This is a genomic window from Enterococcus sp. AZ011, assembly GCF_050548355.1.
Classification (GTDB): Bacteria; Bacillota; Bacilli; order Lactobacillales; family Enterococcaceae; genus Enterococcus; species Enterococcus faecalis.
Genome location: NZ_CP172959.1, coordinates 1,158,357 through 1,273,699, shown reverse-complemented (window position 1 = coordinate 1,273,699; position 115,343 = coordinate 1,158,357). Strand labels below are relative to the sequence as shown.

105 protein-coding genes, 1 pseudogene, 1 riboswitch and 1 other annotated feature (2 of these 108 cut by a window edge) are annotated in these 115,343 nt (G+C 37.3%); of the genes and pseudogenes, 22 read left to right on the top strand and 84 right to left on the bottom strand.

Translation table 11 applies throughout. The features are described 5' to 3' along the window. Positions 1–334: the 5' portion of a GNAT family N-acetyltransferase gene (locus IGL36_RS06180; RefSeq protein WP_002398275.1), read on the bottom strand. Its footprint begins 206 nt before the window's first position; only the first 334 of its 540 coding nucleotides appear in the window; the start codon lies at positions 332–334; its stop codon lies off the left edge, out of view. A gap of 212 nt (positions 335–546) precedes the next feature. Further along, positions 547–1,401 (bottom strand): hypothetical protein, encoded by an 855-nt coding sequence (locus IGL36_RS06175; protein ID WP_002360383.1) that lies wholly within the window; start codon positions 1,399–1,401, stop codon positions 547–549. Between the two features lie 286 nt (positions 1,402–1,687). On the opposite strand from IGL36_RS06175, the gene IGL36_RS06170 reads away from it, so the two are divergent. Then, the gene (locus tag IGL36_RS06170) at positions 1,688–2,221 is read left to right on the top strand and encodes a hypothetical protein (RefSeq protein ID WP_002365632.1); all 534 of its coding nucleotides are present in this window, start codon (positions 1,688–1,690) and stop codon (positions 2,219–2,221) included. 15 nt (positions 2,222–2,236) lie between these two features. Here IGL36_RS06170 and IGL36_RS06165 read toward each other — a convergent pair whose 3' ends face one another. Together IGL36_RS06165 and lysA are read right to left on the bottom strand one after the other, a co-directional pair. Next, entirely contained in the window at positions 2,237–3,229 is a 993-nt protein-coding gene (locus IGL36_RS06165) for an alpha/beta hydrolase (protein WP_002398274.1), read from the bottom strand. A gap of 145 nt (positions 3,230–3,374) precedes the next feature. Beyond that, a complete protein-coding gene (gene lysA / locus IGL36_RS06160; RefSeq protein ID WP_002369441.1) occupies positions 3,375–4,685 on the bottom strand; it encodes a diaminopimelate decarboxylase in 1,311 nt (436 codons plus the stop codon). Between the two features lie 197 nt (positions 4,686–4,882). Here lysA and IGL36_RS06155 point away from each other — a divergent pair, with 197 nt between their 5' ends. Next, on the top strand, positions 4,883–6,763 hold the full coding sequence (locus IGL36_RS06155) for a fructose-bisphosphatase class III (protein WP_002365630.1): 1,881 nt from the start codon (positions 4,883–4,885) through the stop codon (positions 6,761–6,763). Between the two features lie 154 nt (positions 6,764–6,917). Continuing rightward, complete coding sequence (locus IGL36_RS06150; protein WP_002398273.1) at positions 6,918–7,805, top strand: serine hydrolase; 888 nt, start codon at positions 6,918–6,920, stop codon at positions 7,803–7,805. Between the two features lie 110 nt (positions 7,806–7,915). Here the strand turns inward: IGL36_RS06150 and IGL36_RS06145 are convergent, their stop codons facing one another. The 12 genes from IGL36_RS06145 to IGL36_RS06090 form a co-directional block, all read right to left on the bottom strand. Continuing rightward, the gene (locus tag IGL36_RS06145) at positions 7,916–9,013 is read right to left on the bottom strand and encodes a hypothetical protein (RefSeq protein WP_002398272.1); all 1,098 of its coding nucleotides are present in this window, start codon (positions 9,011–9,013) and stop codon (positions 7,916–7,918) included. After that, positions 9,014–9,523 carry an RNA polymerase sigma factor gene (locus IGL36_RS06140; RefSeq protein ID WP_010716984.1) on the bottom strand — a complete coding sequence of 170 codons (510 nt, stop codon included), beginning with the start codon at positions 9,521–9,523 and terminating at the stop codon, positions 9,014–9,016. A gap of 138 nt (positions 9,524–9,661) precedes the next feature. Beyond that, positions 9,662–10,051, bottom strand: a complete 390-nt coding sequence (locus IGL36_RS06135; RefSeq protein WP_002363911.1) for a hypothetical protein — start codon at positions 10,049–10,051, stop codon at positions 9,662–9,664. A gap of 74 nt (positions 10,052–10,125) precedes the next feature. Next, a complete protein-coding gene (locus tag IGL36_RS06130) occupies positions 10,126–10,761 on the bottom strand; it encodes a V-type ATP synthase subunit D (protein WP_002357673.1) in 636 nt (211 codons plus the stop codon). Between the two features lie 4 nt (positions 10,762–10,765). Continuing rightward, the gene (locus tag IGL36_RS06125; RefSeq protein WP_002398271.1) at positions 10,766–12,142 is read right to left on the bottom strand and encodes a V-type ATP synthase subunit B; all 1,377 of its coding nucleotides are present in this window, start codon (positions 12,140–12,142) and stop codon (positions 10,766–10,768) included. Beyond that, positions 12,135–13,916 carry a V-type ATP synthase subunit A gene (locus tag IGL36_RS06120; protein ID WP_002361774.1) on the bottom strand — a complete coding sequence of 594 codons (1,782 nt, stop codon included), beginning with the start codon at positions 13,914–13,916 and terminating at the stop codon, positions 12,135–12,137. Before IGL36_RS06120 ends, IGL36_RS06125 begins: the two co-directional genes overlap by 8 nt. A 17-nt stretch (positions 13,917–13,933) precedes the next feature. Further along, positions 13,934–14,245, bottom strand: a complete 312-nt coding sequence (locus tag IGL36_RS06115; RefSeq protein ID WP_002357676.1) for a V-type ATP synthase subunit F — start codon at positions 14,243–14,245, stop codon at positions 13,934–13,936. Next, entirely contained in the window at positions 14,235–15,236 is a 1,002-nt protein-coding gene (locus IGL36_RS06110; RefSeq protein ID WP_002398269.1) for a V-type ATPase subunit, read from the bottom strand. The genes IGL36_RS06115 and IGL36_RS06110 overlap by 11 nt, the downstream gene beginning before the upstream one ends. Before the next feature lie 16 nt (positions 15,237–15,252). Then, on the bottom strand, positions 15,253–15,834 hold the full coding sequence (locus IGL36_RS06105; protein WP_002398268.1) for a V-type ATP synthase subunit E: 582 nt from the start codon (positions 15,832–15,834) through the stop codon (positions 15,253–15,255). Between the two features lie 16 nt (positions 15,835–15,850). Next, complete coding sequence (locus IGL36_RS06100) at positions 15,851–16,324, bottom strand: V-type ATP synthase subunit K (RefSeq protein WP_002363905.1); 474 nt, start codon at positions 16,322–16,324, stop codon at positions 15,851–15,853. Between the two features lie 27 nt (positions 16,325–16,351). Next, a complete protein-coding gene (locus IGL36_RS06095) occupies positions 16,352–18,331 on the bottom strand; it encodes a V-type ATP synthase subunit I (RefSeq protein ID WP_002361772.1) in 1,980 nt (659 codons plus the stop codon). After that, the gene (locus IGL36_RS06090) at positions 18,321–18,644 is read right to left on the bottom strand and encodes a V-type ATPase subunit F (protein WP_002381927.1); all 324 of its coding nucleotides are present in this window, start codon (positions 18,642–18,644) and stop codon (positions 18,321–18,323) included. Before IGL36_RS06090 ends, IGL36_RS06095 begins: the two co-directional genes overlap by 11 nt. A 116-nt stretch (positions 18,645–18,760) precedes the next feature. Further along, positions 18,761–18,808 (bottom strand) — a sequence feature (sodium ion sensor (DUF1646 type); this cis-regulatory element may regulate processes involved in with the transportation of sodium ions). Positions 18,809–19,017: 209 nt separating this feature from the next. Between IGL36_RS06090 and nrdI the strand changes: the two genes are divergently transcribed. Then, positions 19,018–19,461, top strand: a complete 444-nt coding sequence (gene nrdI, locus IGL36_RS06085) for a class Ib ribonucleoside-diphosphate reductase assembly flavoprotein NrdI (protein WP_010716982.1) — start codon at positions 19,018–19,020, stop codon at positions 19,459–19,461. A gap of 58 nt (positions 19,462–19,519) precedes the next feature. Then, positions 19,520–19,699, top strand: a complete 180-nt coding sequence (locus IGL36_RS06080) for a hypothetical protein (protein WP_002357684.1) — start codon at positions 19,520–19,522, stop codon at positions 19,697–19,699. Between the two features lie 65 nt (positions 19,700–19,764). On the opposite strand, the gene IGL36_RS06075 is transcribed toward IGL36_RS06080, so the two are convergent. Together IGL36_RS06075 and gdhA are read right to left on the bottom strand one after the other, a co-directional pair. Then, entirely contained in the window at positions 19,765–21,114 is a 1,350-nt protein-coding gene (locus IGL36_RS06075) for a glucose-6-phosphate isomerase (protein ID WP_002357685.1), read from the bottom strand. A 181-nt stretch (positions 21,115–21,295) separates the two neighbouring features. Further along, positions 21,296–22,642 carry an NADP-specific glutamate dehydrogenase gene (gene gdhA / locus IGL36_RS06070; RefSeq protein ID WP_430609063.1) on the bottom strand — a complete coding sequence of 449 codons (1,347 nt, stop codon included), beginning with the start codon at positions 22,640–22,642 and terminating at the stop codon, positions 21,296–21,298. A 137-nt stretch (positions 22,643–22,779) separates the two neighbouring features. Between gdhA and IGL36_RS06065 the strand changes: the two genes are divergently transcribed. Continuing rightward, positions 22,780–24,066 (top strand): NAD(P)/FAD-dependent oxidoreductase, encoded by a 1,287-nt coding sequence (locus tag IGL36_RS06065; RefSeq protein WP_002398266.1) that lies wholly within the window; start codon positions 22,780–22,782, stop codon positions 24,064–24,066. Positions 24,067–24,106: 40 nt separating this feature from the next. Here IGL36_RS06065 and abc-f read toward each other — a convergent pair whose 3' ends face one another. Further along, positions 24,107–25,573 (bottom strand): ribosomal protection-like ABC-F family protein, encoded by a 1,467-nt coding sequence (gene abc-f, locus IGL36_RS06060; protein ID WP_002398265.1) that lies wholly within the window; start codon positions 25,571–25,573, stop codon positions 24,107–24,109. Between the two features lie 245 nt (positions 25,574–25,818). Here abc-f and IGL36_RS06055 point away from each other — a divergent pair, with 245 nt between their 5' ends. Then, on the top strand, positions 25,819–26,325 hold the full coding sequence (locus IGL36_RS06055) for a hypothetical protein (protein WP_002357693.1): 507 nt from the start codon (positions 25,819–25,821) through the stop codon (positions 26,323–26,325). Positions 26,326–26,350: 25 nt separating this feature from the next. Here IGL36_RS06055 and IGL36_RS06050 read toward each other — a convergent pair whose 3' ends face one another. Continuing rightward, the gene (locus IGL36_RS06050; protein WP_002398264.1) at positions 26,351–27,745 is read right to left on the bottom strand and encodes a 6-phospho-beta-glucosidase; all 1,395 of its coding nucleotides are present in this window, start codon (positions 27,743–27,745) and stop codon (positions 26,351–26,353) included. 141 nt (positions 27,746–27,886) lie between these two features. Between IGL36_RS06050 and IGL36_RS06045 the strand changes: the two genes are divergently transcribed. Continuing rightward, positions 27,887–28,885: a LacI family DNA-binding transcriptional regulator gene (locus IGL36_RS06045; RefSeq protein WP_002363900.1), complete on the top strand. Its 999-nt coding sequence runs from the start codon at positions 27,887–27,889 to the stop codon at positions 28,883–28,885. A gap of 35 nt (positions 28,886–28,920) precedes the next feature. On the opposite strand, the gene IGL36_RS06040 is transcribed toward IGL36_RS06045, so the two are convergent. The 33 genes from IGL36_RS06040 to IGL36_RS05880 all read right to left on the bottom strand — a co-directional run bounded on the left by IGL36_RS06040 (position 28,921) and on the right by IGL36_RS05880 (position 66,558). Then, positions 28,921–30,183, bottom strand: coding sequence for an ABC transporter permease (locus tag IGL36_RS06040; RefSeq protein WP_002357698.1), 1,263 nt, complete (start codon positions 30,181–30,183; stop codon positions 28,921–28,923). Beyond that, a complete protein-coding gene (locus IGL36_RS06035) occupies positions 30,176–31,075 on the bottom strand; it encodes an ABC transporter ATP-binding protein (RefSeq protein WP_002357699.1) in 900 nt (299 codons plus the stop codon). The genes IGL36_RS06040 and IGL36_RS06035 overlap by 8 nt, the downstream gene beginning before the upstream one ends. A 104-nt stretch (positions 31,076–31,179) precedes the next feature. Further along, entirely contained in the window at positions 31,180–31,437 is a 258-nt protein-coding gene (locus tag IGL36_RS06030; RefSeq protein WP_002369461.1) for a DUF3884 family protein, read from the bottom strand. A 659-nt stretch (positions 31,438–32,096) separates the two neighbouring features. Beyond that, the gene (gene uvrC / locus IGL36_RS06025; protein ID WP_002398263.1) at positions 32,097–33,893 is read right to left on the bottom strand and encodes an excinuclease ABC subunit UvrC; all 1,797 of its coding nucleotides are present in this window, start codon (positions 33,891–33,893) and stop codon (positions 32,097–32,099) included. Between the two features lie 164 nt (positions 33,894–34,057). Next, positions 34,058–34,372, bottom strand: coding sequence for a thioredoxin (gene trxA, locus IGL36_RS06020; RefSeq protein ID WP_002357703.1), 315 nt, complete (start codon positions 34,370–34,372; stop codon positions 34,058–34,060). A gap of 97 nt (positions 34,373–34,469) precedes the next feature. Beyond that, positions 34,470–36,836 carry an endonuclease MutS2 gene (locus tag IGL36_RS06015; RefSeq protein WP_002398262.1) on the bottom strand — a complete coding sequence of 789 codons (2,367 nt, stop codon included), beginning with the start codon at positions 36,834–36,836 and terminating at the stop codon, positions 34,470–34,472. A 110-nt stretch (positions 36,837–36,946) separates the two neighbouring features. Continuing rightward, positions 36,947–37,495: a CvpA family protein gene (locus IGL36_RS06010; RefSeq protein WP_002357705.1), complete on the bottom strand. Its 549-nt coding sequence runs from the start codon at positions 37,493–37,495 to the stop codon at positions 36,947–36,949. A gap of 19 nt (positions 37,496–37,514) precedes the next feature. Then, the gene (zapA, locus tag IGL36_RS06005) at positions 37,515–37,958 is read right to left on the bottom strand and encodes a cell division protein ZapA (protein ID WP_002357706.1); all 444 of its coding nucleotides are present in this window, start codon (positions 37,956–37,958) and stop codon (positions 37,515–37,517) included. Between the two features lie 268 nt (positions 37,959–38,226). After that, positions 38,227–40,329 (bottom strand): heavy metal translocating P-type ATPase, encoded by a 2,103-nt coding sequence (locus tag IGL36_RS06000; RefSeq protein ID WP_002398260.1) that lies wholly within the window; start codon positions 40,327–40,329, stop codon positions 38,227–38,229. 121 nt (positions 40,330–40,450) lie between these two features. Then, positions 40,451–41,455, bottom strand: a complete 1,005-nt coding sequence (locus IGL36_RS05995) for an ATP-binding cassette domain-containing protein (protein ID WP_002398259.1) — start codon at positions 41,453–41,455, stop codon at positions 40,451–40,453. Next, positions 41,452–42,123, bottom strand: coding sequence for a molybdate ABC transporter permease subunit (modB, locus tag IGL36_RS05990; RefSeq protein ID WP_002357709.1), 672 nt, complete (start codon positions 42,121–42,123; stop codon positions 41,452–41,454). The genes IGL36_RS05995 and modB overlap by 4 nt, the downstream gene beginning before the upstream one ends. A gap of 8 nt (positions 42,124–42,131) precedes the next feature. Further along, complete coding sequence (gene modA / locus IGL36_RS05985; RefSeq protein WP_289861570.1) at positions 42,132–42,932, bottom strand: molybdate ABC transporter substrate-binding protein; 801 nt, start codon at positions 42,930–42,932, stop codon at positions 42,132–42,134. 18 nt (positions 42,933–42,950) lie between these two features. Continuing rightward, the gene (locus tag IGL36_RS05980; protein ID WP_002398257.1) at positions 42,951–43,922 is read right to left on the bottom strand and encodes a molybdopterin-binding protein; all 972 of its coding nucleotides are present in this window, start codon (positions 43,920–43,922) and stop codon (positions 42,951–42,953) included. 3 nt (positions 43,923–43,925) lie between these two features. Beyond that, positions 43,926–44,408 carry a MogA/MoaB family molybdenum cofactor biosynthesis protein gene (locus tag IGL36_RS05975; protein ID WP_002398255.1) on the bottom strand — a complete coding sequence of 161 codons (483 nt, stop codon included), beginning with the start codon at positions 44,406–44,408 and terminating at the stop codon, positions 43,926–43,928. Beyond that, positions 44,401–44,835, bottom strand: a complete 435-nt coding sequence (locus IGL36_RS05970; protein ID WP_002357714.1) for an MOSC domain-containing protein — start codon at positions 44,833–44,835, stop codon at positions 44,401–44,403. The genes IGL36_RS05975 and IGL36_RS05970 overlap by 8 nt, the downstream gene beginning before the upstream one ends. A 2-nt stretch (positions 44,836–44,837) precedes the next feature. After that, positions 44,838–45,812 (bottom strand): GTP 3',8-cyclase MoaA, encoded by a 975-nt coding sequence (gene moaA, locus IGL36_RS05965; RefSeq protein WP_078122359.1) that lies wholly within the window; start codon positions 45,810–45,812, stop codon positions 44,838–44,840. Then, positions 45,809–46,318, bottom strand: coding sequence for a cyclic pyranopterin monophosphate synthase MoaC (gene moaC, locus IGL36_RS05960; RefSeq protein ID WP_002366623.1), 510 nt, complete (start codon positions 46,316–46,318; stop codon positions 45,809–45,811). Before moaC ends, moaA begins: the two co-directional genes overlap by 4 nt. An 832-nt stretch (positions 46,319–47,150) precedes the next feature. After that, the gene (locus IGL36_RS05955) at positions 47,151–48,353 is read right to left on the bottom strand and encodes a molybdopterin molybdotransferase MoeA (RefSeq protein ID WP_002398252.1); all 1,203 of its coding nucleotides are present in this window, start codon (positions 48,351–48,353) and stop codon (positions 47,151–47,153) included. Between the two features lie 17 nt (positions 48,354–48,370). Then, complete coding sequence (gene fdhF, locus IGL36_RS05950) at positions 48,371–51,091, bottom strand: formate dehydrogenase subunit alpha (RefSeq protein ID WP_002398251.1); 2,721 nt, start codon at positions 51,089–51,091, stop codon at positions 48,371–48,373. A 2-nt stretch (positions 51,092–51,093) separates the two neighbouring features. Beyond that, on the bottom strand, positions 51,094–52,392 hold the full coding sequence (locus IGL36_RS05945; RefSeq protein WP_002363880.1) for a complex I 51 kDa subunit family protein: 1,299 nt from the start codon (positions 52,390–52,392) through the stop codon (positions 51,094–51,096). Positions 52,393–52,403: 11 nt separating this feature from the next. Beyond that, a complete protein-coding gene (locus IGL36_RS05940) occupies positions 52,404–52,892 on the bottom strand; it encodes an NAD(P)H-dependent oxidoreductase subunit E (RefSeq protein WP_002357722.1) in 489 nt (162 codons plus the stop codon). Beyond that, positions 52,880–53,461, bottom strand: coding sequence for a hypothetical protein (locus IGL36_RS05935; protein WP_002363879.1), 582 nt, complete (start codon positions 53,459–53,461; stop codon positions 52,880–52,882). The genes IGL36_RS05940 and IGL36_RS05935 overlap by 13 nt, the downstream gene beginning before the upstream one ends. Further along, entirely contained in the window at positions 53,451–54,275 is an 825-nt protein-coding gene (locus tag IGL36_RS05930; RefSeq protein WP_002405184.1) for a formate/nitrite transporter family protein, read from the bottom strand. The genes IGL36_RS05935 and IGL36_RS05930 overlap by 11 nt, the downstream gene beginning before the upstream one ends. 15 nt (positions 54,276–54,290) lie before the next feature. Then, on the bottom strand, positions 54,291–54,866 hold the full coding sequence (gene mobA, locus IGL36_RS05925; RefSeq protein ID WP_002357726.1) for a molybdenum cofactor guanylyltransferase: 576 nt from the start codon (positions 54,864–54,866) through the stop codon (positions 54,291–54,293). Positions 54,867–55,006: 140 nt separating this feature from the next. After that, complete coding sequence (locus IGL36_RS05920) at positions 55,007–56,035, bottom strand: lysylphosphatidylglycerol synthase transmembrane domain-containing protein (RefSeq protein ID WP_289861571.1); 1,029 nt, start codon at positions 56,033–56,035, stop codon at positions 55,007–55,009. 19 nt (positions 56,036–56,054) lie between these two features. Beyond that, positions 56,055–56,321 carry a DUF1294 domain-containing protein gene (locus tag IGL36_RS05915; protein ID WP_002377631.1) on the bottom strand — a complete coding sequence of 89 codons (267 nt, stop codon included), beginning with the start codon at positions 56,319–56,321 and terminating at the stop codon, positions 56,055–56,057. Between the two features lie 145 nt (positions 56,322–56,466). After that, positions 56,467–57,696 (bottom strand): peptidase T, encoded by a 1,230-nt coding sequence (gene pepT / locus IGL36_RS05910; protein WP_002384579.1) that lies wholly within the window; start codon positions 57,694–57,696, stop codon positions 56,467–56,469. A 29-nt stretch (positions 57,697–57,725) separates the two neighbouring features. Next, positions 57,726–58,844: a Nif3-like dinuclear metal center hexameric protein gene (locus tag IGL36_RS05905; RefSeq protein WP_002395134.1), complete on the bottom strand. Its 1,119-nt coding sequence runs from the start codon at positions 58,842–58,844 to the stop codon at positions 57,726–57,728. After that, positions 58,828–59,544, bottom strand: coding sequence for a tRNA (adenine(22)-N(1))-methyltransferase (locus IGL36_RS05900; RefSeq protein WP_002374956.1), 717 nt, complete (start codon positions 59,542–59,544; stop codon positions 58,828–58,830). Before IGL36_RS05900 ends, IGL36_RS05905 begins: the two co-directional genes overlap by 17 nt. Before the next feature lie 202 nt (positions 59,545–59,746). After that, complete coding sequence (alaS, locus tag IGL36_RS05895) at positions 59,747–62,389, bottom strand: alanine--tRNA ligase (RefSeq protein WP_002366615.1); 2,643 nt, start codon at positions 62,387–62,389, stop codon at positions 59,747–59,749. 345 nt (positions 62,390–62,734) lie between these two features. Further along, positions 62,735–63,418, bottom strand: a complete 684-nt coding sequence (locus IGL36_RS05890) for a helix-turn-helix domain-containing protein (RefSeq protein ID WP_002381934.1) — start codon at positions 63,416–63,418, stop codon at positions 62,735–62,737. A gap of 546 nt (positions 63,419–63,964) precedes the next feature. After that, positions 63,965–65,323: a DEAD/DEAH box helicase gene (locus tag IGL36_RS05885; RefSeq protein WP_002385937.1), complete on the bottom strand. Its 1,359-nt coding sequence runs from the start codon at positions 65,321–65,323 to the stop codon at positions 63,965–63,967. A gap of 53 nt (positions 65,324–65,376) precedes the next feature. Further along, on the bottom strand, positions 65,377–66,558 hold the full coding sequence (locus IGL36_RS05880; protein WP_002377637.1) for a VanZ family protein: 1,182 nt from the start codon (positions 66,556–66,558) through the stop codon (positions 65,377–65,379). Between the two features lie 55 nt (positions 66,559–66,613). Here IGL36_RS05880 and IGL36_RS05875 point away from each other — a divergent pair, with 55 nt between their 5' ends. Further along, entirely contained in the window at positions 66,614–67,012 is a 399-nt protein-coding gene (locus IGL36_RS05875) for a hypothetical protein (RefSeq protein ID WP_002382283.1), read from the top strand. Between the two features lie 60 nt (positions 67,013–67,072). Here the strand turns inward: IGL36_RS05875 and IGL36_RS05870 are convergent, their stop codons facing one another. From IGL36_RS05870 to IGL36_RS05850, 5 genes are all read right to left on the bottom strand, one after another. After that, positions 67,073–67,411 (bottom strand): zinc ribbon domain-containing protein YjdM, encoded by a 339-nt coding sequence (locus IGL36_RS05870; RefSeq protein WP_002357741.1) that lies wholly within the window; start codon positions 67,409–67,411, stop codon positions 67,073–67,075. Between the two features lie 113 nt (positions 67,412–67,524). Continuing rightward, entirely contained in the window at positions 67,525–68,478 is a 954-nt protein-coding gene (locus IGL36_RS05865; RefSeq protein ID WP_002357742.1) for a DHH family phosphoesterase, read from the bottom strand. A gap of 13 nt (positions 68,479–68,491) precedes the next feature. Continuing rightward, on the bottom strand, positions 68,492–69,811 hold the full coding sequence (locus IGL36_RS05860) for a DRTGG domain-containing protein (RefSeq protein ID WP_002357743.1): 1,320 nt from the start codon (positions 69,809–69,811) through the stop codon (positions 68,492–68,494). Between the two features lie 9 nt (positions 69,812–69,820). After that, positions 69,821–70,495: a metal-dependent hydrolase gene (locus IGL36_RS05855; protein WP_002377640.1), complete on the bottom strand. Its 675-nt coding sequence runs from the start codon at positions 70,493–70,495 to the stop codon at positions 69,821–69,823. Between the two features lie 204 nt (positions 70,496–70,699). Beyond that, positions 70,700–72,133, bottom strand: a complete 1,434-nt coding sequence (locus IGL36_RS05850) for an MFS transporter (protein WP_002357746.1) — start codon at positions 72,131–72,133, stop codon at positions 70,700–70,702. Between the two features lie 191 nt (positions 72,134–72,324). Between IGL36_RS05850 and IGL36_RS05845 the strand changes: the two genes are divergently transcribed. The 5 genes from IGL36_RS05845 to IGL36_RS05825 all read left to right on the top strand — a co-directional run bounded on the left by IGL36_RS05845 (position 72,325) and on the right by IGL36_RS05825 (position 77,060). After that, positions 72,325–72,675 (top strand): helix-turn-helix domain-containing protein, encoded by a 351-nt coding sequence (locus tag IGL36_RS05845; protein ID WP_002357747.1) that lies wholly within the window; start codon positions 72,325–72,327, stop codon positions 72,673–72,675. Positions 72,676–73,011: 336 nt separating this feature from the next. After that, positions 73,012–74,133 (top strand): hypothetical protein, encoded by a 1,122-nt coding sequence (locus IGL36_RS05840; RefSeq protein ID WP_002365588.1) that lies wholly within the window; start codon positions 73,012–73,014, stop codon positions 74,131–74,133. A gap of 297 nt (positions 74,134–74,430) precedes the next feature. Continuing rightward, positions 74,431–74,631: a cold-shock protein gene (locus IGL36_RS05835; protein ID WP_002357750.1), complete on the top strand. Its 201-nt coding sequence runs from the start codon at positions 74,431–74,433 to the stop codon at positions 74,629–74,631. A 154-nt stretch (positions 74,632–74,785) separates the two neighbouring features. Further along, on the top strand, positions 74,786–75,991 hold the full coding sequence (locus IGL36_RS05830) for a YdcF family protein (protein WP_002382277.1): 1,206 nt from the start codon (positions 74,786–74,788) through the stop codon (positions 75,989–75,991). A gap of 16 nt (positions 75,992–76,007) precedes the next feature. After that, complete coding sequence (locus IGL36_RS05825) at positions 76,008–77,060, top strand: AI-2E family transporter (RefSeq protein WP_002357754.1); 1,053 nt, start codon at positions 76,008–76,010, stop codon at positions 77,058–77,060. 20 nt (positions 77,061–77,080) lie between these two features. On the opposite strand, the gene IGL36_RS05820 is transcribed toward IGL36_RS05825, so the two are convergent. Then, entirely contained in the window at positions 77,081–79,492 is a 2,412-nt protein-coding gene (locus tag IGL36_RS05820; RefSeq protein ID WP_002405185.1) for a hydroxymethylglutaryl-CoA reductase, degradative, read from the bottom strand. A 185-nt stretch (positions 79,493–79,677) separates the two neighbouring features. On the opposite strand from IGL36_RS05820, the gene IGL36_RS05815 reads away from it, so the two are divergent. Next, complete coding sequence (locus IGL36_RS05815; protein WP_010716976.1) at positions 79,678–80,829, top strand: hydroxymethylglutaryl-CoA synthase; 1,152 nt, start codon at positions 79,678–79,680, stop codon at positions 80,827–80,829. A gap of 72 nt (positions 80,830–80,901) precedes the next feature. Here the strand turns inward: IGL36_RS05815 and IGL36_RS05810 are convergent, their stop codons facing one another. The 5 genes from IGL36_RS05810 to IGL36_RS05790 all read right to left on the bottom strand — a co-directional run bounded on the left by IGL36_RS05810 (position 80,902) and on the right by IGL36_RS05790 (position 84,956). Then, positions 80,902–81,684: a hypothetical protein gene (locus IGL36_RS05810; RefSeq protein WP_002398243.1), complete on the bottom strand. Its 783-nt coding sequence runs from the start codon at positions 81,682–81,684 to the stop codon at positions 80,902–80,904. A 122-nt stretch (positions 81,685–81,806) separates the two neighbouring features. Continuing rightward, positions 81,807–82,409: a dihydroxyacetone kinase subunit DhaL gene (dhaL, locus tag IGL36_RS05805; RefSeq protein WP_002360441.1), complete on the bottom strand. Its 603-nt coding sequence runs from the start codon at positions 82,407–82,409 to the stop codon at positions 81,807–81,809. Between the two features lie 12 nt (positions 82,410–82,421). Next, positions 82,422–83,405 (bottom strand): dihydroxyacetone kinase subunit DhaK, encoded by a 984-nt coding sequence (dhaK, locus tag IGL36_RS05800; protein ID WP_002366604.1) that lies wholly within the window; start codon positions 83,403–83,405, stop codon positions 82,422–82,424. Next, a complete protein-coding gene (gene dhaM, locus IGL36_RS05795) occupies positions 83,406–83,804 on the bottom strand; it encodes a dihydroxyacetone kinase phosphoryl donor subunit DhaM (protein ID WP_002357762.1) in 399 nt (132 codons plus the stop codon). It lies immediately after the preceding gene. A gap of 12 nt (positions 83,805–83,816) precedes the next feature. Beyond that, on the bottom strand, positions 83,817–84,956 hold the full coding sequence (locus tag IGL36_RS05790) for a glycerol dehydrogenase (protein WP_002363858.1): 1,140 nt from the start codon (positions 84,954–84,956) through the stop codon (positions 83,817–83,819). A gap of 160 nt (positions 84,957–85,116) precedes the next feature. On the opposite strand from IGL36_RS05790, the gene IGL36_RS05785 reads away from it, so the two are divergent. Next, positions 85,117–86,103, top strand: coding sequence for a PocR ligand-binding domain-containing protein (locus tag IGL36_RS05785; protein ID WP_002398241.1), 987 nt, complete (start codon positions 85,117–85,119; stop codon positions 86,101–86,103). Between the two features lie 113 nt (positions 86,104–86,216). Here IGL36_RS05785 and lpdA read toward each other — a convergent pair whose 3' ends face one another. The 9 genes from lpdA to IGL36_RS05740 all read right to left on the bottom strand — a co-directional run bounded on the left by lpdA (position 86,217) and on the right by IGL36_RS05740 (position 100,959). Next, complete coding sequence (gene lpdA, locus IGL36_RS05780) at positions 86,217–87,623, bottom strand: dihydrolipoyl dehydrogenase (RefSeq protein ID WP_002357765.1); 1,407 nt, start codon at positions 87,621–87,623, stop codon at positions 86,217–86,219. Between the two features lie 7 nt (positions 87,624–87,630). After that, complete coding sequence (locus IGL36_RS05775; RefSeq protein WP_002397244.1) at positions 87,631–89,250, bottom strand: dihydrolipoyllysine-residue acetyltransferase; 1,620 nt, start codon at positions 89,248–89,250, stop codon at positions 87,631–87,633. A 142-nt stretch (positions 89,251–89,392) separates the two neighbouring features. After that, positions 89,393–90,370 carry an alpha-ketoacid dehydrogenase subunit beta gene (locus IGL36_RS05770; protein ID WP_002357767.1) on the bottom strand — a complete coding sequence of 326 codons (978 nt, stop codon included), beginning with the start codon at positions 90,368–90,370 and terminating at the stop codon, positions 89,393–89,395. Between the two features lie 2 nt (positions 90,371–90,372). Beyond that, positions 90,373–91,488, bottom strand: a complete 1,116-nt coding sequence (gene pdhA, locus IGL36_RS05765; RefSeq protein ID WP_002357768.1) for a pyruvate dehydrogenase (acetyl-transferring) E1 component subunit alpha — start codon at positions 91,486–91,488, stop codon at positions 90,373–90,375. Positions 91,489–92,087: 599 nt separating this feature from the next. Beyond that, a complete protein-coding gene (mgtA, locus tag IGL36_RS05760; RefSeq protein ID WP_010716974.1) occupies positions 92,088–94,700 on the bottom strand; it encodes a magnesium-translocating P-type ATPase in 2,613 nt (870 codons plus the stop codon). A gap of 223 nt (positions 94,701–94,923) precedes the next feature. Next, positions 94,924–95,091, bottom strand: a riboswitch (M-box (ykoK) riboswitch). A gap of 81 nt (positions 95,092–95,172) precedes the next feature. Then, positions 95,173–95,754 carry a TMEM175 family protein gene (locus IGL36_RS05755; protein WP_002398239.1) on the bottom strand — a complete coding sequence of 194 codons (582 nt, stop codon included), beginning with the start codon at positions 95,752–95,754 and terminating at the stop codon, positions 95,173–95,175. 170 nt (positions 95,755–95,924) lie between these two features. After that, entirely contained in the window at positions 95,925–97,538 is a 1,614-nt protein-coding gene (locus IGL36_RS05750; protein ID WP_002398238.1) for a glycoside hydrolase family 13 protein, read from the bottom strand. A gap of 1 nt (position 97,539) precedes the next feature. Further along, the gene (locus IGL36_RS05745; RefSeq protein ID WP_002398237.1) at positions 97,540–99,165 is read right to left on the bottom strand and encodes a glycoside hydrolase family 13 protein; all 1,626 of its coding nucleotides are present in this window, start codon (positions 99,163–99,165) and stop codon (positions 97,540–97,542) included. 27 nt (positions 99,166–99,192) lie between these two features. Then, complete coding sequence (locus IGL36_RS05740; protein ID WP_002398236.1) at positions 99,193–100,959, bottom strand: glycoside hydrolase family 13 protein; 1,767 nt, start codon at positions 100,957–100,959, stop codon at positions 99,193–99,195. A gap of 259 nt (positions 100,960–101,218) precedes the next feature. Between IGL36_RS05740 and IGL36_RS05735 the strand changes: the two genes are divergently transcribed. The 3 genes from IGL36_RS05735 (at position 101,219) to IGL36_RS05725 (ending at position 104,765) form a co-directional block, all read left to right on the top strand. Continuing rightward, positions 101,219–102,469, top strand: coding sequence for an extracellular solute-binding protein (locus IGL36_RS05735; protein WP_002398235.1), 1,251 nt, complete (start codon positions 101,219–101,221; stop codon positions 102,467–102,469). 85 nt (positions 102,470–102,554) lie between these two features. After that, positions 102,555–103,898, top strand: a complete 1,344-nt coding sequence (locus IGL36_RS05730) for a carbohydrate ABC transporter permease (RefSeq protein WP_002357775.1) — start codon at positions 102,555–102,557, stop codon at positions 103,896–103,898. Between the two features lie 3 nt (positions 103,899–103,901). Then, on the top strand, positions 103,902–104,765 hold the full coding sequence (locus IGL36_RS05725; protein WP_002360454.1) for a sugar ABC transporter permease: 864 nt from the start codon (positions 103,902–103,904) through the stop codon (positions 104,763–104,765). A 38-nt stretch (positions 104,766–104,803) separates the two neighbouring features. On the opposite strand, the gene IGL36_RS05720 is transcribed toward IGL36_RS05725, so the two are convergent. Continuing rightward, on the bottom strand, positions 104,804–105,313 hold the full coding sequence (locus IGL36_RS05720; protein ID WP_002365578.1) for a MarR family winged helix-turn-helix transcriptional regulator: 510 nt from the start codon (positions 105,311–105,313) through the stop codon (positions 104,804–104,806). 124 nt (positions 105,314–105,437) lie between these two features. On the opposite strand from IGL36_RS05720, the gene IGL36_RS05715 reads away from it, so the two are divergent. The 3 genes from IGL36_RS05715 to IGL36_RS05705 all read left to right on the top strand — a co-directional run bounded on the left by IGL36_RS05715 (position 105,438) and on the right by IGL36_RS05705 (position 109,054). After that, positions 105,438–107,777, top strand: coding sequence for an ATP-binding cassette domain-containing protein (locus tag IGL36_RS05715; protein WP_002371836.1), 2,340 nt, complete (start codon positions 105,438–105,440; stop codon positions 107,775–107,777). Between the two features lie 118 nt (positions 107,778–107,895). Then, a complete protein-coding gene (camE, locus tag IGL36_RS05710) occupies positions 107,896–108,396 on the top strand; it encodes a plasmid sex pheromone cAM373 precursor (protein WP_002364291.1) in 501 nt (166 codons plus the stop codon). Between the two features lie 196 nt (positions 108,397–108,592). After that, a complete protein-coding gene (locus IGL36_RS05705) occupies positions 108,593–109,054 on the top strand; it encodes a hypothetical protein (RefSeq protein WP_002355960.1) in 462 nt (153 codons plus the stop codon). Between the two features lie 41 nt (positions 109,055–109,095). On the opposite strand, the gene trxB is transcribed toward IGL36_RS05705, so the two are convergent. From trxB to IGL36_RS05655, 10 genes and pseudogenes are all read right to left on the bottom strand, one after another. Further along, complete coding sequence (trxB, locus tag IGL36_RS05700) at positions 109,096–110,010, bottom strand: thioredoxin-disulfide reductase (RefSeq protein WP_002357780.1); 915 nt, start codon at positions 110,008–110,010, stop codon at positions 109,096–109,098. Positions 110,011–110,167: 157 nt separating this feature from the next. Next, on the bottom strand, positions 110,168–110,668 hold the full coding sequence (locus tag IGL36_RS05695) for a hypothetical protein (RefSeq protein WP_002398232.1): 501 nt from the start codon (positions 110,666–110,668) through the stop codon (positions 110,168–110,170). 73 nt (positions 110,669–110,741) lie between these two features. After that, positions 110,742–111,191, bottom strand: coding sequence for a DUF5085 family protein (locus IGL36_RS05690; protein WP_002357782.1), 450 nt, complete (start codon positions 111,189–111,191; stop codon positions 110,742–110,744). An 8-nt stretch (positions 111,192–111,199) separates the two neighbouring features. Beyond that, positions 111,200–111,646 (bottom strand): hypothetical protein, encoded by a 447-nt coding sequence (locus IGL36_RS05685; RefSeq protein ID WP_002398231.1) that lies wholly within the window; start codon positions 111,644–111,646, stop codon positions 111,200–111,202. Between the two features lie 68 nt (positions 111,647–111,714). After that, positions 111,715–111,858 carry a hypothetical protein gene (locus tag IGL36_RS05680; protein WP_002398230.1) on the bottom strand — a complete coding sequence of 48 codons (144 nt, stop codon included), beginning with the start codon at positions 111,856–111,858 and terminating at the stop codon, positions 111,715–111,717. A 25-nt stretch (positions 111,859–111,883) separates the two neighbouring features. Continuing rightward, complete coding sequence (locus tag IGL36_RS05675) at positions 111,884–112,594, bottom strand: hypothetical protein (protein ID WP_002398229.1); 711 nt, start codon at positions 112,592–112,594, stop codon at positions 111,884–111,886. Next, positions 112,591–112,985: pseudogene (locus tag IGL36_RS05670) on the bottom strand (hypothetical protein); the annotation flags it as partial. The pseudogene IGL36_RS05670 and the gene IGL36_RS05675, both read right to left, overlap by 4 nt. Positions 112,986–112,993: 8 nt before the next feature. Then, positions 112,994–113,701, bottom strand: coding sequence for a hypothetical protein (locus tag IGL36_RS05665; RefSeq protein ID WP_002365574.1), 708 nt, complete (start codon positions 113,699–113,701; stop codon positions 112,994–112,996). Beyond that, positions 113,698–115,233 carry a T7SS effector LXG polymorphic toxin gene (locus IGL36_RS05660; protein ID WP_002398227.1) on the bottom strand — a complete coding sequence of 512 codons (1,536 nt, stop codon included), beginning with the start codon at positions 115,231–115,233 and terminating at the stop codon, positions 113,698–113,700. Before IGL36_RS05660 ends, IGL36_RS05665 begins: the two co-directional genes overlap by 4 nt. A 15-nt stretch (positions 115,234–115,248) precedes the next feature. Next, positions 115,249–115,343, bottom strand: partial view of a DUF4176 domain-containing protein gene (locus IGL36_RS05655; RefSeq protein WP_002398226.1) — the final stretch only. It continues 550 nt past the right edge of the window; 95 of the gene's 645 nt are visible here — the last part of the coding sequence; its start codon lies beyond the right edge, outside the window — the gene reads right to left on this strand; its stop codon occupies positions 115,249–115,251.

The following is a 115,343-nucleotide window of genomic DNA, read 5'->3' as shown; positions in this document are numbered from 1 at the left end:
TCGCTGCATTTTTGCCAATTTCTTCACTCTCTAAAAGAACCCCCTTAGGATAACGTGTCTTCAATAACGCTAACACGGTTGAGCCTAATCGTTTGTTTCGGTGGTGCTGATCAATTGCAAAGAAAAAGACATAGGTTGCTTCAGGTGCAATTTGACTATTTAACAAAATCCCCACGTTCTCATCCGCCTCTTGAATAACAAACAAATGAAATTTTCCTGCTTGAGAAGACGTCAATAATTGACCAAACGGCAGTCTCTCTTCTTCTGGAAAAGCTTCTATGTAGGTTGCTTCCCAATAGGCTTGATTTTCTTGATTTAATAATGTGAATTGCATAAAAGCTCCTTTCTAAAATGATTGCTTCGTACTAATAACTTTTGTTACTTACATAAGACCTAAAAGTTATTTAAACATGCGACTGGTTAGCCCTATACGCAATTATTTTTTGATACTAATCTAGTAGTTTAATCGTTCTCTGTTCCTGAGTCAATAAAAGAGCACACGATTCGAGACTTTCAACGTTTAGTGAAAAGTCGATTCTTATTTCATTACAACCGATTCACTATTCGCTGCCCTCTTTTTTCTATTCGTTGATTTACTTGAACTAAATATTCATTTATCTCCTCTATATTCTGAGGTAAGATAAACGAGTCTTTTTTCAAATGATTTTTCCATAGCGCTACTGGTTGATACTGTTCATTTAAAAATGGTTGCATCTCATACGTATGAACGTAGCTTTCCCATGAATGAAATGAAGCTAAAAATATCGAAAGTTGTTCTAAAGAATAATCCCAATAATCTTTAAACGATAAACTTCTTCCACTGTTAAATCCTAGTGGAACTACTGTAATGTTTCCAATTGAATGGGTAAGTTCGGCAAAACGCTTTAATTGTGGGTCCTGATGGACTCGATCAAATTTAGTAAAATTGTCGAGAAGAAATTCATTCCATGTATATTTTTTTGGTACAGGATTTGGTAAATAGTCAGGAAAAACTTGGTCAAAATAAGTTAAATATCGGTCCGAAATCACAGCCGATGTCCCGGAATCATGAGGCGGATACTTGCTATTTACTGCAAGCAAATTCTGTTCAGAAGATTTTTCTAAATAGCTTTCTTGATTTTCCCCAATTACTTCCGCTGGTCTAAAGAAATCGGGATAAACAAGTTGTAACATAATTTTATACGTTGTCCAAAATGAGTTCATAATATCTTTGTGCATGGTCGCCTTCCCAGTTAACTTTAAAAAAACATCCTCCACAACCTCGTACTTTTCAATATGGACATTCGATGTTCTAGCTTTTAAAATATTTTTAACCGGCTGCTGGTGGTCATACTCTTGACCCAAAAGCAACTTCTTTAAATCATCTTTCTCTGAAATTGTCTTAACTGTAATCTCCGCCACTTTGAATAACTCCCATCCTACGATTTTCTCTATATTCTTTTATATTATTATACTAGAAAAACGCTCCCTCCTGCCCTTTTTTAATCAACAAATCAGCAATTAGAAAACACCAACGAAACAGAAGTGCAACACTAGCATGCGAAAAAATGCGATCGGCAACTTATTTTTTAGACACTCTGTGTGTTTCGTATAGTCGAGGCTGGTTGCGTGTATTTTTTTCAAGAAAATTGAGAACAGCTATGGTATAGTCAAAACTACGATTATTTCAAACACGGAGCGACAGTTTATGGAAATGTACCAAGTAATTAGATATTTTTTAAATGAAATGGAGAAAAAGATTTGGCATGCCTTGTTAACATTAGTACTTTTTTGTCTTTATATTTCCATTTTTGATGTTCCTTTTACAATTAAAAATACATTCATCGGCAGACTACTTTTCCCGAAAGCTTTTATGAATGCAGGAAGTGCGAATCTGATTTTTTATTTGATTAGTTTTTTTGGTTTTTTATGGTCAATTTTCATTTTTGCTTATCTATTGAATAAGACACGCCTCAAATTATTAAATAAAACCTTTCCTTATCTTTTGGAAATATTAGAAGTCTGTATTTTGCCTTTAGTGATTCTTTTTGCTTACATTTATATTTATTTGCGGGTCCATGGCGAAGGTTTCAGCTATATACGAGAATCTCTTTTACAGCAAGAGTTAACTTATTCAATGAAATGGTTCCTTTGCCTTGGTAGTTTGGCGCCGTTATTTTTCTTTTTAAGCACTTTAAATTTAGCTAAACGAGTCAGACAAAAAAAAGACATGGAATCATGAAAATCCATGTCTTTTTTAGTCGGATATTGTTTTTACCGCAGGACAGTTTTCTTCCAAAAACTCAAAAATACTACTGTAATAATTTTCAGGTTCGTAGACACTTGAAGATAAATGTGGTGCTTTAGCAACAATGAGGCCTTTTTTTATCCCCTGAGTTGCCGCTAAATTTTCTTCAAACATTGTCATTGGAACAAAGCGATCACCTGTACCGTGAATAAAAAATGTCGGCAACGTATTTTTGTGTAATTGTCTCACGGAAGAAGCGGTTTTCAATTGAAAGCCATAGTTATTTAATGCTAATTGATTAGCAATTGTTAAAATAGGAAAAGCGGGTAAATGAAAAGATTCATGTAGGACATATTTAAATTCATCATAAACAGAAGTGTAGCCACAATCCACTATTAATCCGCGGACATTCGTTGGTAACTTTTCACCACTTGCCATCATGACAGTAGCCGCTCCCATGGAACCGCCCACTAAAATAATTTCTGCTTCCATATCAATGGCAAGAACTTCACTAAGCCAACTTAATAAATCTAACCGATCCAGCCATCCCATCCCAATTTTATCCCCTGAACTTTTCCCGTGCGCACGCAAATCGGGAACTAAAACATTGTAGCCTTCTTCTGCAAAACGTAATGCAGTATATGCCATATCGCGTTTTCCGTTTGAACGATAACCATGCACACAAATCGCCCAACGATGGTTATCTGGATAAGGAATAAAGCACCGTGCATACAATATTTCATCTTTAATTTTCAACCAACGATCTTCAGCAAAAGACTCTGTCCAAAAAGCTTCGCCTTCTTGTTTTTGTTGTTCTTCTATTTTAGTATATCTTGTTTCTCGTTCTTGAAAATTATCAGGATTTAATAACCGATGCCCTTTTTTATGATACCAAGGGTTGTCTTTAAGCAACGCGATTTTCAAAAAATAATTGGCAATGTAAACAGAAAAAACAACGCCAATCATTGCAAAAATGATCAGTAACCCGAGGAGCCATTTCATCTGCAAATCACACCCTCTTCTAAAGTATTTCCTTCTTCATTTAATATACTATGGATTTTTCATTTCTGAAAGAAATCACCCTTACATTTTGTTATTTTTTGAAAAAAAGCAGCCGGCTCAAAAAGAGGCGGCTACTTTTAATCTATCAACAATCCAACGTTGTCATATCTTCATATGTCTCACGGCGAGCAACTAATTTTGCTTGTCCATCTTCGACAAAAACCACCGCTGGTCGAGGATTTCGGTTGTAATTACTTGCCATTGAATAACCGTAAGCCCCCGTACTACTAATGGCCAATAAATCCCCTGCTTTAACTTCTGGCAATAAAATATCTCGAAGTAAGACATCGCCTGATTCGCAATATTTACCAACCACTGTGACTTTCTTGACTGAATCATGCCCATCACGATTCGCTAGAAAACCATCATAAACTGCTTGATACAAAGCAGGCCGTATATTATCACCCATGCCACCATCTACGGAAACAAAATGACGAACACCAGGAACCTCTTTTTGCGCGCCAACTGTATATATCGTTGTGCCCGCTTCGGCAATTAAACTGCGGCCTGGTTCAATCCAAAGCTCAGGCAGTGGATACCCTAATTGTTCACAATGACCTTTCAAGGAATAAACAATTTTTTCAACAAATGTTGCTGGTGCTAATGGCTCATCTTGCTGCGTGTACTGCACACCAAAACCACCACCCATATTTAAAACACGTGCTGTAAATTGATGGACTTGCCGCCAGTCTTCTAAAATAGTGAACATTTTTTCAACAGCAGCTAAAAAGCCTTCCACAGCAAAAATTTGCGAGCCAATATGGCAATGGACCCCTTGTACATCAAAAGAGGGGTTTGATAAAAGACGAACGAGTGCTTCTGTTGCCTGGCCACTTGCAACATCAAAACCAAATTTTGAATCTTCTTGGCCTGTCAAAATGTAATCATGTGTTTCTGCATCCACGCCAGGACTCACTCGAAAAAGAACTTTTTGTGTTTGGTTTCGTGTAGCTAATAATTCTTCCAACAAGTCAATTTCGTAAAAATTATCAATGACAATTGTACCTATTTTGTTATCCAAAGCATAACGTAATTCTTCAGGGGTTTTATTATTTCCATGGAACTCAATTTCCGCTGGCTCCATGCCCCCTTTTAAAGCTGTGAATAGTTCTCCACCAGAGACAACATCACAAGCAATATCTTCTTCCTTTAACACTTGATAAATAGCTAAACAACTAAATGCTTTACTTGCATAAACCACTTTATTTTTGATACCTAATTGATTTAACGTTTGTTTAAAACCACGTGCTTGCGCGCGAATATGAGCGACATCATAGACAAATAACGGCGTCCCGAATTTTTGCGCCAACTTTACGGTGTCACAACCACCGATTTCTAAATGATTTTCCCGATTCATTTTTGCTGTACCAAATAACATGTTTTCCCGCCCCTTCATTTCGTTTTATTAAAAATCATAGCATAAAACCCAGTAGCTTCCTATAATTTTCCACATTTTTCTCTGACTTTCTCCTGTTGCTTTTTTTCGCCAAATAGCCTACAATAATTGGCATACGAATAAAAAACCTTTATTATCAAGACTTTAATCTTTTAAATAAAAATTGGTATATACGAAAAAGAAAGAAGGCAGATGACTTGGCTACACTGAACCGCGATCAACAAATTGAAGAAATTATTAATTTGGAAGCAATTTTGAATTTACCGAAAGGAACAGAACATTTTGTCAGTGATTTACATGGTGAATTTGAAGCTTTTGACCATATTTTAAGAAATGGTTCTGGGCGAATCCGAGAAAAAGTTCAATTTTTATTTAAACAAGAATTAAATGCCCATCAGATGGACGAGCTTTGTTTTATTATCTACTATCCAGAAGAAAAATTAACACTTTTAGAAAATGAAAGCGCCCTCTCTTATGAATGGTGGCTATTAACGATTCGCCGTCTGGTTGAAATCGTCCGTTCTTCTTCGATGAAGTACACACGTTCTAAAGTTCGCAAAGCCCTTCCTGAAACCTATGGGTATATTCTCGAAGAATTGATTTATCAATATGATGAAACAACAACCAAAAACGGTTACTATCAACAAATTATTGAAAAAATTATTTTACTAGGTGAAGCCAAACGTTTCGTGACAGAATTAGCTTATCTAATCCAACGTCTGATTATCGATCACCTACATGTTATTGGGGATATCTATGACCGGGGGCCAGCACCAGATAAAATTATGGACCGATTAATGTCCTATCACTCCTTGGATATTCAACTAGGCAATCATGATATGATTTGGCTGGCTGCTTATAGTGGTTCACTGGCTTGTTTAGCCAATGTAGTACGTATTTGTGCTCGCTATGGAAATTTAGATTTGTTAGAAGAACGTTATGCTATCGATTTAACCGCCTTAAAAAAATTTAGTTTAGAAACGTATAAAGAAAATCCTGCTTTTGCACCCAAGAAAAATCCCTATCGTGCGTTAACTGAAGATGAAAAACAAGTAGCGATGCGTGTGCAACAAGCCATTGCCATTATTCAAGAAAAACTAGAAGGCCAAATTATTGGTCGACGCCCTGATTTTAACTTGGCACATCGGCTACGCCTAGATAAGATTCAAGGGGAAACTATTACTTTTGACGAATGTCGTTATACATTAATTAACAGCTGTTTCCAAACCGTTTCTGAAGAGCAGCCTTACCAATTAACACGTGAGGAAAAACAGATAATTGATGATTTATTAACGCAATTTCAGTCTTCACCGCGGTTAACAAAACACATGCGCTTTCTAATGGAAAAAGCCTCTCTTTACCTTGTGTATAATCAAAATTTATTGATCCACGGCTGTCTGCCTCTGAATGCGGACGGTACTTTTCAAGCTTATACATTTAAAGGCCACTCCTATTCAGGAAAAGCTTTAGTTGACTTCTTTCAGGAAATGTTAGAAGAAGCTTATGCTCAGCCTGCTAGCACAGATGACTATGCAACAGATTGTTTATGGTATCTTTGGTGTGGCGAAGGTTCCTCATTATTTGGTAAACGAGCTATGAAAACCTTTGAGCGTTATTTTCTCGCTGAAAAAGAAACACATTACGAAGAAAAGAATCCTTATTACTCTTTGCGTGATACGGTTGAAGTTTGTGAAAGAATCCTAGATGAATTTGAAGTGACTGGTGAAAATCGACATATCATTAATGGCCATACACCAGTTAAACGAACAAAAGGCGAATCGCCAATCAAAGCAAATGGCACGCTTCTCGTAATTGACGGCGGCTTTTCAAAATCTTATCAGACAATTACTGGGATTGCTGGTTATACATTGTTGTACAACTCGTTTGGTTTACAACTGACCGCGCATAAATCTTTTTCTAGTAAAGAAACAGCCATTTTAAATAATCAAGACATTCATTCCATCAAACAAGTCATCGATCGCCCCTTACAGCGGTTATTGGTGAAAGATACCACTATCGGCAAAGAGCTATTAAAGCAATCGCAAGCACTCCAAAAACAAATGAAACAAAACCAGTAGTGCCGTTAAAAAGACGCTTGCGCTCTTATCCGAAAAATGATTAAATGGAGGAGTTGAGAAAAATATCTATTAGAGAAACGGAAAGGGTTTTACATTGAAGAAACAGCAACTCTCACTTTACGGCACCATTTTCTTTCTTTGCTTTTCCCTAATTGTGGGCTTCTTCTTCTCAAGTCGTGGCGAAGATTATGCCAAAGAATCTGAACAAAAAGTTACAATTGATTCCGCCAAACATGAGAAGCATACGAAAGACAAGGAAGAAAATAATTCAGCAAATACAGTATTTTTTGATAAAATAAATGACCTGCTCGTCGCTTCTGTCAAAGAATTTGAAGGAACGGTCGGGATTAGTTATTTAGATTTAGAAACTGGCGAACAACGTTCCGTGAATGGCCAACATGAATTTTATACAGCTAGTACTATTAAAGTGCCACTGACGATGTTAGTCGCCGACACGGTTGCTTCTGGTCAAAAAAAATGGACAGACCTGATTCCCTATAACGCCGAAGAAGATTATGAAGAAGGAACTGGGATCATTGCCTATAATATCCAACCAGAATATCCATTAAAAACGTTACAAGAATATGCCATCACCTATTCTGATAATATCGCTAAAAATATGCTCTATGACACATTGGGTGGTGATGCAAAAGCAAAACGAGAAATGTATCAGCGTTATTTGCACAAGACACCTTCGATTGAAGAACCACAATTTTCTTCGGAAGATGCGCTAGTTATTCTACAAAGATTATATATTGAAAAAGCAACAAAACCAGATTACCAAGCGATTTATGATTCTATGAAACAAAGTGTTTTCCATGAAAGAATGGAAACTCCCACAACTCAAGGAAAAGTTGCTCATAAAATTGGTTCCTATGATGAATTTATTCATGATATGGGGATTTTAGAAACACCTCACCCCTTTGCTTTAGCAATTTTTACTAAAGGACCTGATAATGCTAAGAGTGCTGAGTTTATTGCTTCAGTGACAGATAAGCTATGGCAATTACAGGTGTCTGAATATCCTAATGATAACCATTGATAATGAAAATAAAAGCATCTTTTTTTAATGACAACGCTCAATAAAAAAGATGCTTTTTTTAGTAGTTATATTAATTAAAATATTTGTATTTTCCATAACCTTTTTAGCAATTATTTCTGAGTATTTTTTAACTCCAACGAACCTAATTCTTTTCCTGCTGCATCATCTTCATAAGAATTTCTAACGATTACTTTATATAATGACTTATGATCCAAACTACTTAAGTCAAAAGAAATGTTAATTGTAGCATCTTCCCCTTTATTAAAGCCACTACCAATTTGACGTGCAATAGGTATCTCAAGACCGTTTTTATAAACTGAAATTAGAATATCACGACTTTTTTTATTTTTTTCTGGATTTGAAACATCCATAATCAGCGTAGTTTGAAGCGCATCACTTTGGGCCTTAATATTTTTAATTTTTTTCACGTTTTTAATGCTAGGTATCGTTTCTTTCATAATGGGTTGGTAAGGAATTTTAAACGTCCAATCGCCTTGATACTCTAATGCATTCTCAACACTAAAAGATCGGCTACTTGCTTTGATTGCTTCTTTTAATTCATTATCATGCTGTTCTTGATCTTCCCAAGCTAATCGGTAGATATGAAGCGTTAATTGATCTTGACTAACAAGTTTTTGCTTATTGAAAGTTGAAATCACTGAACCATAAAAAACATCCTTCTCGATTCTATATAACGATGTTGAACTTACACCCCCAAATAAATCTTCTTTGCTTCCTTCTCTAAATAACCCTAGTTGAATATCTTGAGAATAATTATTTCTAGCGATTTTTTTCTGTAATAACTCTTTTAATTTCTGATCTTTAATCTTAAATTGATAATCAAACGCCATTTTATTTTTTGTCGATACAAATTTTGTTAATACGATTTCTCGCTCATTTTGTACACTCCGCAATTCTAGTTTTGTTGGAACACCAGAAGATTCTACTGTTTGAACACCTGTATCTTGACTAATCCCCAATACCTCTTCTATGGCACGTCCAATGGGTGTTTTTACTATCAAAGTAAAAGTGGTAGCAATACTAATTAGCCCTATAATTAAATGTTTACGCGATATTTTTTTCTTTGGCTGTCTGTATTGTTTTATTTCTCCCATTAATATCTTAGTTCTTTGTGTGTTTAAACGTTCCACTGTTTCTAAAGGCATCTTTTTTTCATATTTTAATATATCACTTCGTTTTCTATCCATTTACCATGTCTCCTTTAAATATGTCCTTAATTTTTTTCGACCACGAGAAAGACGAATTTTGATGGTATTTGTTGAAACATCAAGTTGCTGAGCGATTTCTTTTATACTAAGGCCAACATAATAGTACATAACTAGCGGAACACGATAATTATCAGGTAATTTATGTAATCCTTTATCCAAATCATATAAATCATCAAAAGCAGGAACAGGAGAATAAGTATCCATCCAGTAAGTTGTTTTCTGCTTTTCTCTAAAAATATTTTGAACTTGGTTTAACATTATTTTAAAAATCCATGAATTAAACGCATATTCATTTTTTAATGTTGTTATTTTTTCCCATGCACATAGTTCAGTTTCTTGTAAACAATCAGCAACGTCGACTTCGTTTAATAGCATTTTATATGCAGCATTGTATAAAACTGTTTCATATTTTTGACAAAGGTGAACAAATGCTTGTCCATCTCCTTTTTTTGCTTTCTGAACTAATTTTTTTGTTGAAATTTTATCCATAAAACACCTCTTTTCATTTAACTAACTATTAGACGTTAAGTATCTGTAAAAGGTTTCATATTTTTATAAAAAAAATATCTGGGACAAAAGTCATTTTGACTACTGTCCCAGATACTAAAATCCACAATGAGTAGCTGGCTACTTTACAGACAACAACTTCGTAAAACGTTCTGCCAACATTTGGTGGGCATCAATTTTTTTGGTTCCTTGTGCTTTTGCTGCAAAACTAGCAAAGTTTAAGCCAGCCCCAAATAGTTGTAACGCACCGTTGCCTAAATCTCCCTTTTTAAGAGCTTCAAGCCCATCTTCGATAAACTGGTTACTTTCATCTAAATGACACTCAGGAAGATATTTCACGCCGTGATGATATCGTTTTACATTCAGAATGATTTGCTTCGCGGCTTCTTCTGAAATAGCCGCTCCCAAGTTTAACAGTAGCTCATTGATTGGTTCCACCAAGTGAGCATAGTCACTTTCGTACTTTTGACAATTCAGTGCAATCGCTTTGCGGCGTTCTTCATTTTTCATTTTTTCCACTCCCTTTTTTATTAAAAACGAGCACGAAAGCTACCAACTGGCTTCGCACTCGTTCTTTCTAACCACTAATTTTCTTTGTTCATGCTTTTAATTTTAATTAGACGTGTAATTTCGCCACGTTCATTTTCTTCTAATTTCATTTGAATGTAGTAAATTGTTTCTTCTAATTGTGGAATCGTCATATACTCTAAGGCGTTGACACGACGACGCGTTTTTTCAATTTCTTTTGATAATAATTGGCACGTCTTTTCAACATTTGCAAGTGCTAATAATTTCGGTAAAATGCTTGAAATTTTAGCAAAAGCTTGATCAAGCTCGCTGTTTGAATTCACGTAGCCATAATCTAAGGGTGCTTCTTGAACCGATTCATCGTAATCAAAAATCATTTTAGGAACTGGCACACTTAAGATGTTCTGTTCAATAATTTCTAATTCAACTTTTTCGGCTGGAATTGCCACTAACTCTTCAATAAAGGCTTCGTTCAACGTTGCGTTTGCCAATACAAAATTTGATAACGCATCCGTCACTTCTTGTTCAACCTGAATACGTAACTCATTGTTTTCTTTGACTAGCGCAATAAACCGTCGCATCAATTCATCTTGTTTGTCTTTCAGCAACTTATGACCTCTCGTGGCCGTAGTTAACTGTTTTTTCAATCGGGAAAGTTCCATACGGGTTGGATTAACATTTAATCGAGCCATTTTTCTACTTCCCTTCAGTTAAATATTGATCGAGCATATCCTCTTTAATTCGTTTTAGTTCTGTTCTCGGTAGCATACTTAATAGTTCCCACCCAAGATCTAACGTTTCTTCAATCGAACGGTTTGTATCGAATCCTTGGTTGACATATTCTTCTTCAAAACGTTGGGCAAAAGCTGCGTAAATTTTATCGACATCGGAAAGAGCTGATTCTCCTAAAATGACAGCTAATTCTTTGGCTTGTTTCCCTTGTGCATAGGCTGAGAACAATTGATTCATCGTCGCTGCGTGATCCCCGCGCGTTTTGCCTTCGCCAGTTCCTTTGTCTTTAAGACGGGAAAGTGATGGCAATACATCAATTGGTGGTTGGATACCGCTCTTATATAGTTCCCGGGACAAGATAATTTGCCCTTCTGTAATATAGCCAGTTAAATCGGGAATTGGATGTGTTTTATCCTCCTCTGGCATTGTTAAAATAGGAATCTGTGTTACGGAACCTTTTGAGTCACGAATTCGGCCTGCTCGTTCATACAACGTTGCTAAGTTCGTGTAAAGATAACCCGGGTAACCACGACGTCCTGGAACTTCACGGCGTGCTGCTGAAATTTCTCGCAACGCTTCGCAATAATTGGTCATATCCGTCATGATAACTAAGACATGCATGCCCTTTTCATAAGCTAAATATTCAGCGGCTGTCAAAGCCATTCTAGGTGTTGCAATCCGTTCAATGGCTGGATCATTCGCTAAGTTCATAAACAAGACTGAACGATCAATTGCGCCTGTTTGACGGAAATCTTCCATAAAATATTCCGCTTCTTCAAAGGTAATCCCAATGGCCGCAAAAACTACGGCAAATTCTTCTTCACTATTTAACACGTTGGCTTGTCTGGCAATTTGTGCCGCTAATTCTTTATGAGGTAAGCCAGATGCTGAAAAAACAGGTAATTTTTGACCACGAACTAAGGTATTTAAATGGTCAATCGCTGAAATCCCTGTTTGGATGAACTCATCGGGATAATCACGAGCAACTGGATTGATAACTTCGCCGTTAATATCTAATTTTTTCTCAGGTAATAATTCTGGTCCATTATCTTTTAAGCGACCTAAGCCGTCAAAAACGCGCCCCATCATATCTGGTGAAACCCCTAATTCTAAAGGATGTCCCAGAAAGCGAACTTTTGAATCACGAATATTGATATTACTCGTTCCTTCAAAAATTTGAACCATCGCTTTATCTCCATTGATTTCTAAAACTTGCCCTTGGCGAATTTCGCCATTTTGCATGCGTACTTCAATTAATTCTTCGTACTTTACGCCTGCCACTTTTTCAACAATCATCAGAGGACCAACGACTTCATTGATTGTGCGATATTCTTTAATCATTCGTCATTCCTCCTTCAGCAATGATTTCTTTTATCGTTGTTTTAATTTCTGCTTGTAAACGATCCAATTTTTCTAATTCTTCTTCTGGTAAATACTTGCTACGAGCAATGCGATCACGGATTTCAACTGTTCCCGCCATTAACTCAGAGAAATAAGTGCCTAAACTTAAGGCTTTTTGACCTTCTTCACCAAAAGTTAGAATCAATTGCAACATTTTCGCTTGTTTGGTTCGAGAAGTGAACGTATCCACGTCATCAAAAGCATTTTGTTGCAAATAGTCTTCCCGTAATGATTTGGCTGTTTCCAACGTTAAACGGTCTTTATCCGACAAGGAATCAATCCCAACCAAGCGAACAATTTCTTCCAGTTGAGATTCCTCTTGTAAAATCCGCATCCCTTCAGCTACCATAGCGGCCCAGTTTCCTTGCAATTCCAAGTCTAAATATTGCCCTACTTCTGTGGAGTAAAGAGAATAACTTTGCAACCAGTTAATAGAAGGAAAATGACGTTTTTGTGCTAATTGAGAATCTAAGCCCCAGAATACTTTAACAACGCGTAACGTATTTTGGGTGACAGGTTCTGATATGTCCCCACCAGATGGCGAAACCGCACTAATCGCTGTAATGCTTCCTTCACGATGATCTTTTCCTAACGCGATGACTTGTCCTGCTCGTTCATAATATTCAGCTAAGCGACTACCTAAATAGGCTGGATAGCCTTCATCACCAGGCATTTCTTCTAACCGGCCACTCATTTCTCGTAACGCTTCTGCCCAACGAGAAGTAGAATCCGCCATAATTGCGACTGAGTAACCCATATCACGGAAATATTCTGCAATGGTAATCCCTGTATAAATCGAGGCTTCCCGTGCCGCTACCGGCATATTTGACGTATTCGCAATTAAAATCGTCCGATTCATCAAAGACTCACCAGTTGTTGGATCAATTAATTCTGGAAATTCATTTAAAACATCTGTCATTTCATTCCCGCGTTCCCCACAACCAACGTAAACGACTAAGTCGACATCGGCCCACTTAGCAATTTGGTGCTGAACGACTGTTTTTCCAGCGCCAAATGGTCCTGGAACTGCTGCCGCTCCGCCTTTCGTAATTGGGAAAAAGGTATCAATTACGCGTTGTCCGGTCACCATCGGTACTTTGGGACTTAGTTTTTCTAAAATGGGACGTCCCCGCCGAACGGGCCATTTTTGCATCATGCTAAAACTTTCTGTTCCTTTAGCCGTTTCCACTGAGTAAACTGTTTCATCAATAGCAAAGTCACCTGCTTTAATTTCGACAATCGTTCCTGAAACGCCGAAAGGCACCATAATTTTATGTTGAATAATCGGTGTTTCTTGAACCACACCGACGATGTCACCTGCCGACACTTCTTCACCAACTGCCACAGTCGGTTCAAACGTCCATTTTTTCTCACGATCTAATGCATCAATTTTAACGCCACGGCCTAAAAAGTTACTGTGGGTTACTTCTTGAAATGTATCCAATGGTCGTTGAATACCATCAAACATTTCGGCAATTAAACCTGGGGCTAATTCAACAGATAATGGTTCTCCTGTTGAAATAACTGGTTCTCCTGGTCCAATGCCTGTTGTTTCTTCATATACTTGAATCGAAGCGACGTCGCCTCGCATTTCAATAATCTCTCCGATAACGCCTAAATCTCCTACATGACAAATGTCTTGGATACTAGCATCTGACATGTTTTCAGCTAAAATCAAAGGACCTGAAACTTTGACAATTTTTCCAATTTGCACGCTCATTCTCCTTTGCATTATAAAATATTTTGTCCAATTGCTTTTTCAACATTTTTTTCAATCTCGCTTAAACCGATTCCGATTGTACCATTATGACTTGGGATTAAAATAATCGCTGGTGTCACTTGTTCTTTGTATCGTTCAATCGTTTCTTCTGCTAAAGTAGAGGCTTCTTCCGTTATGAAAATGACCCCAAACTTATTTTTTGCCATAGTTTCAATGGCTTCTCTAACTTGCATTTCTGAAATGGCATGATGGACCTCAAAGCCAAACAGTTTAAATGGTAAGATTGAATTTTTGTCTCCAATGACACCAATTTTATACCCCATTGACTTTTCGCATCCTTTCTCGAATTTTTTCATTTGAAAACCCACTATGTTTTCCGACCAAAATTAAACGTAGATTTTTCCATTCAACCTCTTTCGCATTCAAAAAGGCTAGTAATGGGAGCGGCCCAAAAGCAACCGTTCGCCCGTTTTCATACATTGAGGTCAGGTAATCATCTTTGAGTTTTTCAAAAGCCAATAAATTTAATTCATTGGTTTCTTTATTGATAATCTTTTCTAATAGTTGTCCGTAATTCGTTGTTCTGACAAATGCTGTAAATTCTACAAGTGACTTTTCCGCATAGGTCAACAGCTCTTTCTTTGAGAGACTGCCAGCGCTAGAAAGCACGGTTGATAAAAAGTTGCTGTTTTGATGTTGAACAATCCCTCTAGCCATCGTTGATAGATTGGTTAAATCAATAAAAGCGATGACTTCCTTCGTTAACTCTTCATAGCCCAATTCATCCGCTAATTTTCGCTGTTGCTGTAAAAATGCTCGATCATAAAGGATATCAATTGCTTGCGGCAAACCGCCTTCTTCCAGATAGGCAAAAACATCACGGATCACTTCTAATAATGCTGGCTCAAGTTCGGAAGAGTTTTTTGTATGAATGGCACTTTTGACTGTGTTTAGAGAATAACGACCATCCTCTAAATAAAGATAATCAAAATCTTTACCTGTTTGCTCAGCTTTCGTCAAAATTTTCAAGTTATGGAAGGTAAAACGCATCGTATACAACGTTACTACAGCTGGTTCTGGAGCCATTTCATATAACCAGCGATAAAGATTTCCCAGCGCTTCAGAAGAATGGTAGTCAAATTTTTCTTCAAAAGTTTCGGTTAAATAAGGTTGATAAACCGTACTTTTTAACATATTTTTAACGTCTTCAACTGTTTCCGCTTCTAAAAGTTGTTGAAACTGTTGCTCAGAAAGCAGCTCCGTTTCTTTTAAACGAATCAGCGGATTAATTTGATGATACGTTGGTTTTCTCATGCTACGTCCTCCCTTCTTAACTGAAAAGTTTTTCTGCTACTTTAAAGCCTTCTGTTTTTTGAATCTCTTCAACTAATGCTGAAAAGAGAAAATTATAATCCAAACCGTCTTTTGCAACGATAAAGCCACTTTCTTTTGGAACAACTTCCTCTGAAAGCTCCCATTGAACAGTAGCATCAGAAAGGGCGGTCAGCCATTCTTGCGTCACTTTCGTTTGAGAATACTCGCCTAAAAGAATGGTCGCTTTTCCTGTTAATTCAAGTGAACCTAATTGTACTTTCATAAATTGTTGAAATTCTTCTGCTGACCATTCACTCATCTTTAAGACCACTTCGTCAAATAATTGGTTAAGATATGCTTGTTTTTTATTTAATGCATCCTGACGAATTTCTAGTGTTTGCCGTTGTTGGCGTTGTTTAAATTCTTTTAATAATTGTTGTTGTCGTTTTTCTATTTCATGTTCTTGCTTCAGCAAAATTTCTTGTTGTGCTGCTTGGAATTCTTGATCGATGCGCGTTTGTTCACTGGTGACATAGGCTTCGACTTCTTGCTTTCCTTGTTGCTTAATTTCACTGATGATTTTTTCAATGGCATCCATCCATCTGCCTCCTCAATTATTTGACGTTCAATACAAGTAAGAAGGAAATTACGAACCCTAAGATGGCATAAGTTTCAACCATGGCAGCATAGATAATTCCTTTTGTTGCATGTTCTGGTTTCTTCGCTAAAATTTGGATCCCCGCAGCGGCTACACGACCTTGGGCAATCCCAGAGAACAATCCTGCAAAAGCAATTGGTAAAGCTGCTACAAAATAGTTCAATCCTTGAACCATACTCATATCGTTTCCTAAGTTAATATAAATTAAGAAAGCAATAACGAAACCGTATAGTCCTTGTGTACCTGGTAATAACTGTAAAATTAACGCTTGACCAAATTTTTCTGGCTGCTCCGTCGTTAAAGCTGCTGCTGCTTCCCCAGTAAAGCCAACCCCTTTGGCTGATCCAATCCCAGCAAAAATTGTCGCCATTGCCATTCCTAATACTGCAAAAACAATTCCACCATTATTATTAATTAAGTAATCCATCATCTCTATTTTCCTCCAATAAATAATTTTCTATTTTTTCTCAACATTGACATACTTTTCTTTTGTTTTTAGCGGATTAAACGCCCGGCCACCGCCTGTGTAAAATTTTCCAAAGAACTCAACATATTGCAAACGTGCGCCATGAACATAAGCACCTAATAACGATAAGAATATGTTTAACGCATGTAAAACAATTAACAGCAAGATGCCCACGCTAAAACGGGCAACTGGCGGCATGAACTCTACGAGCATATTAAACGCTGAAGCAATACTTCCCCCAGCAATTCCTAACGCCATCAAACGTGTATAACTAACTAAATCACCGACATAACCTGTCACACCGTATAGTCCATACAGTCCTTTGGCTAAGCCTTTTAATTTGGCCTTCGATTGAATCATTGGAATCACAATAATTGCAATGGCAGAAAGGCTAGCTAAAATCGCACCTGCTGTAAATAAGCCTTCATTTTTAACCACTAATTTACCAACGACTAACAATGCTAAACCAAACAAAATCCCTAACCAAGCGTAACTTTCGTTAATACTATCTAAATAGCGCTTTTGTTTTGATAACTGAATCCCATTAATCATTAAACCGACAACCAATTGGATAAACCCAAAAATAACCGATAAAATAAGAATCGTATTTACATCTTCGGTCGTTGATAAAATCGGAAATGGTGATTTGATTCCAAACATTGTTGGCGGTAATGCTGCACCGAAAAACGAACCGTAAATGAAGCCCCAAATAATTGTTGGAAATGATAAAATCAAGAAAAAGTCGGCAAAACGCTTCATGCCTCTCGGTAAAACAAATGCTTTCAACGCAATAATAGACAAGAGTAGCATCAGTAAGCCATAGCCAATATCCGCTACCATCATGCCAAAAAAGACTAGATAAAACGGCATCATCGCAGGTGTCGGATCAACTTCTTCATATTTTGGTAAGCTATACATCTCTGTTAACATTTCAAACGGCTGCACCAGTTTATTATTCGCTAGTTTAACTGGTATATCTGTCTCAATTTCCGCCTTCGTAGGATTTTCAAAAGTAAGAGCTATTTCGTCCTTAGGAACTTTTTCTTCAATCGCTGTCAAAATATCGGCTTTTTCTTCGACTGGAATCCACGTTTGCAAGATGAAAAATGACGAAGCATTTAACAAATGTTGACGTGCTTGTTCTCTTTGGATAACCGCCAATAAGACTTCTTCAGCCAAGCAAAACGTTTCATAAAAATCATGATAAGAAGCCAGTTGTTGCTTTAAGGCTTTTTCTTCTTTTTGTAAAATTTCATATCGTTCTTTGACTTGTTGATATGCCTCTTTAGGCGGAACATCATAACGGTATTGGAGTGGTTCAAAACTATATTGGTTTAATAACTCGGTTACACTCTGCTGATGTTCCTTCAGGTAAACGAGTGTAAAATAACTATGATGCATACTTTGATAAATTTCTTCAAAATAAACCGTTGGCCATTGAGACAAAGCGCTCAAGAAACTGGCTTTATTGGCTAGATTTATCGAACCATGAACGACATAACTACTTTTTAACTGCTGTTTATGCGGTAAAATATCCAGATATTGCCAGCGGCCTAATAATTCTTCTTCAGCTTCTAATCCTTGACGATCCGTTTGAATTTGTTTCAAAGATTCTTGAATATTCTTTAATTCCGTCAAATAGCTTTGTAATGTTTCTTCATCAAAGGTTTGTTCCAACTCTTCTAAGGTATAGACTTTTCTTTTTATCTTTAAGCCTTTTCCTGAAGAGCGTGTCAAAAATAAAAGAAGCTCTTGCAATTGTTGTAGCATCGTTTCATATTTACGTAGCTGTTCAGTTGACTGTTCTGCTTGTAAAAAAGAATATTGACTCTTTAAGGCTTGTTCTTCTTCAGGCGAATGAAAAATCCGTTTTACTTCGACAATTTGCAAGCCTTGAATGGCTTGTAGAATTGCTGCTTCTTTTTCGGCAGCGGCAATTATTGTCATTTTTTCCATTTTACTAACTGCCATAAACGTCTTTCACCCTCTCAATAATTGAATCAATGACTTGTTCTTTGTTCGCTTCATAACGTTCGTGAAGCGCTTGTTCAGTGCGCTTTGTTTCATCTAAAAGTTGTTCTTTTTCAAGTTGTAACATCTTTTCTTGCGTTGCTAGTGAATCCGTCAGCACTTTTTCAACAGCTTCTTCACTCTCTTGACGTAGTTCAGCTAAACGTTCTTGCTTCTGTTCTTCATATAAACGACAATTCATCTTAGCTTGTTGCCGATGCTCTTCCACCGCATCTTCCGCTGCCTTGATTTGCTCTAGTACTTCTTGTACCATTGTCTCCACCTCCTTAGTTTTTACACCTTTAGCATATAAGAAAAAGGACTAGCGAAATAGAGATACGCTCAGCCCTTTTGTTTTAGGTATGCAAAAAGGCGCAAACTCAAAAATTGTTCTTCTCACCCCTTGAAGAACTGAATCCTTGAAGCTTTCGCCCAACCATTCTTTATTCAATACTCTACCATCTTAGCAAAGTTTTTCGCAAAATTCAATACTTACCCAAATGAATTAAAATAACAAATTTTCACTTTTATAATAGGTAATAAAGAGGCATTATTTTTTTTTGCTTTATAATTATTGATCTTGAATTTTTTTCACATAGATGTGCTATACTTACGTAAACAATTAAATTTATTTGGAGGGATCTCTGATGAATATACGATATATTTCAATCTCTGGTAATACACGCTCATTTGTTCAACGTTTAACAACTTATGCTGAAGAGCAACATCAGCAAAACGAAAAAAATCCTACGATTACTTTCAAAGAAATTTCGGAAAATTCTCCGTTAGAAGTAGAAACAGAACCATTTTTTACCTTTGTGCCTACCTATTTAGATGGTGGCGATGGCATCAACAACGGCAATACCGAAATTTTAACAGAAGTCATGCGAGAATATCTTGCTTTTGAAAATAATTATCGTTATTGCTCTGGCGTGGTGGGCAGCGGCAATAAAAACTTTAACCACCAATACTGCCTGACAGCTAAACAGTATGCGGAACAATTTAACTCTCCCTTCTTAGCTGACTATGAATTAAGAGGCACCCAAGCGGATATTGAACGAATTTATGCTATTTTAAAGGAAAACCAATAAGCAAGTTTCATTACTAAAAAGCTCACCTATGATAGACTACATTTTGAGGTGAAGAAAAATGAGAAATACATGGTTAGCAGAACAACTTCAGTCAATCAGTGAAGAACCCAATTCTTTTATTATCGAGGAAACCATCAAATATATTGAACAATTAGAAGATGATAATGAAAGTCTTCAAGTTGCATTGGAAGGAACTATTTGGAGTCCTAAAAAATGGAACGAACCTTTGGAAAAATAATTTAAACAGAAGAAAAGAGCCAGAAACGTAAGTGTTTCTGGCCCTTTTCTTCTGTTATTTACAAATTATAGACGTGCATTTAAATCTTTTGCTAATTCTTCAAAACCTGGTTTACCTAATAAAGCGAACATGTTGCGTTTGTAAGCTTCAACACCTGGTTGATCAAATGGATTAACCCCATTTAAGTAACCTGAGATGCCCACCGCAATTTCAAAGAAGTACATAACATAACCTAATGAATAAGCATCCATTGTTGGCACTTTAACGATCATGTTTGGCACACCACCATCTGTGTGAGCAAGCAACGTACCTTCGAACGCTTTTGTATTGACGAAGTCAATTTCTTTTCCTTGTAAATAGCCTAGGCCATCTAAGTCTTCATTTTGTTCTGGAATTGAAATGCTATGGCGTGGATTTTCAATTTTAACCACTGTTTCAAATAAGTTACGCATACCCTCTTGAACATATTGACCCATAGAATGTAAGTCAGTTGAAAAGTCTGCGGCTGCTGGGAAAATACCTTTGCCATCTTTTCCTTCTGATTCACCGTATAATTGTTTCCACCATTCAGAGAAATAGTGCATGCCAGGCTCATAGTTAATTAACATTTCAGTTGTTTTGCCTTTACGATATAAAATGTTACGTAACGCAGCATATTGATAGGCTTGGTTTTCTTTTAAGTCGCTCGTTGCGCCGTATTCTTTACGTGCATCATTTGCACCTTCCATTAAACGATCAATATCCGCACCGCTAACAGCGATTGGTAAAAGACCTACTGGCGTTAAAACAGTGAAACGGCCGCCCACATCATCAGGAATCACAAATGTTTCCCAACCTTCCGCATCAGCTTCAACTTTTACTGCTCCTTTAGCACGGTCGGTTGTCGCATAAATACGTTTATTGGCTTCTTCTTTGCCATATTTATTAATTAATAACTCTTTAAAGACGCGGAAAGCAATCGCTGGTTCTGTCGTCGTTCCAGATTTTGAAATAACGTTGACAGAAAAATCACGATCACCAATCACATTGATTAAATCAGCTAAATAAGTTGAGCTGATGCTATTTCCAGCAAAGAAGATTTGTGGCGCTTTCCGTTCTTCTTTTGATAATAGATTATTAAATGAATGTGTCAAAAATTCAATTGCTGCACGGGCACCTAAATATGAACCACCGATACCAATGACTACTAATACCTCAGAGTCAGATTGAATTTTTGCTGCTGCTTTTTTAATGCGCGCGAATTCTTCTTTGTCATAGTTTTCTGGTAAATCAATCCAGCCAGTAAAATCATTACCAGCTCCTGTACCTTCACGTAATGCTTTGTCCACTGCAGTGACTTGTGTTTGCATGTATTCCAATTCATGGTCAGCAACAAATGGTGCTAATTTGGAATAATCTAATTGAATGTGTGACATTCCTTTTCCTCCTCGAAAGTAAACTTACTACATGTATACTTTACGTGTTTTTAGACATTTTTTCAAGCAAATTCTTTTGGATAGACCAATTGTTTAATTTTAACTATTTAATTAGAGATATTTATTCTCTTAATCAAACAAATCAATAAAAAATGCTAGGAAATCCTAGCATTTTTTGTTATTAAACGAGTCCTTGACTTAGCATCGCTGCCGCTACTTTTTCAAAGCCAGCAATATTCGCACCTAAAACAAAGTTATCTCGTGCCTGATATTCGTTAGCTGTATCACGACAAGTCTCATAAATGTTTTGCATAATTTGATCTAGCATACCGTCAACTTTTTCAAAGGACCAAGCTAAACGTTCAGCATTTTGGCTCATCTCTAATGCAGAAACCGCAACACCACCTGCATTAGCGGCTTTGCCTGGACAATAAATTACAGCTGATTTAGCAAAAACGGCGACTGCTTCTAGTGTACAAGGCATATTTGCGCCTTCTGCCACGACTTTCACTCCGTTTTTCACTAAAATAGCGGCTTGCTTTTCGTTGATTTCATTTTGTGTTGCACATGGTAATGCAATGTCATAAGCTGTTTCGAAATCCCAAACAGATTCTTTATCATAATAAGTTGCGCCTTTACGTGTTTCAACATATTTTGAAATGCGTTCACGATTTTTTTCTTTTAGTTCTTTTACTAACGCCACATCAATTCCTTCTGGATCATAGACAAAACCAGACGAATCGGAACATGTGATTACTGTGGCGCCTAGCTCATTTGCTTTTTCCATGGCATAAATTGCGACATTACCGCTACCAGAAACAGCGACTTTTTTGCCTTCAAACGTATCGTTTTTATCTGCTAATAAATGTTTAACAAAATAAACCGTTCCATAACCCGTCGCTTCTGTTCTTGCTTGGCTTCCCCAGTATCCTAAAGGTTTGCCAGTCAACACTCCTGCATCATAGTTGCGCAAGCGTTTATACATGCCAAACAAATAACCAATTTCACGAGCGCCTACGCCAATATCGCCTGCTGGAACATCTGTACTTGGACCAATATGTTTTTGAAGTTCGGTCATGAAACTTTGACAAAAGCGCATCACTTCAGCATCTGACTTACCTTTTGGATCAAAATCACTACCGCCTTTGCCGCCACCGATTGGCAAACCAGTTAAACTATTTTTAAAAATTTGTTCAAAGGCCAAAAACTTCATCACACTTAAATTCACACTTGGATGAAACCGCAAACCACCTTTGTATGGCCCAATCGCTGAATTATATTGGACACGATAGCCTCTGTTCACATGCCAATTGCCCTGGTCATCTTGCCACGGCACACGAAATTGAAAAATACGTTCAGGTTCAATCAAGACACCTAAAACATTTGCTTCAATGTATTGAGGATTTTTTTCTAAAAAACCTTCTACGGTTGGTAAAAACTCATCGACTGCTTGTAAATATTCTGTTTGACCTTGGTCTAATTGGTGAATTTTTTCTTGAATATTTTTAACATATTGTTTTGCGTCCATTTAATCATCCTCTCATTGTTATAGGTTTATTTTAACTGAAAATTCAAAAATTACCATAGTCAAACGTTTATTTTTTCCTTAAATCCAGAAAAAATCCCGTAATTATGGTACACTACCTATTGAATTGGAGGAGAACTATGAAGAAATTTGATGTAATTATTGTCGGCGCTGGGACGAGTGGTATGATGGCCACGATTGCGGCTGCAGAAGCAGGCGCTCAAGTATTATTGATTGAAAAAAATCGCCGTGTTGGGAAAAAATTATTAATGACTGGTGGCGGCCGCTGTAATGTAACTAATAATCGGCCCGCAGAAGAAATCATTTCATTTATTCCTGGAAATGGAAAATTTTTATACAGCGCATTTTCACAATTTGATAACTATGATATCATGAACTTTTTTGAATCCAATGGTATTCACTTAAAAGAAGAAGATCACGGACGCATGTTCCCTGTTACAGATAAATCGAAGTCAATTGTTGATGCGCTATTTAATCGTATTAACGAATTAGGAGTCACTGTTTTTACAAAAACACAGGTCACAAAATTACTACGAAAAGACGATCAAATAATTGGCGTTGAAACCGAATTTGAAAAAATTTATGCACCGTGTGTTGTATTAACAACTGGCGGCCGCACTTATCCTTCCACAGGAGCAACTGGTGATGGCTATAAACTAGCCAAAAAAATGGGGCATACCATCAGCCCGCTCTACCCTACCGAATCACCTATTATTTCTGAAGAACCTTTTATCCTTGATAAAACGTTGCAAGGTCTCTCTTTACAAGATGTTAATTTAACTGTTTTGAACCAAAAAGGAAAACCTTTAGTTAATCATCAAATGGATATGCTGTTTACACATTTTGGCATTTCAGGACCTGCCGCGCTCCGCTGTTCTAGTTTTATTAACCAAGAATTAACTCGCAACGGCAATCAACCTGTCACGGTAGCCTTGGACGTGTTTCCGACAAAATCTTTTGAAGAAGTGCTGAAAAACGTTGATTACATGATTGAGGAACAGCCAAATAAAGTGGCAAAAAATGCCTTTCATTCTTTAATACCAGAACGGCTGCTTACTTTTTATCTAGAGAAACTAGCAATTGAAGAAGTGCCTGCCAAACAACTAACAGAAAAGCAACGTCTTTCCTTTGTGGAACTACTGAAAGACTTTCAGTTCACTGTTACGAAAACATTGCCTTTGGAAAAATCTTTTGTCACAGGCGGTGGGATTTCCCTCAAAGAAGTGACCCCTAAAACAATGGAGAGCAAATTAGTCAATGGCTTATTTTTTGCTGGTGAACTTTTAGATATTAATGGCTATACTGGAGGCTACAATGTTACAGCTGCATTTGTCACTGGACATGTTGCTGGCTCCCATGCCGCAGAAATTGCAGAATACACCTATTTACCAATTGAAGAAGTCTAAACAAAAAGTCGCTAAAATAGCGACTTTTTGTTTACTTTTTTTATTTATCAATAATTTTCCCGTTTTCTAAATAAATAGGGCGGGTGGCTACTTTTTCCACAAACGTTTCATCATGCGAAGTGAAAATTACTGTTCCTTGATAGGCACTTATAAATTCTTCAAGTGCTTGGATTGTGTCTAAATCAAGAAAATTGGTGGGTTCATCCAATAAGATAATATTATTTGGTTCTATAAACAATTGCGCCAAAGTAATTTTTATGGCTTCGCCACCACTTAGAGAAGATATCTTTGTCTGTAAATTTTCTTGTTGAAAACCTAGTCGATATAAAAGTGAACGCACAATCTTTTCAGAATAATTTGTCCGCTTCAATAAATAAGTCAACAGTGGTTCATCATTTTTTAATCGATAATCTAATTGATGATACGTTCCTAACCTGACTTTGGGAGAAAAGTAAATGGCCGGGTGACGGGCTTCAATTTGTTGAAGGAAGGTACTCTTCCCAGCACCATTTTTTCCACAAAGTGCTATTTTTTCGTTTAAAGGAATTTGAACGTTCACTTGGTTAAGAATTGTTCGATTCTCATAAGCGAAAGTTAAATTTTCAATTCTAATTGGATATGGATTGTATAAAGAGAACTGATTATTAGTAGGAAAAATAATTTTTCGCTTTTGTTTTGCTTGCGCAACATCGGGTAATCTGTCAATTCTGGCATTAATCGCTTTCGCTTGTTTTTGGAGTGCTTTTTGTACGGTATCTTTTTGTTTAGAACCAGCTAAACGACTAGGTTTAATTTGCTTTTGTTTTTGTTTTTTTGAAACATGACTAGATTTTTGCGCTTGTGCTTGTTTCTTTGTGTAAGATTCCTGTAATTTTTTCTTTTCCTTTTGATATTGATGATAGACATTATATTGTGTTTGCTGTTCCAATTCTTTTTGACGACAATACGCATCGTAGTTCCCTAAATATTCTTTGACATGTCCATCCGAAACTTCCCAAATTTTCTCTGCTAATTGATTCAAGAAAAAGCGATCATGACTAACAAACAAAACGGTCCCATAATAATACGTTAAATCTGCCACTAACAACTGACGATGTTCTTTATCTAAATGTGTGGTTGGTTCATCTAAAATAACCCCGGTTGGATACTCTGAAAATAATGTTGCTAAGCGTTTTTGGACTTTTTCGCCACCACTTAGTTTTTGATTTTTCTGATTTAACAAACAGTTTTTGTCAGTTTTCTCTGGTTCATTCGTTATTTCTTCAGCTACTTGTGCCAAGTAATGAAAGTCGTTCAATCTTTGAACTTTTCCTTTGTCTGATTGAATCTTACCCATAATTAAATTGAGCAGTGTTGATTTTCCTGCGCCGTTTTTACCAATAATCCCAATTTTTTCATTTTCATATACAAATAATTCATCAATTTCTAGAATTGTTTTTCCCGAAAAGTGAATACTTACTTCTTTCAGATGAATACTTAATTTTTTCATTTTGCTCTCTTCTTTCATTTCTGAAACGAAAGAATCTTGGGTACGCAAAAAAGGACAGCCTAATCGCTATCCTTGTAGTTTCGTATAAAAGTACACACGTCACCCATGAATTTTAATTTCAGACTTTTTGATAAGATTTATTCAATTTATTTTGTCAAAAAGTCAATCCAAATTCTGATAGATGCCAACATACAATTATACCTCCTCGTTTAATTACTCCCACACTAACACCTCTGCTTTCTTTTGTCAATTCTGCCCCTAAAATGAGAGAATCGGACTTTAGTAGGATACAATTTTACCGAAACTATGGCAAAATAAAGACGGAGGTGAAAACCATGAAGATTACATTGACACGAAAAACATCAGCTTGGGGCGCGTTACGCTATTTTACATTTTATAAAAATGGTGTGCATCAAGGGAAACTTTTTACTAATGTACCTATTGAAATTGAGGCTGATCCTGGAGATGTTTTAACGTTCTATGAAGGCTGGTTCCAATTTTATCGGCGCATTGAAGTTACTGAAGATACCAAAGAAATCACGATTATCAATTCTAAAAAATTGCAACATGTTTTTTATACCTGTGTCGTCTTATTTTTAATTTTAACGCTATTATTCCTTTCCGCACAGAAACTTTCGACGTTTATTATTGCTGAAATTTTAATTTACTCTGGTATTCAGTGGCTGTTCCGGCAACAAACCTATCATTTTACTGTCAAGAAAAAAACGGAATCCTTTGCTTCCTATTCTAAAAAAAGTATCGCACACTAAACGAATCTTTAGCGTGCGATATTTTTTAATTACTTTTCATTAATTCGGCCACATATGTGACTGTTTCTGGTTGTGTTTTTTCAATTTTATTAATCGCATCTGCAAAATTCGGTAAATGTGCTTTGTGGGCAATTAATAATTCGTCCAACAAGGTCTTCGCCATGACGCCGCCAGGAACTAATGGATTAATAGTGAAAGCATGCAATGCTGCGCCGTAATCACCATTGATGGCTGCTCGAATAACCGTTTCTTCCATAGCTTTCATATTTTGAATAATTCCTCGTGCTGCTGGTGGAAAGGCCCCCCAGTTGTAAGGTTCATGGCCATGTGCTGTTACAGGTCCAGATACTTCTACAACACAATCATACGGTAAATCAGTAATTGTCCCATTATTTTCAGTAGAAACAACCATATCCGTTCGTTTATCATTATAAATTGATGCGATCATTTCACAAGCTGCATCGCTATAGTGTGTGCCGCCCCGTTCTTCTAATTCTTTTGGTTTGTAATCTAGTTTGGGATCTTTATACAATTCAAACAAACGACCTTCCGTTTCTTTAACCACTTGTGCTCTTGTTTCGCCCCGTTCATACTCTTCGATGGAATGCTTCAACATCTCATCTTCAATATAATAATAGCGATGATAACCACATGGTAACATTCCTAAATCTTTTAACTGTTCATAATGGAACGGCGCATCAAAAATATTTTTCAAATGACTTTCTTGCTCTTGCTTAGGTCCGTAAATTAAATCAATGAGTTCTTGTGTTCGCTCTTGTCCTTCTTTGTCCCAAACGCGGTGCCAATGGAAATGATTAATTCCAGCAAATTTAAAGAATAAGTCTTCTTCTGGAATTCCCAGCATTTCGGCCGCTTGTTTTCTATGACCAATCGGCACATTACATAAGCCAACTGTTTTTTTCCAACCGCCATGTTTAATTGCAGCTTCCGTAACCATTCCAGCGGGATTAGTAAAATTCACTAACCAAGCATCTGGGCAAAGACGTTTCATATCGTCAATAATAGCTAAAATGACAGGAATTGTTCGAAATGCTTTAAACATTCCTCCCGCGCCATTTGTTTCTTGGCCTAATACTCCATGGGACAAAGGAATCCGTTCATCTTTAATGCGAGCATCTAATAATCCTACACGGAACTGTGTTGAAACAAAATCCGCCCCTTTTAAGGCTGCTTCACGGTCCAATGTTAAATGAACTTCCCAATCTAAACCAGCAGCTTTAATCATGCGCTTCGCCATTGCACCAACGATTTCCAATTTTTCTTTACCAGCTTCAATATCGACTAACCAAATTTCCTTAATTGGCAGTTCATCTTTTCTTTTAATGTATCCTTCAATTAATTCAGGTGTATAACTAGAACCGCCACCAATTGTTGCAATTTTTAATGCTCCTCTTGTCATCCGTCTTCTTCCTCCTTGATCAAATTGTTATCGTTTACATATTTAGGATAAATTATGGGAATGTTCCCATGTCAAGCACTATTTTCAAAAAAATGTATGCTATACTTCTTATAAGAATACATTCCACTTTGGAGGTAAAAAATGACGTCTATCATTGATGTAGCAAAAGTTGCCGGTGTCTCGAAATCGACTGTTTCTCGCTTAATTTCTGGAAAAGGATATGTGAGTGCCGATAGTCAAGAAAAAATTCTCAAAGCAATGAAAGAATTAAATTATACCCCGAATTATGTGGCGCGGAATTTACGAGCAGGTGCCACAAAAACCATTGGCTTTTTAGCCCCTAGCTATTTAGGTTCCTTAGGTATTTTCTTGAATCGCTTTATTTCAATTGCCAAAAAATACAATTATTCCGTAACCTTATTTTTTACAGATGGCGATCAGCAGAAAGAAATTGATGCCTTGAACCAATTAAAATACAAACAATTAGATGGCTTGTTTTTATTGACACGAACAAATGAATGGTCGGTGATTGAGCCTTACAGCGCGTATGGTCCTTTAGCAACCTGGCATCGTATCGATTCACCTAATATATACTCTTCCTACATTGATCATTACTCTGGTTATTATCGTTCCTTAGAATATTTACAACAACAAGGATACCAAAAAATTGGTCATGTCCTCGGTAATCCCGAAAATTTAAACACGCACGCACGAAAACGTGCAATGAAAGATTTTTATGAAAACACTCAGGCACCTTGGCAAGCTGAGTGGCTGATTAATGATCAGTATACTAACCATTCTGGTCGCAAAATTGCCCATTACTGGCAACAATTAACCGACAAGCCAGAAGCTTTGGCCTTTTATAATGATCACGTAGCAGCTGAGTTTATTTCAGAACTTGAAAATCTAAATTATGCCGTTCCTCGCGATGTCGCTGTCATTGGCTTTGATAATAGTTATGTCAGTGAGTTGATGCATATTACGACTGTTGATTATGCGATTCAGTATCAAGCCGAAAACTCATTTATTTACCTATACAACCAATTAAATCAGACGAACATTCCTGAAAAAAAATTAACCGTTCGTCTAGTTGAACGACGAACGGTGCCTAAAAAAGACCCGGCAGATCAGTCACTTTGACTGATTTACCTGGTCCTTTTAGAGTTAAACAAAAATTATTTATGCTTTTGTTCATTTTTTAAAATAGAAATTGACTGTTTTAAGGATTGAATCATGCCGCCTTCGCTGTATACAAGAACGTTTGATTTGTATAAACGAGCAGAGAAGATTGTTAAAATAATTCCAAAGACTGCCAAAATCACTAATGAGACAATTGCTTCCATTGTTGATGCCGTTTCGGTCGCCAAGCGTACTGGCATAATGTATGACGAAATCAGCGGAATAAAGGAAGTTACTTTCACCACGATATTTTGTGGATCATTCGTTCCAAACGTAATGCCAATCATATAACCGATTAAACCAATATACATGATGGGCTGAACTGCTTTTGCTGTATCCTCTGGTTTGGAAACAAGAGAACCACAAAGTGCTGCCAAAACAGCAAAAACGAGAATACCAATAATGAAAAAGCCTAATGTAAAAATAAAGGTTGATGAAAAAATACTTTGTGGTGAAATACCACTTAATAGACTTTTCATAAAATCAAGATTTTTCAATTGAGAATAGCCGAGAACAAACGCCACTCCGTAAATGAAAATTTGTGTTAAAGCTACTAGAATAACCCCAGTTAATTTGCCATAAAAATGGGTTTGCGCTTTTGTACTAGAGAGAATAACTTCCATGATTCTAGTGCCTTTTTCAGAAGCAATCTCTTGGGCAATAATTGAAGAATAACTGCTGATGAAGACAAATAACAAAATTGTTATCCCCATTGCTAACGCCATTTGAATCCCTGTGTTATCTTCTCCTGTTTTTATTTTGCCATTTTCATCAAAACTAATTTTGGCTTTTTTAAATGTTGCTTGTTGATTCAACATGGCAACTTGCTCAGCTGTTAGGTTTAAACGATTGGCATTCGCCATTGTTTGTAATTGGTTTAACATTTGAGGAATTAGCATCTCGGTTGCATTTCCTAAAGAGCGTTCAGAGTAAAGCTGACCAGAAATCTGATTATCTGTAGTGTCCAAAAGTAAATAGGCATCAATTTTCTCGTCTTTTAATTGTTCTTGGGCCTTTTTCTCAGAAGAAACAGCTTTGAAAGAAAAGTCCTCTGTTTTATTCTTTGTCAACTCTTTAACCAGCGCTTGGTTTTCCGAAACCAGACCAATGGTAGTATCTCCTGAAAAACCGCTAGCTAGAGAGCCCGCTAAGTAAACAATTCCTACAAGAAGAAATGGCGCTAAAATCATGATTAAGAAAGACAGCGACTTCACATTTTTCTTATAGACATCAGTCGCAATAATCCAAAATTTACTCATCTTGCCCACCTACTTTCATTTTGAAAATTTCTTCCAATGTTGGTGGTTGTTGATTAAACATTGGAATGTAGCCGTTGGCTGTCGCTTTATCAAACAACACTTTGCCCACTTCAGCGTTTTCTAATGTCGCTTCTAAGACGCCATCTTGTCGCAAGTGTGCTTCTTTCACACCTGCTGTAGCAGCAACTTCCTCAACAGATAACGGTGATTCTAAAAATAATTTTGTTCGACCAAATTGTTGTCGAATTTCATGAACCTGACCATCTAAAACCATGCGTCCATTTTTTAACATGACTAAATGGTCACAGATTTTCTCCACATTGTCCATATTATGACTGGAAAAAATGACACAAGAACCTTGATTTTTCAATTCAATAATGCCGTCTTTTAATAATTCTGCATTAACTGGATCCAAGCCACTGAATGGTTCGTCTAAAATAATTAACTTCGGTTCATGAATAAGTGTCGCAATCAATTGAACTTTTTGTTGATTTCCTTTTGATAAAGATTTAACTTTATCCGTTTTTTTGCCTTTAACTTGAAATTTTTCCATCCAAAAGTCAATTTTAGGTTCAATTTCTTTTTTAGTTTTTCCCCGCAACGAAGCGAAATAAATTAGTTGGTCTTCAATCGTAATTTTAGGATATAAACCCCGTTCTTCTGGTAAATAACCAATAATATTGTACTCTTTTTCGTTTAATGGTTGACCATTCCATAAAACTGACCCGCTATCTTGTGTTAAAAAATTTAAAATCAAGCGAAACGTAGTTGTTTTCCCGGCACCATTTTGGCCAATTAATCCTAAAATTTTCCCGTCCGGTATCGTAAAGGATACATGATCAACTGCTTTAAAATCCCCAAAGGTTTTGACTAACTCTTTTACCTCTAACACATAAACGCCCCCTTCACTTTTTCTAAACCGCTGTTTAGTTACTCATATCGTATCTTTCCTGTGTTGGCTTGTCAATGACAATTGTTATGGAAAGATGTTGCACTTTAATCAGACGCTTTATTTTCTGCTAAACGAAAAAGGCCATCCGTCTCGGCAGAAATATGCACTTCATTTGCGGTCAAGCCTGTGCTTTCATAAAATGTATTTTTAAATTCCTTTGCCGATTTTGATGATTGACAGGCCCAAATTCGACCTGTACGATTCAACCACGTACCCAATTCATTCATCAAACGCTCATCAATCAGTAATTGATTTGGTACTTTTTTAAATTTTATTTGATAAACGGGTGTTAGTATTTTCATGATCAGACGTCCTCTCTTTTAAGTTAGTTTTAGTATATCACGAAAGAAATCGTTATCATATTTTCTTGAGAGTTCAACTTTTCATGAAAAAATTGAATAAAAAAAACAGAGCCTGGGACAAAAATCACTTTGGATTTTTGTCCCAGGCTTAAAACCTTACAAACGGCGGGAACAGAACCAACACTACGCGTTGCTCCGATCTCAACAACTTCTAAGGTGTTTTCTCGACATGCGTCTCGTCACAGTACAGCCTTCAAAAGAGCTACAGCTCTAAGAGTTGCGATGTTTCAGTGTGAAGCATGAACAGATGAAATCATCGTACCTACTTGGTGAAGGTCCTTCGGAAATAAGCCGAAATTGTTGAGAATCACGAAGAACGTAGTGATTCGATGATGAACAATACCTACTTGGTCTCCAAAAATTAAAGAGCACCGGGTCCTTCAATTCTAGCATGTTCCATGCTTAGGAATTGATGCGAACGAAACGGAGTGTAGTGTATCATGCAACATCAACTCGTTCCTCGTTGTGTTTTATGACAATTTTCGGAAATTCCTTCTTATTGCTGAGAAACACTATTTGCAAAGCAAATAGATGTTGAACAGTACCTACTTGGTTCTCGGAGCTAAACGTTTCTGTCCCGACCTCTGGCTTGTTTTCATTTATTTTTCTATCTCAGAGGTTGTTTCTTGATGCAAATGACGATACACATTCTTTGCGACAGTTTCAGGTAACCCAGCTTTTCTTAATTCTTCAACACTGGCTGCCGTAATATTTTTAAGCGATTTAAATTCTTTTAAAAGATTTTTTTTGCGTTTCGGTCCCAAGCCTTCAATGTTATCTAATTTGGAAGCAAAACTATTTTTACTACGTAATTGACGATGGAATGTGATGGCGAAACGATGGACTTCATCTTGGATTCGTTGCAACAAGAAAAATTCTTGTGAGTTTCTTTCCAATGGTACAACTTCTAAGTCTGGACCAAATAAAAGTTCACTCGTTTTGTGCTTGTCGTTCTTGGCTAATCCAGCTACAGGAATATCGACTCCTAGTTGATTGGCTAACACATCTTTGGCAACATCGACTTGACCTTTACCACCATCGATTAAAATTAAATCAGGAAAAGGCAAGCCTTCTTTTAAAACTCGTGAATATCTGCGATAAATGACTTCTCTCATAGAAGCGTAATCATCAGGACCTTGGACAGTTTTTATTTTATATTTTCGATACTCATTTTTAGCTGGCCGTCCGTCAATAAACACAACCATCGCAGAAACAGGGTTGGTTCCCATAATATTTGAATTATCAAATGCTTCAATTCGAATGGGCGCAGGTATGTTCATCGCATTGCCTAATTTTTCAACTGCACCAATTGTTCGTTCTTGTTTCCGTACAATCAAATCGAATTTTTCATTTAAAGCAACTGCAGCATTTTTACTGGCTAATTTAACCAGTTTTTTCTTTTCTCCCCGTTGCGGCTGCAAGATTTTCGTAGCTAATAAAGCTTCAACGCTTTCTTTATCAATGTCATCAGGAATCAAGACTTCTTTTGGCACAAAATGCTCATTCTCTTGATAAAATTGTCCAATAAAAGTTAAAAATGCTTCACTGGCATCATCATAAAATGGAAAAATCGATACATCACGTTCGATTAATTTTCCTTGTCTGACAAAGAATACTTGGACACACATCCAGCCTTTATCAACAGCATAACCAAACACATCACGATCAATTAAATCTACATTCGTCATTTTTTGGCGGGTCATAACTGTTTCAATCGCTTTAATTTGATCGCGAAATTCTGCAGCTTTTTCAAATTCCATATGTGCAGCTGCATAAGCCATTTTTTCTTGTAAGCGGTCCTGAATTTCTGTATGTCCACCAGAGAGAAACCCTTTAATCTCTTCCACCATATCTTTGTAGACTTGCGGATCCACATCAAAAGCATAGGGACACAGACATTGTCCTAAATGATAATACAAACAAGGTGTTTTTTGCGATGGATTACATTTTCGCAAAGGAAAAAGCCGATCTAACAGTTTCTTTGTTTCATTCGCTGCATTTACATCTGGATATGGCCCGAAATATAACGCTTTGTCTTTTAAAACCTTTCGAGTAATCATTAAACGAGGATATTTTTCGTTTGTGATTTTGATAAAAGGATAGGTTTTATCGTCTTTTAACATGATGTTATATTTGGGATTATTTTTATGGATTAAATTAATTTCTAATAAAAGTGCTTCAATATTTGATTCTGTCACAATATATTCAAAATCATCGATTTCACTGACTAATCGTTCTGTCTTAGTATCATGGCTACCACGAAAATAAGACCGGACACGGTTTTTCAAAATTTTGGCTTTCCCAACATAGATAATCGTGCCGTTTTTATCTTTCATTAAATAACAACCAGGTTGATCAGGAAGCAGTGCTAATTTATTTTTTATTCGTTCGTTCATACGATACTTCCTTTCTAACAAAATGCTTCATCTATTATACACCTCTTTTTGTAATTAAACAAAAAAAGCCGCTACTTTATGTACGAAAGAAACAGCCTGAAAAGACAATCGCTAATGATTTCTCTTCAGACTGAATCAAACTATTCGTAATGACTAATCAACGTTTATAAGTGTTTGGCAATCATTGCTTGCAATTGGTCTTTTGTATGAACACCGACTGCTTTTTCAACAACTTCGCCATCTTTTTTCAATAGCAATGTTGGGATGCTCATGATTCCAAAACTTGCTGGTGTTGCAGGATTTTCATCCACATCCATTTTGACGATTTTTACTTCGTCTTCATCATATTCTTCAGATAATTGTTCTAAGATGGGTGCTTGCATACGACAAGGGCCACACCAAGTTGCCCAAAAGTCGATTAAGACTAATCCTTCATCTGTTTCTGTTGCAAAATCTTTATCGGTAATTGCTTGTGTCATTTCACAAACCTCCTACTCTTTACTCTTATTACATGCTTAGTATAACACGTCATCTCTAAGATAGCGAGTGTTCTGCTTACTTATTGTAAGTCCTTATTTATTGGAATTTCACGACAGTCGCACCATTACCACCTTGGTTTTGTGGCGCAAATTCATAGCTTTTCACACTACGGTGATGTTTTAAAAATTCCGTTATTCCGGTTCTTAATGCACCTGTTCCTTTGCCGTGAACAATGGTTACTTGTGGATAGCCCGCTAGAATCGCAGCATCAATGTATTGGTCAACTTCTGCCAATGCTTCTTCGTAGCGTTTGCCACGTAAGTCTAGTTGTGTGCTAACATGACTGCTTTCTGCAGAACGAACCGTTGTAACTCTTGGTTTTGCTTCTTTTTGTGGAGCGACAGGCGTCATATCCTCTTCAGATACGTTCATTTTTAAAATGCCTAATTGGACTTGCCATTGTCCTTTGCCGTTGTCTTTTAATAAGGTCCCTCGTTGGCCGTAGGTATTGACAATTACTTCATCGCCAGCTTTTAATTTTTTCTGCTCTTTCGCCTTCTTCAGCACTTTGTTTTTAGCAAGCTTAGTTTCTTCGTGGTGTAATTGAGAAAGTTGTGTTTTCGCATCAATTAACTGATGTTCTTTGACACCACCTTGTTGGCCGCTTTCCAATTGCATTTTGCGAATATCAGAAATAATGGTTTCTGCGTTTTCTTCCGCTTCTGCAATAATTTTATTTGCTTCTTTCCGCGCTTTTTGTAATTCTTTTTCTCGTTCTTCAAAAAATACTTGATAGGCTTCTTTCAGTTCCTTATGCAAAGCGGCCGATTCATCGACATAGTGGCGAGCTTCTAAATATTCAGTTTCGGCCATTTTGCGACGGTTTTCCAAGTCTTCAATCATTTCGTTTAAATCTTGACTTTCACCGTCCATTATTTGTTTTGCAGCTTCAATAATACTGTTGTCTAATCCAAGACGTTTCGAAATTTCAAAAGCATTACTTCGGCCAGGCACGCCAATTAATAAACGATAGGTTGGACTCAAAGTATCTACATCAAATTCCATACTGGCATTGATTGTTCCAGCTCGATTATAGCCATACACTTTTAATTCAGGATAATGGGTTGTTGCCATCACATAGGCTCCTTTAGCACCCAATGAATCTAAAATGGCAATCGCTAAAGCGGCCCCTTCTTGCGGATCTGTCCCAGCACCTAATTCATCAAATAGTACTAAACTTTGATGATCGACTTTCTTTAAGACAGACACGATATTCGTCATATGTGAAGAGAAAGTACTTAGACTTTGTTCAATCGATTGTTCATCCCCGATATCCGCAAATACTTCTGTAAAAATACCCATTTTACTCTCTTCTTCCACTGGAATAGGTAATCCAGCTTGGCCCATTAATTGTAAAAGACCTAACGTTTTCAGAGTAATGGTTTTCCCGCCGGTATTAGGCCCTGTAATCACAATTGCTTGATATTCTTCTCCAATCACAATGTCATTGGCTACAGCTTTTTCTGGATCCAATAGTGGGTGCCGGGCTTGTTTAAAAACTACATGATTTGCTTGACTAATTTCTGGAACAACTGCTTTTAGTTCTTTTCCTAGTCGCGCCTTAGCATTAATAAAATCAAGTTTACCGATGACATAAGCATTATGCGTAATTTCTCGGCGATAAGGGACCAACTCAGCCGACAGTTCTGCCAAGATGCGAGTAATCTCATTTCTTTCGGCAATTTGTTGTTGTCGCAAACGATTATTCATTTCTAAAATTTGTTTAGGTTCAATAAATAAGGTTTGTCCTGAAGCACTTTGGTCGTGAACCACGCCACCAAAAATATTTTTATATTCTTGTTTGACTGGAATCACGTAGCGTTCATTTCGCATAGTAACAAGGGCATCACTAAGGTAACGTGCGTTTTTCCCACGAATAATACTATCTAGTTCTTCTCGAATGGTCTGCTCACTACGTCGAATATTTTGCCGAATTGCCTTTAAGGCTGGCGAAGCTTCATCTGTGACGTAGCCATCATCATCAATGGCTTGTTTGAGTTGGCGATTTAATTCAGGCAAAACTTCTAGTTGCTCTCGCCACATATATAAACGTTCAAAATCAACTTCATTTTCACTTAACTCATCAAAAAAACGAGTCAGTTCTGAAGTAGTCGACAAGACACGGCCTACTTGTGCTAATTCTATGCCATTTAAATCCGCACCAATTTCAATCCGTTTCATGTGTGGTTGGATATTTTCTAATTTAGGAATGGGGATTCCACCACGTAATCGTTGAACTTTTAAACCATCCTGTGTTTCATTTAGCCATGATTGAATTTTATTTTCATCAGCAATCGGTAATAATTCCGAAACTTCGTTTGTCCCCTGAGCTGTCACAATAAATTGCAACAACTGTTGTTTTACTTTATCAAACCCTAATGTTGATAGAATACGCTGATTCATTTTTCCACCTACTTTTCTAACTTTTTCATTTGTTGAAAAGACTGAGACATAACATAAGAAGTTTCGCTTTGCTCACTTACTTCTTATCTCTATCTCAGTCCCATTCAGCTTTATTTCGTAATTGGTTCAACCCATAATTCATATGCTTGTTTTGTTAGAATTGGGGTATTTTTTACAATGCCTCGTGCCAAGCCACTTGACCGAAACTGATTTTGGACAATATCTGACGGAATCATTGACGCCGTAGCTAACACTAGAAAAAGACCCACGTATAACACAAGAACACTTAATACGCCACCTAATAGTCCATTTACCTGTTTCAAAACTGGAATAAATGTTAATCCATGTAAAAAGATAGCTAAAAAACGAACGACCAACCAGCCTGCAAACAGCAATAATAAAAACGCAACCGCTGAATAAAAGGCTTTGTCCAAGTCTAAAGAAATCTCTTGATTAAAAAAGACAAGCTTTGACGTTGGCGTAACCGATGGATATGGAATATACAATTCTAAATGAGAAGCGACCTCTTTGTAATAGGTTCGAGCAACAAAATATGAAATTAAGTAACCTACCGAATAGAGCACTTGTAAAATCAAGCCTCGTTTAGCTCCTGTATAAAATCCAAAGGCTAAAAGTAATAAAATAAGTATTGTTAACATCTTGTCATCCTTTCAGGAACTACTCCGAAACACCTTTATTTTGAATCTGCTGTTTTCGATTTTCATTCAAAATTTGTTGGGCTTCCACATGATTATGAATTTCTACATCTTCTTGTCCATTCTTTTTCAAAACATCCCGTGCTTCTTCTTCGATAATTTCCATTCGGCGCACACGATTCTCTAATTCAGCCAAACGAATGGTTTTCTGTTTTAAATCTGCTACTTGTTTTTCCAATTTTAAAGCATATTCTTGTTTTTTTAGTTGATCTGAAATTGCATTAATTGCTAATAAAACAGAAGCTTGTTCCGTATCAGTTTGCGGAGAAAGATGTTTAATTTCCGCCAGTTGTTCGTTGACAATTTTTGTGACTAAATCCATATGTTGTTTTGACTCTTGGCCAATAATTGTATACGTATGGTCTGCAATGATTGCTTTATATCGTGTTTTTTCATTTGATGCCATGTTGAGGTTCCCTCCTGTAAATCAATCCATTCTTGCTTATTGTACCATGAAAAAAAAGCGAAGCGCAATTTTCGTACAAATTCTCTCTTATTATATGCCACAAAGCGAAAAATTTAAAGATTTCTTTACAAGAACTCTGGCAATTTAAGAACGAATAGAAATTGTGTAGGAGAAAAAGCGTGGAACAAAAAGTCAAAGTGATTTTTGTCCCACGCTCAAACTCTGATAATCAGCTAAAAATGTTTGTTTCAGCTGTACTTTTTAAGGCTTAGTTATTATCTTTCATCTTTTCTACACGTAAACAACGCATAGCATTTAAAACAGCGATAATAGTTACACCAACATCAGCAAACACTGCTGCTTGCATTGAAGCCAAGCCTAATGCACCTAGTACCAAAACAATGATTTTAACAGCAATCGCAAAGATAATGTTTTGTTTAACAATTCTCAATGTTTTTCTTGATAATTTAATCGCAGAGGCGATACGACTTGGTTCATCATTCATAATCACCACATCAGCTGCTTCAATTGCCGCGTCACTTCCTAAACCACCCATGGCAATCCCAACATCAGCCCGGGCTAAAACAGGTGCATCATTCATGCCGTCACCAACAAAGGCAACTTTGTTTTTAGGTGAAGATGCTTTTAACAACTCTTCTAAACGATCCACTTTGCCATCTGGTAAAAGTTCTGCATAAACTTTGTCAACACCAACTTCTTTTGCAATAGCTTCTGCAACTTGTTGATTGTCTCCAGTCAGCATAACAGTTTGTTTGACCCCTTCAGCCTTTAATTCTTTTATTGCTGAAATGGCGTCTGGTTTCAATTGATCCGCAATCACTAAATAGCCTGCAAATTGATTATCAATAGCGACAAAAATTAAAGTTCCCGCTTCCTTCACTTCTGGTGCTTCGATACCAAATTGTCTCATTAACTTCGCATTACCGACTAAAACTGTTTTGCCTTCAATTGTGGCTTTGATACCGTGTCCGGCAACCTCTTCAATTGCTGTTGCTGGAACAGTTTCTTTGCCATAGCTTTCTTTAATAGAAATAGCAATAGGATGAGTGGATAATTGTTCTGCTGTTGCTGTTAAACGCAACAACTCTTCTTCAGGTAAAACAACACTAGTTATGTTTTGAACCACGAAATTTCCTTTTGTTAGCGTACCAGTTTTATCAAAAACAATCGTTTCCGTATTCGCTAAAATTTCTAAATAGTTGCTTCCTTTAATTAAAACACCTAGTTTGCTGGCTCCGCCAATTCCACCGAAGAAACTTAAAGGAACAGAAATGACTAAGGCACATGGACAAGAAATAACCAAGAACGTTAATGCCCGATAAACCCATTCATTAATAGAAGTATCAGGGAAAATAAATGGTGGAATCACTGCCAATAAGACAGCTAAAACAACGACAACTGGTGTATAGTAACGAGCAAATTTAGAAATAAAGTTTTCTGCAGGGGCTTTTTTACTGCTAGCATTTTCAACTAAATCTAAAATTTTGCTAACTGTTGAATCCCCAAATTTTTTCGTAACATTAATGGTCAAGGCCCCATTTTTATTGATAAAACCACCTAAGATTTCATCGCCGACTTTGACCGTTCTTGGAACGGATTCACCAGTTAACGCAGAGGTATCTACCATGCTTGATCCATCAATAATTTGACCATCTAATGGAACTTTTTCACCTGGTTTCACTAATATTTGTTGTCCAATTTCAATTGTATCTGGAGCGACCGCTTTTATTTGTCCATTTACTAAAAGATTTGCTGAATCTGGACGAATATCCATTAATTTGGCAATTGATTTTCTGGATTGATCAACTGCAGCACTTTGGAACCATTCGCCGACTTGGTAGAATAACATTACTGCCACAGCTTCGGGATATTCCCCAATAAAGAATGCCCCAATCGTTGCCACAGACATTAAGAAATTTTCATCAAACACTTCCCCACGAAAAATATTCGTTACCGCTCGTTTGACAATGTCGCCACCAATTAAGACATAAACGACTAAATAAGACGCCAAAGCAACCCAATTATTACTTGGCTTAATGATAATAAGTGCTAAAAATAAAACAAATGCAATAATGATACGAATTAAGCGATTCTTATTGGGATTACGTCCCTCTTCTTCTTTGACATCTTTTAAAGAAATAACTTTGACATCTGGTTCTAACTTACCAATCACTGCACGCGCTTCATTTTCGACTTCTAAATCATGTCCTGATTCAACTTCCAGTGTCATCTTTTCAGCCATGAAGTCCACACGCGCTTTTTCTACTCCGTGAATTTTTTGGACAGATTTTTCAATTTTATCTGCACAACTTGCACAATCAAGTCCTTCTAGTTTATAACTCTTTTGCATTTAAACACCTTCACTCCCTATATAATAGCGATTATTCCGTTTACATGAATAACCTTTCATGAATCTATTATAAATGAAGATACAATCATATGTCAACCGCTTCACGTAATCTTTTTCTATTTTATAGACATAATGGCATAATTGCTGTAGGTGGAATGGATAACTGAGTAATAACTTTCGGATTGAGTCTATTGCTGCCTTTCCACCAAATTTTGGTTTGTTGGTGTTGAAACCAAGCACTTTGTTCAAAAGGTGCTGACAATGTTTGTAAGTGATGCACTTCGATTTGATTGGTTGCCTGCGGTTCTGTTGTGAAATCATGGGCCCGAATACCTATAGAATGACAAGAAATAGGAACTTCTTGTGTAACCATTAGTGTTTGTTGCCAGCCAATCACTTGGACTCTGTGCGCATCTATGCGTTTGACAGGCCAAATATTTTTACAACCAGTGAGTTTAGCTGCTTCAATCGTTTGAGGTTGGTTAAATAATTGATTTGTTGCACCAAAAAGTGTTTGGTTTTTTGTGATTATCACTAAACTCTGACATAACTTATACAGTTCATCTAAACTATGACTCACAATTAAGGCATGTTGATTTAAATTACTTAATCGCTGTTGAAGTTCAATTTGCAGCTCTTCCTTTAAGGGTGCATCTAATGCGGAAAATGGCTCATCTAATAACAGGTAAGCCGGCTGAGCCGCTAGCATTCGCGCAAAAGCCACTCGCTGTCTTTGTCCTCCAGAAAGTTGACTAGGATATTGTTGTTGGACTTTAGTTAAGTGAAAAGATGCAAGCAATTGAGTGACCAATTGTAAATCTTTTGTCACGCACGTCAGATTTTCTACTACCGATAAATGAGGAAACAACGCATACTGTTGAAACAAAAGACCAATTTTTCGTTGTTGCGGCGACAAATTGATCTTTTGTTCAGCATCGAATAAGACTTGATCATTTAAAACAATCTGACCTTTATCCGCAGTCTCAACACCCGCAATACATTTTAATAACATACTCTTGCCACAACCAGAAGCACCTAAAATTCCTGTTGTTTGCGTCTTTGTTTCAAACTGAATTTGCAAAGTATGACTTTTCAATTCTTTTTGAATATCAACAATTAATCTCATTCCGATCTTCTCCAAGCGCGCTGACTAAAAAATTCCGTAAAAAATAAAATAATCAGGCAAAGTAATAACATAATCACAACATATTGATTGGCTAAACGCCAATCCCCACTTGCTACAGCAGAGTAGATAGCTAAAGGAAGCGTTCTTGTTTTGCCAGCAATATTCCCTGCTAACATTGTCGTCGCTCCAAATTCGCCTAACCCGCGGGCAAAGGCTAACACGCCACCGGCCAAGAGACCGTTCATCGACAAAGGTAACGCAATTTTTCTAAAATATCGACTTTCCGAAAACCCGAGTGTCTGGGCCACCGCCAACAACTCACTATCCATTTGTTCAAACGCCGTTAAGGCTGAACGATACATTAAAGGAAATGAAACAGCAACGGCAGCAATAACCGTAGCTGGCCATGAAAAAACAACTTGAATGGCAAAAAAATCAAGTAAAAACTGGCCTACTGGTTGCTGAACACCAAAAATAGTTAAGAGAAAAAAACCAAAAACAGTCGGCGGTAAAACTAATGGCAACGTAAATAAACTATTCAAAAGAATTTTTAATTTACGATTTTTCAAACGAAAAACAATATACGCAACGCCTGTTCCTAAAACAAAAGTAAATAAAATGGCGATTATTGCTGTCTGAAAAGATAAAAGAATTGGTCGAACATCCATTTTCCCACCTACTTTGTTAACTTAAAGCCAATACTTTCAAAATATTTTCTGCATTGTTGACTCTGTAAAAAATTTAAAAAAGCATCTGCTGATTTTTGTTTCTTAGAGGCGGCAACTTTACCAACTGGATAGATAATTGGCTTTTTCAAAGCAGCTTCAGGCATGGCCGCAACAATCGCTACTTTTGAATTGGTTGCTGCATCTGTCGCATAAACCAAGCCAGCTTCTGCACTTGCATTCGCTACCCATTCAAGGACTTCTGTTACATTCGTGCCAAAGCTTGCGTGTTTTTCTACATAGGACCAAGCACCTAAAGCTTTTAAGCCTTCTTCGGCATATTGACCAGCTGGAACACTCGCAGGATCACCAATTGCTATCATTTGGGCTTTTTTTAAATCAGAAAAATCATGCCACTTTGCTTGATCTTGGTTAGGCACAATAAGAACAAGCTGGTTTTCCAATAAAGGAACGACACTTTTCTTATTAATTAGTTTTTCTGCAACCAATGCATTCATTTGTTTTGTCGAAGCCGAGAAAAATACATCGGCTTTTAGGCCTTTTTCAATTTGCATCTGTAATTTTCCAGAACTATCATAGGTTCCAGTTACCTGAATATCTGGATGCTCTTTTTCAAAGGCTGGAATAATTTTCTTCTCCATGACTGATTCTAAGCTAGCTGCTGCCGCAAGGGTTATTTCTTCTTTTTTTGTTGAAACTGTTTCTTTTTGCGGCTGATTTGTACATGCAGCAATTAGGACAACTAAACTGAATAAACTAAGCAAGAACACAGTCTTTTTTTGTTTAGACATTTGAACGCCTCTTTTCTTTTATAAATACCCGCCATAACTCAAGTCAATAATTTCAGATTTTTTAATCACTTCTTTGGCCATTAATCTTGGTAACAACAAATCAAAAACCGTTTTTTCTGAAAATAAAACACCACCTGGTAAGCCAATGATCGTTTGCTCTCCTTTATAAGCCAGCAAAAACATTGAGCCTGGTAAGACTGGTGTCCCATGGGTTACGATTTCAGCACCTGTCTGCTTAATTGCTAACGGTGTCAAATCATCAGGATCTACACTCATACCACCTGTACAAACAATCAGATCAAGCCCTTGTGCTAACATCTTTTTGATCGCAACAGTAATTTTTTGCGGCTGATCATCGACAATTTCTTGCTTGACAATCGTAACTAAAGGATACGCGGAGAACTTGGCTTTTAACACAGGGTAAAAAGCATCCTCAACCAATCCTGTGTAAACTTCACTGCCAGTAGTTACAATCCCGACCCGTATTTTTTTGAAAGGTTTCACAGAGATTAGTGGCTCAGACGTGCTGAACTGGCATGCCTTTTCTAATTGGCTTTTAGAAATTGTTAGTGGAATCACTCGAAAGGCTGCAACTTTTTCATCTTTCTGAACTTCTATATTGGTAACTTTAGTTGACAAGGCGAGACCTTCAATTTCATTTAAAGCAATTAATTTTTCTCGATTGACTTTTAAAAGACCTCTCGTGCTAGCTTTAGCAACAATTTTTCCTTCATGGACTTCACTCGGCTGACATGAGTCATCTGTTAACAGGTTATACAAAAATGTCGCTGCCTCTTCTTCATGTATTTCTGCTGGATCCAAGGAAATAAACAGATGTTTTTTCCCTAATGATAAAAGAATTGGAATATCTTCTTGAACAACTATATGTCCTTTTTTAAAACACACTTCCTTGGTCTTCCCATAGTCAATTCGCGTAATATCATGACTCAATGGAAGGCCAACTGCCTCTTCTGTTCGAATTGTTTTCATGGTTTATTCCTCATCATGTATGATTTTTTTATTTGTGATTAAATCCAAAGCGTGGGGCAAAACAGGCAACAAAAAATGCAAATGTTCTGTTACACTTTTCGGGCTACCAGGCAAATTAACAATGAGCGTGCGTCCTCTTTGAACAGAAACGCCTCGACTTAACATAGCAAATGGTGTTTTTTCCAAGCTAAGTTGACGCAAGCCCTCACTGATCCCAGGAATGATTCGCTCTGCTACACGTAAGGTAGCTTCTGGGGTCCGATCCCGTTCACTCAACCCTGTGCCGCCTGTCGTTAAAATCAAATCACAGGTCTTAGACCACTCTTGCAATAGATCTACTAATTGATTTTCTTCATCTGGTAAAATGGTTTGTTTGGTTACCTGGTAGAGCGCAGGTAACTGTTCACGAATCAAGGGACCCGATTGGTCGACAGCAAGCCCTTGAAAGCAACGATCACTTAATGTTACAATGCCCACTTTAAACAACGTCTAACTGGTCTCCTTTTTTAATATGACCTTCTGTCACAACAACTGCAAAGATTCCTTCTCTAGGCATGATGCAATCGCCCACTCGCGCGTAAATCTGACAGTGTTTATGGCACTCTTTCCCAATTTGAGTAACCACCAATTCGGAATCGCCTATTTTCATTTTCGTTCCAACAGGTAATTGACGTAAATCAATCCCTGATACGATTATATTTTCCCCAAAAGCACCATTGCCAACCCGAGCTCCTTTTTCATTGAAAGCCGTTATTTCTTCAAAAGATAACAAACTGACTTGTCGATGCCAATTACCGCCGTGCGCATCATTTTCTAATCCGAAACCTTTAATTAAGTTGACTTCAGGAATTTCCTTTTTCTGTGTGCCTCTTCGCGGGCTAATATTTATTGCAATAATTTCTCCTGTTTTCATACTTACCCTCCTATTTGTGACATAAATCGTTGTTCTCCTTGTTGTTCCAAGAAAAGATGTTTTTCAGGCTTACAGGCAATGCCACTCTTGATAATCCCTAACAATTCTGCTGTTTGTTCCATAGCTAAAGCTTCCTTTAACGAGTAGCCGTCTGCAGAATGCAGGCACGTTTTTAAATGGCCGTCTGCAGTAATTCGAATTCGATTACACGTCTCGCAAAAACAATGCCCTAATGCACTAATAAAACCTATTTTTCCTTTAAAATCTTTTAAGGCGTAATAACTAGCAGGGCCATTGCCCAATGGTTTTTTGTATGGTTGCAACGTTCCATAATGTTTGGTTAAAATGGCTTCTACTTCTTCTTGTTGCTTACCTGGATGCTCCTTCCCTAATCCAATTGGCATCATTTCAATGAAACGAAGATGCACAGTCTCTTTCTTAGCGATTTCAGCCAGTTCTACAATTGTTGCTTCACTTATCTCTTTCCTAGCTACAGTATTAATTTTGATATTAGCTAGTCCCACATCAATCGCTTGTTCTAAGCCCGCCAGAACATTCCTTAACTGACCAACTCTTGTTATTTCACGAAATTCTTCTGGATCCAAAGTGTCTAAGCTAATATTAATGCCGTCCAAGCCCGCCTCTTTTAATCCTTGAGCCTCACGAGCTAACGTCATGCCATTAGTCGTTAAGGTTACTTTTTCGATGCCTGAGATTTGCTTTATCCTTTTAATTAAAGAGAGTAAATTTGGTCTAACAAGCGGTTCACCACCTGTTAATTTAACTTTTTTGATGCCTTCTTTCGCTAATATCCTCAATAAAAAAATAATCTCATCATCTGTTAGAAGCTGCTCTTTTTTTAAAAAGCAAAGACCTGTTGCTGGCATGCAATACGTGCAACGTAAGTCACAACGATCTGTTAAAGACAAACGAACATAATCAATTTCACGGTTAAATGCATCTTTCATGCTGTTCACTCATCACTTTCCTTTGATTTAATTGAAGAACGAATGAAATGACCACTACGTCCCCCATTTTTCTCTAATAAACCAATGTTTGTCATTGTCATTCCTCGATCAATTGCTTTACACATGTCATAAATTGTTAAGAGTGCTGCCTGCACACCTGTTAGCGCTTCCATTTCAACGCCAGTTGAACCCACTGTTTTTGTAAAGCAACGTACTTCTAAACAAGTTTGATTGCGCCAATCAAACTGAATTTCACACTTTGTCAAAGCAACCAAATGACACAAAGGAATCCATTCAAACGTTCGTTTTGCGGCGGTAATCCCAGCTACTCTTGCTACCTGTAATACTTCACCTTTTTTAATCATTTGGGTCTGAATCGCTTCTGCTGTCGCTTCCAACATGTGAATTTCTCCATAAGCGAGGGCTGTTCTTTCAGTGTCATTTTTTTCCGAAATATCAACCATATGCACTTCTCCTTGTGTATTCAAGTGCGTAAATTCCTTACTTTGAACCATTTCTCCACCTCACATTTGACATTTGTTAACGTTTACACAATACTTCTTTTTCAAGTGTATCACTCTTGCATCAAAAAAACAATCTGGCATCCATAATTTTTTTTAGCGATAAATCGAAGTTAAAAAAGTTAAGCGACAAAAATTACGTGCTTCGCTTAGCCTGACCAGACTTTTGTCTTAGTCTTAAAACTTGATAAGTAATAAGAGGTCGGGACAGAAGTGCTTAACTCCGAGAACCAAGTAGGTACTGTTCAACATCTATTTGCTTTGCAAATAGTGTTTCTCAGCAATAAGAAGAAATTTCCGAAAATTGTCATAAAACACAACGAGGAACGAGTTGATGTTGCATGATACACTACACTCCGTTTCGTTCGCATCAATTTCTACGCATGGAACATGCTAGAATTGAAGGACCCGGTGTTCTTTAATTTTTGGAGACCAAGTCCTTCAATTCTTAGTGATTTATCACTTAGAGATTGATGAGATCGGAGCTCTGCGAAGTAGGTATTGTTCATCATCGAATCACTACGTTCTTCGTGATTCTCAACAATTTCGGCTTATTTCCGAAGGACCTTCACCAAGTAGGTACGATGATTTCATCTGTTCATGCTTCACAGTGAAACATCGCAACTCTTAGAGCTGTAGCTCTTTTGAAGGCTGTACTGTGACGAGACGCATGTCGAGAAAACACCTTAGAAGTTGTTGAGATCGGAGCAACGCGTAGTGTTGCTTCTGTTCCCGCCGTTTATCAATTTTTAAGCCTGGAACAAAAATCCAAAGTGATTTTTGTTCCAGGCTCTTACTTTCATACTAATCTTAGGTCAGGTTGTCATCAAGTCTGCCAATAATAGACTTTTACAAGCGCGCCTTTTTTGAGTAGTACACCAGCTGGTTGTTCTAGCAGGCAATTTGTTTCTAAAGTATTTGATAAATTGGATGAAAGATGACTTTTTGTCACTAAATTTACTGTGCCATCTATTTCTTTCGCTCGGTAAAATCGACGTAGTCTACTGGGGGCTAATTCATGCGCTAAAATTACTGTTCGTTCCTTTAGATTTAACTCGACACAATTAAAAAAAGTAGCTAATAATGTCCAGTAAAAAAGATGTAAATTAACCATTGCCGCAAACGGATTGCCTGAAACGCTTAAAATGAGTGTTTCTTGAAATTGACTTCCCATAACTGGGGTTCCAGGTTTCATATTTACAAAATGAAACAACTCTGTTCCTCCGATACGTTTAATTGCTAAAGGTAAATTGTCCTTTTCACCTACCGAAACACCACCACAAGTAATTAATACATCAAGTTTTGGTGAAATCTCAATCAGCCTCTTCGCTAATTCTTCAGGGTCATCTGAACAATGGTCTAGGTGGATTACTTCATTACCACTCGCTTTGACAAAAGCTGCTAACATGTAGAGATTACTATTATAAATTTTCCCAACTGACAGTGGTTCTTCCAAAGAAACTAACTCACTACCGGTCGCTAAAATCCCCACCTTCATGCGCTTCAAAACAACAACTTTATCAATCCCTTGCATTGCCAACAAACCAATCATGCGACTATTAATCTGTTGATGTTTTGCTAAAATTTTTTGCTGAAAAGCAATATCTTCTCCAATTTCCGCATAGTTTTGGCCCGCAGTGACAGAGCGAAAAATTTTAACATGGTCTTGCCCAAAATCCGTCCATTCTTGTGGCACTACAGCATCAAAATCGGTTGGAATAAAAGCACCTGTTGTTATTTTAATCGCACAGTTATTCGTCTGATTACAATAAAACATGGAATCCCCTGCCACTAAAGAACCGACGACTTTTAAACAACTTGGGCTTTCAGCAGTCGCACCTCGTGTTTCTACTGCACGAACGGCATACCCATCCATCCCGGCACGAGGAAAATGAGGAATCGCTGTCTCTGCAAAAATGGTTTCTCCGCTAATCCGTCCCAAGGAATCAAGCAGCGCCACTTCTTCTGTTTCACATTGACTCTTCATATGTTGGGTCATTTTCTCTCGTGCTTCTTCCAACTCGATCATGTTTTAACCATCCTTTTTTATTTATTCACTGGTTTAATCGCAACGGCACAAACTTTATATTCAGGAATTGTGGCGATATCATCAAATACAGCATTGGTGATTTCGTTAACATTCCCATCTGGAAAATGGAATGTCATAAAGACTTCTTGCGGAAATACTCGATTTCCGACAGCCGCATAGGTTTCAATTTTGCCACGTCGAGAATGAACTTCAACTTTGTCACCTTCTTGGATTCCCAGAACTTGTGCATCGACTGCATTTATCTCAATATAAGAGTGATTCGCTATTTGGTTAATCCCTTCCGTTCGTCCTGTCATTGCTCGGGTATTGTAATGGTAAAGCATTCGGCCTGTCGACATTAAATACGGGTACTCTTCATCTGGTAATTCTTGGGCTTGCTTATACGGAATTGCTTTAAATAAACCTTTCCCACGAGCAAAACTGCCCACATGCATAATCGGCGTACCTGGATCTGTCAAGCTCCGACAAGGCCATTGTAAGCTCTCCTTCTCTAAACGTTCATAATTAATTCCACCAAACGAAGGCGTCACAGCTGAAATTTCTTTCATAATTTCTTTTGCAGATTCATACGCACAAGGATAGCCCATTCGTGTCATGACTTCACAAAAAATTTCATAGTCTTCTCGCGCTTGTCCTCTTGGTTCAACAGCTTTACGGACTCTTTGCACGCGCCGTTCTGTATTTGTAAATGTCCCGTCTTTTTCTGCATAACTGATGCCTGGTAAAACGACATCTGCATAAGCAGCCGTTTCTGTCATAAATAATTCTTGAACAACTAAAAAGTCTAAACTTTCTAAAGCTTGACGAACATGTCCTGTGTCTGGATCCGTAACAATTGGATCTTCTCCAAAAATATAAAGGCCTTTGACGTTTCCTGCCGTTGCTGCTGGTAAGACTTTAGTAGAAGTTAAACCTGTGTTTCGATTTAACGGCACATGCCAAGCTTTTTCAAATTTGTCGATTACTTCTGGATTGTTGACTTTTTGATAGCCTGGGAAATCATAAGGCATACAGCCCATATCGCAAGCACCTTGAACATTATTTTGACCTCGCAAAGGATTGACACCACAGCCTGGTTTTCCAACTTTACCAACCAACATTGCCAAATTAGACATACTCATAACACCCTCAGTTCCTGTCGAATGTTCCGTTACGCCTAAACAATAAATGATTGGTGCTTTCTCTGCTTTTGCATACATGCGTGCTGCTTGAATTAAATCTTCTGGATGAATATGACAAATTTCTGCGACTTTTTCCGGCGTATAATCAGCCACCATTTTTTCTAAATCTAAAAATCCTTCTGTCCGTTCTTCAATAAAATGGCGATCTGCTAAACCTTCTTTCAAAATCACATGCATCATGCCATTAGCAAATGCGACATTCGTTCCCGCCTGAACTTGTAAATGCAGCGCACTATCCTTCACTAAGTTAATTTTCCGCGGATCAACAACAACAACTTGCGTTCCTCTTTGGATGGCTTGGCGAATTTGCGCACCAATAACTGGATGAGCTTCTTCTGGATTGGAACCTACTAATAAAATCATGTCGACATCTTCAGTGATATCAGCAATAGGATTAGTCATCGCACCAGAGCCTAAGGTTTGGGCTAAACCATGGACCGAAGCCGAATGACAAACACGGGCACAGTTATCAACATTATTGGTACCAAAAGCAGCACGCACCATTTTTTGAAAGACATAATTATCTTCATTTGTCGCTCTAGAGCACGAAAAACCAGCAAGAGCATCCGGACCGTTTTCTGCTTTAATTTCGTTAAATTTTGACGAAACAAGCGTTAAGGCTTCTTCCCAAGAAGCAGGTTCAAAAATCCCATTCCGTTTAATTAATGGCTCCGTTAAGCGATCTCCTGACCCAACAAATTTATATGAAGCAAATTTTCCTTTCACACAAAGTAAATTTTTATTAGCTGGTCCATCCAGGGGTTCAACACCCACCAAACGATTATTTTTAACGAGTAAATTCATCTGACAGCCTGTCCCACAATGCGGACAAGTTGTAGGAATTTTCTGGGTTTCCCATTTGCGGTACTCTTTTGTATCTTTTGCTGTTAACGCACCTGTAGGACAGGAAGAGACACAATTGCCACATGATTCACAGATAGATTGATCAAACGCCTGCCCATAACTTGGCATCATTTTTGTTTCAAAGCCACGATTAGCAATACTAAGTACATCTCTTCCCTGCCGCAATTGACAGACACGGGCACAACGACGACACATGATACACTTTTCTGGATCATAAGAGAAAAATGGATTACTGGTATCTTCTTGATGGCAAGGCATTCTTTTTCCCTCGGTAAAGCTAGTGGCATCAATCCCATAATCTAGCGCATACTGTTGTAATTGACAATCCCCGTTTTTTCCACAAGAAAAACATTCTAATTTATGATTACTCAATAATAAATCAAGAATAAAACGTCTGGAATCAGCAACTTTTTCAGAATGTGTTGACACAACCATGTCCTCTTGACAATGTGCCGTACAAGCAGTTGTTAAGCCACCACGTCGGCCGCCTTCCACCTCAACCACGCACATCCGACAAGAACCATCAGGTGCTAATTCCTTTAAATGACAGAGCGTTGGAATTTCAACACCTAGCCCTTTCGCTGCTTCGAGAATGGTAGTCCCTTTAGGCACAGTTACTTCTTGGTTATCAATAGACAATGTAACTGTTTGCGTATGCAACTTTGTTTTCATTTTTACCAACCTCCTTTGCTAGTGGCATAGATTTCTGTTTCAGCAGTCGTTTCAAATTCTTCTGGAAACAAAGCCAATGCACTCTTCATTGGATTTGCGACGGATTGGCCCAAACCACAAGCTGATAATCGCGTGACATGTGTGAGCATCTTTTCCAATCGTGGCAAATCACTAGCTGTTGCCTCGTTCCGATTGAATTTACTCAATAATTCCAAAATCCTAGTTGTTCCCAATCGACAAGGGGTGCATTTACCACAGGACTCATGAGCAAAAAAGGCCGCCACGTGTACTAAATAGTCCACAACATTGACTGAATCATCCATTACTACAATTGCGCCAGAGCCGACAGATAAGTCATGGGCCCATAAATCTTCGTAGGAATACAAACAATCCCTTAACGTTGCAACAGCACCAATTGGACCGGATTGTCCACCGAAATGAATAAATTTTAATGCTCGACCAGTTGCAGAGCCTCCGCCGTATTGCTCGCCATAAATTATTTCTTCTAATGGTGTTCCAAGGTTGACCTCGTATAAGCCCCGATTTTTAATATGTCCAGACAAACAAATTAGCTTTGTTCCGCCACCATCGGCAGTACCCATCTCTAAAAAGGCTTGTCCACCTTCTCGTAAAATTACAGGAACACTTGCAAATGATTCAACATTATTTACTAATGTTGGTTGCAAATATAAACCAACATCTGCTAAGTGTGGTGGTTTGACACGCGGCCGCCCCGTTTTTCCTTCAATTGAATTTAAAAGTGCTGAATTTTCCCCACAAATATAGGCGCCAGCACCAGAAATAATCGTAATATCATAATTGAATCCTTCAATTCCTAAAATGTTTTCCCCTAAAAAGCCAGCTTGTCGTGCATTATCCAGTGCTTCTTGAAATGTTTTTTGGATTCTGCGATATTCTCCTCGCATATAAATATAACCTGCTTTTGCTGAAAATAAATAGCCAGCAATGATCATTCCTTCAATCACACTCAATGGATCTTCAGATAAAAGTACTTTATCCTTAAAGGTCCCTGGTTCGCCTTCATCAGCATTACAAACAATGTACTTTGTGGTTCCTTTTGCATGATAAAGATGGCGCCATTTTTTTCCTAAAGGATAGGCTGCTCCACCGCGACCTCTTAAGTGAGCAACATCCAGTTCGTTTAAAATTTCTTCATCCGATAGTGAAATTGCTCTTTTTAAACCATCAAATCCATCGTATTTACAATACTCAGCAACATCGGTCGCAGATTGCATTTTTCCCATTCTCTCTAATAACATTGGTTGGTTTCTCTTAAGCATTGACTCACCTCCTACAATCCTTCATAGCAATCATTTTGTAAATGTTGAATTAATTGATAAATTTTCTCTTCTGTTAGTTGACTAAAAACGGTGTCCTTAATTTTAATTACTGGACCCAAATCACAAGCCCCGATACAAGGAATACTGTGATACATAAATAAGCCATCTGGGGTCGGCTGATTCTCTGGCACTTCTAAAATAGTTTCTAAAACTTCGGCAACCATCGCCCCACCAGTATAATGACACGGTGTGCTGTTACAAATCTTCAAGACATACTTCGCTTGCGGTTCCGTCTTTAAAATGGCATAAAAACTGACGATTTCATAGACTCGCGCTTCCGTTAAATGTAGATGCTCTGCAACTAATTGAGCTGTCTCCTGATCGATATACCCTTCTTCTGAAGCAAATTGTAATTCAATTAAAATATTTAAAATTCGTTGTGGATCAGCATCGTTTTCTAGAATAATCGCTTCTTTTTCAATTAAGCTTAATGCACACATTCCTTTTTATTCCCCCTTTTTAGTGAAACTTGAAGTTGTTCTCCTTGATAATAGATACGCAATTCTTTTGGTATTTCAGCAGATAGTAAACAAAAATCGGCTTTATCTATAACTTTTTTTGCTGATTCTTTTTGGCGATTCTGGTTATTCATCATAAGAAATAGTCCTGGCTGCACAACATTACGTAATGAATTTGATTCACAAATGATTAATGCTTGGGCCGGCACAGCTTTCAGAAATTGCTGAATGGCTTCCGCCAAATTTTCTTGAAAAACTTTCAATAGAAAAACTTTTTGACAACCTGCAGCTAATAATTTCATGGTATCTTTATTGCCAATCGTCTCTTGCTCTTCTACTAATTCATAACCAGCTGTAATACTGGTACAAATTCCGCATCCTTTTGTGCCTCGTTGACACACCCCTCGTTGACCACTAATCGTAATAATCTTCAAGCCATAAATTGGATAGACTTCTTGGTACTGTTTAATAAGGGCTTCGGCTAATGTCGTTTTGCCACTATTCCGACCAGTAGAACCAATTTGAATCATGTTTGGTACCTCAATTGCCATAGGGCTCCTCCGTCTGAATCGTTTTCTCAACTCTTGGTTTGACAGTTGCTGGTTTTGTCATAAAGATCAATGGTACGGCCATAAAAAGACTGCCACCTACTGCATTGCCTAAAAATACCCATAATGTATTCTGCAAATAATCCCACCAACTGATTGTGGTACTTTGTGAAAAAATTGCCGCTGGAATAATAAACGCATTGGCGACCACGTGTTGAAACCCACAAACAACGAAAACCATGACAGGAAACCATAAGCCAAACATTTTACCTAAATATGATTTTGCCAACGCTCCGAGATAAACCGCTAAACAAACAAAAATATTACAGCCAATCCCTGAAACAAAAGCAACTAGCGGTGGATCAGCGATTTTCGCCTGAGCAACTGCGACTGTTTTATCCAGAAACGCACCTTCAGTTAACCCAACAATATGGCCAAATAAATACGCCACAAGAAATCCGCCTAGACAATTGGTCAATAAAACAACTAGCCAGTTATAACAAAGAGCGCCCACTCTAACCTTTTTCTGTAATACGCCTAATGTCATTACCATCATATTGCCTGTTGCTAACTCACCACCAACAAAAGTAAGCGCTATCAATCCAACTGGAAATAAAGCTCCACCCAGAAAGTTGTTAAAACTTCCCCATTCTGTGGGGGCAGTTCCAGTGATACGAATAAACGCCAAGTAACCTAGTGCAATACAAAAACCAGCCATGATGCCTAAAATACAGAGTCGAACAAACGATAATTTACCTTTCATTTCTGCCTTATCACCTAAGCTTGCAACTATTTCTTCACTACTGAAAAAATCCATTACGATTCCTCCTTTTTATCGATACCACTGAGACAATTCTTCTTTTCGATTGACATTTTTAAGTTGATTCTCTTTTGATAGTTGCACCGTTTTTACAGATAGACGCTCAAATTCTTGGCGAACCTGATAGTTATTTTGCGCAAGCTGTTTTTGAAATGTTGGTAAACAAGAACATCGATAAAAGCCAAATAATGGTTCTTGACGACCTTCAAAGTCAAAGATTGTTACTTGATTTTGTCCACGCTTAGAGGCTAACTGATACACAAGTTTAGGAGAAAAAGTTGGTATATCACAGGCAATTACAAACACTTCAGCTTTCTGAGTATAGTTCATTGCTGTCACAATCCCACCTAATGGCCCCTTTCCAAGATACATATCTTGAATGATTGTGCATTTTCTAAACGCCTTAGGAAATTTTTGACTATCATTCGTTACTAAAATAACCTCTTCGAACAGTTCCATTAACTTTTCAGCTGTTTGCAAGATCACGTATTGCCCTTGAATTTTCAATAATGCTTTATCAAATCCCATCCGTGAACTTTTCCCGCCGCATAACAGCACTGCTGTACAATCAGCAATAATTTTCGCCACCCCTTTACCATAATTTTTATTAGTTCAAAAAAATATTTTTTAGTCATGTATTAAGTCTATTATAAGACATCCCTCGTACAAGTCAATTCCTTTTAAAAAAAAAGAACGAGAAAAAGAGCGACTCTTTTTCTCGTTCTATCTTATTCATCTGTTTGACGTTTTATTTCTTCAATCTCAATGCGTAATGATTTTCGTTTCTCAATGGCGACATAAACCAAGCCAATCAAAAAGGGTAACACAAAGCTACCAAATCGATACAGTAAAACAGATGCTACAGCATCAACATTGCCGACCAATGGTTTAAACAACAATAAGTAAACAAATTCAAATGGACCAATGCCAGCAGGTGTCGGAATAACTCCTGAAAGAATAACAGCAAAACTGGTAAAGGACATCACTAATAATAAATCAATATTCGGGTGATTTTCTACTAAAACAATGTAAGGAATAATGTACCAAAATAATAATTTAAATACATTCCATGAAAAGATTCGAAGCAACGCTGAGCGATCTTGTGTAATTGTTTGGACAGCTGCCCGCAAGGAATAGATTTGTAAATTACAATTATCCACCCAATCTCTTAGTTTTGGTCGTTTAAACCAACGATTGGCAAACTTAACCAATAAAACTTGCAACTTTAAGCTACTAGATAAAATAAGTAATGCTGCAATTATTATTAATGTTAAAATAACACCTGCTAAAATGAATGGAATCATCTTAGGCGCATTTTCATAAAACAGGGAAAATTGAATAATCAAACCAATAATTGCTAAAAAAATCACGGCTGCTTTGTACATAATCATATGTAATGCCGTTATCCCCACACTTTTAGAAACAGGAATTCCCTTTTTCTTATAAAAATAAATTTCTGAAAGCAAGGTTCCCGTGCCAAATGAAATAATCCGATAAAATGCTACATAACAAGAAGTAAAAAAACCATCCACTGTTGTAAAGTCTTTGTTAAAATAACGAGCTATTTCCTTGATTGAGCGCCCTTCTGCAAATTGATAAACTACACCAAAAAAAATAACAGCAATCAGCACCAGCCAACTCGTTTCCATCAGTTGAGCAAAAATATCACTTAATGAATTATCCATGACATAAAAGATTACGCCTAAAACGATAATCATTAACAACATATTTAAGCCAATTTTTACTTTTCCTTTCATCGCTTCTCCTTTTTTGTTCTTACTTAAATGTTAGATAGATGCAACTAATCATCGCGATTACGCCAATTGAATAACACAATGCAAAAACTGGTTTTTGGGTTTTATGATGAAATTTCTTTTGTCCCATTAGCCCACCTAGACCGCCACCGACAAGTCCTATCATCAATAAGCGGCGTTCCGGAATACGCCAGTTCCCACGTTTTGCTTGTTTTTTATCATAACCCATCATACTAAACAATACTAAATTAATGACGAGGAAATAAATGATTACTATCCACTGAAGCATTCTTTCTGGCCTCCTAACTAGTTACTGTACTAGGATACCTTGTTCTGATTCTAATTGCAAAAAAATTTTCAATGACTCATGAAACTACAACAGGAAAGTAAGCTCTCGGTTGCCCGTTTTCTTACTTTCCTATTGAGTACCTCATTTATTTTGCATTTAATTCAGCAATTTTAATAATCACATTGGTCGCTTTTTCCATGGCTTGTAATGAAACAAATTCAAAACGGCCATGCATATTTTCGCCACCAGCAAAGATATTTGGTGTTGGAATCCCTAAATAAGAAATTTTTGAGCCATCCGTTCCACCGCGAACAGGTTCAATAATTGGTTGAATTGACAATTCTTCCATTGCTTGTTTAGCAATTTCGACAATGGACATATCTTTTTCAATCACTTCTCGCATATTATAGTATTGATCAAATAAATCAACTTTGATTCGTTCTTCATCAAATGGTGCATTCAATGTTTGCTGAATTTCTTTAATTTTAGCTTTACGTGCTTCAAAAATCTCGCGATTGTGATCGCGAATAATATACGTCATTGTAGCTTCTTCTGGCGTTCCAGCAAACGCTGCTAAATGATAAAAGCCTTCTTCACCTTCTGTTTTTTCTGGAACTTCGTCAGCAGGTAAGGCATTATGGAAATCAATTCCTAATTGTAACGCATTAATCATTGTATTTTTTGCTGTTCCTGGATGAACGTTTTTCCCTTGAATTGTAATTTCTGCTTGCGCCGCATTAAACGTTTCAAATTGTAATTCACCTACTGGTCCGCCATCCATTGTATAAGCAAAATCCACGTTAAATTGAGCGACATCAAATTTGTCGGCACCTACACCAATTTCTTCGTCAGGACCGAAAGCCACACGAATGGTACCATGTTTAATTTCTGGGTGATTAATTAAATATTCCATGGCTGTCATTATTTCCGCAATACCTGATTTATCATCAGCTCCTAATAAAGTGGTACCATCGGTTGTGATAAGTGTTTCACCACGATAATTTTTTAAGTTAGGAAAGTCTTTCGTATTTAAAGTGAATTTGCCTTCTTTATCTAAAGGAATCGTTGATTCTCCGTCATAGTTCTCAACAATTTGCGGAGAAACATTCACTGCATTAAAATCAGCCGTATCCATATGGGCAATAAAGCCGATTGAACGAACGTCTTTCTCCACGTTACTAGGTAACGTAGCAATCACAAAACCATTTGTTTCGTTATAAATAACATCGCTCATCCCTAATTCTTCTAATTCTTTTTTTAAGGTTTGTGCAAAGGCTACTTGTGTTTGTGTTGATGGTGTCGTTGTGCTTGTTGCATCTGAGCGTGTTTCTGTTTTCACATAGCGTAAAAAACGAGGTAATAAATTTTCATACATAAAAGAACACTCCTTTAATCTTCATTTTTTTATTTAAAACGAAATGGGTTGGTATTCGCTTCTGATTCAAAAATGGATACAGCCCACTCATTTTCTTGTTTCCATTGATTCATTAATTCCACAAGTTTTGGCTTACAAAGCGCTTCAATGTAATGACCAGGATCGATGACTGGTAAATCTTCAGCAATCATGTCATGTGCCGTATGATAATACACATCACCAGTAATATAGACATCGGCTTGTTTACGTAATGCATCATGATAGAATTTTTCACCACTTCCACCACAAATGGCTACCCGTTGAATCATTTTAGTATCATCTTTTGCAATGACCCGCAAGCCATCCAATTGGAAAGCTTCCTTGACTTGCTGTACAAAATCAGAGAATCTCACAGGCTTGTCTAATACTCCAACCCGACCTAAACCAAATTCTTTTGATTGATTTTCAATGGTATAAACATCATACGCCGGTTCTTCATAAGGATGCGCCTGTAACATAGCTGCAAGAACTTGTTCTTGCTTAGTTTCAGGGAAAATCACTTCGATTTTTGCTTCTTGGACGACACTTTCTTGACCAATTTCGCCAATCGTGGGATTTGCTCCTTGTGTTGGTGTAAAACGTCCTGTTCCAATTAAAGAGTAACTTGTTTTAGAATAATCACCTTGAGCTCCAGCGCCAGCTAGACCTAAAGCTTCTCTCATTTGCGGAGCTTCATCAATTGGCACAAAAACGGCTAATTTTTTATAAGGAACAGTATGTGTTTTAGTTAAAAAGGTGGTCTGTTTAATTTCCAATAATTCACAAAACCAATCATTTAGCCCATTGTCAATAATATCCATATTAGTATGCGCTGCGTAAACAGCAATATCGTGTTTTAATAAATCAGCGTACATTTTTTCTTGAAAATTATCTGTGGTTAATCGCTTAACTGGGCGGAAAATAGGTGGGTGTTTCGCAATAATTAAATCAACCTGCTTCTCAATTGCTTCTGCAACGACCTCAGGACGAACATCTAAGGTAATCATCACATTTTCAATTGGTTTATCTAACGTACCAATGTGCAAGCCCACAGGGTCTCCCGTTTCAGCTAACCACTCGGGACAATAGTCATTGAAGCGTCGAATCAATGTCTTACCGTTCACAGCCATTGGCCAGCACCTCCTCAATTAATTGTTGGTCTTGCTGTAGTTTTACTTGTTTTTCAATATGTTCTCCACTTGCTTTTGCTAGTTGTGCAAGAACAGTTTTGCGCTGTTTTAATTCTCTTTGCCATTTTTTAGTAAAAACCGGTCCTTGTTTTTTAATTAAAACTGGCCCAAATAGTAATTCTTGATCCGTATAAGAAACGGATTTCTCTGTTTTTTCGGCTACGATAATTTCATACAATTTACGGTTTTCTTCCACGATTGTTTCATCAATAATACTGTAGTCATTTGCCATTAACCAGCGGCGTAAAGTTGGTTCACCAATATTCGGTTGTAAAACAAGGCGTTCCTTCCCTGTTAAACGATTTTTTTTGCGTCCAGCTTCTAAAATATCTCGGATTAATGTGCCGCCCATTCCACAAATACTAATGACGTCTATTTGATCTTCAGGTTCAATTGCATCTAGCCCGTTCGCTAAACGTACAATAATTTTATCCGTCAAATTGGATTTACTGACTTGGGTTTTGGCAGATTGATAAGGGCCTTCCACCACTTCCCCAGCCACAGCAAAAGACAGTTTATTTTCTAACATTAAAGCAACTGGTAAATAAGCATGGTCTGAACCAATATCTGCTAAGCGACTTCCTCTAGGGATTAAATCACCAACCGTTGCGAGACGTTTTGATAATTGATTTTCATTCATATTTTTGATTCCTCCGTTGCTTATTATACCATTGTCAATTGAAGATGAAAACTTACACATTCGTGCAATCTACTGTTTCCTCTCCTTAATCATTTAAAAAAAAGAACCCCCTTCAAAATCAATTTCATAACTTTGAAGAGGGCTGTCATTATTGCTATAAAGAGCATTCTCCTTATATTAATAATAGGGAAAACATTTTTAATTAGGCATTTGCCAACCAGTTTTCAACTTCTGCTAAGGCATCCGCAATCCCTGCTGGATTTTTCCCACCAGCTTGAGCCATATCAGGACGACCACCGCCGCCACCGCCAACTTTTGGCGCAATTGCTTTAATTAAGTCACCGGCTTTTAAGCCTTTTCCGTTCATGTCTTTTGTCATAGCCGCTAACAAGCTTACTTTTTCATCTTGTGCAGTTGCTAGAACTAGTACATCAGACAATTCTTTTTGTTTCCATTGGTCGGCCAATTGGCGTAATTGATTCATGTCTTTAACATTGACTTGAGCGGCAATATAACGAACACCGTTGACGTCTTTGACATCTTTAAAAATGTCACCAGCTTGTTGGTTCGCTAATTTGCCAGCCAATTGTTCGTTTTCTTTTTGTAGATCACGTAATTGTTGTTGCAATTGCTCTGTTTTCGTAACCACTTCTTTTAATTGAGGTGATTTAACTAATGTAGCAATCTCTTTCAATTGACGTTCTTCTTCTTGTAAAAGTTGATACGCTTCTTTACTCGTCACTGCCTCAATACGGCGTACTCCTGCACCAATCCCAGATTCAGAAACAATTTTGAAAATCCCGATATCTTCTGTATTAGCAACATGTGTTCCACCACATAATTCGATAGAGTAATCCCCAATATTAACTACACGGACTTCTTTGCCATATTTTTCGCCAAATAACGCCATTGCGCCCATGTTTTTCGCTGTATCAATATCTGTTTCAATTGTGACAACAGGAATAGCTTCCCAGATTTTTTCGTTAACGATGGCTTCCATCCGCGCTAGTTCTTCTGATGTAACTTGCCCAAAATGAGTAAAGTCAAAACGTAGATGTCCTGGTGCAACTAATGAGCCTGCTTGATTGGCATGCTCCCCTAACACATCTTTTAAAGCACGATGCAATAAATGGGTTGCCGTATGATTTTTCAAAATACGTGTCCGCATCCGTTCGTCCACTTGCAATTGATAAATTTGACCTTCTGCTAATGGCGCCAAAACTTCTACTTTGTGTAAAAATTGACCGTTTGGTGCTTTTTTCACATCCACCACGTTGGCAACGACTTCCCCTGCGGTATTTTTTACATAGCCGCGGTCAGCAATTTGTCCACCCATTTCAGCATAAAATGGTGTTTCAGCAAAAATTAATTCGGCTGTTCCTGCAGATGCTTCATTTACTAGTGCGTCACCTTGAATAATAACAAATAATTCACTATCATGTGTTAATTCTGTATAGCCAACAAATTTACTTTCTACTTTAATATCTGTTAATAAAGCAGATTGAACACCCATTGAAGTTTCTTTACTGCGGGCAGAACGAGCGCGTTCACGCTGTGCTTCCATTTCTGTTTCAAACCCAGCATGATCGACTTTCAAGCCTTCATCTTCCGCAACTTCTTCCGTTAATTCTACGGGGAAGCCAAAAGTATCATAAAGTTTGAAGATAATTTTTCCATCTAATGTATCGCCTTTTGCATCTTTAACTTCTTTAATAACCTCATTTAACATGCTTAAACCTTCATTGATGGTTTCATGGAAACGTTCTTCTTCTGTCCGAACCACTTTTTCGATGAAGTCTTTTTGTTGTAATACTTCTGGATAGTAGCTTACCATGATTTCGCCAACAACAGGCACTAATTTGTATAAAAAGGCTTCATTAATGCCTAATTTTTTCCCGTGCATTACCGCACGACGTAATAAACGACGTAACACATAGCCACGACCTTCATTTGAAGGAAGCGCACCATCACCAATTGCAAAGGACAAGGCGCGAATATGGTCAGCAATCACTTTAAAGGAAACATCCGTTTGTGGTGCATCTCCATATTTCACGTTGGTTCCTAAAGCTTCTACCGCATGAATGATTGGCATAAATAAATCAGTTTCAAAATTTGTTGGTGCATCTTGAATGATAGATACAACACGTTCCAAGCCCATGCCCGTATCAATGTTTTTATGTGGTAATGGTTCATACGTATCTTCTGGTGTATGGTTAAATTCAGAGAACACTAAGTTCCAAATTTCTAAATAGCGTTCATTTTCGCCACCAGGATAATTTTCTGGATCATCTTCTGGAATATCTAAAAATTCTTCGCCGCGATCATAAAAGATTTCCGTATCCGGACCACTTGGACCAGCACCGATATCCCAGAAGTTATCTTCTACATCAATAATATGGTCTTCAGATAAACCAACTTCATCACGCCAAATGCGTTTTGCTTCTGTATCTTTCGGATAAACAGTCACATATAATTTTTCTGGGTCAAAAGCAAGCCATTCAGCACCAGTTAAAAATTCCCAGGCCCAGTGAATCGCTTCATTTTTAAAATAATCTCCAATTGAGAAGTTCCCTAACATTTCAAACATTGTATGATGACGAGCCGTTTTCCCAACATTCTCAATATCATTTGTACGAATAGATTTTTGAGCATTCGTAATTCTTGGATTTTCTGGCACAACAGAGCCATCAAAATATTTTTTCAAGGTTGCAACACCAGAGTTAATCCATAATAATGTTGGATCGTTTACTGGTACTAAAGAAGCGCTTGGTTCTACTGAATGTCCTTTAGACTTAAAGAAGTCTAAATACATTTGGCGAACTTGACTACTTGTTAATTCTTTCATTGATTTTCCTACTTTCTATTAATAATTAACTATTTATATTTTGTACCCTCTTAAGTGGCAGATTGTGAACACAAAAAACACCATTGCAGTCAAGGACGATTGCTCGCGGTACCACCTTGATTGCAATGATGTTGGATCATTACCTCTTAAGCTCTATAACGCAGAGTCGCGTTGATATTTCTATCAAGTCCATCTAAAGGGAGCAAGTAAATTTATCTGATGCCCTTCTCTCAGCAATGAACGGCTTTCTGTGATCAAAATAAGATTCCTCATATCCTTTAGCTTATAGTCAAAAGTATAAGAAAGATCTGCTAAAAAGTCAATTGTTTTCGTAGGAATCTTTCCTTACTGAGCTGTTTCAAATAACGTTTGCTCTAAATAAGGCAAAATTTGTTCATTTATTTGATACCCTTTTCCCCAAGAGGTTGTAATAATCTCTTCGTTCATACCTGCATCACTAAATTTTTGTTTCACTCGTTTACATACGAAAGACAGCTGCGATTTTGTAGAAGCATCTGGTTCTTTCTGCCAAAGCAAGCGACAAATTTGATCACGATCCAACCCTTCGTGGGCATGCTGATACAAGATTTTTAAAAAGCGTTGTTCGTTTTTTGTAAAGCGAATCTTTTTTACTTGGTCATCAAGTAGCTCGGCTGTGACTTCGGCAAAACTTTGATCGACCGTGTCAATTTTTTCACGAATATCTTCCAATGAATCTTTGAGGCCTAACCACCGGATAATACCTCTTTCCTGCCAAATCTCTGCTTCACGTTTATTACACATCGATTGTGAACGTCGATAAATCGGCTTCTCTAACGATGAAAGACTTCCTAATAATCTCAAGCAATCGTTCTGAGAAAGTGTTTCGCTTAATACAATTGCATCAAAATAATTAAAAAAAGTTAACTCATGTTCTATAGTTTCTTCACAGCAGTTCGTACAAAAGACTTCATAATTTAAATGTTGTAATTGCTGCTGAAATGTTTGCTCAACTAAAATGTTCTTTGTTAATACCAAAATCCTTCTCATTTCTTCTTTCCTCCTAGAACTCTTTCTGCTACCAATAACTAAACGCACCAATCAAAATACGTTACCAAATCGCGTGTTTTCTCCATCGATTGGTTAATAAACACCTTTTTATCTTCATCTCTCTTCGCTCCTTTATTCTTTATTTTGGTGGTTATTTATATTATATTAGAAAATGATTTTTTTTGTGTGTAAAATTTTTTTATCCTCCGTAAAAAAAAATGAATTTCCTTTAATATCAACTAATAAAGCTGATTTTTTAACAAAAAAAGTGCCGAAACTTCCTACTTTTTGCTAAAACACGCCAAAAATTCTGTAATTTTATTATTTTTTTCTTGAGAAAACATCAAAATGTTGATGTTTAACACTAACATTTTGATGTTTTCGACAAAAATCTTTACAATTAATCGGTAATTTTCTCTACTTTTAACGATAATTACTTTTAAAAAAGAGTTATTTTAAAAGTGACTTAAATATTTATCATATAAAAAGTAAGGGACTAAAATCTTTACGATTCTAGTCCCTTACTTTTTATAATCCACAACGTTTTTAGTTAGAAGAATTCTTTTTTGCTTTTCTAGCAGAACGATCTTTTTGACGACGTTCAATTTTACGTTTTTTCTTATTGCTGTCTTCAATTGCCCAATTAATTTTTTTCTTGTATCCTGGTTTAATTTTTTTCTTTTTCTTTTTCACTAAACCAATTAACGTTGGGTCTAATTCTTCTCGAGATTTTTCTCGTTTTGTTCGACGGTTGCGATCATACGTCTCTACAATCTCACCATTTTTAATTTCTTTTGGTTTGAAAGAAACACCTAACTGCTCAATCTGAGTAATCGCTTCATCATCTGCTGGTGAATATAATGTTATGGCAGTCCCATTCAATCCATTACGTCCTGTGCGGCCAACCCGATGGATAAAGAAGTCCAATTCATGTGGAACTTCTGCATTGATGACATGTGAAACTCCTTCAATATCAATCCCACGTGCGGCTAAATCAGTAGCTACCACATATTGGTAGTCAAGATTTTGAACTTGACGCATCACACGTTTTCTTTCGCGTGGTGTAATGTCTCCATGAATTTTGGCAACTTTTAGGCCCTGATCTTTTAAGTAATCGGTGATTTCATCAACTCTTTGTTTAGTATTTGCAAAAACAATCGCTAAATAAGGATGCCCGATAGTCAATAATTGATAAATTATTTGATTGCTGTTTTTTCCTTTGGTGGAAATCAACCAATTGTCAATTGTTTCTGAAATAACTGCTTTTGGTTTGATATGTTCAATCACTGGATTTTCTAAATATTTTTTTAAAAATGGTCGTAATTTTTCTGGAATGGTTGCAGAAAAAACGAGCATTTGTAATTTTTCTGGCAAACGACCCGCAATTTGATCGACTTCTGCTAAAAAGCCCATATCTAATGTCATGTCTGCTTCATCGACAACAAAGGCAAAAGCCGTATGCACTTTCAAGGCTTGTTCATTCATCATATCTAAAATACGCCCTGGTGTACCAATCACCACATGAGGTTGCTGATGCTTTAATTTATTTAATTGACGTTGTTTATCTGTTCCGCCAACAAAATTTGACACTCGAATTTCTGGTTGACTGAAACGAGCCAGTTGCTGCGCTTCTTGATAAATTTGATTGGCTAATTCACGACTAGGCGCAGTAATCACAATTTGTACTTCGTCGATAGTTGGCTTAACTTTATCCATTAATGGAAGTAAAAAAGTATGCGTCTTTCCACTTCCTGTTTGCGATTGTCCAATGACACTTTTCCCTTTCTTAATGATTGGGATTAATTTTTCTTGGACTTCTGTTGGTTCTTCAAACCCTTTTTCTGCGAGTGCTTCGTTGATAAAAGGTTGAAATTGAAATTGTTTAAATGAAGGCACTTGCCTCACCTCTTCTCGTTAAATTCTTTATGCACTTTGGCATTATAACACAAAAACAACTTTTACTCACCTGCTGATTCCTTTGTTTTCGCAACTTCTAATGTACTGACTGTATAAGTATGGCTGGCTTTTTCATAAAACAAACGCCGTTTTTTACGAATCAAGGTTAACAAAACGTTGATCAAAAACAGTAAATATAAAATTAAACAGAACAAATACAGAAGCAGTGACACCATTTGCAACATCCGATTAGAAGAATTCAATAAATCAGTGGCATTGGCTAGATAAATACTAATTAAACCATACACAAAATACAAATAACCGTAGCGAACAAACAAGGCTTTTAAACGAATTTTTTCATGTCCTGTTTCAACCACCCGAATGCGAACAACTTTTTTCCCTAACGTTTGACCATTTGTCAGTTTCATCATGACGATAAAGACCGCAAACACCATGATAAAGAACCACATCCGATCTGAAAAAATCGGATAATTGGTTGCCCAATTTTTATAAGCTGGAATGAAATTTAGTCCAAAAACGAGCAGGCCTTGCACAAAGCCAATCACCAACCAATCAATCCCCCATGCAAAGAAACGTCTCAACAGGCTAACTGTCTGCCCTTTTTCATAAGAGGTGGCATCAATTTCTTCTCGTGTTGGCAATAAAAAGGTAAAGAGTGGCGTCAACCAATAACCGACCATGCCTCCGACGGTATTATTAATTAAATCATTGACATCCGCCAAGCGATACGAACGTGGATAAATAAAATAAAGGCCAGATAACTGTGTTAATTCAAAAAATAATGACAATAAAAAACTCGCAAGAACTGTTTTTAAAAATGAACATTTGAAATAATACCGTAAATACACACCAAAAGGTAAAACTAATAAAACATTAAACAGTGGTTCTAAAACGGCATGCTGTTTTAATGCTGGCAAATACGTACTAGGATCTTTGAGCGAAAAAACAGTTTCATTTAAAATCCCTGAAATAAAATGAAAAGGCCGCAGTTCCATTGTTGGTCCTGTGTATTGAGCCACTTCTGCCCGAGATGGCAACGGTAAAATTACCAAGAAATAGGCACATAATAAATAAAAAACAAATGAATACAAAATCATTGCTCGTGTCCAAACAAAGGAACCATATTTGCGGTATTCATAGATTAATAATGCCCCAGAAATAAAAAATGCTAGAAACGGGAAAATAATGATTGCCCATTTAATTGGTTCGCTATATACTGCCATAAAAATTCCTCCAAGATAAACAATTTCAAGTATGAATGCCTCAATAACACTATACTTGTTTCTAAAAAAATGTACCAACAATAAATTTTATTTTGCAAATCCTCTCCTTTGCAGTATCATTAAGAAAAAGGAGGACGTTCTCATGTTACAGCCATATTTTGCGTTTGGAGTGCCGCTATTTTTACTTGTGCTCTACTTACTCTTTGCACTGATTCACCGTCAAACAACGATTCATTATTTACGGTTTATTTTGTTACTTATTTCAACATTTCTCATGGTTTTTAGTTTCCAAGTATTGCAAGAATCATGGACCATCAACCCTGAAACGTTAAAAGATGCCGCTTATTCTCCGCAATGGTTATGGATTCCTTTAGGTATCGGGTTAATCCTCACACTTTACAACGCTTGGCACGGCCTTCGTACAATGATAAAATACAAGACCGATAAACATTAGTAAGAGTCTAGGACGATGGTTGTGTCCTAGACTCTTACTGTCTCATCATTCAAATGAAATTTAATTTTTCTTAACAAACTCTGATTTTAACTTCATTGGACCAAAGCCATCTACCTTACAGTCGATGTTATGATCACCTTCCACTAAACGAATGTTTTTCACTTTTGTGCCTTGTTTAATTGCGCCACTGGCACCTTTAACTTTCAAATCTTTGATTACAGTAACACTGTCACCATCCGCTAAAAGATTGCCATTTGAGTCCTTGACTACTAAGCCTTCTTCTGCAACTTCTTCTGTTGGTGACCATTCATGACCGCATTCTGGACAAATAAATAATCCGCGATCTTCATAGGCATATGCCGACCCACATTCAGGGCAGTTTGGTAATTGCTCTGTCATTAACGTTCTCCTTTGTAAAAAATAATTCTTTTTCATTTTACCTTATTTTCTAGTGAATGAAAAGTAGTCCTAATGATTTATCAACGTCCGATAACTACTTTCTAATTACTTATTTATTTTTGAGCCCACTCTTGGCAAGCTGCTTGGATTTCTTGGTAAATCACTTCAATTTCAGCCGCATCACGTGCATTAGCGCCACTTGCCAAAGGATGGCCGCCGCCATGATGTTTTTTAGCAATTGTATTAATGATTGGTCCTTTGGAACGTAACCGAACGCGATAATAACCTTCCGGCTGTTCAACAAAGATTGCCCATGAGAGAACATCTTCAATTTTTCCTGGCATTGAAACAATGGCTGCCGTTTCAGAATCGACAATATCATAACTGTTTAAAATACTTTGTGGTAAAACGACACGAGCAGCGCCATTTGCGTCGATTTCTAAATTTTGATAAATATAACCCGCTAATTTAGCAACCTTTAAAGGCATTTGGTCTAACTCACGATTTAAGTCTGCGGCATTAAAGTTAAACGTACGCAATTGCGCAGCGACAGCGAGTGTATGCGCCGAAGTGGAAGGATAAAGAAAACGTCCTGTATCCCCCACAATCCCAGCATACAATAAACGAGCTGCATTATCTGTCATCGTTAATTCTGCTAAATGCTGTTGCCAAAAATCAACAATAATTTCACTACAACTACTTGCATTTGTATTCACCCAAACTAAATCTCCATAAGGTTCATCATTCGGATGATGATCGATTTTAATTAATTGATCGCCTAAAGAAAAACGCGCATCACTAATTCGTGGAGCATTTGCAGTATCTGTTACAATGACTAATGCACCTCGATAGACATCGTCAGTAATAACGTCCATTTCAGCTAAAAACTCTAAGCCTTCCACTGGTCCGCCTACTTGATAAATATTTTTTTCAGGAAAGCTCGCTCTTAAGAGTTCTGCTAACCCAACCTGTGAGCCAATTGCATCTGGGTCGGGCCTTTGATGTCTATGAATAATAATTGTTTCATATTGTTTAATTGCTGCCATAATTTCTTTTACTACGTCCATTCTTTGTAGCCTCCTACGTTCTCTCCATCACTTGGCAAACAACAATTGCTTTTGCCACAATGACATTTTCTAAATAAACTTCGATATCTAATTTTGCAGAGCGACGACCAATTTCTAAAATACGTGGACGAATGTCCAATTCACTTTCCAACTGGATTAGCCGCAAATAATGTAGATTCACTTGTTCAATTAATACATTTCTTTTTTGATTCATCAACATTGTTCGTTGTGTCACGTTAGAAATAATTTCACTTAGGACACCGAACGAGATGGTACCAACACTGTTAACCATTTGGGGCGCAACCGAAAAACGAAAACGGGTTGTTTCTTTGCCATTTTCTTCAACAGGCATCACTTCCCCGGAAATTTGATCTGAAATTGTATCTGCAATTTGTGGTTGTCGTTGCACCAATTGCATGGCTTTCATCACATCTTGGCGAGAAACAATTCCAACAAGCGCTAAATCATCTTCCACCACCGGCATGACTTCTAGACCATCCCAAATCATTTGATGACTGACACTCGCTACACTCATCATCTTTTTCACAACATTGGGATCCTTTGTCATGACTTTATCCACGGTTAAATGTTCACTTTTACCAATGACATCTTTGGCTGTGACAATCCCCACTAAACGTAATTTCTTATTTACTACTGGGAAACGAGAATGATGGGTACTTTCAGATAATGCCTGATAATCTGCAATCGTTTGAGTTGTCAACAAATAATTGGTTTTTTCAAGCGCTGTATAAATATCACTGACGAGTAAAATGTCTTTTTTAATCAGCTGATCACTTAAAGCACGGTTAATCATAGTAGCCACAGTAAATGTATCATATGTGGTTCTCAAGACAGGCATACCCAGACGATCTGCTAACTGCGCAATCTCTTCAGATGTTTCAAATCCACCTGTAATTAAAACGGCTGCCCCATTTTCTAAAGCAAGCTTTTGCACGCCTTGGCGGTTACCAACAATCATTAAGGAACCTGGAGTAATATATCGCGTCATTGCGGTTTCTGTCATCGCACCAATTACAAATTTATTAAGGACTTTGTCTAGACCAGAGCTACCGCCTAACACATCCCCTTCAATAATCCGGACCACTTCACCAAATGTTAATTTTTCAATATGTTTTTTTAACTTACGCTCAATTCGTATCGTACCAACACGTTGAATGGTGGAAACAAGCCCAATATTTTCTGCATCTTTGATGGCCCGATACGCTGTTCCTTCACTAACACTTAAACTTTTGGCAATGCTTCGAACAGAGATTCGATCGCCAATCGGTAATTCTTCAATATGTTTTAAAATTTGATCATGTTTCGTCGCCATAATTTCCTCCTAAACTAGGATCGTCTCTCCTGGGTTTAATACTTTCCCGCCAACTACTTGCTCTACGAATATTGCTGGATTTTGTTGGATAACAGGAAAGGTATTGTAATGAATTGGAATGGTTATTTTGGGATTTAAGTAAGAGACTGCTTCTAGCGCATCCTCTGGTCCCATCGTATAATTATCGCCAATTGGTAAGAACGCTACATCAATGGATTTGTCTTTTGCAAAAAGGCGCATATCTGAAAACAACGCCGTATCACCAGCGTGATAAATTTTTTTATCTTCTGCTTCTAAAATAATCCCGCTTGCTTCGCCCATGTAGGTCATTACGCCGTCTATTTCATAACCGGAACTATGCAAAGCTGGCACAAATTTAACCGAACCAAAAGGAAAGACATAACGCCCACCTAGATTCATTCCATGCGCTTTTACCCCTTGCGACTGCGCATACGTGGCCACTTCAGCTATCGCAATAATCGTTGCCTTGTTTGCTTGAGCAATTGCTAGCATATCGCCAATATGATCGCTGTGTCCGTGGGTGATTAAGATGTAATCAGGGTGTAAATCTTCAAGTGAAACGTCCGCTAAAGGGTTGCCATTAATAAAAGGATCAAATAAAAGGTTCGTGCCGTCGTTTAGACGAATTTCAATACATGAATGTCCATGTCCTATCAGTTCCATTTGTATTCCTCCTACGGTATTTTCTACACACTCTTATGATAATTAATCGTCAAATTCATTCTTAAAAGTAGTACAGTTTAGTACAGTTTACTTTCTTTATTGTAACAGAGAATTAGAAATATACAATCGCATTTGCTTATTTTCTTAGCTAGTAAAGAAACAGACGAGAAAAATCATGAATCTTTCTCGTCTGCTTCTTTTTACTTATTTGGTTGTTTTCCGAAAACGTAAAATCGTTAATATAAAGGCCGCCACACATAATAGAAAGGCGACAAAAAAGGTTTCACGCATTCCCACAATAAATATATCTGGGCGATTAGCCAGATACGTGGTTACTCGTTCACCATAGGCTTCGCTCATACCACGATATAAAATGGTCGTTGACAACGCAATCCCAATGACCATCCCTAAGTTTCTAGCAAAAGAATTCATACTTCCTGCTACACCTAAATCTTGCTTTTCAACACTGCTCATAACCATTGTATTGTTTGGAGACTGGAAAAGTGCATTTCCCAAGCCCATAATGGCCGTTGCAATCACATAATACCAGATGGGCGAATTCATATCTAAAAACATATACATTAACGACGTACAGCACAAAAGCAACAATCCGCCAAATGTTAAAATACCTGGGCCAATTTTATCCGTCAAATAGCCACTCAGAGGAGCCCCAACCACCATTAATAACGGAAATACCATCATTAATAGACCAGCATAACTAGCACTTAGTTTGCGTGCATCCTGCAAATAAAATGGAATGACAACATTTACAAAAAAGTTTGAGGCAAAAATTAAAACGGCGGACAATAAACTTAAAGTAAAAATTTTGTTTTTAAAAATTGCGAACTTAATAAGTGGGCTTTTTCTTTTTCGTTCAACCATTATAAATAATCCTAGTGCGATTACTGCAATAATGAACAATAAATAGGATTGTAACGAGCCAAACCCGCTCTCTTGTCCGAGGAAAATCCCGCCGAAGAACGTCATAATCGCAATGGCAATACAAGCAAATCCTGAAAAATCGATTTTTTCTTTTGTTTTTGTAATATCTTTTGGTAGAAACTTTTCACCAATTAAAATTGTAACTAGCCCCACGGGAACATTAATCCAAAAAATATACGACCAAGAAAAGTTTGATAAGATCAATCCACCAATCCCAGGACCAGCAATCGCGCCTAAAGAGACAAAGGCACCTACTGCACCAAGCGCCCGCCCTCTTTCATTTAAAGGGAATACTTCCGTAATAATTCCTGAATTGGTCGCCATGGTCATGCTAGCACCAATACTTTGAACGACTCGCGCAAATAATAGAAAGCTCAGCGATTGATTAAAGCCACAAAGTAACGAACCAATCGTAAAAATAACCGTGCCAATTCGATAAACTTTTATTTTTCCAAAACTGTCGCCAATTTTTCCAAATAATAATAAACAAGCACAGACAACCATTAAATAAATAGATACGACCCATTCCGCTTGATTCATGGGTACGGACATTTCTTTTGAAATAGTCGGTAAAGCAATATTTACAATGCTGGAATCTAATGTAGACATGAAGGTAAACATAGCCACAGAAACTAAGATCCACCAACGATTTTTCTGCACTTCAGAATCCTCTTGATAACTTTTAATTTTCTCCATTGATTCATCCCCTCTCGCTCCAAAACAGTTTACTTACTAATAATAACTCTATTTCTTCTTTTTTTCATCGGAAATTTTCTAAAAAATCACTCATGAGATGTTCACCTTCTTATTACACGCTCGCAATTGACAACCATTCGCTTTTACGCTAATTTAAAATTAGCAAACGGAAAACGCAAGGAGGACTTGAAATGACCTTAATTTCTCGCATTAAACAACTAGCTCAGTCAAAGCAATTAACCCTCGCCCAATTAGAAAGAAACGTCGGCATTTCCAATGGACAAATTCGTCGTTGGGATACCTCTTCGCCTAAAGTAGAGAATCTTTTAAAAATAGCAGACTATTTTTCTGTTTCCTTGGACTATTTAATGGGCCGCACCCAACAAACAGAGATTAATCATCAGGCACCTATGACAAGCACACAAAAAGAGTTACATATTCACATTACTACGGAAGAGTTAACAGAAGAAGAAATTACTCAGTTAGAGGAAGAAGCAAATCGTTTCTTGCGGTTCCGTAAATTTGAAATGACAAATTCTTAAAGAACGTTCACTTCTCCTAGTCAATTGATAGCAAAAACTAGAACCTAAACAAAAAAAACCACCACGACCGTCGTCTGTGGTGGAAATGAAGGTTGTTATTTACTCTTGGTAGGAGTAAGTATGAAAAAACCAATTCGGGATAATTGGCATAACGTAAGTATAGTGGTTTGTGCCTTTTTTATCATGAGTTTCAGCTATATTTTTTATAAAACTTTTATTAGAACACCATTAACAGTCCTTTATTTAGATTATTTAAAGCGTTTTCTTTTATTGAACATATTGTTTTAAACATTCGATTTCCTGTGCTACACTTACTTTTAGAAGGGGGATTTTATTATGGCAAATCAAAAAAAAGATAGCTTATCAACATTATTTTCTGAAGAAGTTCATGGACCGTTTGTTACTTTCTTGTTTAACACCCATGTCGCTCATCAAAACGTAGAAAAAGATTCGCTTGTTTTGAAAAATTTTGCAAAAGCGGCAAAAACACGCTTTGAAAAAAAATTTCCTGAGGAAAAATGGTCTGTTTTCCAAGAAAAAATTGACGCACTTCTAGCTGATGCTTCCTTCTGGCGCAACGGCACAGCAAGTGTTTCAATCATCTTATCTCCAGAAAACACCTTTGTTCAACGATTAGATGTGCCCGTTGACGATCAATATTACGTGGACACGATTCCTTATTTACTTGGACTAGTCAAAGACAAACAATTTAACTACCATTATTACCTACTTGCTCTAAATCGCGATTCAATGAAACTTTACAAGGTTGATCATACGACTGTGACTCCTGTTGAATTGCCTAAAGACGCGCCAACAGACGTGGTCACAGCTTTAGGTGATGAATTAACGGGTGGTAATTTAAACTTTTCAACTCAAGGTAGTTCTAACGGTTCTAAAGAAGGTGTCGCTTATCATAGCATCAATACTAAAGATAAAGAAGTTGAAATTGATTGGGTGAACTACTATCAAGCAGTCGATACTTTCTTAAAAGATCAACTGGATAATCCTGAAAAATTACCGCTTTATCTTTATGCTTTACCAGAAAACCAAACACTCTTTAAAAAGATTGCTAAAAATCCTTATTATGATTGCTCAATTTCAGTTGCTGCTTCACCTGCACAAGCAACCATTCAAGATATCCGCAGCGCTAGTGAAAAAATAGCTGCAGAGTTAACAGAAAAAGAAACAGCTTCTTATAACAAATTACTAGATCGTAAATTCTTAGATCAATTTACAGATATTTCGCCAGCGGCAGCTGACGGCAAAATTTCCCATCTTTTTATTGCAACGTCACTCTTTGTTACTGAAAACAATGAAATGTCATCTGAAGAGTATGATCGTCGCAAACTTTTAAACACCATTGCTTACCAAGTCATTCAAAACGGCGGTCAAGTTTTTGTTTTAGACCAAAAAGCTGCACCAGATGAAAAATCTTTAGCGGCTATCCTCCGTTATTAAAAACAGGCAAAAAGCCCATTGTAAGAAAGCGCCTTACAATGGGCTTTTTTTCTGAGCCTTATTGAAACAGCACTATAACAGCCTTATCTTCACTTTCTAGTTTTTAAAAAACATCCGATAAAAAAGAAAATAAGGTTATCGCTATACAAAAACCAGTTAGTATGCTATAGTAATAGATGTAGTTTTTGTTCGGTAATATGGGTAGCTGTTTCAAATAAACATCTTCCACATTTTTCACCTTTCAAGTAATTGCAAAATATGAATGTGTTATAACACACATCTAGGAGGATATTTATTATGGAAACAGGTACAGTAAAATGGTTTAACTCAGACAAAGGCTTTGGCTTCATCACTGCAGAAAACGGAAACGATGTATTCGTACATTTCTCAGCTATCCAAGGTGACGGCTTCAAAACTTTAGAAGAAGGTCAAGCAGTAACTTTCGAAATCGAAGAAGGTCAACGTGGCCCTCAAGCAACTAACGTTACTAAAGCTTAATTAAACAATACTGACTCAAAAACCTGACGTTAATCGTCAGGTTTTTTTTATAAAAAAAGAACAAGAAAACTTTCTGAAACTAAGTGCTTCCTCTATTTTTTTTGAAGAGTTTTCGTTATACTGAAGAGGAAAAATGTTTTAAAGGAGTTTATTTATGCAATTTTATGGTGATTTAACCTTTTTAGGTGTTTATTTATTGGGTCTCTTTTTCATTCCCTCGTGGCGGAAAAAGAAAAAAGAACACGATTGGTTGCCGTGGATGTTTGGCTGGACTGTCTTTATGTTCTTCTCATATGTTTTATATTTAGAAATCATTCGTGGCACAGCCTTCTTTTTAATTCCCATTGCTTTTTTTGGCTTGTTTGCGCTCTTCTACTTCAAAGAAAAAAGGCGTTTACTGAATGGAACATTATTTAATATTTTTCTTGTGGTTCTAGCGACTTATTTAGGGATTACTGCGATTCGTACAAACAACTACTTTCTAATCACCTTAGCAATTATTGCCCTGCTGGCAATTTTTATCGCTTTGGCTTTAGGACTCTATGCCTTAATTATTTTCCTCTATTGGAATGCGGTCGTTGTTATGAGAAAAGAAGGTCGGTCTCTAGGGAACTTGTTGACGTTGTTGCTGGCAATTGGCTTAACATTACTATTAATTTATAATTTCTTTTTTCAATCGTTGTTACCAACGTGGCTCTCCTTACCATTAACTATTGCGCCATTTATTTTGACTTATTTCGCGTTTGTTTTTTATAATTTTTTAACTGTTTCTACGTTGTATCAATTTAATCAGCCAAAATATACACAGGATTATATTGTTGTGTTAGGTTCGGGGTTAATCAATGGTGAGATTGTGCCGCCGTTATTGCAAGCCCGCATCAACAAAGCCATTCAATTTTACAAGGCTCAAAATCGCGCAACGTTAAATCCGCCAAAAATCGTCATGTCTGGTGGCCAAGGTCCCGATGAATTACTTCCTGAAAGTGTCGCGATGAAAATGTATGCTTTGACACAAGGTATTCCTGATGATGATATTTTAGTAGAAGCTCATTCAAAAAACACACTAGAAAATATGCGTTTTTCCAAAGAAACAATGATTGAGGATTTTGGAAATGCTAATTTCCAAGCCATTTTTACTACAAACAATTATCACCTTTTCCGAGCGGGTCTTTTCGCTCGAATGGCTGGCTTAAAAGCTGATGGCATTGGTGCAAAAACCGCTTTTTATTTTTTACCTAACGCGTTTATTCGAGAGTTCATCGCCATTGTAGTGATGTACAAACGCCGCCATATTATTGTTTGCGGCCTAGCTGCCATCGGTATGGTTATGTTATTCTTAACAGGATTGATTATTCAGTAAAGAAGGAGTTTCCCCTATGAGTTTGTATCAAAAATTTATTCAAAATGAACGTTTGCGACGTTTTTGCGTCCTTGCTTTGATTATTTTTGTGCTTTATTTATCCAGAAGTATGATTACAACAATTCTTTTAACATTTATCTTTACCTATTTAGCTGTTCGTTTGGTCCATTTTGTTCAACGCTATATGAAAATCCCGACGATTGTCATCGTTCTCTTAACCTATGCATTGGTTGTTTTTCTAATCTATTTAGCGATTACTAAATATGTTCCCGTTCTAGTTAACCAAACGACTCAAATGATTAATTCTGTAGTTGATTTTTATCAAAGTCCACATACAGATACAAATCAAGTATTGCAATTTATTGATCAATACTTGGAAAAATCTAACTTACTCTCTCAACTCCAGAATGGCGCTTCAATGATTTTACGCTACATTCAAGATATTGGCGCTGTCGGCTTATCATTTGTCATGTCCTTTATTTTAAGTTTCTTCTTTATGATTGAGAAGAAGCAAATGGCCGATTTTTCTAAGTTATTTTTAAAAAGTGATTTTGATTGGTTTTTTCAGGATATCTATTATTTCGCCAACAAGTTCGTCAACACATTTGGTGTCGTAATGGAAGCTCAGTTTTTCATTGCTGTGGTGAACACAGTCATTACTACTTTGGCCTTGGCGATAATCGGCTTTACTCAGTTACCTAGTTTAGCCATTATGATCTTCATTTTGAGCTTAGTCCCAGTTGCTGGTGTGATTATTTCCTGCATTCCGCTAAGTTTCATCGCTTATTCCCAAGGTGGCTTGAACGATGTGATTTATATCTTAGCTTTAATTACAATCGTCCATTTATTTGAATCTTACGTGCTAAATCCTAAATTCATGTCTAGTAAAACAGAGTTACCAATCTTTTATACGTTTGTCATCTTATTAGTTAGTGAGCGTCTCTTTGGTGTATGGGGACTTATTGTAGGAATCCCTGTGTTCACTTTCTTCTTAGATGTCTTAAAAGTAAAACCAATTCGTGGCCTGAAACGGCTACCTAATGTGAAAAAAAATAGTTCAGCAGAATAATTTCTGCTGAACTATTTTTTTTATTGTTTTCTTAAATCATTTAAAATAGCCATGGCTCGGTCTTGGTTCATCGTTTTTTGACGTTTTAATTGTTGAGCGACTGCCTCAACTTCTTTACCAGTAGCTCCGACCGTCATCGCTAAAGAACGTGCTTGTAGAGCCATGTGTCCTTTTTGAATTCCTTCAGAGACTAAGGCCCGTAACGCCGCTAAATTTTGTGCCAAACCAACAGCCGCTACTACTCGACTTAGTTCTTTTGCATCCGTCACTGCTAACAAATCAGCGGCTGCTTGAGATTTAGGTAAGACTTTTGTGGCACCGCCAACCGTGGCTAACGCAAGCGGAACTGAAATTTCACCAATTAGTTGTTCGCCATCCAGCGTCCAACTAGTCAAGCCTTGGTAGCGACCTTCCTTCACCGCAAAAGCATGACAAGAAGCGCTAACAGCGCGTGTATCATTTCCTGTAGCTAAAACGACAGCTTCAATGCCATTCATGATCCCTTTGTTATGCGTGACTGCCCGATAAGGATCTAATGAAGCATAGCGTGAAGCTAAAACAATTTTTTCAGCAATTTCCCGGCCATTGCTCCCCTTACTTAAACGTGAAACTGGAATAGCCGTTTTCATCGTAACAACCGACTCCGTTGCGTAATTACTTAAAATACTGAATAAAATCTTTTGCTCCGCAAACCATTCACGGAACAACTCGGCCACACCTTCCAACATAGCATTAACGATATTTGCCCCCATTGCATCCTTAACATCTACTAAAAAGTCGACAGATACAAACGATTCATCAAAAGCACGATATTGCAAATCTCTTAAGCCGCCGCCCCGTTTAACGATAGATGGATAACTTAACTCTGCTTGTTGAAAAATTTCCGCTTCTCTTACTTGTAGTTTATCAATCAATGACTCGGGATCTGCAACATCGTAAAAAACGATTTGTCCACGCATTAAGCGTTGTTGATTCACTGTTTTAAATCCTTGTGCTATTTTTGCACCATTACTCAAAGCCGCAATCACTGAGGGCTCTTCTGTCGCCATTGGTACCAAATAATCAGTTTCGTCCACTGTTAAATGTAAGCCAACGCCCATCGGCACTTCTGTTTCACTGATTTGATTTTCAATCATATGATTGGCAATCTGCGAAGATAAAGCCGTATTTTCAAATTCTTTTTTTGTATCAGCAGAAATCTGGCCTTCATTAAGAAGCGAAGCCAGGCGTTCCTCAGGACTCATTTGATAAAATCGGCTGTTTTTTTTTTGCTGAGGTCTCTCTAGTAGCATAGCGAGTCCTAAGCCACCGCCGATACATAAAGAAGCCACTCCATATTTCTTTTCTTTTTGATTTAATTGATAACTTAAACTCGTTAATAAACGAGCACCTGTGGCACCAATCGCATGACCTAATGAAATACCGCCACCATAAATGTTAACCTTCTCCTCTGGTAAAACCAGTTCTCTTTGGACCACGATTGAAGTTGCTGCAAATGCTTCGTTGATTTCATACAGATCAATTTCTTCCGTAGTAAGTTGATTCCGCGCTAACAGTTTTTGAATGGCTTTAATCGGCGAAATTCCCATATAGGCTGGATCAATACCGACTTCCACACTGTCTCGAATAATAGCTAAATAAGGAAGACCGTGTGCTTCGGCATATTCTTGTGAAGCAATAATCAAAGCAGAAGCCCCATCATTAATGGTTGATGCATTCCCTGCTGTCACAGTACCGTCTTCTTTAAAAACTGTTTTAAGCGTTCCTAGCTTCTCAACGCTCGAATTAGGGCGAATCCCTTCATCTTTCTCCACAAGCGTTCCTGACACTTCTAATGGGGCTATTTCGTCAGCGAATATCCCTTCTGCTTGTGCTTGAGCTGCTTTTAATTGTGAATGTACAGAAAATTGATCTTGCTCTTCTCTAGTTACATGATACTTTTCGGCCACATTTTCAGCAGTTAAGCCCATTGCCTGACCACTAAAGGCATCCGTTAATCCATCATACATCATACTAGAAAAAGGCGCATCATAGCTTTCTGTTTCGTAATTAAAACGTTGTAATTTAGGTGCTTGGGACATATTCTCAATCCCGCCAGCAATTAAAACTTCCGCTTCTCCTAATTGAATCAATTGTTTCGCCAAAATAACGGCCTTCATTCCTGATCCGCAGACCTCATTAACTGTCATTGCGGGAATTTCATGAGATAAACCGCTGTTTATTGCTATTTGTCGTGCGGGATTTTGGCCATTTCCAGCTTGTAAAACATTTCCAAAGATTACTTGATCAATTTCTTCAGAAATAGTGGAATGTCTTTTTAAAAGTTGTGTTGTAACATGTGTTCCTAAGTCTACGGCACTTACTTGACTTAAGCTGCCTTTATATTTTCCAATTGGTGTTCGTAATGCATCAATAATAACTACTGTTTTCAACTAAATGCACCTCCATCTTGAAATATATCATAAAATCCCAGAATCACAAGTGCCAATTACTGAATGTTAACAGACTTATAAGATATTTTTTAATAATCTATGAAGTTAATACAAAAATTCCCCATTTTGGTTCATTTCGTGCTATTTTATATAATGAATCTATTTATCGTAAAGGAGTTAAAGAAATGACAATTGGGATTGATAAAATTAGTTTTTTTGTGCCCCCTTATTATATTGATATGACGGCACTGGCTGAAGCCAGAAATGTAGACCCTGGAAAATTTCATATTGGTATTGGGCAAGACCAAATGGCGGTGAACCCAATCAGCCAAGATATTGTGACATTTGCAGCCAATGCCGCAGAAGCGATCTTGACCAAAGAAGATAAAAAGGCCATTGATATGGTGATTGTCGGGACTGAGTCCAGTATCGATGAGTCAAAAGCGGCCGCAGTTGTCTTACATCGTTTAATGGGGATTCAACCTTTCGCTCGCTCTTTCGAAATCAAGGAAGCTTGTTACGGAGCAACAGCAGGCTTACAGTTAGCTAAGAATCACGTCGCCTTACATCCAGATAAAAAAGTTTTGGTTGTAGCAGCAGATATTGCAAAATATGGCTTAAATTCTGGCGGTGAGCCTACACAAGGAGCTGGGGCGGTTGCAATGTTAGTTTCTAGTGAACCGCGCATCTTGGCTTTAAAAGAGGATAATGTGATGCTGACGCAAGATATCTATGACTTTTGGCGTCCAACAGGCCACCCGTATCCTATGGTCGATGGTCCTTTGTCAAACGAAACCTACATCCAATCTTTTGCCCAAGTCTGGGATGAACATAAAAAAAGAACCGGTCTTGATTTTGCAGATTATGATGCTTTAGCGTTCCATATTCCTTACACAAAAATGGGTAAAAAAGCCTTATTAGCAAAAATCTCCGATCAATCTGAAGCAGAACAGGAACGAATTTTAGCTCGTTATGAAGAAAGCATCATCTATAGTCGCCGCGTAGGAAACTTGTATACGGGTTCACTTTATCTGGGACTCATTTCCCTTTTAGAAAATGCAACGACTTTAACCGCAGGCAATCAAATTGGTTTATTCAGTTATGGTTCTGGTGCTGTCGCTGAATTTTTCACTGGCGAATTAGTAGCTGGTTATCAAAATCATTTACAAAAAGAAACTCATTTAGCACTGCTGGATAATCGGACAGAACTTTCTATCGCTGAATATGAAGCCATGTTTGCAGAAACTTTAGACACAGACATTGATCAAACGTTAGAAGATGAATTAAAATATAGTATTTCTGCTATTAATAATACCGTTCGTTCTTATCGAAACTAAGTATTTAAATCCCCCGATTCAATCAACAAAAGAGCTAGACATTCAAGTTTTTGCTTGAATGCCTAGCTCTTTTTATGAAAGCCAAACTTCTTTGACCCCGTCTGTCACGGCGATACCATCTGTCAAAGCTAAACGTTGTGAATAAGAAACGTAGCCATAATAAACATCAACACCGCCGCCATTGTTCCAAGTAACAGTGATTTTAACATTTGGAGTAATCGATTTTGTAGCTGGTTGGGTCGTCGGGCGATAACTAGTCGTATCATAACTTAAAATAGTGCCCGAAACTCCACTTATTTCGGCTTTTCCTGTGTAAATTTCGCCATTCGTATTCGTCTGCGTGACCGCTCCATTCGCTTCAATGATTAACCCCGCTTGCTTTTGATCTCCTCGTGGATAATAAAAAAGATACGTGGTTGCCCATTTAGCAAATTCATCTGGAATTGGTTTAAGTGATTCCGTTGGTGCCGGACTCGACTTCGTTTGCTTTTCAACCGCGACTTCTTCTTGTCTTTTTAAACCTTCATTATTTTGATTATTTAGTTTCTCAACCGTTTCTTTAACGATTGAATAATGAGGTTTCCCTAAATCGCTAACAGGAATCGTAGCTAATTTTTCTTCTGATTCTTTATATTGCCCCTCTGCCGTTAACTTTTTAGCTTCTGTAATAATGGCATCATACTTGGTTTGGTCTACGGAAGATGATGTGCTTTGTCCCGTAGCTTCGACTTGTTTTGTGACACTGGTTTTTTCCGTGGTCACGTCTGATGAATTTCCACAAGCACTTACAAACATTGAGCTAACGATTAATAAACATCCCACAATCACATGCTTTTTCATCTTTAAATCCCCCATTTGTTTATCTTTGTTATTTTTTGTTACTTAAATTATCCCATAGATGAACAAAAGAAACCATTATTTATAAAAAAGTTTAGCAAGTGCTTCAAGAGAGGCACTTGCTAAACTTTTTTTCACTGCTATTGATTGATTACTTTGACTAGTTCTTCAAATAATAATGCACTAGATGCTGCTCCTGGATCAATATGACCAATTGCTCGTTCCCCTAAATAAGAGGCACGTCCTTTTTTCGCCACCCAATCTTTTGTTGCTTCAGCAAATTGTTCAATTTTTTCTTCATTAAATTGTTCCGTTCCAATTACTTCAGCAACAGGTGCCCAGACATCAACCATCGTTTTATCTCCTGGTTCAGCTTTGCCGCGCATCTGAATCCCAGCTAGACCTTGCTGAACAATTTCTTTTAATTGCTCTGGCGAACTGATGGTTTCCAAATCTTTTGTCGCTTTAGTCATATTCATAAACGCAGTACCATATAAAGGACCAGAAGCTCCGCCAACTTTTGAAATCAAAGCCATGGATAGGACTTTAAATGTCTCCGTGATTGTTGTTGGTACTTTTTTGTCAAACGCAATTTTGTATTCAGCCATACCACGAGCCATGTTGTTACCGTGATCCCCATCACCAATCGGCGTGTCTAATTCACTTAAATAGTCTTTTTTTTCTTCAATAACTTTTGAATAATTGTCTAACCATGTTTGAATGTCTTTTACTGTTAATTCCATCTTTTATCACCCTTACCAAGAAATTGTTGTTACATTGCTTTCTAGCGCTGTTTGCCAGTCTTTTGTCGCCAAGTCAATCATCGTTAAAGATAATCCTTGCATGTCAATAGACGTCATATAGTTACCCACTTTATGGAAGGTCACTTGAACACCTTTATCTTCTAATAATGTTAGCACGTCGTTCATAAATACAAATTGTTCCATTAATGGCGTGCCGCCCATGCCATTGACAAGTATCCCAACTGTTTGTGGTTGTTGTTCATAGCTACTTAATGTTTTTTCAACTAATTCTTTCGCTAACTCTTTCGATGGTTGGATTTTTTCACGACGATAGCCTGGTTCTCCGTGAATCCCTACGCCAAATTCAATTTCATCTTCTGGTAAAGTAAAACCTGGTTTGCCAACTTCAGGCACAGTGGCTGCTTTTAAAGCCACTCCAATTGTTTTCGTGGCTGCTACAATCTTTTCTCCTAAAGAAACGAGTTCTTCTAAAGAAGCACCTTGGCGGGCATGATGTCCTAAAATTTTATGGACAAGAACAGTCCCGGCAACGCCTCGTTTTCCAGCGGTATAGGTGCTATCTTCGACAGCAATATCGTCATCGACAACGACCATTTCTACATGAATGTCTTCCATATCAGCCATATCTTTGGCCATTTCAAAGTTCAAAATATCGCCTGTATAATTTTTTACGATTAACAGAACACCGGCCCCTTGGTCTGCCGCTTGGATCCCTGTTAAAATTTGATCTGGTGTTGGTGAAGTAAAGACATCACCTAAAACTGCGGCATTTAACATTCCATCACCAACAAACCCAGCATGTGCAGGCTCATGACCACTTCCGCCACCAGATACTAACCCAACTTGTTTGTTTGAGTCGTTGCGAGCAATCACGCGAGAATCTTCGACTTGATGAACAAGGTTTCCATAGCTTTTCACAATTCCTTGGAGCATTTCTTCGACAATTTTACCAGGTTCATTAATAATTTTTTTCATTTAGTTCCACCCTTTCTTACCAGCATTTTGAGCTTCTGCTAAAATTTGCGTCAAATCATCTGAGACACCTGCAGTAATTGCTGCCGCAAAGGCACCTTCAACCAATGGTGCATCGACTAAATGATAATGTTTCTGTTGGTCTTCTTCTAGCATATCAAAAGCTAATTCTGAACTTAAAACGGCACTGCCTAAATCGGCAAAAATTAAAAATTCTCGGTCAGAGTCCGCTTCGTTAATCGTGTCAATGATTTTCATTGGATCTGAACCTAATGAACCATCTGATGTGCCACCAAGTGAATGAATCGTAATTTCTTCACTGGCATTCATCTGTTCAATCATCTCTTTAATACCATCTGTAATCATTTTGCTATGTGAAACGAGTAAAATATCTGCTTTCATGTGGACACTTCCTTAATCTAATTTATGTCTTGTTTTATATTCTTGTCCGACTTTATCTGCAACAATGATTGCATTCGCTACTTCTTCAACGACAATTGGGAATGGCATTGAATGAATTGATTCTTCTGGAATGCAAGCAATTTTGGCTACTTCCAACGCTTCTTCATAAGTGATTTCATCGACACCAATGTCTGAAAGCGTTAATGGTAAACCTACAGAAGCGCTAAAGTCTAAAACAGCTTCTAATTCGTCTTTTGCTGCATCTTCTAATACAAGTTGTGCAATCGTTGCAAAGGCTACTTTTTCACCATGTAAATAACTGTGCGCACCAGGTAAGACTGTCATACCGTTATGAATCGCATGCGCTGCAGCTAAACCGCCACTTTCAAAACCTAAGCCTGAAAGTAAGATATTTGTTTCGATAATCTTATTCAATGATTCAGTAACCACATTTGCATCACAAGCTAATTTCGCTTTTAACCCATCTTCCTGTAGGTTTTCCCAGCAAAGTTTCGCCATGGCCAAAGCTGCATATGTGCCGCTAGCAGCAGGCGTTAAGCCTTCTCTTGAACCCATTGGCAAACTAGCATTAACCCGAGAATATGAATTGTGTGTTGCGCGTGCTTCAAAATATGTGGATAAGGCATCCCCCATTCCAGCAACTAAAAATCTAGTTGGCGCTTTGGCAACCACTTTTGTATCAACCATCACGACGCTTGGACTTTGTTTAAAGTAAGCATAATCATCAAATGAGCCATCTTCATGATATAGTACAGCTGAATGCGAAGTTGGTGCATCTTGAGCCGCAATCGTTGGTACAATAATTAAGTTTTCACCTTCTGCTACGACTTTTGAAGCATCGATTGCTTTACCGCCACCTAAACCAATGATACAGTCTGCTTGTTCTTTTTGTCCAACGTTTTGCAAGCGCTTTGTTTCTTCACGCGTTACTTCTCCACTAAAGCCACCCTCTACGAAGGTAATGTCAAACTTTTTCGCTGTTTCTTCCAATTGTGGACGTACACGATCAACGTCAGCAGGATTTGCAATTAGTAACGCTTTTTTTCCAAAAGTTGAAACGAAGTAACCTAAGTTTAGTAATTCATCTTCCCCTTGAACATATTTCGTTGGTAAAATCAATGCTTTTCTCATGTTGATAGCCTCCTATATTTTGTTTACATACATAGTATAAAACGCTTTCATTCAAAAAGCATTGAACTTTTGGTATCGTTTTCTTGCAAAAAATGATAGAATTATTTTGTGAAATAATAAAATATTATGATTTTTAAACTTTAGATTGAAGGATTGCCTTATGACTGTAGAATTAAAAAATATTTTAGATTTAGAAAAGTGGGAAAAATTGCAAGAATCATTGGCCTTAAGCACTCGTTTAGCCATTATTTTAGTCGATTATAAAGGTCGTCCTGTGACGAAACATAGTCAAGTTCAACCCTTTTGCCAACTGGTACGTCACTCCCCTGAGCTCTCGAAACTTTGTGAAAAATGTGATGCTCGTGGTGGCTTGGAAGCTGTTCGCACTGGTCAGCCTTTTATCTACCGTTGTCACTTTAACATCGTTGATATGGCCATCCCCATTATTGTTGATGACCAGTATGTAGGAGCCATTATGGCTGGTGAAGTTTTGCTCGAAGATCACCAAGAAGAGTTAGAACAGGTTTTAACCATGAATGATGCCTTCATTCAAGAATTTTTAGTAACACACCAAGAGCTGTATCAACAATACCCTGTTTTAGAACTAGCAGACTTAGAAAAGAGCGCGACATTAATCGCTGATCTAAGCCAATATATTATTTCTGAAGCCATCAAAAAAGATTATTTAATCAATACGTACAAACAATCCTTACAGATTAGTTCGCTAAAAGAAGAGCTGGAGCCATTGAATATGATCCAAAAAGATATTCAACAAACTTTATTAACTGCTCAATTAACTCCTTCAAGTGCCTATCAAACTAAAAATAAGCAATTACAACCGGTTTTAGATGCCCTTTGGGAAAACAAATCGCTGCGTTTAAATTTACAAGAACTGGCAGACCTTGTTCATTTGACACCGACGTATTTAAGTCGTTTATTAAAAGAGGAGTTTGGTATTCCCTTTAGTCAATTTTATCGACAATTAAAAATCACATGGGCTAAACAGCTTCTTTTGGAGACAGATAAAACGATCGCCCAAATCAGTGAAGATTTAGGGTTTGTTGAAGATAGCTATTTTGTCCGGATCTTTAAACAAGAAACGGGTGAAACACCTCTTAAATACCGTAAAAGAAAGAACAGAGCATAAAAAAAACAACGACTCCGAGAAGTCGTTGTTTTTTTACACCTTTTGCTCTTGCTGTGGCTAATGCAACAAGTGCAAAAGGCGCATTATATCTGTCGTGCGACAAAGTGATACTATTAAATATGAATTGGTAAACCTAAAGCCAATTCAGCTGTATCCATAGTAATTTCGCCCAATGATGGGTGTGGGTGGATTGTTAAAGCAATGTCTTCTGCATTCATGCCAGATTCAATAGCTAAAGCTAATTCAGAAATCATGTCACTTGCACCGACACCGGCAATTTGTGCACCGATGATGACATTGTCTTCTACAGTTGTAACTAAACGCATGAATCCTTCAGTTTTATCTAAAGAGATTGCACGGCCGTTACCAGCAAATGGGAATTTGTAGCCTTTTGCTTCGATTCCCGCTTCTTTTGCTTCTGCAACAGTCATACCAACGCTTGCCAATTCTGGATCAGTAAAGGCAACAGCTGGCATTGCTTTGTAATCAACTGCAACTTTCTTACCAGAAATTGCTTCAGCAGCAATTTTTGCTTCGTAGCTTGCTTTATGCGCTAACGCAGCACCTGGTACGATGTCGCCGATTGCGAAGATGTTTTTCACGTTAGTACGTCCTTGGTTGTCAACTGGGATTAAACCACGTTCGCCAATTTCAACGCCCGCTTGTTCTAAGCCTAAGTCGTCTGTGTTTGGACGACGTCCAACAGTGACCATTACGTAATCTGCTTCAACACTTTCTTCTTTTCCGTTAACTTCATATTTAACAGTGACGCTATCGCCATTGTCAACAGCTTCTTTAGCCATTGCAGAAGTCACGATTGTTACGTTTTTCTTCTTGAAGTCGTCTGTGACAACTTTAACCATATCTTTTTCATAAGTTGGTAAAATTGATGGGCTACCTTCTAAAATTGTTACTTCTGAACCTAAGTTAGCATAAGCGCCACCTAATTCAGCACCGATGACACCGCCACCGATAATAACGAATTTTTTAGGAACTTCTTTTAAGTTTAAACCGCCTGTAGAATCTAACACGCGTCCGCCAAATTTGAATCCTGGGATTTCAATTGGACGAGAACCTGTTGCTACAATAGCATTATTGAATGAGTAAGTTTGTGCTGAGTCTGGGTGAATAACACGCAATGTATTTTCGTCAACGAAGAATGCTTCGCCTTCAATAATTTCTACTTTGTGTTTTTTCAATAACATGCCAACGCCGCCTGTTAATGATTTAACAACTGTGTTATCTTTCCAGTCTTGTGTTTTTGCAAAGTCTAATTCGACTCCTTTAGCTGTTACACCAAAAGTTGAAGAATCTTGTGCTTCTTGGTAATGATGTCCAGCAGCAATTAAAGCTTTTGAAGGAATACATCCAACGTTTAAACAAACGCCTCCGATGTATTCACGTTCGATAATCGCAACTTTTTGACCCATTTCTGCGGCACGAATTGCAGCAACGTATCCTCCAGGTCCAGCTCCGATTACGACTGTATCTAGTTCAATGGCGAAATCTCCTACTACCATTTGTTAATCATCCTTCCATTAATAGTAATTCTGGATCAGCTAATAAGCGTTTAATGTTGTTCATTGCTTTTTGAGCAGTTGCGCCGTCAACGATACGGTGGTCAAAGCTTAATGATAATTTCATCATGCGTCCCACAACGATTTCGCCGTCTGCATTAACAACTGGTTCTTGTGCAATTGTACCAACGCCTAAAATAGCAACTTCAGGGTAGTTGATTACTGGTGTAAACCAGCCGCCACCGACTGAACCAATGTTACTAATTGTGATTGTACCATCACGCATATCTTGTGCAGTTAATTTACCTTCGATAGCCAATGCTGCTTTTTCGTTGATTTCATCAGCGATAGCAAACATGCTCTTCGTATTAGCATTTTTAACATTTGGTACATATAAGCCATGATCTGTATCAGTAGCGATACCAATGTTAAAGTAATTTTTGTAAACAATTTCTTGTGCTGCGTCATCGATTGATGCATTCAAGATTGGGAATTTTTGAACAGTTGAAGTCAATGCTTTTACAACGTATGGTAAGAATGTTAATTTTGTACCATTTGCAGCAGCAACATCTTTAAATTTCTTACGGTGATCCCATAATTTAGAAACTTCTACTTCATCATGTAATGTTACGTGAGGAGCAGTGTGTTTGCTGTTAACCATTGCTTTAGCAATTGCTTTACGTGTTGGTGTCATTTTCTCACGTGTTTCCATTTCGCCTAAATCAGAAGTAAAGGCTTTTGGCGCTGCTTTAGGTGCAGCTGCTTCCGCTTTAGGTGCTGCTTCTGTTGCGGCAGCTTCAGTAGCTGGTGCTGCTTGAGAGCCACCAGAAACAAAGGCATCAATATCCGCTTTAATGACACGGCCACCTTTACCAGTTGCAGTTACTTGTGTAATATCAACGTCTTTTTCACGCGCATACTGACGAACAGATGGCATTGCTAAAACGCGTTTGTTTGGATCAGCGGCTGCAACTACGCCTGTTGAAGCGGCTGGAGCTGATGCTTCAGCTTTAGGAGCGTCAGTAGCTGGTGCTGCGGCTGCCGGTGCTGATGAATTATGACCAGGTGCGTCAATTTCAACTAACACGTCGCCCACATTGGCAACTGTTCCTTCTGGTACAACGATATTTTTTACAGTACCTGTTACTGGTGATGGAATTTCTTCTACTGATTTGTCATTTTGTACTTCTAATAATGAATCATCTTCATTAATTGTGTCGCCCGCTTTAACGAACCATTTAACGATTTCGCCTTCGGCAATTCCTTCACCGATGTCTGGTAATTTGAATTGGAAAAATCCGCCAGCTGCTTCGGTTGTTGGTACAGCAGCAGGTTGTGCTGGTGTTTGTTCTTGTGCAGGAGCTGCTGGTGCTGCATCGTTATCTTCGTGACCAGGTGCGTCGATTTCGATTAACACGTCACCAACGTTTGCAACTGTTCCTTCTGGTACAACGATATTTTTTACAGTACCTGTTACTGGTGATGGAATTTCTTCCACTGATTTGTCATTTTGTACTTCTAATAACGTATCGTCTTCGTTGATTGTATCGCCAGGTTTTACAAACCATTTAACGATTTCGCCTTCGGCAATCCCTTCACCGATATCCGGTAATTTAAACTGATAAGCCATTTTTTAAGTCTTCCCTTCTTCGTTGGATCTGTCTATTTTCTTAGGAGCAAAACGCGGGGAAACGACTATAGTAGCTGAACATTTCATGCCTATAGCCGTATTCCACCTGTTTAATTCTTCGTTTATCTACTTCGAATAACTATTAAAATTCGACGATTTCTCTAGCTTTTGCTTCGATATCTTTCGCATTTGGTAACCAGATATTTTCTGCTTGTCCGAATGGGAAGATTGTATCTGGAGCAGATACACGTCCGATTGGTGCTTCTAATGATAATACGGCACGTTCAGAAATTTCAGAAACAACCATAGCGCCAACGCCAGCTTGTTTTTGTGCTTCTTGAACGACAACCACACGGCCAGTTTTTTCAACAGAGTTAATAATTGTTTCCACATCTAAAGGAGCCACTGTACGTAAGTCAATGATTTCTGCTGAAATATTGTCTTTCGCTAAGCTATCAGCTGCTTTAATCGCTTCACGAACCATAGCGCCGTAAGTGATGATTGATACGTCTGTTCCTTCACGAGTTACAGCCGCTTTATCTAAAGGCACTTCATAAGCTTCGTCTGGCACTTCCTCACGGAATGAACGGTATAATTTCATGTGCTCTAAGTAGACAACTGGATCGTTGCTACGAATAGATGAAATTAATAGTCCTTTTGCATCGTAAGGGTTTGATGGAATAACAACACGAACACCTGGTGATTGTGCGATTAATCCTTCTAAGTTATCTGAGTGAAGTTCTGGTGTATGAACACCACCACCAAATGGGGCACGAACAGTAATTGGCATATTACGAGTTCCACCCATACGGTAACGCGTACGAGCCATTTGACCAACGATTTCGTCAAATACTTCAAAAACGAAACCAAAGAATTGGATTTCAGGAACTGGACGGTAACCTTGCAAGGCAAGACCGAAAGCCAATCCACCGATACCAGATTCAGCTAAAGGTGTATCGAAGACGCGGTCTTCACCAAATTTTTCTTGTAAACCTTCAGTTGCACGGAAAACCCCACCGTTGTTACCAACGTCTTCACCGAAGATTAAGACATTTTCGTCTTTCTCTAATTCAAGAGCTAAGGCATCTGTAATTGCTTGGATCATAGTTTTTTGTGCCATTTTTATTTCGACTCCTTCGCTTCATAAAATGCAATTTGTTCTTTAATTGTTTGAGGTTGAACTTCAAACATATTTTTCAAGAAATCAGAAACTTTTTGTTTTGGCGCTTTATCCGCTTCTGCAATCGCTACTTTGATTTCTTCTTTTGTTTTTTCAATAATTTCTTCTTCTTTTGCTTCAGACCATAAGCCTTTATCTGTTAGATATTTACGGAAACGAGTCAATGGATCTTTTTGTACCCATTCGTCATCCATTTCTTTTGAACGGTAACGTGTTGGATCGTCTCCAGATAAAGTATGTGGACCATAACGATAGGTTAATGTTTCAATTAAAACTGGACCGTTTCCTGCAGCTGACCAATCGCGTGCTTCTTTTGCAATTGCGTAAACTGCTAATGGATCCATACCATCAACTTGAATACCAGGAATTCCTGCTGCAACAGCTTTTTGAGCTAAAGTTTTAGCCGCTGTTTGTTTTTCACGAGGTGTAGAAATCGCAAAACCATTGTTTTGGATAATGAAGACACCGTTTGCTTGGTAAGCACCAGCAAAGTTAATTGCTTCATAGAAGTCCCCTTGTGAAGAACCGCCGTCACCAGTATAAGTGAATACAACATTTTCCTTTCCACGTTTTTTCAATCCTAAAGCAACACCAGCTGCTTGGATGTATTGAGCACCAATGATAATTTGTGGTGGTAATGCATTTAAATCTTCCGCGTAGTAGTTCCCTGCTACGTGACCACGAGACCATAAGAAAGCTTCTCTTAATGGTAAACCATGTTGTACTAGTTGAGGTACATCACGGTAACCTGGTAGTAAGTAGTCTTCTTTTTCCATTGCAAATTGACTTGCCAATTGGCTTGCTTCTTGTCCAGCTGTTGGCGCGAAGAATCCTAAGCGTCCTTGACGGTTTAATGCAGTAGAACGTTGGTCTAACACACGAGACCAAACCATGCGTGTCATTAATTCAACTAATTCCTCATCCGATAAATCAGGTACTAAATCTTCATTCACAATTTTTCCATCTTGATCCAAGATTTGGAAAGTTGGGAAATCAGCGTCGACTTTAGCCATTAGCTCTTTAAAGTCAATAGGTTTTTGTTTCTTAGCCTTTGCCATTTTGTCACACAATCCTCTCTATTACGTTTCTTTAATTTCGATAAAAGTAAAACAGAGTGCGAAACTGTATTACTTTTTATCGACTACACTTAACAAATTATCACTAAATTCGAAAAAGCGCAAGAAAAAAACTCTAATTTCTTCATTTTTTCACAAAAGAGCAAAACCGCATGTTTTTGCGGTTTAGTGATAATTTTCACAAACAAGAAAACGGTTTCTGTTCCACACTTCTTCTGTACTATTTTTCCCCTAACTGTTATATTCTATTTTGAAAATATTATATAACAGTTCTATTAATTTGAGCCCCCTTATCCCCGAACTGGCTAGTAATCTGATTTCCGAACTTTGCGTTTTCATGAAAATTATCTTGAAAAAACCAAAAAAATAAAAACCGTCAGCCGAGTAACCTACTCAGCATGCGGTTTTTTATTTTTTAGAGAACAAAGTTTTTTTCGTTAATTTTTATTTTTTTTGGCTCGTTTTTTTGCCAAATACTTTACCTTAGGTTTTATCACGAACATTCATTGCTTAAAATCACCAAATTTTCGCAAAACGAGTAATACAGCTTAGCAAATTCTTTTCTCTTTCAGTAGATTTTACTAAATCCATTCCTTGGTAATTTTAATATATAAACGTTTAGCTACTTCAACAGTTAACATGTACGCAATGATGATTCCAAAGAACCATGGCCAGTAGTTAGCCGGAAGTTTCACAAAGTCAAAAACCTCTCTTATAGGCGTTGCTACAATCAAGAAACCGAGTAAAATTGCGCCTAAACTACTTAACATCACAGGCATTGACGCACGACTTTGAATGAATGGTATTTTCCGCGTCCGGACCATATGAACAACTAACGTTTGACTAACAAGTCCCACCATAAACCAACCTGTTTGGAATAAATGTTGAGTGGCCAAACTATTGGCACTAAACACAAACCACATGACAAGATACGTTAGAATATCGAAAATACTACTTACCGGGCCAATACATACCGTAAATTTCGCTAGTCCGTTCGTTTCCCACCGAACAGGGCTTAATAACTCTTCTTCATCGACATTATCCCAAGGAATTGTCAACTGAGCCACATCATAAATCAAATTTTGAATCAAGAGTTGTAAGGAAAGCATTGGTAGAAATGGTAAAAAGGCACTGGCTACTAAAATTGAAAAGACATTCCCAAAATTAGAACTGATGGTAATTTTAATATATTTCATCATATTGCTAAATACTTTTCGTCCTTCAATCACACCAGATTCCAGTACATTTAAACTTTTTTCCAGTAAAATAATCGAGCTAGCATCTTTAGTAATATCAGCTGCAGTATCTACTGAAATACCCACATCAGCTTTTCGCAATGCCGGTGCATCATTAATGCCATCCCCCATAAAACCAACCGTATGACCTTTTGCTTGTAGCAATTCAATAATTTTAGATTTTTGCATCGGATTTAATTTGGCAAATAAATTAGTTTCTTCTACTTGCGCCCGCAACTCTTCATCTGTCATTGCTTCAATTTGAGAACCTAATAACACATGGGAAACTTCAATGCCTACATCTTTACAGACTTTTTTGGCGACAATGTCATTATCGCCCGTTAGCACTTTCACGTTGACACCATGTTCATGTAAGGAGCGGATAGCGCTGACGGCTGACTCTTTTGCTGGATCAAGAAAACCCATAAACCCAATCAATGTCATCTCTTTTTCATCTTCAACTGAATAAACTGCTTCTTTATGGACATCTTTTTTTACAGCTACCGCTAACACACGCATCCCTTGTTTGTTCATTTGAACATTCACTCGGCGTAGTTCTTCTCGTACAGCAGTGCTTAATGGTACAATTTCGCCATTAATTTGCGCATGCGTGCACACTTCTTCCATTTCTTCCACGGCGCCTTTCGTAATCATCAATTGATGATCATCTGCATTCACGACAACCGTTAAGCGGCGTCTGGAAAAATCAAAAGGAATTTCATCAATTTTAGTGACATTTTTAAACGGCGTTTTCCATCGATGCTCTTCATAAAAATTAATAACGGCAATGTCCATTAAATTTTTCCAACCTGTTTGATAAGAAGAATTTAAGTAGGCTAAATTTAGAACCTCGTCACTCAAATCACCTAATGGATTCAAATGTTGAACCAAAACTACACGATCTTCGGTAATCGTTCCAGTCTTATCTGTACAGAGCACATCCATACCACCCAAATTTTGGATAGCCGCTAATTCTTTAACAATGACTTTATGTTTCGATAAGGATAATGCACCTTTGGCTAGGTTACTCGTAACAATCATTGGCAACATTTCTGGTGTCAAACCAACTGCAACGGCAATCGCGAAGAAAAACGCTTCGCCCCAAGCACCTTTAGTTAAACCATTAATCAAGAAAACGATTGGAAACAAAATCATTACCATTCGTAATAAAAACTTACTGACTTTTGCTAAGCCTAAGTCAAAACTAGTTTTTCCTCGTTGTGTTGTAGCATTTTTAGCAATATCACCAAAAAATGTATGTTGCCCAGTTTTTAAAATAATCGCTTTTCCTTGTCCACTCAAGACATCTGTACCCATAAACACTAGGTCTTGCATATCTAATGCAGAAACCTCTGTTTGTTGACGATCCACACCTGCATCCACAAATTTTTCGACAGGCATGGATTCGCCTGTTAGCGACGATTGATTAACGAATAAATCTTTGGTCCAAATCAACACGGCATCTGCAGGAATCATGTCTCCTGTAGCTAAAGTTACAATGTCTCCTGGAACAATTTCGTCCATTGGAATTTCTTTCGTAATTCCTTCCCGTGTCACTGCAGCGGTGTTTTCAATTAATTCTTTTAAATCCAAACTCGCTTTTTGAGAACGATACTCTTGTATAAAAGCAATCAAGACACTGGCTAAAATCATCACGCCCATCACGATAGCGGCTTCGAAATCTTTCGTTAAAGTTGAAACGACCATCAATAAGGCTAAGACATAAACAAATGGATCTTTGAATGCACTTAAAAATAAAATAATTGCTGGGGTTGGCTTTTGTGCAGAAACTTCGTTTGGTCCAAATTCCTCTAATCTTTTTTCAGCATCTTCATTCGAGAGTCCTTTTTCAGATGTCCGTAATTCCATCATTAATTCCCGTTCAGAAAGCAACGCCAATTTACGTAATTCTTGATCTTTGGTGGCTTTTCTCATATCCATTGTTTTTTTGTTCATCATTTTCTTTTCCTCCAAGGTTGTGGTCACCTGCCGAAAAGAGTGCTAAAATCTTCTCCTTTCATCGGTGACTGTATTTTGTTTCTCTGTTCACTTCCAGGGTCTTCCATGACAGTCATCCTTTCTTTTTCTTATTTATACTTCCAGTGAATAATTGCTTTTTTGCCAAACACACAAAAAAGGACCTACTCAACAATAGAGTACGTCCCAAAATACCATCTTTAAATAAGATTCTCTATCGTTGAGCTTTAGCACTATAGGGCGTAGATAACATGTATCAGCTACATTATGAATAACCTTCACGATTATTCCTGTTCAACCAACTAAGGGTCTCTCGATCCTTTCGCGGCAGCAGCATTTGTCCAAATAGGAGCCTCACCTAACAATTATTCAGTTTTTATCCACTTCTTATAATAGAGGAGTTTGACATTCTTGTCAAAAGATTTATGACTTTTTTGTTATAAATAAAAAATGACTACTTTAAAATTTCCTTTGTTTCTGCTTTTCGTTCAGGAACAAACCACATGACTAAAACAATCGTATCAATAATCAGGACAGCGATTGGCGCTACCAGTTTGCCTACAATCAACGCAATAATATTCAACACAATCGAAAGCGTTAATTTTGGATAGTGGCCAAACAAACGTTGTACTTCGGATTTGGGCCCATTTGCCTGAATCAATGCCCGCACCACTAGATAATAAGCAACATCAGCTCCTAATACTACTAAGCCATACAAAGCTTGTGGCGGCCAAGAAAACGGATGTTCACCTACCCAACCAGTAACAAACGGGAAAAACGTCAACGTCAAAATTAGAAAATTATTCATCCAAAGGACACGTCCATCAATTTTACGGACACTTTGAAATAAATGATGATGATTGTTCCAGTAAATTAATAAAGTAACAAAACTAATTAAATAAATAATGATTTTGTGTCCAGATTGAGTCAGAGCAGACCAATCTGCTTTTTCAGGAATTTTTAATTCTAAAATTAATAACGTTAAAATAATCGCAATGACTGCATCTGTAAATGCTTCTACACGTGTTTTCGGCATCATTTCCCCCTACTTTCATAAAAATTAAATAACTTACCCAAAGTAAGTATAACGCATTTCTGTAAAAATTCAATTATTTATGAAGTCTCTCGGTTGTTGAAGTTCCTAAAAACGAGTGCAAGAGCCCCACTTAAAAGTAAGCCTCTTGCACTCGTTATAGAACAAATCAGTTATTGGAAGACGCCTGCCTGATAAGGTGCTAACTGCATCCGTTTCTTCACCGTAAAATCTTGATTCCCTAACAATTGTTGCCACTTTCTGCCTAGTAATTTATTCGGCAAGTCAAATTGGCACTTTTCTCCACTTAAATTGACAATCACTAACGCTGTTGCCTCAGTTGTTTTTCTTAAAAAAGCAAAAACAGACGGATGATTGGGCGCTAATAGTTCAAACTGTCCATCTGTAAAGACTGGATTTTCTTTCCGCAACGCAATTAACTTTTTATAATAATTCAACACGGATTGTGCATCCGTTTCTTGGTCAGCCACATTTATTTCTTTGAAATTGGGATGAATTGCTAACCACGGATGCCCCGAGGTGAATGAACTTGCCTCTTGACTCGTCCACTGCATAGGCGTACGCGAATGGTCCCGCGTCCAATGCGCCACTTCTTTCAATGCTTGTTTCGCATCGTAGCCACTTTCTATAAGCAAACGATAATGGTTATGAGAATCTTTAGCATCTAACTCGTCAATCTGTTGAAACGGATAATTAACCATGCCGATTTCCTGTCCTTGATAAATAAACGGCGTTCCTCGCAAGAGCAAGGCGATTGTTCCAATCGCCTTAGCAGAATGAGAGGTTTCATTGCCTAAAATTGAATTGATTCTGGGATTATCATGATTTTCTACATATAATGCATTCCAGCCTTCTGTCCCTAAATGCTTTTGCCAGCGAGCCATTACTTTTTTATAGCCTAAAATATTTAACCGTTCTTCTCCTGGCTTTCCTTCTCGAACATTGTGCTCTAATTCAAAAATCATATTCAGATAGCCCGCATCATTGGTCCATTCCACCGCTTTTTTACTTGAAACGCCACTAGCTTCCCCCACTGTCATGATGTCATACTCAGCAAAAATAGCTTTCAAATCCAGCATATAGTCTTCAATGCCTTTTACATTCATAAATGGAGCCCACGGATTCGTGGTAATTTTAAAATCCCAAGGTTCTTTTTGGATATGACTAATCGCATCCAATCGGAAACCATCAATTCCCAAATCTAACCACCAGCGAATCATCGCATAAATCTCTTCACGAACTTTAGGATTTTCCCAGTTCAAATCAGGTTGCTCTTTTGCAAACACATGAAAATATGCTTGTTTTGTACCCGCGTCATACGTCCAAGTCGAGCCACCAAAAAAGCTTTGCCATTCATTCGGCATACGATCTGGTGTCGCATCGGCCCATAAATAATACTCACGATACGGATTATCTAAACTTTTTTTTGCTTCAACAAACCACGGATGTTGATCACTTGTATGATTGACCACTAAATCAAGAATAATCTTCAAACCTAATTGATGCGCTTGGTCCAAAAGTTCTTGAAAATCTTCCATCGTACCAAATTCTGGCTGAATCCCTTGATAATCCGCAATATCATAACCATTGTCAACGTTTGGCGAAGTGTAAATCGGATTTAACCATAAAAAATCGACCCCTAGTTCTTTTAAATACGGTAATTTCTCAATAATTCCCTGCAAATCACCAATGCCATCCCCGTTGCTATCTTTAAAACTCCGAGGATAAATTTGATAACCGACAGCATTTTTCCACCATTGTTCCATCTTATTGACTCACTTTCACAACAAAGGCTTGCCAAGGCGCTAACGAATAGTCTGCTAAAGCAGTGACATCTGTCGGCATATTTTCAATCATTACTTGTTCTACATGAACGTCTGCAGAAAATGGCTGAACTTTGTCAGAAAAGTTTGTTACAACAAGCCAGCGTTCCTCACCATAGGTACGATAAAAACTAATCACTTCGTCCACTGTTTCCAGCAATTCAAAGTCGCCCCAAACAATTAAAGGATGTTCTTTTCTCAAACGAATCATTTCTTGGTACGTATAGAATAGTGAATTTTTATCTGCCAAAGCAGCAGCGACGTTAATCGTTTGATAATTGGGATTAACATCAATCCAAGGTGTACCCGTCGTAAAGCCAGCATTTTTTTCAGCGGTCCACTGCATAGGCCGGCGTGCATTGTCGCGACCTTTAGTATTAATTTTCAGCAAAATTTCTTCTTTATAATATCCTTTTTCCAAATACTCATGGTACATGTTAATTGTTTCGATATCCCGTGCTTCACGAATATCTGTAATCGGCGTATTGGTCATACCAATTTCTTCCCCTTGATAAATATAAGGTGTGCCTTTCATCATGTGCAGTAAAATAGCGAATAACTTACTACTTTCCAACCAATATTCCTGATCATTTCCCCAACGTGAAATCATTCTCGGTAAATCATGGTTATTCCAAAATAAAGAATTCCAGCCATCATTTCCTAATTCTGTTTGCCATTTTGCAAAAACCTGTTTCAACTTGGCAACTTCCATTGGCTGAAGGTCCCATTTTTCTTTACCTGGTTGTTGATCCAAGCTCATATGTTCAAACTGAAAAATCATGGATAATTCATGACGCTCTGGACTAGAGTACATTTTTGCAATCTCAGGTGTGGCCCCCCATGTTTCACCTACAGTTAACAGCTCTTTGCCACCAAATGTCGCGGCGTTCATTTCTTGTAAATAACGATGTAAATGAGGGCCATTCGCGGTGATCTCTTCTCCTGGAATTTTACCCACTAAGTCAATTACATCTAAACGGAAACCGCCAATTCCTTTATCAATCCAAAAATTCATCATCTCGTAAACCGACTGACGCATTTGTTGGTTTTCCCAATTTAAATCTGGTTGTTTTTTACTAAACAAATGCAAATAGTATTGCCCACTCGCTTCGTCAAACGTCCACGCCGAACCCGAAAAGGCAGATTTCAATCGGTTAGGCACACCGCCTTCTGAAGCAGGATCAGCCCATACATAATAGTCTCGGTAGGGGTTCTCCTTGCTTTTTTTCGCTTCAATAAACCAACGATGCTCATCTGACGTATGGTTAACCACTAAGTCCATAATAATTTCAATCTTTCGCTTTTTCGCTTCCTCAATTAGACGGTCCATATCCGCCATCGTCCCAAACTCTGTCATAATCGCTTCATAATCAGAAATGTCATAACCATTGTCATCATTGGGTGATTGATAAACTGGCGATAACCAAATAGCCCCAATGCCTAACGTTTCCAAATAATCCAATTTTTCAATAATTCCTGGTAAATCTCCAATGCCATCTCCATTGCTATCCTTAAAACTGCGAGGATAAATCTGATAAACCACGACTTCTTGCCACCAATGTTTTTCCATTCTTCTTCACATTCCTTTTCTTAATTATTATGCTTCATATAAAAGAAAACCTTTTGGTAAAACCATTATCTGTTCTGAAGCAATTTCGATAGAAGAACTTAGCAAAACTTCTCGATCAGTTCTATCGACAAATTGTGTCTCTTGGCCAGTATTAAAAATCCCATAGATCGTCTGTTCCTCCAAACGACAAGCGAGTCTAATCAACCCCGTTTCAAAAGAAGTGCCTGTCCAATCGATTGTTCCACCAGAAAAAACAGCTGCATACTTTTTGCGAAGGGCAATCAATGATTTTACAAATCCCTTCAAATCCAAATCTTGCTGATTTTCCTCCCAAACCATACAACGACGACAATCAGGATCCATATCACCTGTCATACCAATTTCATCACCATAGTAAAGACAAGGGACGCCTGGTTGAATATACGTAAACGCTAACACTTGGCGCATCAGCTCTTTATCCTCTTTCGTTTCATGCAATAAGCGTGGTGTATCGTGGGAATCTAAAACATTAAACTGCATTTGATTCGTTTGTTGTCGATAGAGCATTAACTGGTTGTTCATTTCAGAAAGCATCTTTTCCAAGGACAGTTCTTGCTTGACAAAGTAGCCCATAATCGCATCTGTGTATGCATAATTCATCACTGCATGAAATTCGTCTCCTTGGAGCCAGCTTTGCGACGAGTGCCAAATTTCTCCTAAAATATAAAAATCTTCTTTTGCGTCATCACATGTTTGCCGGAATTTTTTCCAGAACGCATGATCCACTTCGTTTGCCACATCTAAACGCCAGGCATCAATATCATATTCCTCAATCCAATAACGAGCAATTTCTAAAAGATAGGCTTGCACTTCTGGATTTGCTGTATTTAATTTAGGCATATGCGGAGTGAATGCAAAAGTATCATAGGTAATGTTGCTTGCTTCTTCAAAATCAGCACTTTCTTCATAGCTAGCTGGAAACTCATTTACGTGGAACCAATCGGCATAAATTGAGTCCTGGCCATTTTTTAACACATCTTGCCATTGAGGCGAAGTGTCCCCCATATGATTAAAAACGGCGTCCAACATAATCTTAATGCCCCGTCGATGACACTCTTCGACTAAACGCTTAAAGGTAGCGCCATCACCAAAAGCTGGGTCAATTTTTAAATAATCAATCGTATCATATTTGTGATTAGAAAACGCTTCAAAAATTGGGCAAAAATATAAGCCGTTAACACCTAAATCTTCAATGTAATCAAGATGATCTAGCACCCCTTGCAAATCCCCACCAAAAAAATCTTGACGATCTGGTCTTTTAGATCCCCAAGGCAACGTCCCTTCAGGATCATTGGCGAGATCACCATTTGCAAAACGCTCTGGAAATATTTGATACCAAACCGTTTCTTTCACCCATTCAGGTGCTTTAAAACGATCGATTTCATGAAAATACGGCATCCGAAAATAATTATTCGCCATCGCTAAATACTTTTCTTCTAAAGGATAAATGCCGTGTTCGCCATAAAACGCCGTCAAGCCATCCGTCCCTACTAAAGTAAAAGCATATGAAAGGCGTTTAAATTTTGCACTTAATGCAATAAACCAGTAATCATATAACTCCGTAGATACTAACTTCTCCATGGTTAACGACTGTTGGTACCACTTTTCTTTCCCTAAAAGATAAGGATCTCCTTGCACTAATTGGACAGAGGCAATGTCGCCTTTTGCCGTACGCAAACGAATATGCATTGTTTCTTCTGTATAAAGATAAGCAAATTCACTTTCTGGACGATGGTAGATTGCAGCAGTGTTCATTTAATTCTCTCCTTTAATTGTCGCTTTTCGTGTATTTTCTAATACTCGAACACATTTTAGCGCAAACGATTGCATTTGTATACCCTTTTTTATTTTTTTATTTAAAATGCTCAATTAGTGGTATACACCACTTTAAATAAACAGTATGTTATTTATAACAAAAAAACTTTTTTAACTTTCTCGATGAAAAACACTTGATTATTTCCGCAATCGGTTGCATAATAAGACTTGTAAAAAATAATTTTTGGAGGGTTCAAAAATGAAAGCGAATTGGAAAAAGATTTTAATGGGCAGTATCCTTTTAAGTGCTTCCGCGGTTTTACTTACTGCCTGTGGTGGCGCAGAAAAAACGAAAGCTGAAAATGAAAGCGGTTCAGCAAATAAAGCAGCTGGTGACGTAAAATTATGGGTTGATACTGAATATATGGGCGTCTTTAAAAAAGTTGTCGCCGATTTTGAAAAAGAAAACCCCGATATTAAAGTTAACTTAACTGCTGGAAATTCGGCAGATGCTAAAAAAGACATTGCAAAAGATCCTAAAGCTGCCGCAGATGTTTTCATGATGCCACATGATCAAATTGGTCAAATGGCAGAAGCTGGTCTGATTTACCCTAACACAAAATATGAAAAAGAAGTCAAAGAAAACAATATCGACTCGGCAGTCGCAGGAGTCACTTGGAAAGACAAAGTCTATGCCTACCCTTATGCCGTAGAGTCACAAGTTCTTTATTATAACAAAGATACGTATTCTCCAGAGGAAATCAAAACTTGGAAGTCTTTAACTGAAAAAGGCAAAATCGGTACCAATTTTGGCGAAGATGGCGCAAATTATATCTTCGGTCCTCTATTTATGAGTAACGGCGATTACTTATATGGTGAAAATGGCGAAGATCCAAAAGGTACCAACTTTAATAATCAACAAGGCATTGAGGTATTACAATGGATTGCCGATCAAAAAAATAATCCTGGTGTGATCCAATCAAATACAGAAGCATTGTCTAATCTAGGTTCTGGCAAAACGGATGCCTTCCTTTCTGGCCCTTGGTCTAAAAACGATGTAGAAAAAGCTCTTGGCGACAAAATGGGGGCCGCTGCCTACCCAACCATTGATTTTGGCAATGGAGAAAAACAAATGAAAGCTTTCTTGGGCGTTCGTAGTTTTGCTGTCAATCAACAAACACAAGCACCATTGGCCGCAATGACATTAGCAAACTATTTAACCAGTGAAAAAGCACAAATGACTTACTTCAAAGAAATCGGCTTTGTCCCTTCAAACAAAAAATTACAAACAAACGAAGAAATTACACAAGATACTGTTGCAAAAGCTATCTTAGAAATGGCGCAACCAACCCACTCTGTGGTAATGCCAAAAATCCCAGAAATCGTTTCATTCTGGCCTGCGATGGATGCAGTGATCAATGATACGTACAAAGGCAATATCAAACCTGCGGATTATCAAGCAAAATTAGATAAATTAGTCCAAGACACATCAAAAGAAGCAAAAGAATAAAAAGAGTAAAGAAATGGGACGAGCTTCAATCTGCTGTCCCATTTCCTCTATCTTTTTTATTTAAGTAGAAAGTGAGTGAACGAAGATGTTCAAGAAAAAGAAAGCCCAGACGTCATTTCGAGAGGTCTTTAAAAAAGGCGACTTCGCTACAAAACTATCTTTTTTAGTTATGGGTGCTGCAAACTTCGCCAACAAGCAGTGGTTAAAGGGAATCATCTTTTTAACAGCTGAAATTGGCTTTATCTATTGGTTAATCCGTAATGGTTTCCACGCATTAATGATGCTAGGAACACTAGGGACCCAACAGCAAGGATTAGTATATGATGATTCTTTAGGGATTGAAGTTCTAAAAGAAGGCGATAATTCAATGCTCTTATTATTATTCGGAATTGCAGCAATTTTAGTCTGTTTATCGCTAATCATTTTATATGTAATCAATTTAAAAAGCGCCCGTCACCTATATGAATTAAAGACAGCCGGCAAAAAAATTCCAACAACTATGGATGATTTACGTAGCTTGTTAAACGAACGTTTCCATGCAACTTTAATGACGATTCCCTTACTAGGCGTTCTTTTCTTTACCATCTTGCCGTTGTTATATATGATTTCAATTGCCTTTACCAACTACGACCATAACCATTTGCCACCGAAAAACCTTTTTACTTGGGTTGGATTGGCAAATCTAGGTAATGTAATCACAGGTGATATGGCTTCAACGTTCTTTCCAGTACTTGGCTGGACCTTGATTTGGGCTGTTTTCGCAACCGCAACTTGTTTCTTTTTTGGAATCATTTTAGCCTTGCTTATCAATACAAAAGGCTTAAAATATAAAGCATTTTGGCGGACTATTTTTGTTATCACGATGGCCGTACCTCCGTTTGTTTCACTTTTAATTATGCGAAACCTCTTAAATGGTTCTGGACCTATCAATGCTCTGTTGTTAAATTGGGGCTTAATCGATTCTTCTATCCCCTTCTTAACAGATCCGAATTGGGCAAAATTAACCATTATTGTTGTCAATATGTGGATTGGTATTCCTGCTACGATGTTAATCTCTACAGGGATTATCCAAAATCTTCCTGAAGATCAAATCGAAGCCGCTAGAATTGACGGCGCCAATAAATGGCAAATTTTTAAAAGTATTACATTTCCACAAATTCTATTTGTGATGACCCCGGCGCTGATTCAACAGTTTATTGGCAACATCAATAACTTCAATGTCATTTATCTATTAACAGGTGGTGGGCCAGCCAATTCTAACTTCTACGGTGCAGGCTCAACTGACCTTTTAGTTACCTGGTTATATAAATTGACTGTCGATACAATGGATTACAATTTAGCCTCTGTGATTGGTATTTTAATCTTCATTCTCTCCGCAGTCTTCAGTTTAATTGCCTATACACGGACGAATTCATTTAAGGAGGCGTAACTTATGGCTAAAGCAAAAAGTTACCAGAAAAAACAACGCACTGCACTTACCAGCGTTTACATCATTCTAACCATTTTAGCAGTTTTTTGGATGTTCCCCATTGTGTGGATTATCTTAACAAGTTTTCGTGGCGAAGGCGGTGCATTTGTTCCCTATATCATTCCCAAAACATTCACTTTAGAAAACTATAAAGTATTATTAACAAATCAGACTGGCAACTTCCCCTTTGTCCGTTGGTTTTTGAACACCTTGTTCGTTTCCATCGCAAGCTGTCTGTTATCAACTTTTATTACAATCGCAATGGCTTATGCGCTGTCACGGTTGCGTTTCCGCTTAAGAAAACCATTTTTAAAAGTGGCGCTCGTTTTAAATATGTTCCCTGGTTTTATGAGTATGATTGCCGTTTACTATATTTTAAAAGCCTTAAATTTAACTGAAAGTTTATTCGCTTTAATTCTGGTTTACTCTGCAGGCTCGGCGCTAGGTTTTTACATCGCCAAAGGGTTCTTCGATACCATTCCGATGGCTTTAGACGAGTCGGCTATGATTGACGGTGCCAACAAGTGGCAAATTTTCACAAAAATTACGTTGCCATTGTCGAAACCAATTATTGTCTATACTTCTTTAACCGCCTTCATGGGTCCTTGGATGGATTTTATTTTCGCAAAAGTTATTATGGGTGATAAAGTTGAAAATTACACCGTTGCGATTGGTCTCTTTTCGATGATGACCAAATCAACAGCCAATTCACTATTCATGGCTTTTACAGCAGGATGTGTGCTAATTGCCATTCCAATTACTATTTTATTTATATTAATGCAACGTTTCTATGTAGAAGGCGTGACTTCCGGCTCTGTCAAAGGCTAGAAAAAAACATCGTTTGGTTTATACCCAAACGATGTTTTTTATTTTTTGGCGTTGTTTTCCTTACACGTTTTTCTTCGTAGCGCTTGATAATTGGACAAAATTTTCATGACCGCCAAAAAGTGTTGATTGACTTCTTGATAATCCTCTAACGAAAGAACACTAAGCGTTTCAGATAGTTGCTGTTTTACTTGATTTTCTTTTTGCTTAAAGAGCTTCTCGCCTTCTTTTGTCGTATAAACATTAACCACGCGGCGATTTTCTTGATTATGGCGACGTTGAACAATCGCTCGTTCTTCTAACCCCGCAATAGAGCGACTCACTTGAACTTTCGACGTTCCTACTTGGTTGGCTAACTCCGTCATACTAATTCCTTCATTTGTTGCCACAATTAATAAAATTAACATGTCTAACTTGGTTAATTTTAGATCCTCCAAGTCTAGGTCTTTAAAAAGCAATTGGCTCATATATGAAAAAATTTCAGTAAAGACACTAATATCTAAATTTGATGAATGCTTCTCTTTATCCATATGTTCTCCCTCGTTTCCCACCTAGTGTATACTAAATTCACTTGATTATCAAATGGTAATGATTGATTTTTGTTAACTATTATGTTACGTTATACACTAACTTAAGGTTGTGTTGTTGATAAATTGGAAGAAGGATGCGAAAAATATGCTAGAACTCAAAGAGATAAAAAAATATTATACTGTCGGCGGAACGACCACTAAAGCTTTAGATAGCGTCTCTGTCGCTTTTCGAAAACAAGAATTTGTAGCCATTCTGGGTCCCAGCGGCTCTGGTAAAACGACGATGTTGAATGTGATTGGCGGATTGGACAATTACGATTCTGGTGACTTAATCATTAACGGCAAATCAACAAAAAATTTTAAAGAAGCCGACTGGGATGCTTATCGGAATAACTCAATTGGTTTTATTTTTCAAAGTTACAACTTAATTAGTCATCAGGGGATTTTGGATAATGTTGAGCTTGGTATGACACTGAGTGGTATTTCAAAAGCAGAAAGACGCCAAAAAGCCGAAGATGCACTCATCCGTGTCGGTTTGAAGGACCATATCCATAAAAAACCTTCCCAATTATCTGGCGGTCAAATGCAACGGGTTGCCATTGCTCGCGCTTTAGCTAATGATCCCGATATTTTACTTTGTGATGAACCAACTGGTGCATTGGATTCAGAAACCAGTCTGCAAATTATGGCACTTATCCAAGAACTTTCGAAAGAAAAATTAGTTATTATGGTGACCCACAATCCTGAATTAGCTCACGAATACGCTGATCGAATTATTGAATTTTCAGATGGCCAAATTCGTCATGACTCGCGTCCTCATATTGAACATGAAAAAAAAGAACCTTTCGAATTGAAACGCACCAAAATGAAATTCACGACTGCGCTGCGTTTATCTTTTAATAATATCCGCACTAAAAAAGGGCGAACTTTTTTAACCGCCTTTGCTTCAAGTATCGGAATTATCAGTATTGCGATTGTCCTTTCTCTTTCAACAGGATTCCAGAAACAAATTGATAAAACTCAGTCGGAAACGTTAGCGCAATTTCCGATTACCATTTCTAAAATAGCGACCGATCAAGATCCAGAAAGTTTCAATAATCAGGACAAAAAAGGCACCTTCCCGAAAGAAAAAGAAGTGACTGCTAAAATTAGCGATGCGGACCGTGCGCAACACACGAATTTAATTGATCAAAAGTTTATTGACTATGTCAATCACATTGATCCTGAATTAAGTAATAATATCGGCTATACTCGTCTAGTTAATATGAACTTATTAAGAGAAATCAACGGGAAAGCACAAGCTGTCAAATTTTCAAACGATGCACCCGACGGCCAATCAAACGCGATGGCTTCTATGATGGCTGCCCAAACTGGCGTCGGCGTTTCTGCTTTTCCTAAACAACTAGAAAATGGAAAAAACAATTTCTTAAAAGACAATTACTCGTTGCTTGAAGGAAATTATCCAGAAAAAGAAACCGATGTCGTTTTAATCGTTGATAGTAACAATACCACCAATATTAATGCTTTAAAAAATCTTGGCTTTGACGCGAAAGATAATCAAAAGATTGCCTTTTCAGACATTGTCGGCACAAAAATGAAGTTAGCCAATAATAATGCATTTTACACCAAATTACCGACAGGCAACTTCATTCCTAACCAAGATTTGCAAGCTGTTTACGATAACCCAGAAAATACTGAATTAACAATTTCAGGGATTTTGCGAATTAAAGATTCTTCAACAATGAATCTATTAGCACCTGGAATTGCTTATAGCGATGCACTTTCAACTAATATGATTGCCAAAAACAAAACCTCTGATATTGTTAAAGCGCAAGAAGCCAGCAACACTAACGTTATGACTAACGAAACATTAGATGCTTCCGCGAAAGAAAACCTGTTGTCTTATTTAGGAGCGAATGAAATCCCTTCAAGTATTATGATTTATCCAAACGACTTCAAATCAAAAGATAAAATTCTTGATTATTTAGATGCTTATAACAAAGGAAAAGATAAAAAAGACCAAATCATCTATTCTGATTTAGCTGGAACAATGACCCGCTTAACAGGTGGTTTAATGGATGCCATCACTTATGTGCTGATTGCATTTGCTGGGATTTCCCTTGTTACAAGTATGATTATGATTGGGATTATCACCTATACTTCTGTCATTGAGCGGACCAAAGAAATCGGTATCCTGAAAGCGTTAGGAGCTCGTAAAAAAGATATTACCCGGGTGTTCGATGCCGAAACTGCTATTTTAGGCGTTGCCTCTGGTATTCTTGGTGTTGTGATTGCCTTTCTCGCAACATTTCCGATCAATGCAGTGCTCTATAACCTGACTGATTTAGAAAATGTTGCCACCTTAAATCCAATTCACGGGATTATTTTGATTGTAATTAGCACAATCTTAACCATGATTGGTGGCCATATTCCTGCCCGAATGGCAGCGAAAAAAGATGCGGCAGTTGCTTTACGTGCAGAATAAATAACAAAAAATAATCCTTTAATTTCTCTTAAAGGATTATTTTTTGTTTGTAATTTTTATAAAACCACCGTATACTAAATGATTGTGAATGCTTAATAAAAAGAAACGAGGTAATTTCATGTTAAAAAAACCATTTTTACTATTTTTTTCACTTTTAGGAGCTATTTTTATTTTAGCTAGTTGTGGCATAGGAAAAGATGCTGTCACTGATACTAAGTACAAAGTTAGTTTGCAGCAAGCTGCTGAAATCTATGAAAAAGAAGCTGGCAACAGCAAACCATTAGTAAATGTCCAATTTGATACAGAACCAGCAAGTGACTACAGCTATATCTTTACTAACGATACAGAAACACTTTACGTGAATCCTGAAACAGGAAAAGTCACCAAAAATACTGAAGCAAATCAACTTGGAGAAAACGAGACAGCCTTTTCAGCTGCTGAAGTCAAAGAATTAGGCGCTGTTAACGACGTTTTAGCCAAAGCAAAAAAAGAAGTTGGAGGACTTTCTCCACGTATTTTGACTTGGAAGTTAACCAAAAATAACAATAAACTTGTTTATACAGTAGATGTTAAAACAACTACGGCAGATGAAAAAGTTACCTTAGATGCCAACGAATAAGCACAAGCGTATAACTTATCACGAAATAACCAAATCTTAAAATACTCTTTGGGACAGAACCTACGCATTCGGAAACCTTAACATTTTCCGAAGCCGATCGTTCTGTCCCAATTTCATTCTTTTAAGTAATAATAATTGTTCGTTACCCCTGCTACCGTTATACTTAGTTTAAAAGAAAAGATGGGAGTATCAATTCATGGTTTATACAGTTGATTTTAAAGAAGTAGCCACTATTGGTTTAGAAAGTTCACCAGTGGCACCTGCCCTTGCTGGACTAAGAGCGAATGAAGCTCGCTATTTTTGGAATAAATACAAACATCGCTTTACGACCGTCCCTGCCTCTGAAGCTCCAGAAACATTGGCCTGGATTGAAAAAATTTTATTAGAACGAGAATTACATTTCCCGTACAAGCCACTTGAAATTTCTTCTTTCACTTTAGATGGCATAAAAATGGCCTATGTATTTTATGAAAACGGCTTAGCAGTTAACGTGATGTACACATTAGCTGAGGAAGGCAAACGCGCCGTTGGGTTTAAACTTTCAGATGGTATGGCAATCCCTGCAGAATTTGAAGGAAAATTCAAATTTGCTCGTCAAAAATCAAAATTAGCTGGAACCATTCGCGGCTCTTATTTTGTCATTAAAGGAACCTATTAAAAAATGCTTTTGCCCTTATTATTAAAGGCAAAAGCATTTTTTTATTTTAGTTCTTCAATATAGTTAAATACTTGTTGTCCAGCAATACCGCCTTCACCGACCGCTGTCGTGATTTGACGCAATGTTTTTTCACGGACATCACCAATGGCATAAACACCAGGAATTTTTGTTCTCATTTCTTGGTCTGTTTCAATCCAACCAGCCTCATTCGTAATACCAGCTTTCTTAAATGGTTCTGTTAATGGATCTAGCCCCACGTAAATGAACACGCCGTTTGCTTCAATTTCAGAAACTTCATCTGTTTTGACATTCCGTGCTTTCACACCTGTCACGACCATTTCATTGCCAACAATTTCTTCGACAACTGTATCCCAAACAAAGGAAATCTTTTCATTTGCAAAGGCACGATCTTGAATGATTTTTTGCGCACGCAATTCATCACGACGGTGAACAATCACTACTTCAGAAGCAAATTGTGTTAAATAGATTGCTTCTTCAACTGCAGAATCGCCGCCACCAACAACTACTAAGCGTTTATTTTTAAAGAAGGCACCGTCACAAACGGCACAATAAGAAACACCACGGCCAGCAAATTCTTCTTCGCCTTTTACACCCAATTTTCGGTGTTCACAGCCTGTTGCAATAATTACCGCTTTAGCTTCATAAGATTTGTCATCACAAATCACTTCTTTATAGGATCCGTGGTCTTCGATGCCCATCACAATACCATACGCATTTTCCGTACCAAATTTTTCTACATTTTCATACATTTTATAGGCCAATTCTGGACCCATAATAGAATCAAAGCCTGGGTAATTCTCTACCTCAGCAGTGTTGTTCATTTGCCCACCAGGCGCACCGCGTTCAATCATCAATACAGAAAGATTGGACCGTGATGCATAAAGTGCTGCCGTCATCCCAGCAGGACCGGCACCAATGATAATTACATCATACATTTTATTTCCCCCAAAATTTTAAGTAAGTTTACTTTACTCCTTAAACAATTTCTTGTCTACTTTTCTGCCCTTTTTTGACATTCGGAGTAGGTGTGTCTATTACGTAAGTTATTGTACCACGGTTTTGTGTTTTCTAGGAGGGGGAATGAAGATTAATTTAGCTATTGTATTTAAACCAGAATTCTTCAATTTTTTCTTTGAATGCTATCGTTGGATAATTCCCTCTTAAATCAAAAGTGTGTCTATCATCATCACTAAATTTTATTTGATAATTATAAATAACTTCACTTTCCATTTGTCTGAAAAGTCCTACATCAATGACCTCCGACCAACTACGCACTATTAGAAATCCCTTTTCATGATATGACAAACCATGACTGTCCATTCTATATAAAATGCCACCATATTTTCTGATATACTTAGTCTCATTAATCCCGGTTTCGATTATCAAAAAAGCAAACATACATATTAATTTAAGTAAGGATAAAGCACTGATTAGTATAGCCACTACTGTTAAAAAAACAAAAAAATTTATATTACTTGTCACTGGATTTTTATAGAGTGAAAAGTAAAACCATACCAAGCAAATAAGTGTGACAAAAATAACACCTAGTCCTATACCAATTTTTTTGTACCCATCTGCCTTAGTCAGTCTCACTTCAAATATCTCTTCCTCATTTATAAACTTTTATCTTCTCTTTCCTTACGAGAAAACTCTAATCAGTTCAAAACTATTTAATACCAATCATCAAATCAGTGTATACCTTATTATCTATTACTTGCGGACAATAGAAAATTGGTGAAACAATTGTCAAATCTTCCTGAACAACTATAGTGATTAACTCTTCTAATGCTTTAGAGAATTCAGATAACTTATCGCCTTTTGCTCTAGTTGCTAACATATTGTTCACCTGAAAATAAGATTGGAAACGATATTCTGCTGGAAGATTCTCTTGGCATTCTTCATTGACAGGTAAAAAAACTTGAATCAGCAATTCTTCTTCACGAATGTCAGAATTCATTGAATAGAAAAAGCTGTCTGATAAAGAATAATCTGCTTCAAAAATTGTTTCCAAAGCATCTTCTAAACAACGACCCATCTCCTCTGAAGTCGTTACATAATAACGACTGATGACATTTTGATAATGTAATGATTGTTTATAGCCAATTGTTTTTCTCATTTTTTCACCTACTCTTTTGTTGGGATTAAAACATCTACCCAATATTCATCATAAACTAAGGTCATTACCAACAATAATTTATCGTCAAATTCAATCTTTTGTTCCAGCAAGTAATCCGTCATTTCCTCAATATTAGCACCAAGTTCATCATCAAAAGGAATTCTTTTACGAACTAGATGATCATAATGAATATTTTCTACAGTAAAAATCTCGCCACTTTCAACTGGCTCATTCACAGGAATATAAAATTTATACGTTTGTTGTTCTTCACTTAATTCAGTTGGTTTTAGTTCAATCAATGTTGGTCCATTTTTATAAAAACCTTCTTCATAAGTTAATTCTTCTGATTGTAAAATTAAATCCACTAATTGATCTGTTGTTGCTCGTTTTTCAATATACACTAAATTGTTCATTTCCAATGATACTTTTTCAATCATCTTCTTCCCTCTTTTCATTAAATTAATTTCCTAAAATCGATCTATTTTTAAATTTTTCAATACCTACCAATTCCTTTGACTGAATCTTAGAAGGCTGGTTTTAAGCCTCCTGAGGTGCTTAGCCGAGTAAAGTCTTTGCCTTTTCTCATATATTTATCAATTCCGGTTAGTTTATCAAACTTACTCAACCATTTCCCGGCTTTTTTGATGACTAAAGTGCCGTCTGACATTCGTTTAATTCTGGAAGAAATGTTTTTATTTTTTTGTTTTCTTGTTCTTCATCATTTCAATTGAATTTCCATATGCAGAAACATCTTCATTTTTTTGGGTTTTCCAATATTCATATACTCGTTGAAAATCAAAAGTTACGAAAAATAGAACAACCATTACAATTAAACATGCTGCAAGAAAAAATAAATTTTCTTTTTCTGTAACATAAGAGATTATTGCTAATGATATCCCCAAAATACCAATAACGTTCGAAAAATAATTAGTAGCTGCAGCTATCAATTTAAGGTTATTTCGTTTCAACGACCACCAAACCAAAAGAGCATGTACAAGTAGCTCTAAAATCCATCCAATAAATATCACAATCATACCTACAACAAAGTTATGAAGCGGTCTATCTGTTATTAGAGATAACAATGCTATCCCGCTAAAAATTCCTAAAACGCCTGAAAAGTATACAACGAGAACTAAATATTTTTGTAGTTTTATCTTTTTAAATTGTATATAACTTATTCCGTTGATAAGAATCACTATCACAGAATATATTATTTGAAAATATAAAAACCCTTTATTTTCTGTGAAATCATTTTTATTCCCAATCGTTCCGTAAATTATCAATAGAAAAGTTAACGATATTCCATAGCCTATCATAACTTTAATGAAGGACGCGTTTGAAAATAATAATTCTTTTTGCTTTTTAAAGTTATTTGGGACAAAATGCTTTATGATAGATTTCATTTAAACCACCCTGAAATTCCTTTTATCATTGAGTTCACTCCCTTTTTTGCTATATTAATTGCATTTGTTTTTTTCAAAATGAATTTCCTATTCCTACACCAACAACTGCCGTTAATGAAGCAGTTGCTGGTAATGCAGCAACAAAAAAGCCGACAGTCGCTGTCACAGCTGCAACCTTCCCGACATCCACCAATGCACCGCCAACTTTACTTGCGGTAATTTCATGCCCTCTCAATCCGTCTTTTCTTGCTTGTTTCTCACTCTTGCTGATTCCTTGAACGACATCTACAGCTCCTAAAGCTATGTTCAACCCTGGCACAATTTTTCCTGCACCCTTTGCATTGACTAAGGTCTTGGCATCTTTCACGACACCGTTAATCCCCAAACTTATAGTAGTTACTACTTTTTATTTTTCCTTTTCTTCATTATTTCAATGGAATTTCCATAAATAGATTTATCTAACTCTATATTTGACTCTTTTTTCCAATAGCTTACTACTCGTGAAAAGTGAAAAAAGCTTAAACATAATAACGATATTACAACAAATGGCACACCTATAAAAAGTAATTTTGTATTATCAATTGTTGTCGATAATAATAAGATAATTGTACCTATTCCTCCTAAAATATTCATATAGTAATTTGCAAATGAATCTCTAATTGAGAAATCTTGCTTTTTTAAAGAAATTTTTACTAAAAATAAATTGTACAGAAAACCAATTACTACTCCAATTAAAATAACTATACTTTCTTTTAAAAATACTTCTAAAGAATTCTCTATCAACAACGTTACTGTAGCAAGCATAAAAAATAAAAATACTACCCCAGACAAATAGACAACTATTACCAAATATTTTTGTATATGCTTATTTTTAAACAAAAATATACAAATTAAATTTATTAATAATATTCCTGTCATCCCTACAAATAAATTTCTAGAAAAAGAATTGTCAAAAATAGATCTTGTATCAGTCAATTGAAAGATTAATAGAATTGTAATTAATGTACCGTAACCACCTACAGCTAATAAAAACGAATTCATCTTAAATTCTTTCTTGCTAATTTTTTTATAAAAATCTGGTATGAAATTCTCTATAATTTTATTCATTTAAACCATCCTGAAACTCCTTTTACTAAGGAGTTTACACCTTTCTTTGCTTTATCAACAACTTTGCTTTTTTTTATAGAAAAGTCAGCCAATGCCCCTACGAGCATACCTGCTCCTACAACAACCACAACAGGAGCGCCAAAAAATCCTGCTACAGCACCTGCCGCTCCTATCGCCGCTGTTGTCACCGCCACTTTCCCGACATCCACCAATGCACCGCCAACTTTACTTGCGGTAATTTCATGCCCTTTCAATCCGTCTTTTCTGGCTTGTTTTTCACTCTTGCTTATTCCTTGAACGACATCTACAGCTCCTAAAGCTATGTTCAACCCTGGCACAATTTTTCCTGCACCTTTTGCATTGACTAATGCTTTGGCATCTTTCACAACACCATTAATCCCAAAAATTACGCTTTTTTTCAACGCACCACCAGCACTCTTTAAAGTTCCTTTGCCAATTCCTTTAACTGATTCTTTGAATGCTTGTTTTGATCCTTTTAATACAACATTTTTATCCACTAACTTCAATTTATCCAGTAATGAATCACCTAAATCAGTAAATTGTTTTAAGCCTCCTGAGGTGCTTAGTCGAGTAAAATCTTTGCCTTTTCTCATATATTTATCAATTCCGGTTAGTTTATCAAACTTACTCAACCATTTCCCGGCTTTTTTGATGACTAAAGTGCCGTCTGACATTCGTTTAATTCTGGAAGAAATGTATAAGTTTTTAACATGCTTTGTCCACCGCTTCCCTTCTTTTATAGAACCTGCCAACGAACTATTTATCAATTTATCCAATTCCTGCAAATCTGCTTCGGTTAGATTCTCGTTCATGGCTGCTATGAGTGGATGTTCTTTTTTAAAATCAAGTTTTTCTTCTTTTTTTACAGTTTTATGCGCTTCTTTTATTTCATTTTTAAATGTCTTATCCGTAAATATTGCCAATGATTTGGGATTGGTATAGCTTAATCCTCCGACTTTCGTGATTTGACTAGATTGTTGGGCTAGTTTGTCTTTGACAGCACTGCCTGCTTTGCGTCCGTTAAAAGTGTCCATGCCTTTCAGCGTTTCCGTCAAAATTTTCTTAGCCTCTTCCATTTTTTTATTAAATTGATTGGATGGCGCGGAAATAGGGACGATATGTGCTACAGAACTGTAGATGTTGCTAATTTTCTTATCTAATTTCGCAAAATTTGATAACGGTGTTGAAAATTTTCCTTTTGCTTCATTTAAGGCATCTGTATCGATGATGGCTGATTCACTATTTTCCTTCACACTAGCTTTAAAATCACTAATTGTTTTTTCCATTTCTTGTGCTATTGTATGTAAAAGATCATAATAATTGGTTAGCATCGGTAGTTGGTAATTACCAATTTCACCATTAATAGCTGTTTTGACTTTTCCAGATAAAGCATCACTTCCTTGGACTGTTTTCCAATCTCTTTTGGCACGATTGATTTCTGCTTGTAGTTTATTTCTGGAAGAAGTAATTTTGTTTTTAGCTTCCATTACTTCACGCATATTAATTTTCATTTGCCCACCTCCTCATTAGACATACGTACACGAATATTTTTCATCTTGCGCCAATTGTTTTCTCAAAACTTCAAAAGTAAACTTTTCCTCATATGCATTAGTAGGCCCTT

Bases quoted from the DNA above. Each gene is read 5' to 3' on its own strand.
- camE (WP_002364291.1), top strand. From the start codon at position 107,896: ATGTTAAAAAAACCATTTTTACTATTTTTTTCACTTTTAGGAGCTATT.
- IGL36_RS06105 (WP_002398268.1), bottom strand. From the start codon at position 15,834: ATGGATGCCATTGAAAAAATCATCAGTGAAATTAAGCAACAAGGAAAG.
- IGL36_RS05685 (WP_002398231.1), bottom strand. From the start codon at position 111,646: ATGAAAAGAGGGAAGAAGATGATTGAAAAAGTATCATTGGAAATGAAC.
- IGL36_RS05775 (WP_002397244.1), bottom strand. From the start codon at position 89,250: ATGGCTTATCAGTTTAAATTACCGGATATCGGTGAAGGGATTGCCGAA.
- IGL36_RS05715 (WP_002371836.1), top strand. From the start codon at position 105,438: ATGCTAGAACTCAAAGAGATAAAAAAATATTATACTGTCGGCGGAACG.
- pdhA (WP_002357768.1), bottom strand. From the start codon at position 91,488: ATGGCAAAGGCTAAGAAACAAAAACCTATTGACTTTAAAGAGCTAATG.
- IGL36_RS05785 (WP_002398241.1), top strand. From the start codon at position 85,117: ATGACTGTAGAATTAAAAAATATTTTAGATTTAGAAAAGTGGGAAAAA.
- fdhF (WP_002398251.1), bottom strand. From the start codon at position 51,091: ATGAAAACAAAGTTGCATACGCAAACAGTTACATTGTCTATTGATAAC.
- IGL36_RS05870 (WP_002357741.1), bottom strand. From the start codon at position 67,411: ATGACAGAGCAATTACCAAACTGCCCTGAATGTGGGTCGGCATATGCC.
- IGL36_RS05755 (WP_002398239.1), bottom strand. From the start codon at position 95,754: ATGCCGAAAACACGTGTAGAAGCATTTACAGATGCAGTCATTGCGATT.
- IGL36_RS05850 (WP_002357746.1), bottom strand. From the start codon at position 72,133: ATGGAGAAAATTAAAAGTTATCAAGAGGATTCTGAAGTGCAGAAAAAT.
- IGL36_RS05825 (WP_002357754.1), top strand. From the start codon at position 76,008: ATGAGTTTGTATCAAAAATTTATTCAAAATGAACGTTTGCGACGTTTT.
- IGL36_RS06015 (WP_002398262.1), bottom strand. From the start codon at position 36,836: ATGAATCAGCGTATTCTATCAACATTAGGGTTTGATAAAGTAAAACAA.
- IGL36_RS06080 (WP_002357684.1), top strand. From the start codon at position 19,520: ATGAGAAATACATGGTTAGCAGAACAACTTCAGTCAATCAGTGAAGAA.
- trxA (WP_002357703.1), bottom strand. From the start codon at position 34,372: ATGACACAAGCAATTACCGATAAAGATTTTGCAACAGAAACAGATGAA.
- IGL36_RS05905 (WP_002395134.1), bottom strand. From the start codon at position 58,844: ATGGCTGTGAACGGTAAGACATTGATTCGACGCTTCAATGACTATTGT.
- IGL36_RS06000 (WP_002398260.1), bottom strand. From the start codon at position 40,329: ATGCAAAAGAGTTATAAACTAGAAGGACTTGATTGTGCAAGTTGTGCA.
- IGL36_RS05770 (WP_002357767.1), bottom strand. From the start codon at position 90,370: ATGGCACAAAAAACTATGATCCAAGCAATTACAGATGCCTTAGCTCTT.
- IGL36_RS05915 (WP_002377631.1), bottom strand. From the start codon at position 56,321: ATGCTTCAGTGGATAGTAATCATTTATTTCCTCGTCATTAATTTAGTA.
- IGL36_RS05945 (WP_002363880.1), bottom strand. From the start codon at position 52,392: ATGCTTAAGAGAAACCAACCAATGTTATTAGAGAGAATGGGAAAAATG.
- IGL36_RS06135 (WP_002363911.1), bottom strand. From the start codon at position 10,051: ATGAAAAATGAAGAACGCCGCAAAGCGATTGCACTGAATTGTCAAAAG.
- zapA (WP_002357706.1), bottom strand. From the start codon at position 37,958: ATGGCATCAAATGAAAAAACACGATATAAAGCAATCATTGCAGACCAT.
- IGL36_RS06065 (WP_002398266.1), top strand. From the start codon at position 22,780: ATGAAGAAATTTGATGTAATTATTGTCGGCGCTGGGACGAGTGGTATG.
- IGL36_RS05690 (WP_002357782.1), bottom strand. From the start codon at position 111,191: ATGAGAAAAACAATTGGCTATAAACAATCATTACATTATCAAAATGTC.
- IGL36_RS06140 (WP_010716984.1), bottom strand. From the start codon at position 9,523: ATGGATAAAATTTCAACAAAAAAATTAGTTCAGAAAGCAAAAAAAGGA.
- IGL36_RS05890 (WP_002381934.1), bottom strand. From the start codon at position 63,418: ATGAGAAGGATTTTGGTATTAACAAAGAACATTTTAGTTGAGCAAACA.
- mgtA (WP_010716974.1), bottom strand. From the start codon at position 94,700: ATGATGAACAAAAAAACAATGGATATGAGAAAAGCCACCAAAGATCAA.
- lysA (WP_002369441.1), bottom strand. From the start codon at position 4,685: ATGAAGGGGCGGGAAAACATGTTATTTGGTACAGCAAAAATGAATCGG.
- IGL36_RS05705 (WP_002355960.1), top strand. From the start codon at position 108,593: ATGGTTTATACAGTTGATTTTAAAGAAGTAGCCACTATTGGTTTAGAA.
- IGL36_RS05930 (WP_002405184.1), bottom strand. From the start codon at position 54,275: ATGGATTTTTTCAGTAGTGAAGAAATAGTTGCAAGCTTAGGTGATAAG.
- IGL36_RS06100 (WP_002363905.1), bottom strand. From the start codon at position 16,324: ATGATGGATTACTTAATTAATAATAATGGTGGAATTGTTTTTGCAGTA.
- abc-f (WP_002398265.1), bottom strand. From the start codon at position 25,573: ATGAAAGAAGAGAGCAAAATGAAAAAATTAAGTATTCATCTGAAAGAA.
- pepT (WP_002384579.1), bottom strand. From the start codon at position 57,696: ATGTATGAAAATTTATTACCTCGTTTTTTACGCTATGTGAAAACAGAA.
- uvrC (WP_002398263.1), bottom strand. From the start codon at position 33,893: ATGAACGAACGAATAAAAAATAAATTAGCACTGCTTCCTGATCAACCT.
- IGL36_RS05855 (WP_002377640.1), bottom strand. From the start codon at position 70,495: ATGGAACTGATAGGACATGGACATTCATGTATTGAAATTCGTCTAAAC.
- IGL36_RS06050 (WP_002398264.1), bottom strand. From the start codon at position 27,745: ATGACAAGAGGAGCATTAAAAATTGCAACAATTGGTGGCGGTTCTAGT.
- IGL36_RS05815 (WP_010716976.1), top strand. From the start codon at position 79,678: ATGACAATTGGGATTGATAAAATTAGTTTTTTTGTGCCCCCTTATTAT.
- IGL36_RS06170 (WP_002365632.1), top strand. From the start codon at position 1,688: ATGGAAATGTACCAAGTAATTAGATATTTTTTAAATGAAATGGAGAAA.
- IGL36_RS06110 (WP_002398269.1), bottom strand. From the start codon at position 15,236: ATGAGAAAACCAACGTATCATCAAATTAATCCGCTGATTCGTTTAAAA.
- alaS (WP_002366615.1), bottom strand. From the start codon at position 62,389: ATGAAAGAATTAACAAGTAGTCAAGTTCGCCAAATGTATTTAGACTTC.
- IGL36_RS05860 (WP_002357743.1), bottom strand. From the start codon at position 69,811: ATGGCGACGAAACATGATCAAATTTTAAAACATATTGAAGAATTACCG.
- IGL36_RS05970 (WP_002357714.1), bottom strand. From the start codon at position 44,835: ATGAAAACAGGAGAAATTATTGCAATAAATATTAGCCCGCGAAGAGGC.
- gdhA (WP_430609063.1), bottom strand. From the start codon at position 22,642: ATGGACGCAAAACAATATGTTAAAAATATTCAAGAAAAAATTCACCAA.
- IGL36_RS05835 (WP_002357750.1), top strand. From the start codon at position 74,431: ATGGAAACAGGTACAGTAAAATGGTTTAACTCAGACAAAGGCTTTGGC.
- IGL36_RS05665 (WP_002365574.1), bottom strand. From the start codon at position 113,701: ATGAATAAAATTATAGAGAATTTCATACCAGATTTTTATAAAAAAATT.
- IGL36_RS05880 (WP_002377637.1), bottom strand. From the start codon at position 66,558: ATGGCAGTATATAGCGAACCAATTAAATGGGCAATCATTATTTTCCCG.
- IGL36_RS06045 (WP_002363900.1), top strand. From the start codon at position 27,887: ATGACGTCTATCATTGATGTAGCAAAAGTTGCCGGTGTCTCGAAATCG.
- IGL36_RS06145 (WP_002398272.1), bottom strand. From the start codon at position 9,013: ATGGATAGAAAACGAAGTGATATATTAAAATATGAAAAAAAGATGCCT.
- IGL36_RS06095 (WP_002361772.1), bottom strand. From the start codon at position 18,331: ATGGCAGTTAGTAAAATGGAAAAAATGACAATAATTGCCGCTGCCGAA.
- modB (WP_002357709.1), bottom strand. From the start codon at position 42,123: ATGGATGTTCGACCAATTCTTTTATCTTTTCAGACAGCAATAATCGCC.
- nrdI (WP_010716982.1), top strand. From the start codon at position 19,018: ATGAATATACGATATATTTCAATCTCTGGTAATACACGCTCATTTGTT.
- IGL36_RS05725 (WP_002360454.1), top strand. From the start codon at position 103,902: ATGGCTAAAGCAAAAAGTTACCAGAAAAAACAACGCACTGCACTTACC.
- IGL36_RS05830 (WP_002382277.1), top strand. From the start codon at position 74,786: ATGCAATTTTATGGTGATTTAACCTTTTTAGGTGTTTATTTATTGGGT.
- IGL36_RS05920 (WP_289861571.1), bottom strand. From the start codon at position 56,035: ATGAAAGGAAAAGTAAAAATTGGCTTAAATATGTTGTTAATGATTATC.
- IGL36_RS05940 (WP_002357722.1), bottom strand. From the start codon at position 52,892: ATGTGTGCATTAAGCTTAATTGAAAAAGAAGCGATTATTCTAGAAAAC.
- IGL36_RS05900 (WP_002374956.1), bottom strand. From the start codon at position 59,544: ATGAATGAAAATCAATTATCAAAACGTCTCGCAACGGTTGGTGATTTA.
- IGL36_RS06115 (WP_002357676.1), bottom strand. From the start codon at position 14,245: ATGGGGTATAAAATTGGTGTCATTGGAGACAAAAATTCAATCTTACCA.
- IGL36_RS06165 (WP_002398274.1), bottom strand. From the start codon at position 3,229: ATGAAATGGCTCCTCGGGTTACTGATCATTTTTGCAATGATTGGCGTT.
- IGL36_RS05790 (WP_002363858.1), bottom strand. From the start codon at position 84,956: ATGAGAAAAGCATTGATTTTACCAACGAAATATGTTCAAGGGGAAGAT.
- IGL36_RS05935 (WP_002363879.1), bottom strand. From the start codon at position 53,461: ATGGCAATTGAGGTACCAAACATGATTCAAATTGGTTCTACTGGTCGG.
- dhaK (WP_002366604.1), bottom strand. From the start codon at position 83,405: ATGAAAAAAATTATTAATGAACCTGGTAAAATTGTCGAAGAAATGCTC.
- lpdA (WP_002357765.1), bottom strand. From the start codon at position 87,623: ATGGTAGTAGGAGATTTCGCCATTGAACTAGATACAGTCGTAATCGGA.
- IGL36_RS06090 (WP_002381927.1), bottom strand. From the start codon at position 18,644: ATGGTACAAGAAGTACTAGAGCAAATCAAGGCAGCGGAAGATGCGGTG.
- IGL36_RS05845 (WP_002357747.1), top strand. From the start codon at position 72,325: ATGACCTTAATTTCTCGCATTAAACAACTAGCTCAGTCAAAGCAATTA.
- IGL36_RS05730 (WP_002357775.1), top strand. From the start codon at position 102,555: ATGTTCAAGAAAAAGAAAGCCCAGACGTCATTTCGAGAGGTCTTTAAA.
- IGL36_RS06125 (WP_002398271.1), bottom strand. From the start codon at position 12,142: ATGATTAAAGAATATCGCACAATCAATGAAGTCGTTGGTCCTCTGATG.
- IGL36_RS05840 (WP_002365588.1), top strand. From the start codon at position 73,012: ATGGCAAATCAAAAAAAAGATAGCTTATCAACATTATTTTCTGAAGAA.
- IGL36_RS06130 (WP_002357673.1), bottom strand. From the start codon at position 10,761: ATGGCTCGATTAAATGTTAATCCAACCCGTATGGAACTTTCCCGATTG.
- IGL36_RS06055 (WP_002357693.1), top strand. From the start codon at position 25,819: ATGAGAGAATCGGACTTTAGTAGGATACAATTTTACCGAAACTATGGC.
- IGL36_RS06010 (WP_002357705.1), bottom strand. From the start codon at position 37,495: ATGTTAACAATACTTATTTTATTACTTTTAGCCTTTGGATTTTATACA.
- IGL36_RS05745 (WP_002398237.1), bottom strand. From the start codon at position 99,165: ATGGAAAAACATTGGTGGCAAGAAGTCGTGGTTTATCAGATTTATCCT.
- IGL36_RS05675 (WP_002398229.1), bottom strand. From the start codon at position 112,594: ATGAAATCTATCATAAAGCATTTTGTCCCAAATAACTTTAAAAAGCAA.
- IGL36_RS05810 (WP_002398243.1), bottom strand. From the start codon at position 81,684: ATGGGGGATTTAAAGATGAAAAAGCATGTGATTGTGGGATGTTTATTA.
- IGL36_RS05660 (WP_002398227.1), bottom strand. From the start codon at position 115,233: ATGAAAATTAATATGCGTGAAGTAATGGAAGCTAAAAACAAAATTACT.
- dhaM (WP_002357762.1), bottom strand. From the start codon at position 83,804: ATGAAAGCAGATATTTTACTCGTTTCACATAGCAAAATGATTACAGAT.
- IGL36_RS05740 (WP_002398236.1), bottom strand. From the start codon at position 100,959: ATGAACACTGCTGCAATCTACCATCGTCCAGAAAGTGAATTTGCTTAT.
- modA (WP_289861570.1), bottom strand. From the start codon at position 42,932: ATGTCTAAACAAAAAAAGACTGTGTTCTTGCTTAGTTTATTCAGTTTA.
- IGL36_RS05955 (WP_002398252.1), bottom strand. From the start codon at position 48,353: ATGATCGAGTTGGAAGAAGCACGAGAGAAAATGACCCAACATATGAAG.
- IGL36_RS06040 (WP_002357698.1), bottom strand. From the start codon at position 30,183: ATGAGTAAATTTTGGATTATTGCGACTGATGTCTATAAGAAAAATGTG.
- IGL36_RS06075 (WP_002357685.1), bottom strand. From the start codon at position 21,114: ATGTCACACATTCAATTAGATTATTCCAAATTAGCACCATTTGTTGCT.
- dhaL (WP_002360441.1), bottom strand. From the start codon at position 82,409: ATGGAATTAACAGTAAAAGACATTCAAACATGGTTAGACAATTATTCA.
- moaC (WP_002366623.1), bottom strand. From the start codon at position 46,318: ATGGTTCAAAGTAAGGAATTTACGCACTTGAATACACAAGGAGAAGTG.
- IGL36_RS06030 (WP_002369461.1), bottom strand. From the start codon at position 31,437: ATGAAAATACTAACACCCGTTTATCAAATAAAATTTAAAAAAGTACCA.
- IGL36_RS05980 (WP_002398257.1), bottom strand. From the start codon at position 43,922: ATGAAAACAATTCGAACAGAAGAGGCAGTTGGCCTTCCATTGAGTCAT.
- IGL36_RS05995 (WP_002398259.1), bottom strand. From the start codon at position 41,455: ATGAGATTAATTGTTGATATTCAAAAAGAATTGAAAAGTCATACTTTG.
- trxB (WP_002357780.1), bottom strand. From the start codon at position 110,010: ATGTATGATGTAATTATCATTGGTGCCGGTCCTGCTGGGATGACGGCA.
- IGL36_RS05680 (WP_002398230.1), bottom strand. From the start codon at position 111,858: ATGTCAGACGGCACTTTAGTCATCAAAAAAGCCGGGAAATGGTTGAGT.
- IGL36_RS05735 (WP_002398235.1), top strand. From the start codon at position 101,219: ATGAAAGCGAATTGGAAAAAGATTTTAATGGGCAGTATCCTTTTAAGT.
- IGL36_RS05865 (WP_002357742.1), bottom strand. From the start codon at position 68,478: ATGGACGTAGTAAAAGAAATTATGGCAGCAATTAAACAATATGAAACA.
- IGL36_RS05750 (WP_002398238.1), bottom strand. From the start codon at position 97,538: ATGGAACAATGGTGGAAAAATGCTGTCGGTTATCAAATTTATCCTCGG.